Consider the following 115343-nt stretch of genomic DNA (forward strand, 5'->3'; position numbering starts at 1 on the left):
GCACATGACGAACTCAGTAGTGAAACAAAACAGCTCGAAGGCGAGCCCCGGCCAACGATAGTGTAGCATTTGCTATGTGAAAGTAGGACATTACCAGGCTTCAAATAAGCGAAACCCGTTACAGCAATGTGACGGGTTTTTTGCTATCTGGGATTTAATAAATAGCCAAGAGCCCATGACGAACTCAGTAGTGAAACAAAACAGCTCGAAGGCGAGCCCCGGCCAACGATAGTGTAGCATTTGCTATGTGAAAGTAGGACATTCTACTGCGTAGCGCACCGACTTCAAATACAAGAAAGCCCGATTCGAAAGAGCCGGGTTTTTTTACGTCTATAGAAAAGTAAAATTAAGCATTTCTCTCTCTAAAGCGCAGTGTCTCTTAAGCGAAGCGCCTCTTTGTGAACAGTGTTGTGGCTATCCAGTGCATTTACCATGATTCAACATATCTCAGTAATAAATATAATTTTGCTTTGTTACTGGCTTTGATTTAGGATCAAATCAGTTTAAAACCAAGAACTAACATACAGTGTATAGATTATTAATTACCGCAATATCCATTTTAATTTGTTTTTCTGTTTCAGCAGTTGAAGTCACTGATCTATATCAAGATATTTTAAAAGTTGATGATAAATCAAGAGATGCACGATTAACGGCAAGTCGTAAAGCTTTACTTAACGTATTAGTCAAAGTGAGCGGTGATGAAACAGCCGATCAAAATCGATTAGCTCAACAGCGAACTAAAGATATTTCTGATTACATGCTCAAATTTGAATACGATGAGCGTACAGAGGGTCAGTTAAAGTTAGTTGTTAAATTTGAAGAACGTAAAATCAATACGCTTGTAAAAGAACTGAGTTTACCACTTTGGGGTTCACAACGCCCGTTAGTCGCTATTTGGTTGGGTATTGAAGATAACTGGCGCAGAGAGCTAGTTACACAGGAAAGTTATCCACAGGTGGAGCAATTAATTTACGATAGTGCACGAAGACGTGGCTTACCTGTTGTTGTGCCATTACTGGATTTACAAGATAGGCGTCTAGTAGGAATACCAGAGGTGTGGGGTAATTTTTCAGGGCCTATCGAGGAAGCGTCCCAGCGTTATAGTGCTGAAAGAAGCATCACAGCCAAAATGTACAAAGACAACAACAGCAATAACTGGGTTCTAGATTGGCGATTCACGAATGATGACTTGTTTGACGAAAATCGCTTAGTTGGCGATAAACAACAAATTGTTAGTCAAATGATTGATACATTAGCAAGAGGGCTTGCCAGTGAGTACGCAATTGATCCTAATGCATACTATGAACAAGCTTCGGCAATTTTAACCTTAAAAGGGACTGACAATTTTGTAGATGTTGAGTTAGCGAAAAGACGTTTACAAAGTCTTAGTGTGGTTACCGATGTAATCATTATCCGTAAAACAACAGAATTTGTTGAATATAAACTGAGCCATACAGGAAATGTTACAGATTTAAAAAAAGCACTAGGTCTCGATTCTGCTTTTAAAGATTATATCGACCCGCGTGCTTTTTATCATGTAGTAGACAAAAGCAGCCTTGAGTATCAATGGGTAAAACCATAGTGCTAAATCAAGAACCAATGCAAATGGCTTTGCCTGTTACTTTACCAGATGACGAAACTTTCGCATCGTACTTCGGTGGCGAAGATTCATTAGAGGTAAATCACCTCAAAGCAAGTTTTTCTGAATTGGCGAATACATTTCAATATACGTATTTGTGTGGTTTAGGTGACTCAGGAAAATCTCACTTGTTGTACGCTACATGCATAAAGGCTCAAGAGCGTGGCCTTTCAAATATGCTGCTTTCTATGCGTGAGGTTATTAACTTTGGCCCTATGGTTTTAGATGGACTAGAAGCACTGGATATACTATGTATTGACGATGTTCATCTAGTCGCAGGCAACGATGCTTGGGAAAAAGCTTTATTTAATTTTTTTAATCGCTTTAATGAACCCGGTAAAATGTTGGTTGTAACAGCTGACCTATTACCAAATATGCTAAATATATCGCTTCCAGATCTAGAGTCACGTTTAACGTGGGGAACCACGTTTCAAATACGTTCAATGAGTGATGATGACAAAGCTCAAGCTTTAGTTAAACGTGCACACATGCGTGGGCTTGAATTAAGTGATGAATGTGCGCGGTTTTTATTAACCCGCCTGAGCCGCGATATGCGAGCATTATTAGATGTTCTAGACAAATTAGATCACGCATCTATGGCAGCACAAAGAAAATTAACAATTCCTTTTATAAAATCAACGTTAAAGCTGTAGTAGGTCTAGAATCTAGACCCTGCTTTCAGTTATCATAAGCTATTAGTTAACAGCAATCACCCTCTGTGAAAGATCAGGTACCCAATGAACTTAGAAAATATATTAGCGCAAGCACTTGAGGCTGTAGCCAGTGCCAGTGAAATCGCGCAACTAGAAGAAATCAGGGTTAATTACCTTGGAAAAAAAGGCGAAATCACCAGCTTACTTAAAACGTTAGGAAAAATTGCACCTGAGGAACGAAAAGAAGCAGGGCAAGTGATAAACCAAGCTAAACAAGATGTACAAGTTGCAATTAACGAAAAGCGTGAATTATTAGCGAGTAAAGCACTAGAAGAAAAACTAGCTGCAGAGACTATTGATGTAACTCTTCCCGGTCGTGTAATGCCAGCGGGTGGCTTGCATCCAGTAACACGTACTATTGAGCGTATTGAAAGTTTTTTTGGCGAGTTAGGGTTTGCTGTTAAATCAGGTCCAGAAATTGAAGATGACTTTCATAACTTTGACGCATTAAATATTCCAGAACATCACCCTGCGCGCGCTGATCACGATACCTTTTATTTTAATCCTAAGTTAGTACTGCGTACTCAAACCAGTGGTGTGCAAATACGAACTATGGAAACAGAGCAGCCGCCGCTTCGTATCATATCTCCTGGGCGCGTATACCGTAACGATTACGATCAAACGCACACTCCGATGTTTCATCAGGTAGAAGGTTTAATGGTAGATACTGACGTTAGCTTTACTGAGCTAAAAGGTATTTTACACGACTTTTTGCGTAACTTTTTTGAAGAAGACATGGAAATTCGTTTCCGTCCTTCATTTTTCCCATTCACAGAGCCTTCAGCTGAAGTCGATGTAATGGGCAAAGACGGCAAATGGCTAGAAGTATTAGGCTGTGGCATGGTACATCCAAATGTTCTTAAGTCTGTGGGTATTGATCCTGAGAAATACACGGGTTTTGCATTCGGCATGGGTGTAGAGCGCCTAACAATGTTGCGTTATGGCGTAAACGATTTACGTGCATTTTTCGAAAATGACTTAAAATTCCTAAACCAGTTCCGTTAAGAGTGAAGCAATAAAATGAAATTTAGTGAAAAGTGGTTAAGAGAGTGGGTAAACCCTGCTATTGATACGCAAGCTCTGTCGGAACAGCTTTCTATGGCCGGCCTTGAAGTTGACGGCGTTGAGCCAGCTGCAGCCAAGTTTAATGGTGTTGTTGTTGGTGAAGTTGTTGAATGTGGCCAGCACCCTGATGCAGATAAGCTACGTGTAACAAAAATTAATGTTGGTGGTGATGAACTGCTAGATATTGTATGTGGTGCACCAAACTGTCGCCAAGGCATAAAAGTTGCTGTAGCAACCGTAGGTGCTGTGTTACCTGGCGATTTCAAAATTAAAAAAGCGAAGCTACGCGGTCAGCCTTCTCATGGGATGTTATGTGCATTCGACGAGCTAGGTATTAGCGAAGAGGGTGAAGGCATCATGGAGTTACCAAGTGATGCACCAATTGGCACTGACTTACGTGAATATCTAAGCCTTGACGATAACATCATTGATGTTGATTTAACGCCAAATCGTGGTGACTGTTTAGGCATTAAAGGCCTTGCACGTGAGGTAGGCGTTTTAAATAGTACAGATGTAAATGTATTAGAAATACCAGCTGTAACACCAACAATTGACGATAAAGTATCAATTGAACTAGTTAATGAAGATGCTTGTCCTCGTTATTTAGGTCGTGTAATTAAGGGAATTAACCTTGATGCAGAAACACCACTTTGGATGGTTGAAAAACTACGCCGTAGTGGCGTGCGTTCAATCGATCCGGTTGTTGACATAACAAACTATGTACTACTAGAACTTGGTCACCCGATGCATGCTTTTGATTTAAATACAATTGAAGGCGGTATTAAAGTACGTAATGCTAATGTTGGTGAAGAGCTTGTATTACTTGATGGCAATGCCGCTAAATTAAAAGAATCAACACTTGTGATAGCCGATCATAATAAAGCACTCGCAATTGCTGGCATTTTTGGTGGTGAGCAATCTGGCGTTACTGAAAAAACAACAGACATACTGCTTGAAAGTGCGTTCTTTAACCCGGTAGCAATTGCTGGGCAAGCGCGTAGCTACGGTTTACATACCGATGCGTCACATCGTTATGAGCGTGGAGTAGACTTTGCACTACAACATGATGCAATGCAGCGTGCTACAGCGTTACTTTTAGAAATTGTTGGTGGTCAAGCAGGTCCTGTAGTTGAAGCTGTTGCAGCCGATAAACTACCAAAAGTGACTGAAGTACGTTTGCGTCGTTCTCGTTTAGACCGCGTAATAGGTCATCATATTGATGATGCTAAAGTAACTGATATTCTGACTCGTTTAGGCCTTGATGTTAAAGTTGAAAATGATAGCTGGAGTGCGGACATACCAAGCTACCGTTTTGATATTCGCATTGAAGAAGACTTAATTGAAGAAGTTGCGCGCGTATACGGTTATAACAGTATCCCAAATGTGGCACCAACTGCAAAACTTAAAATGACAACGCATAACGAAGCGAGTATTGCGCTAAGCAAATTCCGTAATACGTTAGTAACGCGTGGGTATCAAGAAGCGATAACTTACAGCTTCGTTGATCCTAAGGCTCAAGCTATTTTGCATCCACGAAGTGATGCACTTGTTCTACCGCATCCTATTTCAATTGAAATGTCAGCAATGCGTGTCAGTTTAATGCCGGGTTTATTAGCGTCTGTTGCATACAACCAAAATCGTCAACAACCTCGCATTAGGTTATTCGAGCATGGCCTTAAATTTATAAGCGATGAAAATGCTGAAAATGGTGTATGCCAAGTACCTGTGATTGGTGGTGTTATTACTGGTTTAGCACATGGAGAGCATTGGGTTGAAGAAAAACGAAACGTTGATTTCTACGATTTAAAAGGTGATGTTGAAGCATTACTTGCTATTACAAATGACGTGAGCCGTTTTGAAATTAAAGCTGAACAATCTGATGGACTTCATCCTGGCCAGTCAGCTGTTATTTATGTTGATGGGAAAAAGGTTGGCTTTTTTGGTGCATTACATCCTCAAGCGCAAAAGTCGTTAGATATCAATAACGCAACTTTTGTATTTGAAATTGAAATGTCAGCAATTGAAAAAAGAAATTTACCACAAGCTGAAAGCGTGTCTAAATTTCCTTCAAACCGTCGCGACATCGCGATTTTAGTGGCCAACAGCGTTAAATCTGGCGATATTTTAAACGCTATAGAAAAAGTTGGCGGAAATCAATTGGTTGACCTAAACTTATTCGATGTGTATAAGGGCAAAGGTATTGAGCCAAATTATAAGAGTTTGGCGATTGCTCTAACACTGCAAGCGGTTGATAGAACACTCGAAGAGAAAGATATCAATCTAGTAGTTGATAACGTGGTGGCCGAATTGGCCGAAAAGTTTAATGCATCGTTGAGGGACTAGATATGGCGCTTACTAAAGCCGACATAGCTGAACACCTATTTGAAAAGCTCGGGATCAATAAAAAAGATGCCAAAGATTTAGTTGAAGCGTTTTTTGAAGAAATCCGCTCAGCGCTAGAAAAAGGAGAGCAGGTTAAGCTTTCTGGATTTGGTAACTTTGATCTTCGAGACAAAAAAGAAAGACCAGGGCGTAATCCGAAAACAGGCGAAGACATTCCTATTTCGGCGCGTCGTGTTGTCACCTTTAGACCGGGCCAAAAATTAAAGACCCGTGTTGAAGTGGGTACCAGCAAAGCAAAATAAAAAAAGGCAGCGAAAGCTGCCTTTTTTATTACACAGCCGCTTAACGTTTAGGTAAGCGGATTGAGTATTTTGTTAAAATTCTCTAGGTGATACAAATTCACCTTCTAATACTTGTTGATAGGTTTGCTCAGCAAGTGAATCAAGGCCTGATAAGTTTTTACCTGTGCTTAACAGCTCTTGTTCTATTTCAAATAAATCTATATTTTCGATACCCGACATTTGTGCCACTTTTGAAAATATATAGGCATGTTTAAATTTATCATGTTTATAAAAAAGGCTAATTAATGAGGTGTATACTTCAGGGTTAGGTAGATTCCCTTTTTCATTCAGCTCTAATGTTTTATAGAGTAAATCAATGGTTTTATCGTCATCAAATTTAATATAGTATGACGCTAAAAAGAACTGCATCTCTGCACTTTGGGTAACGCTTGGATCGTTTTCTATGGCTAAAAGCTTACTTAATGCACCTTGATTATTGTTTCTTGACCAATGGTAATAAAGTAAACCGGGGTGAGTTGTATTTACAGTGTCTTGATAAAGGCGTGTCATTTCTTTAATGCTAGTAAGCTGCCCATCTATTCGAGACGTTTTTTTAGCTTTGAGCTTTATGTGCTCAATTTTGGCTGCCAATGTTATACATTGGTTGTATGTCTCAAATTCTTTTAATAATTGATATTTATTTTCATCCGTTGGCTCTTTGTATTCACTGTAACGCTTTAAAATAACTTCAGCACGCTCGTCCTTACAATGACTATCTTTGTTTAGATCAGCACAAAAACCGGGTGTTTCCTTACAAACTTGTGCCAGCGTCACAGGGTCTTCACAACCCGCTAATGTTAGTAATCCAAGTAATATACTTGCTCTTTTTAGCATTCCTTAACCCCAAATAAATATCTACACAGCTATTCTAGCGCAATCATTTAACGCCTAACAGTAGAGAATAACTTCAGATTAAATTAGAATAGCCGTGCCTGAAGTGCATTACTCTCAAAATATAGTGCACTTTTAAAGGCTATCCGTTCAAAATGATAAATTTAGGTAAATAAAATGACCTCATCTCACGAGTTAGAATACACAAATAGTTGGCAAGAACGCCAAGATTACGCTGAAAGTATGCAACCTATTATTGGTAAGCTTTACCGTAATCGTGGTATTGAAATTGCTGTATATGGCCGTCCTCTCGTAAATGCCAGCACAATTGAAATTATTAAATCTCACAAAACTGTTGCACAATTTGAAGGCACAAAATTACGTTTGCGCGAAAGCTTCCCGTTTTTAGAAGCAATCAGCAAAATGGAATTAAACTCTGCTCGTATTGATATTGGTAAGCTGGCATATAGCTACTTATACGGCGACGTTGCAAACGGCCGTTCAGTTGAAGAGTTTGTTAAAGATGAATTAGCAGAAATAGCCAATTCGACTGTAAAAGAGCCACGTGATGTAGTCCTTTATGGCTTTGGCCGTATTGGCCGTTTGCTTGCTCGCTTATTAATTGAAAAATCGGGCCCTTACGCCGATTTACGTCTACGTGCAATCGTTGTGCGTGGCGGTAAAGAGGGTGACCTCGAAAAACGTGCCAGTTTATTGCGTCGTGATTCAATTCATGGTCCATTTAATGGTTCAATCACTATTGATAAAGAACGTAATGCAATTAAAGCGAACGGCAGTTACATTCAGGTTATTTATGCAAATTCGCCTAGCGAAATCGATTACACACAATACGGTATCGAGAATGCGTTAATTGTTGATAACACAGGTATTTGGAAAGATGAAGCAGGTCTTGGTCAGCATTTAGAGTGTAAAGGTGCGGCTAAAGTATTACTAACGGCACCGGCTAAAGGTAATATTAAAAACATCGTATATGGTGTAAATAACCAAGATATTTTATCTGAAGATAAAATTGTGTGTGCAGCAAGTTGTACAACAAATGCGATTACGCCAACGTTAAAAGCATTAAACGACAAGTTTGGTATTAATAATGGCCATGTTGAAACGGTTCACTCGTACACAAACGATCAAAACCTAATCGATAACTATCACAAAGCAGAGCGTCGTGGTCGAGCTGCGGCCCTGAACATGGTAATTACTGAGACAGGTGCGGCAAAGGCGGTATCTAAAGCGTTACCAGAGCTAGAAGGCAAGTTAACAGGTAACGCGATTCGCGTTCCTACACCAAACGTTTCGCTTGCTATCTTGAACTTAAACTTAGCTACAAGTACGTCGGTTGAAGAGCTAAACGCATTTTTACGCGATACAGCGTTGCATTCAGACTTACGTGATCAAATTGATTACACAGCGTCTACAGAAATAGTGTCTACCGATTTAGTGGGTAGCCGTTATGCTGGTGTTGTTGACTCGCAAGCAACAATTGTTGACGATAACCGTATTGTTTTATACGTATGGTACGATAATGAATTTGGCTATAGCTGCCAAGTAGTTCGTTGTATGCGAGATATGGCTGAAGTGTCATTCCCAAGCCTACCACGCTAATGTATATTTAGTAGCCAAAAGCCAGCGTTTAGCTGGCTTTTTTAATGTGTCATTATTTTTAAAGTGCGTGCCTTATGCTACGCTTTAATCATTAAAATACAGCGAGCGTAGTTATTTCATAATACGCTGTGTTTAGTGCGAGTATTATTGCTCGCGATGTTAGTTCTGCTAGTTACAATGCAGATGAGCTTATTCAAATTAAAGGTTTTTTCATGAAAATCAGCAGTAATTTCGACAGTGGTAATATCAAGGTCATTGATGCAACCGATCCGCTTAATATTCAATTAGAGATCAATAACGATCACAATTCTGAATTTTACCAGTGGTTTCACTTTCGATTAGAAACAACGCCTTATCAATTACATAAGCTTAATATTAATCAGCTTGAAAAATCAGCATACCCAGATGGTTGGGAGGGCTACCAAGCAGTTGCTTCTTATGATCGCCAAACATGGTTTCGTGTTCCATCAAGCTATGAAAATGGCACGCTAAGCTTTGAAATAGAGCCAGAGTGCGGCAGTGTGTATTTTGCTTACTTCGCACCATACAGCTACGACCGCCATTTAGACTTACTTTCTTGGGCACAAGCTCAAGGTGCTTGCCAGCTTCAAACATTAGGTGAAACACTTGATGGGCGCGATATCAGCGTGCTAAGAATAGGTGAGCCAAGTGAAGATAAAAAAGTCATTTGGGTAACTGCACGTCAGCACCCAGGTGAAACAATGGCTGAATGGTTTGTAGAAGGTTTACTTCATAAATTACTTGATGACGAAGACCCGCATGCTGCAGCATTATTATCAAAAGCAGTATTCTATATTGTGCCAAACATGAACCCTGATGGCAGTGTGCGCGGACATTTACGTACTAATGCTAAAGGTGTTAACTTAAATCGTGAATGGCAAACACCATCGATTGAAAACAGCCCTGAAGTCTATTTTGTGCTTAATAAAATGCGCGAAACAGGTTTAGATATGCACCTTGATATTCATGGTGATGAAGCTATTCCTTATAACTTTGTTGCAGGCAGTGAAGGTATTCCAAGTTACGACGAGCGCCTTAAAAACTTAGAAGATAACTTTAAAGCGGCGTTACTAACAATAACACCTGAGTTTCAAGATGAGCACGGCTACCCGAAAGATGAGCCAGGTGAGGCTTTGTTAACCGTGGCTTCGTCGGCAACGGCTGAAGAGTTTAAAGCGCTTACATACACCATTGAAATGCCGTTTAAAGATAACAACGATTTACCTGATCCAGATTATGGCTGGTCAGATCGTCGTTCGTACCAGTTTGGTCAAGACACATTAGCAGCCATTGTAAATGTGGTTGATACGCTCAGATAGAGTATTTAGAAAAGGCATCAATTTTTGGTGCCTTTTTTTATTCAAATTTAAAACGAATTAATATAATACCAATCCGCAATAATACATAGTCATTTTACTAGGCTAAACGTGTCGCTACTTGCGTCAAAACTCTTATTAAGAGCAACTAAATAGCGAATTTTTTGCCTAGCTATTAACACGCTTTTCTAGCTTTAAAATAGATAACTTAATTAAGCGAATAGATATACAGCCCTTTTTATAAATCACTTCAATCAAAAATAGATTTTAATCACGCTGTATAAGTCCTTAGCATATTCATATAATTCAAATTACTGGTTAAATAACCCTCAAACACGACGCCAAAGCGCACGTTTTATCTCTAAATATGAAAATTAAGTGTTAACAAAGTTAGCCAACTTAAGTTAATATCAATAACAATCGAATTAAAGATAGGCGCATTGAGGCCTGATTTTTAATCGCTTTGTGTCGCGCATTCTGAGTAGCTAAAACAGAGTCTCGTAATTCATAATAAAAAATATAACTATAGAGGATATTCATGGAAGCTTTTGTAAGCGCTGTTAATGATGTTGTTTGGAGTAATGCCCTTATTTACTTATGCCTTGGCGCGGGCTTGTTTTATTCTGTATTAACTCGATTTGCCCAAGTTCGACATTTTAAAGAAATGTGTAAGTTATTATTTAGTCCTAACACATCTGAAAAAGGCATTTCTTCTTTCCAAGCACTTGCTGTGTCTTTATCGGGGCGAGTTGGTGTAGGTAACATTGCCGGTGTTGCTGCAGCTATTGGTTTTGGTGGTCCGGGGGCAATTTTTTGGATGTGGGTTGTTGCATTTTTAGGTGCAAGTACGGCCTATGCCGAGTCAACGCTGGGTCAAATTTATAAAGAAGAAGAAAACGGCCAGTACCGTGGTGGACCTGCGTTTTACTTTGACCGTTGTTTAAAGCAAAAGTGGCTAGCCATCCTATTTGCTATTTCTGCCGTTGTTGCGTGTGGTGTGTTCCTTCCTGGTGTACAAGCAAATGCAGTAGGTAATGCGTTTACTCAAGTATTTGGCGACGGGACTATGGTATCGACCAGCTTTGGCGATGTAGGCAGCTTTAAGTTAGTTGCGCTGGCTATTATTCTTATCGTTTTAGCTTTTATTATTTTCGGTGGCATAAAACGTATTGCTAACTTTACCCAAATTGTAGTGCCGTTTATGGCACTAGGTTACATTGTACTTGCCTTAATTGTTGTATTTTTACACATCGATAGAGTACCAGATATTTTCGCCATGATTATAAGCGACGCCTTTACAGCTCAAGCAGGATTTGGTGCTGCAATTGGTTGGGGTGTAAAACGTGGGATATACTCAAACGAAGCAGGACAAGGTACTGGGCCACATGCAGCCTCTGCTGCAGAGGTAGACCACCCAGCACAGCAAGGTTTAGTTCAGGCTTTTTCAGTTTACGTAGATACCATCTTTGTATGTACCGCAACTGCACTTATGATTTTATTAACACAACAATACAACATTGTTGGCGAGCTACCTGCAGGTCAATTTATTGTACAAAATATTGATGCAGCAACAGAAGTCGGTTCTGCAGCATTTACACAAATGGCATTATTCAGCGTATTTGGCGGGTTTGGCGAAGCATTTGTAGGCATTGCACTGTTCTTCTTTGCGTTCACTACAATTTTAGCTTACTACTTCATTGCCGAAACTAACATTGCATACTTAAATCGTTATTTTAAAGGCAGTATTCCACTCGTTATTGTGAAGTTTGTGATAATGTTTATGGTTGCGTACGGTATGGTCAATAGCTCGGGTTATATTTGGACTATTGGCGACATAGGCGTAGGTTTAATGGCATGGATCAATATATTAGGCATTTTAGCTATATTTTTTGTCGCAAAACCAGCACTACTATGTTTAAGCGATTACGAAGATCAAAAGAAAAAAGGCGGCAAAATAACTTTCGACCCAGTTAAGTTAGGCATAAAAAATGCTACTTTTTGGGAAAAGCGCCTTGAAAAGCAATCTAAAGATCCTGAGTGATTCAATATACAACGTACTTGCTAGTTTGTGGGGAAGTGGATTTAAGCCAATAACAGAAAGTGATATTATCTATTGTTGGTTTAAATTGAAAAAAGACAACGACAAATAAAACAAGTACAATAAAGGCGCCGCAAGGCGCTTTTTTTATGCGTAGTATGGAGAGATGTATGGCGATAATTCGTTGCCCAAAATGTGCAAAATCAATTTCAGATAAATACAAGCAATGCCCGCATTGCGAAAGTAACATTTCAGAGCTAAATGACGAGCAGGTTCAACAACTTCAGCGCGAACAGCAAATTAAAAAAAAGCAGATGTTTATAAATCACTCCTTCTTAGCACTTATCATATTTTTGGGTGGTTTTTTCTGTTTGTATTTTTTACAACCGCAAAAAGAAACCCTTGAGTGGTATGCTTACACCATCGCCATTGGCGTTGGGTGTATTTGGTATCTTATTAACCGTATTGTTTTAGTGACTCTTAAAAAGAAAAGATGACATGAATATCGACAAACTCGTAGAAAATATAACTCCAGAATTATTTGAACGCTTGCAATATGGTGCATCAACAGGCAAATGGCCAGATGGCACTGTATTATCAGATGAGCAAAAGCAACAAACAGTGCAGTTGGTTATGTTGTATCAAGCAAAGGTGGCTCAATCGAACGAGCAATTTACGATTGGTGCTAATGGTGAAATGATCCAAAAGACAAAAGCGCAACTACAAAAAGAATTCAAATCAGACAACGAAATAGCTAGGTTTAGTGAACATGATCTTTAAGCACCTTTTTACGCCAAAATGGAAACACCCCAAGCAACAGGTTCGTCTTGATGCAATTGAAAAGCTAGACACGCAGCGCGATGCAAGTATTTTAAATACACTTGCATTAGAAGACAGCTCCGCAGAAATTCGCCGTAAGGCGCTTCAAAAGGTAAATGATTTACCACTGTGGTGGAAAGCCTACAAACAAGATCAAGCGCTAAAAGATATTGCCGAGCAGCAAATATCAAATGCCGTTTTAAATAGCGAAAGCACACTGACACCGCAAATTAAAAGTGAATATATAGAGCGCTTTGCTCCTGTAAAAACATTAGAAAAACTGGCGTTTGCAGAGAAAGAACTAAAAGTTCGCGTTAAATTACTTAAGCGTTTAGCAAATCCAAAATTAGTTGAAAAAGCTTTCAAAGAGGGCAGCGAAGAGTTACAAGCGCAGTTAATTGAGTTAGTCATTAACCATCAGCTTACCAAACCACTTGCTAAACACGCTAAAGGGGAAGCAAAAGCCACCCTTGATACGCATATTGAAAATGAACGTTTGGCTAAGGAAATGCCACAAGAAGTTGAAAACTCAACGCGTGTTATTTTAGCCAAACTTAATGCATTACGTGAAAAAACAGACTTTGCGATTGTAAACCCACAGGCTGCTGAATTAATGGCTCAATGGCAAGCATTAGAGCTTAAATGGCTAACAACGGAACGGATAAAAGCGCTAGATGAAAAGTACATCGCTATTACCAGCAAGCTTGACACACATATCGCTCAACTAAAAACCGAGCACGATAAAGAGCAGCAACTTTTAGCATTAAAACAGCGCCAATTACTTGCATTAGCAACGCTTGAAGCATTAAGCGATGAAATTGAAAATGCACTTCAGGTTGGTTTAGAAACCCCTGAGCAAATTCAACAAGATTGGCTCGACGCTAAAGTAGCGCAAGCGAAACAAGCGATCACAGAGACTGAGCTTGAAAACAACGCACAGTCTAAAGCGGTAATCGTAAAGCTTGAGAGTTTATTTTCTCAAGTAGCCAAATTACCTGAACTAACAACTGCTATTGCGCAATACAAAGAGGCACTAACCGCTTTAAAACTAATTGAACCAGCACAAACCCTTGAGCAGTATGACGAAACTCTTTCAGCTTTTAATCAAGCGTTTAAAGAGACTCGTGGGCACTTATCTATTTTAGATAGTACATTACAAGGTAAGTTTAAAGCGGAGTTAAATGCACATAAAAAGCAATTTTTAGCATTAATGAATGACTTAATTAAACCGCTTGAAAAAAATCAGAGTCAGGCAAAGCGCAAAGCTCGTGATGTTAAGCGCTTAATTGAAGAAGGCCGGTTTAATGTGGCATTTGGTGTATTTAAAGGTTTTGAAGAGCTATTTAATACATTAACAGCACGCTACCAGCAACCGCTTGAAAATATTAAAGCAGAGCTAGAGCAACAACTTGCCGATGCAAAAGATTGGCAAAAATACGCTGCTGCACCGAAGCGTGTTGCGTTACTAGAAGAAGTAACTCAGCTAACTGAGCAAGAATGCACCGACCCACAACAGCGTGCCGAACAAGTAAAAATGTTACGCACACGTTGGAATGAACTTGGGCGTTTAGATACAGACGAAGAAAAACAACAAGGTGTTCAGTTCGATGAACATATAGAAACATTGTTTGCACCTTGTCGTAGTTACTTTGCCGAGCAAGAAGAGAAACGCGATGCAGCGAAGTTGCAACGTGAAAGCATAATTACAGATATGCACACGCTTGGTTTAGAGCCAACCAGTGAAGATGGCTTTGATTGGAAACAGTTTGAAAGCCAATACAATAAGCTAAATAAAGCATGGCGCAGTGTAGGAAAAGTTGACCCTAAAACATATCGAGTATTAAACGATCGCTATAAAAGCGAGCAACAACAGGTGCTTGGTTTATTAAATGCGTTTCATAAAGTTAATGCTGCACTTAAAAATGATTTAGTTGAACAAGCCCAGAAACTATCGCAAAGTGACGATTTAGCAAGTGCTTGCCAAGCCTTAAAGCAAATGCAGCAGCAATGGCAAACTATTGGTTTTGCAGGTTTAAAAGCCGAAAATGCGCTGTGGCAAAAATTTCGTCAGTATAACGATGAAGCATTTAGTAAGCGCAGTACCGAATTTGAGCAACAAAAGCTTGAGCAAAATGAGTCTGATAAACAAGCCACTGCAGAACTAGCTGAATTAGAAGCGGTATTAGAGGCGGTGGAGCAGCGTGCGCAACTTCATGATCTAGAAACTAAGGTTAAGGGCTATGCACAGTTTAGAACGCTTGCACCAAAGGTGGCTGCATTGCTAAAGGCTATTGATGACAAAGTGTCAGTGCTTATGACTAAATCAGAGCAAGCTAATTTAGAAGCATTACTTAGTGCACTTCAAAATAATGAAGAAATACCGGCTCAGTATCAAGCAACTTTAAAAACATCACTAAATGTAGAGCAGCTTATAACGCGTATGGAAATTTTAGCGAATGTGAGTTCGCCAAATGCATCTCTTAGAATGGCAGAGCAAGTTGCTATGCTTGATGATAAACATCGTGGTGATCATGCTGATTTAAATTATTATTTAAAACAGTTGCTTGCGCTCAGTAACGGTTCAGTTGAACCTGAGACACTAGTACGGCTAAAATCGACACTTGCAGCTTAATCATCAACGTTGCTTCAACTGTTGATAAAACGTTAAAAGGCCGCTTAAATAGCGGCCTTTTATATACAATAAAATAAAGGGCTCACTATGAGAATTTTACTACTTATTACCACACTTTTTTTAACCGCCTGTAATAGCACACAAGGTGTATCCGTATATTCATTTACAAATGCTGAAGTAGAAAGCGCACTGGCTCAACAGCTCCCTAAACTTAGCGAAAAAGTAAAACTGATGGGGCTACCTGTTCAGCTCAACGTTAATGATTTAAGTGTTGATATTGGGCCTAATAATAGCGATGTTGTTGTACTCGGTGCTGACTCTAGCGCAGAAATTAACGCTTTTGCACTTAAATACCCAATTCGTTTAAAGCTTCAAATAGAAGGGAGCCCATATTACGACAGCGTGAAAAAAGCGGTGTTTTTACGTAATATAAAATTATTGGGGTCAAGCGTTGATACGGGTGGTTTTAGAGGCAACATTGGCGCGCTTGACGATCAAGCAATGGGTGTAATTAATACATTTTTAGCAAATAACCCTGTATACACACTAAATATGAACGACCCTAAAATGATGCTATTGAGCAAATTACCACTCGATATGAAAGTAGCACAAGGCGCAATTAAACTGGTTCCTCGATTATAAATAACCAGACTAAGTAGATCGACCAGCCTTAATTAATCGTACTAATTAGCCTATTTACAGGCTAATCAGGTTATAAAAATTATGGCTGCACCGCGTAATGTGCCCACGTCTCGTCTTTCTCGGTTTGCAAAATTAGGTTCGTTGGCAACAGGGGTTGCTAGCAATATGCTGGTTGATGGCGCTAAAAGTGCGTTAACAGGCAAAGGCTGGGATAACAAACGTTTACTTTTGCAGCCCAAAAACATTGAAAAACTTGCAGTCCAGTTGTCACACCTTCGTGGTGCAGCAATGAAATTAGGTCAGCTGTTATCTATGGATGCCGGTGACTTGCTAAGCCCTGAGCTTGCCCAGTTACTTGCGCTGCTGCGCTCAGACGCAAATCCAATGCCTCATAAACAGCTGGTTGAGGTACTTAAAATACAATGGGGGGATGACTGGCTTTCTCGTTTTTCTCACATTGAACTTAGACCTTTTGCAGCCGCTTCTATAGGGCAAGTGCATTTAGCGTATCAAGAAAATGGCGATAAGCTCGCAGTTAAGGTTCAATATCCGGGTATAGCAAAAAGTGTTGTAAGCGACGTAGATAACGTTATTACGTTGTTAACGTTATCGCGCTTACTACCTAAAGAGCTCGACATAAAACCCCTAGTTAACGAGGCTAAAGCCCAGTTGCTTGCTGAGGCCGATTACCTGCGAGAAGCTGATTACTTAATACGTTATAAAACCGCGCTTAAAGGCACCACTAATTTTAAGGTGCCCAATGTTTACACTGCCCATAGTACGAAGCAAGTACTGACTATGGAATATGTAAACGCTGAACCAATAGAGCGCATCACAGCACTTCCACAAAGCCAGCAGAGTTTTGTTGCTGAGCAGCTAATTGATTTGTTTTTTAAAGAGATGTTTGAGTTTAAACTTATTCAAACCGATCCCAACTTTGCTAATTTTCATTATCAATCAGATACACAAAAAATCGTTTTATTTGATTTTGGTGCAACACGAGAAATATCAAATGAGTTGAGTTCTGCTTATTTGGCACTATTTAAGGCTGGAAGCGAAAATAACCGAGAGGGCGTATTAAACGCAGCATCGAAAATTGGTTATTTTAAAGATGACATATTGGATGACTATAAAAACAATGTCATAGATTTGTTTTTAATGGCGTGCGAGCCTCTTCGTTATAATGGTAATTTTGATTTTAAAAACAGCGAGTTGGCACTTAAAATTAAAAACGCAGGGCTTGAACTCAGCGCCCAATCACAGCAGTGGCACACTCCACCTGTCGATGCACTGTTTATACACCGAAAACTTGCAGGCTTGTATTTAATTGCGGCGCGTTTGGGCGCAAAAATAGATGTGCGAGGAATTTTTAGCCACTACTCATAAAAATGGGTAAATAACTTTGTAAAGTTACAGGTGCAGTCATTTGTTAAAGTTGACATAATACTCGTGATATTTCGCGAGGTGTGGTTATGATAAAGCAATTTTTAAACGATCCAGAGTTACTACTTAATGCTGTAGGCGAGGGAATATACGGATTTGATTTATCTGGAAACGCTGTATTCGTAAATCCAGCAGCAGAGCGTATGACTGGCTGGAAATCCGATGAGTTATTAGGAAAAAAAATACACCAATATCATCATCATACTCGTGTAGATGGCACACCTTACCCTGCCGATGAGTGCCAAATTTACTGCACTATGTTTGATGGTAAGCGCCGAGAAGTAAACAACGAAATATTTTGGCGCAAAGACGGTAGCTCATTTGCCGTTGAATATACATCAACCCCAGTGTATCGAAATGACCAACTCATTGGTGCTGTTGCAGTATTTCGCGACATATCGCAGCAGCAACAAACGCAAAGTGACTTACAAAATGCGCTCATAAAAATAAAGCAGTTGAGCGAGCAATTAAAAGACGAAAACAATTATTTGATTGCAGAGCTAAATCAAGACTGGCAAGATTCTGGACTTGCAGGGCAAAGTCACGTATTTCAAAATATGCTGGAGCAAATAAAACTAGTCAGTGAAACCGACACTACGGTACTTATTTTGGGTGAGAATGGCACCGGTAAAGAGCTAGTAGCCCGTAACTTATACAGACTAAGCACCCGTAGCAAACACCCTTTTATTAAAGTAAATTGCGCTGCTTTTACACCAAGTTTATTGGAATCTGAGTTATTCGGGCACGAAAAAGGCGCGTTCACAGGAGCAAACGAGCGCCGTAAAGGTCGATTTGAACTAGCCGATAAAGGCACGCTTTTTTTAGATGAAATTGCCGAGTTACCCCTTGAGGCACAAAGTAAACTACTCAGGGTGCTGCAAGAGCAAGAGTTTGAACGAGTAGGCGGTAGTCAAACCTTAAGCGTTAACATTCGGGTCATTGCGGCAACAAACCGCGATTTATGGCAGATGGTACAAAAGGGCAGTTTTAGAATAGATTTATATTATCGGCTTAATGTATTTCCTATTAAAGTCCCCGCTCTTAGAGAGCGAAAAGAAGATATCCCTTTTCTATGCAGCAATTTAATACAGCAATTAAATAAACGTTTAGGTAAGCAGCTAAAAGGCTTAAGTCAAAAAGCAATTACTAAACTTCAAGCCTATGATTGGCCAGGTAATATTAGAGAGCTGCAAAATGTGTTAGAACGCGAAGCAATCTTATCTAAACAACCTGTATTACAGCTTAATCAACCACTTAGTGGTGAAAATACGCCAAGTATGGATTCATCTCTCACTCTCGATGAGGCGCAAAAGCAGCACATAACACGTGTTTTAATACTGTGTAACTGGCAAATTTCAGGTAATAAAGGCGCTGCAATTAAGTTAGGTTTACCTGAAAGTACACTTCGCTCAAAAATGCGAAAGCTAGGCATTAGAAAATAATCGCGATATATAGCGAGTTTCGCTTTATATCGCGAATATAAAGTAAGGCTAAAATAATAAATGATTTAATATCAATAACATAAGTGAGCTTTCAGCTTGGTCTGAAAGTTGCAAGTACTTAATTAACATCCGTCATAATTAAGTAAGCAAAATGAAGTTTGATATTAAAGAAGAAGATATGATCATTAAGCCCTATAACTCAGGGCCTATTTATATTCGCGAGCAAAAAGGCTTTTTCCAACGAATACGCCGCAATTTAGGCTGGTTACTAATGCTAACGTTTATTGCCATTCCATGGATTCAATATAACGGGCAGCAGGCTGTACTGTTAGATGTAGCCACACAAACCTTTACTATATTTGGCTTAACACTTCTTCCTCAAGACTTTATGATTTTAGCGATGCTTTTTATGGTGGGAGCATTTGCATTATTCTTTGTCACTAACTGGCTAGGTCGAGTTTGGTGTGGTTATACTTGCCCGCAAACAATATGGATGTTGATGTTTTCGTGGGTTGAGCAACGTATAGAAGGGACACGTAATCAACGTATAAAACTTGATAAGACACAATGGACATTCAGCACGTGGCGTAAAAAAATAGCGAAACACAGCGCGTGGATAGTTATTTCTGTTTTAACAGCGACCTCATTTATGGCGTATTTTATTCCGGCTAAAAGCTTATACTTAGAAATGTTTACGTTCGATTGGTCTGGCATTACCACCTTTTGGGTGCTTTTTTTCGCAGGGTGTACGTACGGCAATGCTGGGTTTTTAAGAGAAAAAATGTGCACAATAGCATGCCCGTATTCACGTTTTCAGTCAGTGATGTTTGATAAAGATACCCTAGTGGTTACATACGATGCAGAGCGAGGAGAAAACCGCGGACCACGTAAGCGTAAAGCCGATCCAAAGTCACTAAATTTAGGTGATTGTGTAGATTGTAATTTATGTGTTGAAGTGTGCCCAGCGGGTATTGATATTAGAAATGGTTTGCAATATGAATGTATAAATTGTGGTTTATGCATTGATGCTTGTGACGACACAATGACCAAGTTTGGATACGACAAAGGGTTAATTAAATACGCTAGCGAAAAACAAATGGAGGGTAAAAAAACCAACCCATTTAGATTAAAACTTGTTGGCTATGGCGCGTTAACTGCATTGCTTATTATCTCTATGTTTGCATGGATGATGCAGCGTACACCCATAGAGGCCTCTGTACTTCGTGATAGAAATGCACTTTACAGAGTAAATTACGAGGGCTTAGTCGAAAACCCATACACACTGACCATTATAAATAAAACACAGCAATCTATGCATTACACTATTGCTATTGAAGGATTACCAGGCGCAACACTTCAAAGTCCTGAGCTTACGCTTGTACAACCCGGTTTAATGAAAAGGATACCGGTTACAGTTACCGCTGATGGTTACGACATTAAACAAAAAGTGAGTAAATTACGATTTGTTGTTACTGCGCAGGAGGATGCGAGTATTAACATTACCAAAGACAGTCAGTTTTATAAAAACTAAGTAACTAAACGCCAAGTTGATTAAGTGATTAATCCGCTTGGCTGCTTTCAAGGTGCTTAATAACGTATTGCTTGGCACTTTCAACTTCACTAAATATACATTTAGAGCTATCTCTGCCAACACTTTGCAGAACTCGTGAAATTTGGCTTATAGCAATAGCAGATGTCATTACAAAAGCACTAATAATGCAATTTGCAGCTTGCATTCTTTTCCCAATTTTAGTGAGCAATAACTCGGCTTCAGGCGTCGCTGCTAATACTTTTCGTGAGTCGCTAATGTAGCCCCAAGGGGTGCCATTAAACTGAGTTGTAGTGCTAATGAGTCTTTCACCAAAAGTGCTCAATAAATCTGTATCGATACTTCCTGAAAACTCTGCGACAATGATGTTGTTATCAACAGAAAAATTAACGTTGCCATAGTCATTATTTAATGAAAAATCATGGTGTTTATTTTTATCCACTTTCAAGGCTTTCTCTCTATTCTATATTACAGACTTATTACTACGTTTAATAAAACACACTTATAATAAACGTAGCAACTAGTAATTTAGCCTTCATTTTGTAAATAATTTAAAGCGCTATCAATAACAGCCACTTGCGCTAATATACATTGTTCACTGTTGGCTGAAGGGCTATCTGGGTAAACCTCTGTTGTTGTTACAAAAGGTGCATCAGTAAAGCCCATACATAAACCTAATTCGCGCGCAGCATAGTTAATAACACCAAATTGTTCCTGCGGTACGCCAATTAATGCATTGTTTTCATCGCTTGGTGCAATATGCGTAACCTTTTCAACGCCCTCAATAATCACTTTTTGAAATTCAGGCTCTGGCTTTTTACTGTCGGCAACTAAATAAAACCCATCAGGAATATTCCAATTTGTATTAGTTGTGCCTTCACGTGCTGCAAGCGCTGGCCTAAATTCACTGTTGTCAGTATTGGTTGTTTCATGTAAATCAATGTGTGCTAGTAGGTCAAGATTTAATGATTTTACATAGGCCATTACCGCAGCCGACTCGTGTGCTGGGCTATTGTCATAAAACGAGCGGTTAGGATCTATTGCGCTTGGGTTCCAGCGGTTAATTGTTTCATACCCCCAAGGGCTAATACAGGGAGCAATAACTATATTAAAGTATTGTGATTGATTTAAAGCAGAGGTTTTTGCAAATCTAAGCGCGCCATGCACGCCACTAGTTTCGTAGCCATGCACGCCACCGGTAATTAAAACCGTTGGTTTGGCATCATCAAAATTAGGTGTTTGCAGTGCATATAATGGATAACAGCCTTCGTTGTAATTAAGCTCGCCGTATTGCTCAACAGTTAATGTGCCTTTAAGCTCGTTTATTAGCGTTAACACTTCATCTTGGTAGCTACGCTTTATAACTTGCCCTGCTAGCCATTGTGCTTTGTCGCTGTCGTTCCATTTAGTACCGGGTGTGCCAATTGGGTATGTGCTGTCAGTCATTATAAAGCCTTGGAATATCGATATTTAATTAAATAAAGCGCTAGCTTAACGCTGACTAAAATAGCCTGCAAGTTAATGCGATGCATAACATTTCTATAAAAATTAATCATATAAATTAATTAGCTGCGTTGAAAGTTACTCAAACGGCCCTTTTATAACCGCGTGGCTGTTTTGTACCATTAAAGTACCGTTTGCCCATACGTACTCAGGGGTTAAGGTCTCTTTATCGAGAAGCACAATATCTGCGTCGCTCGTTGTTTTTAATCGGCCTTTATTAAGCCCTAAAATATCAGCGGGGTTACTGGTTATGCTCATCAAAGCGTGCTCAATAGGGACGTTATATTGCTTAACTGCTTGCTGAAACGAGGTTAATAAAGATGCCTCTTTACCTACCTCAAGTCCCAATAAATTAAAGCCTTTATCAAAAATAGGTAAACTAGCATGGCCATCTGAGCTCATAGTGAGTTGGTTTTCTGCTACACCTTGCTCCAAGCAATAAGCAAGGGCATGGGCTGCTGCGAACTCACCGTGGGCTAAATCGTAATCGGTAGTGCTGGTGGTAAAGTCGATAGTACCTCCCTGATCACAAAATTGAATACCGGCATCAAGAAGTGCTTTATTGCGGTTCATATGCGTAGGATAAAACTGTTTAAGCTTAATATCACTTTGCTGAGCCACCTGATGCAAAATAGTTAAATGGCTATCAACAGGGCCCACATGAATACTTACGGTGCCTTTTTTACCACTGAGCATACCGGCTACTTTAGCCTCGGCTGCCAATTCTGCTAATTGCTGTACAGTAGGTTGGCTACTGCGATGATCAGAAATTGCCACTTCGCCAACCCCTATAAACTCCTCTATATACATAATGTCGTCAGTGATTGAGTGAGTAAGAGTTTTAGCTGGCAAATGATACGAACCAGTATGACAAAATACATTCAGTCCTTGCTCTTTTAACGCTTTTGCTTTGGCAACCAAATTGGTCAGCGTACGTGAGCTTGAATCGGTACCCAGTGCGGCCACCACCGTGGTGGTGCCCGACAAGGTTGCATCGGTTAGGTTCATTTCAGGGGTGCGGCTGGCAAATCCAGCCTCGCCACCGCCACCGGTAATATGCACTAACGAATCAACAAACCCCGGCGCAACCAGCTTATTTTTACCGGCAATCCGTTTGACGAGTATACTGCTGTCGAGGGTTATATTTTCGTCAATAGCAATGATTTTACCACCGCCAATTAATACATCTTGTGTGCCTAGGTAGGTAGGTGCATAAACGGTTGCACCTTGAATTAAAGTTAACATAACAAATTCTTTTATTGATAATTAATAAAATAAGCAAGAAATATAAAGCCGCTTGCTAATACAAAAAGTGCTATGGCAAAGCGCCAAATAAACGCAGCCCACTCTCCCCAATCTAATTTCACGACCCCTAAACAACCAATTAAACTAGCTGAAGTAGGAATTAAAATATTGGTTAAGCCATCTCCTAATTGAAAGGCCAATACCACAATTTGCCGTGATACATTGAGTAAATCGCCTAGTGGTGACATTAACGGCATAGTGATGGCAGCTTGCCCTGAACCCGATGAAACAAAAAAGTTAAATACACTTTGGAACACCAGCATTCCCCAAGCCGCAATGTAATCTGGCACACTGGCTATGCTACTTGCACAGTAATACAGCAGTGTATTTAGAGTTGAGGGAGTAGTTAAATCGCTACCCCCTAATAGTAATATAATGCCTTTAGCTAGTGCGACCAATAACGCCGCTGGCAGTAACTCTTTTGCACCGTTTTTAAAAGCATCAGCGCACTCATTTGCGGTTAGCTTTTTAAACACGATGGCAATTATTGCACTAATAATACCAATACAAAAAAACTGTGCCGCAAGCTCAGGAATATAATATTGGCGAGCCATTACGCCCCATACAACCCAGGCTATACCCAATACAAACACTAATAATGTGAGTGCATCGGCTAAGCTAAGTTTAATTGTTGGCTGATCACCCGCTTTTTGGGTTTGTATTCTGATGCGTTTTGCATAGCGCATGGTAAACACAAGTCCTGCAAGAGTAAAACACGCCCACGCTAGCATACGAAAACCCGCGCCAGAAAACACGGGGATTTCAGCTATCGATTGCGCTATAGCAATGCTAAAAGGGTTCATCCATGAGGTGGCAAAGCCTATTTGCGTGGCCACATAGGTTGTGAGCACGGTAACTTTAGCGTCGTAGCCAAGTTGTTGCATAATAGGGAGCAGCACAATACAAAAGGCAATAGCTTCTTCGCCCATACCAAATACCGCGCCGCCTAACGAAAATAGTAAAAATAGTAAGGGAATAAATAGCCATTCAACCCGTTGAGTTTTATTAATAAGTGCCAGAATGCCGTTGTTAATCGCACCGGTTTTCATAATAATGCCAAAGGCACCGCCAGTGATTAAAATAAACGCCATTACGCCAATCGCTGCACCATATTTATCACCTGACACTAAGCCTTCAAACAATACATTTGCTAAACCAATGTCGCCACCTTGTGCAAAAATAGGCGGTGATTGTTGGTCGTTAACGGCTTGATATTGTGAAAGCTGCACAGTATGGCTACCCGGTTCTGCATTAAATACTCCTGGGGTAATAAATACCGTGGCTATATAGGCAATCACTGCCACACACAGCAAAATAATGCTGGCATCGGGCATAGAAAATTGTTTTTGTTTCATAATTTCACTTTAATAAAAGGTCATTGTGTTGATGCGTAAATAAACGCTTAAACGTACTTTAGCACTTAATAGGCAGTGTCACTGTAGCCATGACCTGTAATAAAAGGAAGGCCGCAAAGCGTTTGCTTTGCGGCTAAGTGGTTAAAAGCGGTAGCTAATACTTAATTTATAATTAGCACCTAGGGCATTATGATTAATTGAATCAAAGCCACGGCTTGAACCGTAAAGTGTGGGTGGCTCTTTATCAAAAATATTATTGATACGCGCGCGCAAGGTCAGTGATTTATTAACATAGTAACCTGCTGATAAATCCCAAACGAGCCAATCGTCAACCTGATGTTCACCTTTTGAGTCTAATACGCCAAGTGAATCTAGTTCATCAATTTCACGCCCACGCAGGCCTTCTATATCATCTTCGTAGCTACTGGTGTAGTTTGCACCTAAGTTAAGGTAGTAACTTTGCGCTTCCCAATCGATTGACATACGGGCAATGTTTTCAGGGTAACGATAAGTTCCCACCAACTTCTCTAACGAGTCAGACCCCGGTTTATTACGTTCAAACTCAAGGTAATGAGTGCCGTCAAAGGCAAAGGTTAAATCGCCGCTTGGTAATTCAAAACGATGGTCAAACTTAAAGTCTATGCCAGCTAAAGTTTGTGACCCAGTGTTTTCAAGTGGGATAGCATGATCGCGAAACAGCGGTAAAAATAGCTCGTCATCACGCGGGTTAAATTCATCAATGTAACTGGCTAAAATCTCAGTTAAATTGGCACCGTCTTGCTCTATGTTTAAACCACTGGTGTCGGTGACATCGCATAATGCTTCATCGTACGATATGCCTTGCTCGCCCGGTGGTACAATGCCACAGTGACGAAGTGATGCATCGGTAATAGCGCGGTCGAGCACAGCGGTCATGTTGGTATCGATTACTTCTTCATGATCAAACTGCCAGTAATCAAGGGTTAAATTAGTATTAGCCGATGGGCTCCATGCAAAACCAACACTAATAGCCTCAGACTCTTCTGCATTTAAATTAGGGTTACCTAATTCTAACGAATTAACACTCACTTGTGTGCCATCACCCATACAGTATAAATCGGCTACAGCTTGGTTGGCACCGCAGTCAAAAGTAGATTGCGTGGTTCTTAATTTAACACCAGCCTGCGTAAGTGAAGGAGCTCTAAACGAGGTTGACCATGAACCACGAACAACTAACGAGTCAGTCGGGCGATAGCTCAAACCAATTTTAGGATTAAAAGTGCCACCAAAGTCATCGTAATGATCGTATCGACCCGCTGCTTGTAGCTCTATTTGCTCACTCAGTGAAATACTTAATTCAGCAAACGCGGCATATTGAGTGCGATCGGCCTCTGATAAACTAGAGCCAAAGCCAAATACATCAACAAGGTAGTCTTTATCTGCTTGAGCTTGTGAATTAAGTGAAGGAATGTCGCTTAGCTCTTCACGGCGTGCTTCTACCCCAAATGAGGCATAGGCAGGTAGGTCGTTAAAGGTAAATAGCTCACCATTAAAATTAGCATCCCAGCCATAAACAGTACTTTCTCCACTGCGTGTTGGGCGAGCTTGCGCTGTTGCCAAAACGGCATCGTTAGCGGCGTCGCCTTGAAGGAAAGGGTTGTAAAAAGGCAGTAATTCTCCCGATGCACAATTTAGGTCAGTACCGTCAAAACTTGCCAATGTACCGTCTGAACAAAGCTCGCCTGTGATCGCGCCATGAAACTGATAACGATTATAAACCCCAGCAATAGCCTCCTGATCTGAACGTGAGCGAGAAAGAGTAACACCAGACTCCCAGCCCCAATCACCAATTTCACCACTTAGGCTACTTACTAAGCGAAAGTTTTTCGTTTCTACTTCCACTGTTCTTGGAGCATTAAAGCGCGCATCAAAACCAAAACCATACACTTCTCGGCCACTTTGAGTATCAAATGGGTCAATGTAGAGTTGATCCATCAAATCATTACTACCATCGGCATTATCGTAAATAAATAAGGCGTCTTCTAAAATATACGGGCCGTCGTCATCATTAATTTGGTTAATAGGTGAGGGCGATGAATACGCTTTTGCCTTGGTTTGGCTGTAAAAAAAGTCAGTGTGCCATTGTAGACCACCGAGCTCACTATTAAACATAAAGCCGGTTGAAAGGCTCTCAAATGGGGTATCTAGGTAGTCATCTTGATTAGAGTAGTAAGCACAAATTTGTTCACCAAATTCAGTAGTCACTAATTCGGTTTTACAGTTTGGTGATGGAAGTTCGTTACCGTCTCGGCTGCTGAAATAATAAATATTCGGTGAGTTCTCCAGCTTAGGTAAATATGAGTAACCATTAACTAATGAAGGTGAGGCGGTATAATCGCGATCGGTCGCTTTAAAAGCGTTACGGTCGTATATATCTGCAAATACCGTTAAGTTACTCTCGCCTATTTTTGTACCATACACTAAGTTTAGCTGCTTTTTACTTTCGTCATGCTGATCAAAGCTATCGGCAAACGAAGTATTGATTTCAGCGCCTTCAAAATCATCTTTTAAAATGTAATTAATAACACCCGCTACAGCATCGGCACCATAAACGGCTGATGCACCGGTGGCTAAAATATCAATACGCTCAATGGCGGCTAGCGGAATTGAATTCACATCTACAAAGTTTTCAGTACCAGCAGCAAATGAGCTAGGTGCAACTCGGCGGCCATTAATTAATGTAAGCGTTGCTGAAGGTCCCATGCCTCTTAAACTCGCTGCTGATTGGCCCGCTGGTGTAGAAGTAGACGTACCGCCACTTTCAGAGGTTGAGAACGTACCGCTCCCGCCTTTAAATACAGATAAATCTTTGAGTAATTCATGAATGGTATTAGCACCAGAGCGTTTGATTGCATCTTGGTCTAACACGGTTAGTGGAATAGTGCCTTCAAGATCAACGCCTTTTAAGCGAGATCCTGTTACTTCTACTCGTTCAATGTTGGTATCAGTTTGAGTTTCTTGTGCATACACACAAGTGACAGGGCTCAGTAAAGCGCTTACTGTGGCCGCAATAGTTAGTTGACGAAACATTGTAGTACCTTTTGTCTTTTTTAAGCGCGCAGAAATAGGTTTAATATTTCTCAAGGCTTTAATTATTATGTTTTTTAGACAGGGCAGTGGTGAAATGACACGCTGAGCCCCTCACAGAAATCAGTGAGGTGGTGGGCTACTCGTCAAACCACTCCGAAAGGTAGTGGGGTGAGTAGAAATATGTTGTAAGCAATGTTGCTTTTTTAAACATAATTCTCGTTCCAAAAAGGTTTTTGACAAAGCCAGCAAATGGGTGCTAGCTTACTCGCGTTTTAAAGTTCCTTTTTTTTATAGCAAGCGAGAGGCTCTCTCGCAAGTCATTTTTTATAAATTTTTACATGAGTGTAACATAATGGAACAAATATACTTACCAAGCAAGAAAGTAGCTAATTCGCGAATAATAACCGCTTTTTTATCAATCTTAATTGGTTTTTCGCTACAGTTAAGCGCAAAAGAGTCTAATCAAACGCTTGTTTTAGTGGGGGGAGCTCTCACAACATGTGCCAGTTTAAGCCCTAAAAACTGTGAAAAAAATACTCAGATCTCGGGTAAAACGCATAATGTATTTACGCTCTCTCAGGCTAAAATTAGCCAAATAAAGCAACAATGGCCCAGTAAAAATAGCCAAGCTAAAAATAACACTATTAAAAATTTGGCAGCAATGCAGGCTAAATCATTGCCCACATTGTCGAAAAAAGAGTTGTTATGGTTATGGCGTGATATTGATAGTAAACAGCTCAATAATTTATCGGATCAAGAATATCATTTTGTAATAGATATGCTTGAAGTAGCGCAAATCCAAAGCAACAACACGCGGCTAAAAGAGCGTGTAAATACCGCGCTTAATAGCGAACCGGCAGCGACAGAGATTCTGCAGTTTATATCGGGTAGTTTAAAAGTTAATAACGCAAACCCGAGTATGCTGGCCATTACTGCCTCAAGCAGAGATCCTTACGAATCTGCTGACTTTTACGAAGGATTACTAAACTTCCCTAATGTAAATTCACAATGGCTTGCATTAACCCCAGCGCTTGCTAAAGCAATAACCACTAAAAAGTGTGGTGATTTAACCACGCTTAGGCACTCAGAGATGGGGTTATATCAACGCGAGCATATTTACCCTGATCGTACCCAAGCAGAATATGAACTGTGTAAAAAAGGCACCGACGCTTTAGTCGAGCTAATCAAAAACAGTACCGGTGTAATGTTTAATGGTGGCGATCAAAGCCTAACTCGAAAAGTATTATTTGATGAAAATAACCACCCTTACCCATGGACAAAAGCATTGCACTCACGCTCTGTTATTGTAGGCACAAGTGCAGGCACCGCGGTGCAAAGTGGCGGGCAAGTTCATGGTGATAACGCGGTTATGATCACTAATGGCACAAGTTTATCGGCATTAAAAGAAGGCGCACAAGCCATTGATGCCCCCAGTGAGCGCTCAAGCAGTGATAGCTTAACTTACAACCGTTTTGGCGGTTTAGGCACGTTTAGTTACGGTGTACTGGATACACATTTTAGCGAGCGTAATCGCACATTAAGGTTAGCCACTTTGCTCGACAACCTAAATGAAAACCAAGCTCAGCCCGCTTTTGGCTTTGGTGTAGACGAAACCACCGCTTTAGTGGTTATTAAATCTGGAGCTGGCAATTTAATGACAGTAATTGGTAAAAATGGTGTGGTACTAGTAAAACCTAAAGAACGAATAGAGGCTGAGGCTAAAACTTACCGTTATTCATATTGGCCTGCTGGCAGTGTGATTGATGTGAACAATAACTCATTTACTTTGAGCGAGCGCACATTGGGGAAAACATTGCCCTCAATAAAAATACCGCCTTTACCAGTCCAGCGTTTTGGAAGCATATTAACGGATGCAAAATTACGGTCTCTTACCCAAGCCATGTGCCTTGCCCAAGAGCAAAGCGCAGTTGCTCAGCAAGATGAGTTCTTAATTAGCTTGAATGCAAATGCTGATACACGCTACGACCGAATAAGCACCAAACAGTTCGGCTGCGCTGTGAGTAATTTATCGCTGGTGGTCGAATCGTTTTAAGTCTGAGTCTTAAATATTTGGATTTTAAGTACCAGCTCTATAAAATAACCGATATAAAGTATAACCACTTTGCTCAAAGCAAAGAGAGATAGAAAGAGTTTTAACATGAATAACGAAAGTGATGTAATCGACAACTTAGCAGACTTAGAAGCTTTTTTACTCGAAATAGAAAGCGGTGGCTATGGATTAAAAGGGGTATCGGGTGTAGGTATGGCGACTAAAAACTCAGACGGTACCCGTTTTATTGCCGTATTTGATGATAAACAGCAACTACTATTGGCCCGCGGTATCACCGAAGATGTATTTACTAATGGGCAAGATATGGTTCGTAACGGTGTAAAGCCCAAACACTAATTACATATAAATCAATAAGCGCTGTATAGCGCTTTTTTTTTGCAAAATTTAAAATGAGTTGAAACATCAAGCAAGGCTAAAAAATATAAAAATTAAGAAACCGACTTAGACGAAATAAATATAGACATTTACTGCATAACTTACATATCAACGTATTTCGTTAACTAATTTATCATTTTCATAAAGTGCCGAGTATTGGCGTTTATGCTCTTCAAATAGATAGGTTCTTAACTGCTCTTTTCCGCTATTAATACGCGTAATTTTTGCAGCCATTCCTGACTTATTTTGCCTAATGGGCTCTATATCAATTGAAATATACTCTTCGTTTGGCAGTGTAAACTGCACATTTTTCATACTACCTAAGCGACTGTTATCTTTTAGAGGTTTTAAAAATATGCCAGTGCTAGATATAGACTCAATATAAAAACCCTCGCTCTTTATATTAAGTTGGCTCCAACGCCAACTTCGCTGTGTGCCTTTAGTATCAATGACTTCAGGCGCACTTAATACAGGGTTAATAACCCCAGAGGGATCTATTTTTAAATCAAGCGGAAACCATAATTGATAATGCGCAACTTTTGCTAATAGCGTTAAGCTTGCGTTGCTTAATAGGTGCGCAATGCCTGCGGGTACACTACTTTGTAAAGTAAGCTTGTGATTTGGTTTTACTTCCTGATCTTCTGGCTTAAATAAGTCAGAGATAAAGTTTAATTCTTCAGCTGAAAAGTCCATGTTCAACACCGTAAAAATAAAGCCCCATAATACGTTAATCAAACAAAATGCTCAATAAGTGTGCAGTGTTATTTGTTTTCTTTACTACAGTTAAAGGTTTTGTTTAGATTTTAGGTAAAGTAAAAGTCTAGATTCGCTTTGCTTGTTACATTTTTAAAATTGAAAGCATTCATTGTCATTTTAAGCAGGCGAGGAAAGCATAAAGTCTGGGTTTAGACGTAATAGGCCGTTATTAAACTGTTGTTTAGAATGCCTTTCAATTAAATATATTTTTAAAAAAGTAGAGTGCGTGTTTAATCTTCAGGTTAATATCTGTTGGTAACTATTTTACAACCTAAAAGAGGGAGTTATGAATTGGTCGGTATGGAGAGATTCGAACTCTCGACCCCTGCCACCCCATGACAGTGCGCTACCAGGCTGCGCTACATACCGACGTTGAGTGCAATAGTACGTGTATTTTTTTAAAAATCAATAAGCGATTGTTTGTTTGAGTGTTTATTAGGCAAGTGAGCTAAAAAGCTCACTTAAGTTTGGTTATTTAAGCTAGTCTTTATTTAACCAAGTTTTGATCGAGTCGTACATCTCATCTCGTATCAACGGCTGAGCTTTTTTGTTAGGGTGTAGCCCATCGTTTTGCATTAGCTCTGGTTTATCGGCGATATTGAGCATAAAAAAGTTTAGTAAGTGCGTATTAGTTTCTTCGCTGATTTGGCTAAAACTATCTGTAAACATTTTACTGTAGCGGGGACCATAATTAGGTGGAATGTAAATTTCCATCAGTGCGGTCATTGCATTAGCTGCTTGGCTTTTTTGTATAAGTTCAGTTAAGTTAGCCTGCATTTTGTTTACCGGAAAGCCGCGAAGACCGTCGTTTGCACCAAGCTCTATAAGCACATGAGTTGGTTGGTATTGAGTAAGTAATGCATCTAAACGGCGCAATGCACCACCAGAGGTTTCGCCACTAATGCTGGCGTTTACAAGTGCAATGTCGGCTTGCTCGTCATTGTACTTATCTTGTAACAATTTTACCCAGCCTTGCTCTTGTTGAAGGCCATAGGCTGCGCTTAAACTGTCACCGAGTATTAAAATCGTGTTGTCGGCTGCCGCACTCTGCGGTTTGATAACTAAAAATAAAATGAATACTAAACGTAGGATTGAATGAGTCATATGTCAGCGCTTTCTCAATTAAATATAATTCAAGTTAATGGTTTGTCTAAAATAGTAACTACCTTTGAAGGTGAGTTGTCCATCCTCAGCGACATCAGCTTTAATGTCAAGCATGGTGAGTCTGTTGCTATTGTTGGTACGTCCGGGTCAGGTAAATCTACCTTATTAAGTTTACTGGCAGGCTTAGACACTGCGAGTAATGGCGAAATATTTTTAGACGGTGAGCCGCTACATAATTTAGATGAGGAAGCACGTGCAGCACTTCGTGCCGCTAAAATTGGTTTTGTATTTCAGTCTTTTATGTTGGTGCAAAGCTTAACCGCTCTCGAAAACGTAATGTTACCTGCTGAATTAGCGGGAAAAAGTGATGCTAAGGAGCAGGCACTTGCTTTGCTTGAAAAAGTAGGCCTAAGCCATCGAACAGATCATTACCCTTCTCAGCTTTCGGGTGGTGAGCAACAGCGTGTTGCTATTGCACGTGCTTTTATTGGGACACCCAAAATTTTATTTGCTGATGAGCCTTCAGCGAACCTAGACAGTAAAAACGGAAAAATGATTGAGTCGCTGTTGTTCGACTTAAATTCTCAACACGGTACAACGCTCATTTTAGTGACGCACGATGAAGGACTCGCTCAAAAATGTGAGCATATTATCCAGATAGAAGCAGGATTGCTTGTTAAAAGCGAAGTAGAGGACGTTGCAGATGTGGGCTAAATTAGCGCTTAAATTATTTGCGCGAGAATTTCGCAGAGGTGAGCTAACAGTAATTAGTGCAGCGATTGCTTTGGCGGTATTAACAGTACTCACGTTGTCTATGGTTACAGAGCGAATAGCACAAAGCATCGCCCAAAAAAGCAGTGCATTTATTGCCGCCGACCGAGTTCTTGCAAGTAGCCATGCTATTGATACCGCTTTTATTGAGCAAGCCAAAAGTCAAAATTTACAAACCGCGCAAATGGTGTACTTCGACACCATGTTATTTGCTAACGACGAGATGCAATTTAGTTCAGTAAAAGCTGCGTCAAATGCATACCCGTTGAAAGGGCAGCTTAAGGTAAAAAATACATTAACGGGTGAAACGATTATTGCAAATGCTGGCCCAAGGCCAGGTAATGTATGGCTTAGTGAGTCTGTTTTTTACTCGCTCAATATTGATATTGGTTCGCAAGTTGAGCTAGGTGCGGCGTTATTCAATGTTGAAAAAGTTATAGTAGAAGAGCCCGATGCGCCATTTAATGTGTTCTCAAGTAGCCGCCGTGTTTTAATAAATATTGCTGATGTGCCCAAAACTGAGGTCGTTCAACCTGGAAGTCGTGTTTTTTACCGTCAGCTTTATGCAGGTAGTGAAGACGACATAAACAGCTTTTATGACTGGTTAAAACCACAAATGAAAGAAAACCAACAATGGTATGGCGTAAAAGACCGCCAATCACCTATTTCTAATAGTTTAAATCGAGCAGAGAGCTTTTTATTGCTAGCGGGTTTACTCGGTATCATTTTAGCTGCAGTAGCAATTGCTGTATCAGCTAAACGTTATTGCGAGCGTCAATACGACCCTGTTGCAATGATGAAAACATTGGGAGGTAGCCGCTCAATGATCCGAAAAATTTATATGCTTCATTTATTGCTTGTCTGTGCAATGGCAGTAAGCATCGGTTTGCTAATTGGTTACGGCTTGCAAGAAATAGCGACGGGGTACTTATCAAAAAGTATGGGCACAGAATTACCCATGGGGGGGTTTAAACCTTGGCTTGTGGCAATTAGCACGGGTGTAATTTGCGCCGTTATGTTTTCTATTAAACCTTTGTTTGACTTGTTCGATATTCCGCCGCTTAGGGTGTTGCGCCGTAACTTAGGCGACAAATTAGCGGTAAGCCGTGTGCATTTGGGTATGAGTGCATTGACCGTGTTTTTGTTAATGTGGTTATTTAGTAACAATATAAAAATAACGCTTATCTTATTTATAACCACACTTACCTTAATTGGCGTGTTGTTTTTAATATCGAAGCTTATTTTTGGTGGTGGCCGAAAACTGGGTTTAAAACCAGGTAATAGTTGGTCGTTGGCCATTGCGTCTATTCAAAAACGCGCCAATGTAAATGCTGTTCAACTTATTAGCTTTTCGTTAGCCATTAAACTGCTTCTGTTTTTAGTTGTGCTTAAAAATGACATGATTGCCGATTGGCAGTCGCAATTACCCAGCGATGCGCCAAATGCATTTTTAGTTAATATTACACAAAACGATCTTGAGCCAATTAATAACTACCTCGCTGAAAAAGACATTTTAGTGTCTGACTTCTACCCAACGATTCGAGGGCGGGTCAATGCGGTAAATGGCGAGTTGGTTGCTCGTGAGGTCTCTCTTCAAGACAATGAGAAAAAAGACGAGGAAGCGCGTTCAGGTATTGGCCGTGAGCTAAATTTAACATGGCTTAAAGATGTACCAGCTCAAAACGAAATAATACAAGGCGAGTGGTTTGGTGAAAACGCAGTGGCTGAAGCATCAATTGAAGAGTCAATGTTAGAGCGCCTTGATGTTGAAATAGGCGACACGCTTACCTTTTTAATTGGCGCGCAGTCGTTTGATGCTAAAATTACCAGCGTTCGTACTGTGAATTGGGCAACTCTTAAACCTAACTTCTTTATTATACTCAGCCCAGATGTACTTAAAGATTTTCCGGCAACGTATATTTCGTCGGTTAGGATAGAACCTGAGCAAAAGCGTGACTTTAGCCAACTATTACGTACCTACCCAACAATTACAGCAATCGATGTAGATAACTTTGTAAAGCAAATACAAACCACCATATCTCAAGTTTCACTCGCGATTGGTTTTGTACTTGCCATTGTTGTTTTATGTGGTGCGCTAGTACTTATTTCGCAAGTACAAGCGAGCTTGGGTGAACGGATGCAAGAAATTGTAATTCTGCGAACATTAGGCGCTAAAAGCCGTTTAATTAAAAATGCGACCTTGTACGAGTTTTTATTATTAGGCGGATTAGCTGGTTTAGTTGCTGCATTCTTTAGCGATTTAGCACTGTTAATTGTGCAGCAACAAATGTTTGAACTTTCGGGCAAGCTCCATCCACATATATGGATTATAGGCCCGCTTGCCGGTGGTTTATTTGTAGCAGGGTTAGGTTATTTAATGATTGCCCGTACCCTTAAACAAAATACCCAAGGGTTAGTGCGTGCTTTGGGGTAAAACTAGTTAATTTGGCTTTAAAAATGCTCGCTTTATATGCGAGCATTTTTGTTTTTGCTTGGTACTGGTATTTTATACAGTGCTCTGGCATTATTAGCCTAATTTAGAATAAAAATAACGAGAATGTTACTTGGCCATTATTTTAGGGATCGACCCTGGATCGCGTTTGACTGGTTACGGTGTAGTTGCCCACCAAGGCGCTAAATTTACTTATTTAGGCAGTGGGTGTATAAAATTAGCCGATCATCCTTTTCCGGTTCGCCTTAAAATGATTTATCAGGGCATAACTCAGCTTGTAGAGCAGTTTTCGCCTGAAACGTTTGCTATCGAAAAAGTGTTTATGGCTCATAACCCCGATTCAGCGTTAAAACTTGGCCAAGCACGTGGTGCGGCCATTGTAGGTGCTGCAATGGCAGACTTACCTGTGTTCGAATATTCAGCAAGGCAAATTAAACAAGCTGTAGTAGGTAACGGCGGTGCAGATAAAAGCCAAGTACAACATATGGTAAAAAATATCTTAAAATTACCGGGTACACCCCAAGCCGATGCTGCAGATGCATTAGCAATTGCTATTTGCCATGCACACTCAGAACAAAATTTAATCAAACTGGCGGGTAGCGCAAGCAAAACCGTTAGAGGACGCTTAAGGAAATAACAATGATCGGCCGCTTAAATGGTATTTTAGTTGAAAAACAACCTCCCGAAATCTTACTTGAAGTAAGCGGTGTGGGTTATGAAGTACAAATGCCAATGACCTGTTTTTACGACTTACCAAAAGTGGGTGAAAACGCGATTGTTTATACTCATTTTGTAGTTCGTGAAGATGCGCAGTTATTGTTTGGTTTTAACAATAAAACAGAACGCGCATTATTCAGAGAGCTTTTAAAAGCAAACGGGGTAGGGCCAAAACTCGGGCTCGCTATTTTATCGGGGATGTCGGCGCAGCAGTTCGTTAGCTGTGTAAATAATGAAGATGCTACATCGCTGGTGAAATTACCGGGCGTGGGTAAAAAAACCGCTGAGCGTTTAGTGCTTGAAATGAAAGACCGTTTAAAAGACTGGGGCAATGATTTATTTACACCGTTTAGCGACAGTGCAGTAATAGAACCCCATAGTGATACATTAGTCGCTAATAATGCAGCCGATGATGCGGTATCGGCACTTGTTGCGTTAGGTTATAAATTGCCTCAGGCGCAAAAGGCGGTAAAATCGGTGAGTAAACCAGATATGTCTACAGAGGTTCTTATAAAAGAATCTTTAAAATCGATGTTGTGAGTAACCCATGATTGAAGCGGATCGCTTAATTGATGCGACTGAAAAAACAAACGAAGACTCGATTGACCGAGCAATTAGGCCAAAACTGTTGGCTGATTACCGAGGTCAGCCGCATGTTAAGCAGCAAATGGAAATATTTATTGAAGCTGCACGCAGCCGCGACGAGGCGCTTGACCATTTATTAATATTTGGACCGCCGGGTTTAGGTAAAACCACCTTAGCTAATATTGTCGCAAACGAGTTAAACGTAAATATTAAAACCACCTCAGGGCCTGTACTTGAAAAAGCAGGTGATTTAGCGGCACTACTTACTAATCTTGAAGAAGGTGATGTGCTGTTTATCGATGAGATACATAGGCTAAGCCCGCAAGTTGAAGAAATACTTTACCCTGCAATGGAAGATTATCAACTTGATATAATGATAGGTGAAGGCCCTGCTGCGCGCTCTATAAAGTTAGATTTACCACCGTTTACGTTAATTGGGGCTACAACTCGTGCAGGGTCACTTACGTCGCCACTCCGTGACCGCTTTGGCATAGTGCAGCGCTTAGAATTTTATTCAGTCGAAGATTTATCCCACATTGTTGGCCGTTCAGCCCATTATCTTGATTTAGAAATGTGTGACGATGGCGCAAGTGAAATAGCGAAAAGATCGCGGGGCACCCCACGTATTGCTAACCGCTTATTACGCCGAGTGCGAGACTATACGCAAGTCAAATCCGACGGCACTGTAAACGCAGAGGTTGCGCAACAAGCGCTTGACATGATTGACGTAGATAAAAGCGGTTTTGATTACATGGACCGTAAATACCTACTTGCTATTATTGAAAAGTTTATGGGGGGTCCAGTAGGGCTCGATAATTTAGCTGCTGCAATTGGTGAGGAGCGTGAAACCATTGAAGATGTTATTGAACCGTTTTTAATTCAGCAAGGGTTTATTCAGCGAACACCGCGCGGTCGAATTGTGTCTGACAATGCGTACCATCATTTTGGCTTGTTACCTAAAAAAGACTAATTTTAAAAACCTCTCCTAAACTCTTGCTAAAAATTACTTTTAGCAAGAGAACTTCCTTTTATAACGTATTTTTAACTACCAGAAGTGCATTGCTTTATCATTAACTAGCCTGAACTCTGGTTAAGATATTTGCTAACGCATTGAATCATCGTGATATTTAAATTTATTTTCTCTAGCCAGAGGTTTTTAGTAAAAAATGCGGATTTTCGCGTCAATAGCTAGGCTATTGCAAGTAACTTCAACGACGTTTGCGCAGAAAATAGCTGCTTGAGATAGATTTATTATCCAGAGTTCAGGTTAACCAACAATTCACAGGGCGTTAAGGCTTATGTGGCTATTGTGCATTTCATAAAGTTAAATATTGTTAACGCCGACTAAAAGCGCCTAATTTTAATGTGAAATTGAGTGTTTAATAAACAACATTTCGCGAAGCAGTAAAATTTTTGTACTAAACCAAATTTCAGGTAAAAAAAAGCCCGCAAATAATGCGGGCTAACAACAAGTTAAAGGAAGTAATCTGGGGGAACCATGTTTTACACTGTTAGGTTTTATCCAAATAGAGTAAAACACTGTAATACGATTAAAAATCATATTACTTAGAACAGGACCTAATGAAACAATTTCATTTAGTGCGCTAGCTCGGTATGGGATAATAATACGGAATATCCAAAAATTGTTCAAACTAGAAAATTTATTTTTTCGGATTAAAAAAAGTAATGCTTTTAGTTTTATTGTAGTTTGTAATTTGTTTGTTAAATAATCATTTATTTTATAAGTTAATGAAATATCGTAATTAAGTATAATTTTGTATTATTGTTCGGTATTAGTTTTAGTATTCTGGCTGGTAATATGAATGTGGTTTTGCGTGTTTATGCATTGATTTTGAATAAATGCGGTGTTTTATGATGTTTATTTATATAATTACTCAGTTCGATGTAGGCATTGATATTATTTAAATAAGTTTTTACATAACTAGGCGTAAAAAATGAACTACATCGCCGATTTTTAACGTTTTTTGTTGGCTATTCATAGCAATATCGTTGTTAGTTTTAAATTGACTCGATACACTAGATGCAACTAAATGACCTGTGTTGCGGTCATAATTGCACAAATCATTACAATTGACGTATTTTGATACTATTTAGGAGTTTAATGTGGGATCAGGGCTTAATTTTTTGGATCTAATTTTAGAAGCCAGTTTGCTTGTACAATTAGTAATGTTAGGGCTAGTAGCTATGTCAGTGATGTCGTGGGCTATTATTTTTCAACGTAAAAAAGCGATTTCTGATGCGCTTTCAAATGCTAAAAAGTTTGAGCAAAAGTTTTGGTCAGGCATTGATTTAAGTAAACTATACAACGAAATTTCATCTCGTAGTGCTCAGTCTCATGGTATTGAGGCGTTATTTACAGCTGGTTTTAAAGAGTTTGCTCGCCATAAAAAAAATACATTTCAAAGCGCCAGTATTGTTATGGAAGGTACACATCGTTCGATGCGTGTTGCGCTTTCACGTGAAATTGAAAAAATTGAAACAAGCTTGTCGTTTTTAGCAACAGTTGGTTCTATAAGTCCTTACATTGGTTTATTCGGCACTGTGTGGGGCATTATGAATGCTTTCATTGCATTGGGCGAAGTAAAACAAGCTACATTGCAAATGGTTGCTCCAGGTATCGCAGAGGCTCTAATTGCTACGGCAATGGGTTTGTTTGCTGCAATTCCTGCTGTAATCGCCTATAACCGTTTTTCTAATAGTGTTGAAAAACTTGAGTCTCATTACATTAACTTTATGGAAGAGTTTGCTAATATTTTGCACCGTCAAGCAGCTACACAAATAGAGGCACAAGCGAATGTATCATCGTAAAAAGCGCCGCCCCGTTGCAGAAATCAATGTAGTACCATACATAGATGTAATGTTGGTGCTGTTGATTATTTTCATGGCGACTGCGCCACTTATCACTCATGGTGTTAAAGTAGATTTACCAAAAATGGAAGAGTCTGATTTAGTTGACACTAAAGACACGCCGCCGATTATTGCGTCAATTGATGCTGAAGGTAAGTATTACGTTAGCGTAGGTACCGACCCAGAAGAGCCAATGGAAGCGCTTGATGTAGCGGCAGTAATTAAATTGCAATTAATGAAAAACCCAGATGTACCGGTAATGATCAAAGGTTCTGGCAAGGTTTCGTATCAAGAAGTGCTATTACTAATGGATTTTTTGAAAAACGCAGGTGTGCCGTCAGTAGGATTGATGACTGAGTCCTTTGAGGGGAATTAACTGAATGAGTAGTGCATTAGTAAAGTCGGTGGTATTGCATTTAGGTTTGGGCGGTTTGTTGTATGCGTCAGCTAACATTCATGCACCAACCCCTAAAGTAATGGAAGTGACGTTAAATACGGCCATACCAGACCCCGAAAAAGCGGTTTCGGCGGTAACGGTTGATCAAAAAATGGTTGAGCAAAAAATTGCTGAGCTGCAAAAAAAAGAAAAAGACAAAAAGCGTGCTGAAGATAAGCGTATACGAGATTTAGAACGCCGAGCTGCAGAGGCTCGCAAGCAACGTGAATCTGAGGCTCGAAATATCAAAAAGCTTGAACGTGAACGCAAGGCCAAAGAGAAAGAAAAGGCACAAGCCGAAGCACAAGCCAAAAAAGCGCGTGAGATAGAGCAAAAAGAGCGTGCTAAAGCTAAGCAAGCAGAAAAGCAAAAGCAAGAGGCCGAAAAAGCAGCTAAAGCGGCGGCAGATAAGCGCAAGCTTGAAGAAGAAGCACTTAAAAAGGCAGAAGCTGAACGGGTGAAGCGTGAGCAAGAGGCTAAAGAGCGCGCAGCCGAGGCTGAACGTAAGCGCCAGCAAGCATTACAAGAACAAATATTACAAGAACAACTTGCTAAAGAGCAGGCTGCCCGTAGTAAAATACGCCAGCAACAAGTGGCAAGTGAAGTTGACAAATACCGAGCTTTGATTATGGCGCGTATTCAACAAAACTTGTTAATTGATGAAAAAATGAAAAACCAACAATGTCGAGTTAATATCCGTCTTGGCTTTAATGGTTTAGTTACGCAAGTTAAGTCTTTAGGTGGTGATAAGCTAGTATGTGAAGCAGCGCTCAGAGCGGTACGAATGGCTGATACATTACCTGTCTCGAAAGATAGAGACGTGTTTGACCAACTAAAAAATATTAACCTAACAATCAAGCCAGAATTTTAAAGGAATGATATGTTCAATAAACTAAAAGTAGCCTGTGTAGTATTGCTACTAGGGTTTCAAGGCATCGCAAATGCTGCACTTGAAATAGTAATTACTGAAGGTGTAGACGGTGCAAGGCCTATTGCTATTGTGCCATTTAAATACACCGGAATAGGCCCAATACCGCAAAAGCTAAGTGATGTGATTGCAGCTGATTTAGTTCGAAGCGGTAAGTTTAAGCCGGTTGACGTTACGCAAATGCCACAACAACCAAGTGAAGACAAAGCAATTGATTACGCTGCATGGGTTAATAAAGGGGTTGAGGCCGTTCTAGTTGGGCAGGTTGAACAACAAACCGATGGTCGTTATTTGGTCCGTTACGAATTAGTAGATGTAATTCGTGGTCAAATAACGGGTGGCAATACGCAAATGATGTCTAATGGGCAATTAGTAAAAAGCCAAGATCACATTTTAGAGGCCAGAGAAAGCGTCATTTCAGAAAGTGGGTTTCGCCGCTACTCACACCGCATAAGTGATGTGATTTACGAAAAGCTGACAGGCGAAAAGGGGGCATTTTTAACTAAAATTGCCTATGTAATAGTACGTGATGAAGACGATAAGCCTTACCAACTCGTTGTTGCCGATTACGATGGATTTAACGAACAAGTGCTTTTGCGCTCCAAAGAGCCGTTAATGTCGCCTGCGTGGTCGCCAGATGGTACAAAGCTTGCCTACGTAACGTTTGAAAATCGCCAAAGCCAAATATATATCCAAGATTTATATACAGGCAAGCGAGAAGTTGTAGCTAGCTATCGTGGGATTAACGGTGCACCGCAGTTTTCACCTGACGGTAAAGAGCTTTTACTGGTACTTTCAAAAGATAAAACAGGTGCAACAGAGATTTACTTGTTAAACCTAGCAACACGTAAAGAAACCCGCTTAACAAACCACCGTAGCATAGATACTGAACCATCTTGGTACCCAAATGGGCAAGATATAGTGTTTACCTCGGAAAGGGGTGGTAATGCTCAGATTTATAAGTTAAATTTAAAAACTGGCAGATCTAAACGCCTAACGTTTGATGGCGATATGAATCTTGCAGGGTCAGTTACGCCTGACAGTAAAGAATTAGTGATGGTTAATCGTACGAACGGTAGCTACCATCTTGCTAAAAAAGAGCTAGCTTCTGGCGCGTTTCAAGTTTTAACAAGAACTCGCCTAGATGAATCACCGAGTATAGCGCCAAACGGCTCGATGATAATATACAGCACGCTCCATAATAACAAACAGGTACTGGCGTTAGTATCGATGGACGGCCGCTTTAAAGCACGATTACCTGTGCTAGACGGACAAGTAAAGGCACCAGCTTGGTCGCCATATTTACAGTAATGTTACTGGTTTACTCAAAATAGGAATCTACTCAATGCAACTTAATAAAATACTTAAAGGCCTGCTAATTGCTGTGCCAGTAATGACATTAGCAGCTTGTAGCTCGTCTTCAGATATCGACGAAGGTGCTGCAAACCAATCTAATCAAACGGCTGTTGAGCAAACAACAAGCAACGATACAGTTGAAGTAGCAACTATTTCTCCTGAAGAACGTGCTGAAGAACAACTTCGTCAAAAATACGAAGCACTTCGTCAAGAGCAAGTAATTTACTTTGATTTTGATAAAACGACAATTGAAAGCAAATATGCAGATTTACTTCGCGCACATGCTGACTTTTTAGTAAAAAACCCATCGGTAAAAGTGTTAATCGAAGGCCATGCCGATGAGCGTGGCACGCCAGAGTACAACATTGCACTGGGTGAAAACCGTGGTCAGTCAGTTGAAAAGTACCTTTTAAGCCTGGGTGTATCAGCAAGCCAAATGTCAGTAGTGAGCTACGGTGAAGAAAAGCCAATGGTTAAATCACGTACTGAATCAGCTTTCGCTAAAAACCGCCGTGCGGTATTAGTTTACTAAGATAAGAGATATTATGAAGCCGAAAATTATTTTGGCAGCAATGATATTGAGCGGGAGCACCCAGTTATGGGCTGCTCCCGCTCCTGTTTCAGAAGCTGCGAGTTCACAGTCAAGTATTGAGAAGCGCTTAGCGTCGTTAGAAAGTATGATGCAATCGCGCAATTTCTTGCAAGCCGAGTTACAACAGCAACTTAATTTACTTCAAGATGAAGTAAGTCAAATTCGCGGTGTGACGGAAGAGCAAAGCTATAAACTGGAAAAAGTACTTCAGCGTCAGCGTGAGCTTTATCAAGAGATTGAAAACCGCGTTAGCCAAGCTTACTCTCAACCTACTGCTGTGCCTGCGACCGACTATGCACAACCTAATGATTCACAAGCATACAGCAGTGATTTGTCTGAGAACGAGGCTTACGAGCGTGCTGTTGCGCTTATAATGAAAGATAAACGTTACGATCAAGCTATTCCAGAATTTCAAACGTTTTTAACAACCTACCCAGAGTCTGTATATGCGTCAAACGCACACTATTGGTTAGGTCAATTATTAACAATTAAAAACGATGGAGTTAAAGCGGTTGAGCACTTTAGAGTGGTTGTGAATGAATTTCCAAATTCAAACAAACGCCCAGACGCCATGTTAAAGTTAGGTACGCTTTTAAAAGAGCAAGGATCAACAGATGAATCGTTAAAAATACTTAACGAACTTGTTACACAGTATCCAAGTACAACGGCTGCAAAATTAGCCACAGATCGCCTATCTAATTAATTGAATCAGCTTGATTAGACTGCTTTTTGTCATAAGCGGTCTAAAATTGGTCAACTAGGCATAAAAACTTAAAAAAAGAGACAATTTCGGTTGCACTCATTTTATAAATAAGTATTATAAGCGCCCGCAGCAAACGAATGGTTACCCCACTCAAAATGTTGCAAAAAGAGCGGGTCATTAGCTCAGTTGGTAGAGCAGTTGACTTTTAATCAATTGGTCGATGGTTCGAATCCATCATGACCCACCATTTTTAAAATGGTCTTTTATCGGCGGATTTACGTAGTATTCAAAGTTGTAAAAAATAGAGCGGGTCATTAGCTCAGTTGGTAGAGCAGTTGACTTTTAATCAATTGGTCGATGGTTCGAATCCATCATGACCCACCATTTTTAAAATGGTTTTTCAACTTGTATACATCAGTTATACCAGAGCGGGTCATTAGCTCAGTTGGTAGAGCAGTTGACTTTTAATCAATTGGTCGATGGTTCGAATCCATCATGACCCACCACTTTTAAAGTGTCTGGATCGGCGGATTTACGCATGTTTGTTATTGAATAAGTTTATGAGCGGGTCATTAGCTCAGTTGGTAGAGCAGTTGACTTTTAATCAATTGGTCGATGGTTCGAATCCATCATGACCCACCACTTTAACGAGTGGTCAGTAACTAAAGTATAATCAATAATTTACGAAAAATAGAATGGGTCATTAGCTCAGTTGGTAGAGCAGTTGACTTTTAATCAATTGGTCGATGGTTCGAATCCATCATGACCCACCATTCTATAAAATATTTAATCGGCGGATTCACGCATGTAAGCTTTTTTAAACTATGTTTTGAGCGGGTCATTAGCTCAGTTGGTAGAGCAGTTGACTTTTAATCAATTGGTCGATGGTTCGAATCCATCATGACCCACCATTTTATCAAAACATAAGTTTATAAATTAGCACCAAGAGCGGGTCATTAGCTCAGTTGGTAGAGCAGTTGACTTTTAATCAATTGGTCGATGGTTCGAATCCATCATGACCCACCATTTTTACTTCATAAGTAAAAACTGGAACATCGGCGGATCTACGCAAGCAACATACTTCAGTACATACAATATTAGAGCGGGTCATTAGCTCAGTTGGTAGAGCAGTTGACTTTTAATCAATTGGTCGATGGTTCGAATCCATCATGACCCACCATTTGTTATATTCCTTTTTAAAATTCCACTCTCTTTTTTATAAACAGCTTAACCAGTTTGCTGTTATTTATGCTTTTATTCTCGTATAATTCACCGTAATTTATACACTGTACATAAGTGGTCGAGAACATGAGTTTAGCGCAAACTATTATGCCTGAAGGCTATATTTTCCCTCCAAAGCCAGCACCGTTAACGAAAGACGAGCAGAGCGAATATAAAGCACGTATTAAGCAATTACTTAAAGATAAAAACGCGGTACTCGTAGCGCATTATTATACAGATCCTGAAATTCAAGCACTGGCTGAAGAAACAGGTGGCTGTGTTGCCGATTCTTTAGAAATGGCGCGTTTTGGTGCGCGACATGACGCTGACATGATCATTGTTGCAGGCGTACGTTTTATGGGTGAAACAGCAAAAATATTAACCCCCAATAAAACAGTTGTTATGCCAACACTTGAAGCAACCTGCTCGTTAGACATTGGTTGTCCAATTGATGAGTTCTCAGCATTTTGTGATCAGCATCCAGACAGAAAAGTTGTAGTTTATGCAAACACATCAACGGCGGTTAAAGCACGTGCTGATTGGATTGTTACGTCGTCTTGTGCCCTTGAGATTGTTGAGCACTTAGACGAGCAAGGTGAAAAGATTATTTGGGGCCCAGATAAGCACCTAGGCAGCTATATTCAAAAAAATACTGGCGCAGACATGATCATGTGGAATGGCGCATGTATTGTTCACGATGAGTTTAAAACAAAAGCACTTAAAGACATGAAAACGCTGCACCCTGATGCTGGCGTGTTAGTACATCCCGAATCACCTGCTGAAATAGTTGCACTTGCTGATGCGGTTGGCTCTACAAGCCAGCTTATAAAAGCGGCGCAAACAATGCCTAATAAAAAGTTTATTGTAGCGACTGACCGAGGTATTTTTTATAAAATGCAGCAACTCTGCCCAGAGAAAGAGTTTTTTGCAGCTCCTACGGCTGGTGAAGGCGCTTCATGTAAAAGTTGTGCACATTGCCCGTGGATGGCAATGAATGGCTTAAAAGCGATTGAGGAGGCTTTAATAGACCCTCAAGGTAAAGAAGTATTTGTAGATATGGACTTGCGTGAAGGCGCTCTTAAGTCACTTAATCGCATGCTAGATTTTACAGCTAACATGGCAAAATAATAAAACGCACTATTAATAAAAAGGTTACTGAAGTTCAGTCCCCTTTTTTGTGCCTAAAAAAGTTATAGTCATTGAAACTCAACGTGTTGATGTAATTGGTATGATTAGTGAGCAGTTAAAAGCCAGATACTAAAAATGCCTTGCACCTGAGTAACCTATTTCATACTATGACGCGCTGTTGCAATGCAACACTGTGGAGGAATGGCTGAGTGGCTGAAGGCGCACGCCTGGAAAGTGTGTTTAGGTTAACCCCTAACGAGGGTTCGAATCCCTCTTCCTCCACCATCATTCTATATTAGGACGCCTTATGGCGTCCTTTTTTGTGCACTAAGTTTGCTGTGTGGCTTGTTGGCTATTCGATGTGCTATTTTTTCGGGCATATTTTACTGCATACATTCGTTCATCAGCTAAGGTAAAGCACGCTTTGTAATCAGTGCATTCATTACTGCTGGCAATACCAAAACTTAATCCTGATTCTGGCCACTTTTGCTGTAGCTGAATATGTACTTTATTGAGTGCCTTAGCCGTGTTGCTTTCGATTACAGCAAGGTTTTCTAAAGAGTCGGCATTACATAAACAGATAAATTCATCCCCACCGGTTCTATAAACATCCCCTAAGTTAGCCAATCCTTTTTTAATTAACTTAGTAACGTTAATAAGTAACTCATCGCCACTGGCATGACCTAATTGGTCATTTATTGATTTCATACCATCACAATCAATAAATACAATTAAATAAAACGTGCCAATAGTATTTAGCTTTTCTTGTAGTAATAATCGGTTACCTACTTTTGTGAGCGGGTCAATGCGGGATTGTTCGAGGGCATCAATATAATCGTTTTGCTTTATTTTTAACCATTCAGAAAGTGAAAGTAATATACAAATACAATCTATCGCGAGTGCAATTAAAACCCATAACTCAGCCGAGGCGGTTACGATTAAGTTAAGGTGAGCTAAAATAAACACGACAAGAGAAAGGCTATAAATAATATTACCGGTTAAAAAATACTTTGCTCTAAAATCGTTTAGGCTCAACATTTTAAAGCCAAGTACTAGCGTTAGCACCACCCATATTGCTGCTAAGGTGTGTGCTAAATAAAATACCCAATGAAAAGGTAACACAAGGTTTATAAAGCCACTAACAAACGCGGCATACGAAAAATACTTTAAAAATTGGCTTATTCGTGTTTTTTCAACCGAGTGAAAATTAAATAAGTAATAAGCAAATGCGCTGGCTGAAGATATCGCAAACGAAAAAATATACATACCAAGGTAGTGCGAGTTTATGCTTTTAAAGCTATAAAACACGCCAAAAACGCCAGCGGCAAACGCCCAACCAATACCGTGCAAGCCAATATAACCTGCGCAATATAACGCAACATTTTGACCTGTTTTTAAATAAAGAATGAGTGCCATGCAGGCGAGGGTAAGCATAATGGTGATGGACATTATGCTCAGTGAATTTACAAAGAATTGTTGATAAATAAAGGTTGGCTCATCAATAATTGCTACGCTTACAGGTTTAGCATAATGGTTGGCATTTAAATAAAGCCATAGTACGCCTTGAGAGTTTGCTTTTAGGTTTAGTTGAAACGCTTGGCCATGCATTATAATTGCAGACTGAGATAAATTACCTTGTGAAAAGTCTGAAATTAAACGAATTCCCTCTGAATCCTGCCAATAAGCAAATCCTTCATCGAGGTAATTTGCGTTGGGCAAAATAAACCAACGAGTAGGCGTATTCGTTGAAAGTGGTATTTTTGCAATTGCGGGCCCTCGCATTTCCGATAAAGAAACAAGCGAATTTTGGGTGCCAAGATAAGCATTAATTACTTGCTCACCGGTTTTAGGCGTATTTAAGTTAACCTGTCGCCATATAGGCGAGTTCACTTCAGTGCTTTGTTGTAAATTAAGCATTTGTGCATTAGCGTGAAAAGGTAAGTATGCTAACAAGCACAAATAAACATATAAAAACCGTAGCATGTTACCCCTCATAAAGCTTACTGTTTATAACTGTCGTTTATATATTGCCAATATAACAGTGTTTCATCGGCTATTTTTAATATGCAATGCGTTTATTAATTTTTGTTTTTCAATAGGCTTAGATACATATCCGTCAAAAAGCGCTTCGTATAAGCGTTTTTGTTCAGAAAGCACATTAGCAGTCAGTGCAATTATAATTTGTGATTCATCTATTTTTTTAATAATTTCACATGCTTCAAAGCCATCCATTTTAGGCATCTGAATATCCATTAAAATTATACTAGGCAATCGTTCTTTATAAAGCTCTACGGCTTCTTGGCCATTATTAGCAATGACAATGTGCGCGCCGGCAGGCTCAAGCATGGCGCTTACAACTAATTGATTAATTTTATTGTCTTCAGCAACTAAAATAACTTTATTGGTTAGATCGGGAAGCGCTAAATCATTTAGGGTTTCATTTTCCAACGCTTTTTGCGCTTTCTCTAATGGTAAATAAACATAAAACTGGCTACCAATCCCTTCTTTGCTGGTTACTTTAATGTCGCCGCCCATAAGGTTAATGAGTGACTTAGTGATTGGCAACCCAAGCCCGGTTCCACCATATTCACGCGTTGTTGAAGACTCGGCTTGTTCAAAGCGCTCAAATAACCTGTTCACTACATTTTGCGGTATGCCAATACCTGTGTCTGAAACAATAACGCAAACTTGCTCATTCTCAGTAAGTTTAAACTCAACGGTGACGCCTCCTTTATGCGTAAACTTAATTGCGTTATATATTAAATTTAAAAAAACCTGCCTTATTCTAACAGCATCACCACACCAGTACTTATGTTCTATTGTTGATTTAAATTGCAAATAAATATTTTTTTCTTGAGCGGGTACTAACAAATCAGATTCTAAATGATGTATTAATTCATCTAATTCAAAGCTTTTGTTCTCAAGAGTGAGTTTACCAGCTTCGATTTTTGAAAAATCCAATATATCGTTAATAATGGTGGTTAGTGAGCGAGTAGAGTAGAGTGCTTTTTTTAAAAACTCTGTTGATTTTTCATTCATTGATTGCTCTTGCAGCAGCTGCAGAGTGCCTAAAATACCGTTCATGGGAGTTCGTATTTCATGGCTCATATTCGCCAAAAACTCCGATTTAGTTTTAGCGCTTTGCTCTGCGAGTTCTTTTGCGCGGGCAAGTGCTTGTTCGTGTTTTATTTGCTGCGTTAAATCAAACGCTATACCTAAAAAACCAACAACTTGAGCCCTGTTATTAAGCAGTGATGTAACACTTAAGCTGACTTGAATATGCCTACCTTTAGAGTCTACAAAGGTCCATTGGTTAACATCGGGTTCTGCGGGGGTTGCCTTTACAATCAATGTTTCAAACCCTGGGCTAACTATTTTATTTAGCTCATAACTAAGTTGTTTTGCTTTGCTTATCAGCTCTGTTTCTAAATGAAATATGCTATAGGTTTTTTTACCTACGACATCATTTGCTTTGTAGCCCAGCAATTTCTCTGCAGCGGGGTTAAACTCGGTAATTAAACCGTTTATGTCGGTAGCTATAATGGAGTAGCTAGCGCTGTCTAAAATGCTGCGCTGCAACATACTAATATCGGCTATTTGCTGGGTTCGTAGCTTTACATCAGTCTCTAGTTTCAAATTGGCTTGTTCAAGAATATTTTTATGTGCCTGCTCGGCTTCACGTCTTAAATTTTCTTTTTGGGCTTTTCTAAAAAATTGTAACTGGATTGCAAGCACAATTAACATAGCAATTAGCGTCAAAAAAATACCATTTACGAGTGCTTGATATTGATAAGGCAAATGCAGGTTTTCTATAAACGCATGAGAGCCATGTAAAGTTATTTGCCACTGACGGCCGATCACATTAGTAACAGTGGATACTTTAAACTCAGTGTTACTTGTTTTATCGCCGTATGTAAAAAAGGCCACATTAGTTGCATCGTTTAGATCGCTAATGGCTAAGTAGTTTTCATTAATATCAAATAATGAGTTTAAAATATTATCTATGAGCAAAGGGGAATATGCCCAGCCATGGAGCGCTTCTAGCCGTTCATCTTTAGATGCAGACGTGATCTTACTATTATAAATAGGTAATAGAATCAAAAAACCATGATGAGCTTTTTTATCTGCTTGTACTAACGTAATAGGTGCAGATAATTGAGCAGCATTTGCAAAAACTGCGTTTAATGCTGCACGTTTACGAATAGTTTCTGAGCCAATATCTAATCCTATTGCTTGTTTATTGTTACTTTCAGGAAAAATATATTGGATTACAAAATGATCACTTTTGTTTTCAGACAATGTTTTAAAGTTAAATAGGGTATCGGGGCGTTCGTTTTTTGCTTTAGTTATAAAAGCGGGTAGTTCGCTCTGGGTTACTTTTTTTATGTACCCAACGCCGTTAGCTCCCGGAAATTCTTGTGCGTAATCTCTTGCGTTTGAGTAACGTTTGATTGTGTTGTAGTTTAAGTTTTCAATACCAATACCTTGTATAAAACCCTTCAGGCTAAATAGCCCGTACTGATATAGCTCCATTCTGTTGTTTATGCCCACAGATAAGTTTGTTAGCTCGTTGTTTAAAGCCGCTAGTACTTTTGTGTCTAATGTTTGTTGATGTTGTATTTGTTGGAAGTAGGTGAAAACAACACCTATAATGAGGATTAAAACCTGAAGCGAAGTACCCAGTATCACTCCTTTATTAGCTCTACTTTGCAAAGCCATTTATTAATCCTTTTGCATGATATTAGTTGAAGTTATGCTACCTCGTTATACATTTCAATATAGCATTTAATAGTTAAGTTACAAGTTAAAAACAAACTAAACGCCTTGTTAAATAGTAAGTTGTTCAGCAGTGTAATTGAGTTTTTTAGTGGCAGTAAATATAAGTAAGCTGACGTTTTTTAATGATAAAGCATTAAATTTATAGGTTGTATTGTTTTTAGACTACTTTTCGGACTTTATCTGTAATTGTGTTAAAACATTTAAAACCACCTATTAGGGCTAACAACATGTATACACTCACACAATGGCAATCAAGCGGTCAGTTTTTAAATATCAACGGCCAGCAAATTTTTACTAAAATAGCAGGGATTGCAAATAAACCCGTGCTGCTTTTAATTCATGGGTTTCCAAGTGCTAGCTGGGACTGGGAAGGTATGTGGGATGAACTTACTAAACACTACTTTTTAGTAACACTTGATATGCTGGGTTTTGGGCTTTCGGATAAACCAATAAACGCGACTTATAAAATTACGGAGCAGGCTGATTTATACACGCAATTTTTAAAGTGTTTAAATATTACCGATGTACACATACTCGCCCACGATTATGGTGATACCGTAGCGCAAGAGCTATTAGCAAGGCAAGTTGCTACTAAAAGTGAAATACGTATACACAGTGTGTGCTTTTTAAATGGTGGGCTATTTCCACACGTACATAAACCGTTATTTATTCAAAAGCTACTTCTTTCAAAACTTGGTTGGATAGTCCCTAAGCTAATGAGCAAACAAAAATTTGCTAAAAACTTAACGACTATATTTGGAAAAAACACGCCACCAGCTCCTTTGGTAATTGATACGTTTTGGGCGCTATTAAATCATAATAATGGTTTGCGTGTTATGCCCAAACTTATTAATTACATTACACAGCGAAAACAAAACGAGCAGCGCTGGGTTGGGGCCATTATTAATAGCGATATACCGGTTACATTTATTGCAGGTGAGCAAGACCCAATTTCAGGTAAACACATGCTTGAGCACTATAAAAAGAGAGTACCTAATGCGCGGGTACAAGGGTTTGCTGATCTGGGGCATTACCCTCAAGTTGAAGATGCTAAGGCAATCACTCAGGCTTATTTAAATTTTAGAAAGCAGATATAAAAAACGCGGCTATTTTAACACCGCGTTTATACACCTAACAAGGATGTTATTTAGTATTTTTTCTTTGGTGCTTTTAGCTGTTTTTCAAATTCATCAGGAAATAAAATGGTGCCGTCGTCTTCCTCGGTTGGGAATACTGCAATAAGTAGGTCGTCTTCTTCAAGGCCCGGTGTCCAGCGGCTAAACCAATCAGCGGTCGGAATTGCTTTAGGTGTACAGCCTTCCCACTCACCGGTTGCCCATGCTTGGGCAAATTCCCGCGTTGGCCACACAGGTACACAGTCGTCATCTTCATTGGTAAGCATTACACAGCCGTCGTCGTCATTTAAAATCCATACTTGCTTGTATTGCTGAACGATTTCAAACATAAACGCGAGACGCTTTTTGGCGCCTAGGCCTAAAATTACGTCGTGTTTGTCGGTTGCATTTTCGCTTGTCATGATGGGCTCACTTTGTTGCTGTCAATTTATATTTATAGGCTACAAGTATATCGAGTTATGTGACACAGTGTTGAAAACTTCACAATTATTTTTGTTATGTAGATCCGTTTTAGAGGTAAGTCAGTATATTTTGAGCAAACATTCAAAATTGATCTTGAATGTTGTCAAAAAGGCCACACTTAGTATGCATACACTTAATCAAGGATTTATAAAATGAACACAGATTTACTTACACCATATCGATTAAACGACACGATTGAACTTAAAAATCGTGTTTTAATGGCACCGCTTACACGTTGTATGGCTGACGAAAATTTAGTGCCAACGCAAGATATGATTGAGTATTATGCACGCCGCGCAGACACAGGATTAATTATTAGCGAAGCGACAATTATTCGCCCAGACGGGCAAGGCTACCCAACAACGCCAGGCTTGTTTACACGCGAGCAAATTCAAGGTTGGAAAAAAGTGACTGACGCTGTTCATGCAAATGGCGGTAAAATGTTTGCTCAACTGTGGCATGTTGGCCGTGTTGCACATCCACACTTTTTTGATGGTGAAGTACTTGCCCCTTCAGCAATAGGTGTAGAGGGTTCGGTACCCCGTATGCGTGAGCTTACTTACATCACGCCAAAAGCCGCGACAACTGACGATATTAAATCGTTGATAGCAGATTTTGCGAAAGCCGCCGAAAATGCAATAGAAGCTGGGTTCGATGGTGTAGAAATTCATGGGGCAAACGGCTATCTGATTGATCAATTTTTACATTACGAAGCCAATGTACGTGAAGATGAGTATGGCCAAACACCGCAAAACATGGCTAGGTTTGCCCTTGAAGTCACCGATGCAGTTATTGCCGCAGTAGGTAACGAGCGTACAGCATTGCGTGTAACACCTGGCGCTTACTTTAATATGAGCGAAGATAACCGTGACAAAGCGGTTTTTGATTACCTATTACCTGAACTCGAAAAAAGAGATCTTGCTTATTTGCACGGTGGTATTTTTGATGACAGCACAACATTCGAATCGCTTGAAGGCAAAACAACTTCAGCGTTTTTACGTGCGGGATACAAAGGAACACTGGTAGGCGTAGGTAGCTACAGCTTTGAGTCAGCAAAAGACGCAATTAATGAAGGTAAGTTTGATTTAATTGCGATTGGCCGCCCACTAATTGCAAACCCAGATTTTATTAGCAAAGTAACTAACGGCGAAGAGTTAGTGCCTTACAGCGACGAGATGCTGGCTGAGCTTAAGTAATTTGTAGTAATTAAATGAAAAAGACACTTAATAGGTTATTAAGTGTCTTTTTTTTTACATATTTTCGCCATCGTTCTCTCATATTTGTTTAATCTTTATGTCAATAAAACAAAGCGTTATTGTCATATTTTAAAATCATACTGTGCCCGTTTTCATAATAAACCATTAATAAAATCAAACGGGACAACAATGTACGCTTTAAAGAGTAAATCGATTTTGAGCATGGCCATTGCCATGGCGGTATCAACATCTGCTTATGCTAACGACGACACCACTATTGAAGAAGTTACTGTTGTGGCAAAGCCAACCAGTTACGCTAATAATGTGATTGAACCTGCTATGTTAGAGCAGCAAAGCACGGTTTCAAGTGTTTTGTCGGTTATTGATAATTTGCCAGGCATTAGCATAAACGAAGGTGATGCATTTGGCGGTGACGATTGGTCTACCACCATTACCATGCGTGGTTTTAGTATTGACTCAAACCAGCAACAGTTAGGTATGACAGTCGATGGTATTCCAAATGGCGGCTCTAATTATGGCGGCGGGGCAAAAGCAAATCGCTACCTAGACTCTGAAAACCTTGCAACCGTTGAGGTTGGCCAAGGCACCTCTGATATTAAATCGGCATCACTTGAAGCGCTAGGCGGTACATTTAACTTTGTAAGTAAAGCACCAAGCCTTGAAAAAAGCACTACTTTTGCGTACACATCAGGTAGTCACGATGCAACACGATACTATTTAAAACACGAAACGGGTACGCTGTTTAATAACACCCAAGCTTACGTTAGTTACTCACAAACCGATACCAGCCGTTGGATTGGCTCGGGTAGTAATGGTGGCAAAGACAACCAACACGCCGAAGCTAAATTTGTTACCACATTAAGTGATTTAACCATCACTGGGCGCATATCATACGATGACGTTAGCGAAACAAATTATAACAGTGTAAGTCTGGCCCAATTTGAGCAAACGCCTGACTGGGATCAACTGACGTGGAATTGGACGGGCGTTCCGCATTTTGACCAAATGTTTGCAGAAGGTTGGGGCACACTTCGCGAAAATACGCTAGCGTATTTAAAGTTTGAATACGCTATTTCGCCAACATCTTTACTTACTGTTAGCCCTTATTATCATAAAAACTCAGGGCGTGGTGATTGGATCCCACCTTATTTAACAACCCCAGTAGATGAAAACGGTGATCCAACAACTGAGGGCGGCACTAACGCGGGCTCGTATGGTTTTGTAGATAGCGATGGCAATCCACTTGCGCCTAACGAAGGCTGTACCGCTAGTTTAAGTTGGCCGTGGGAGTCGGGACCTGGCCTAAACCCGGCGTGTTACGATGCCAGTGCAACACCGGTTATGTCGTATCGTCATACCCATTACAAAAAAGACCGCCTAGGTGTAACAGCCAACTACCAAGCTACATTTGGTATGCACGACATAGAAGCTGGTTTTTGGTATGAGCAAAGTGACCGCGACGAGTCGCGTGATTGGCATAAGGTCATTGACGCGCGCATTTACCATCACTACGACAGCACACCTTACTGGACTCAATATAAAAATACGTTCGAGGCAGATACGCTAAAATGGTACGCACAAGACTCAATGGTATTTGGCGATTTAACACTCAATGTAGGTGTAAAAAAATACCTTGTTGATATTGAAAAGTTTGACCATTACCAAAATGCCACAACCGCTAAAGTTAATAGCGACTCTGACGTGCTATTTAGTGGTGGTATTGTGTATCAATTAAATAACTCAACCGAGTTATTTGCCAGTTACAGTGAAAACTTTGCAGCCATAAAAGACGGTGTACTTGAGCGCGACAGCTCCGATTTATCAGCGATTGAACCCGAGACGGCTGAAAATATTGACCTAGGTGTTCGTTACCAAAACGACGCACTTAAACTGACCGCTACAGCCTATTCAATAGAGTTTGATAACCGCATTACCTTTATAGCACCAGGCAGTGACACAGGCGGTATTGACTACACCATTGGTACAAATGGCTCTTACTTAAATGTAGGCGGTATTGAATCACAAGGGTTAGAGCTTTCAGCAAGTTACATGTTAAGCCCTGAGTGGGGTTTTTATAGCTCGTATACAAATAATAATTCTGAATACAAAGGGGATGCGCCTGGTTTTGAAGCCGGTGAAAAGGTTATTGACTCTGTAGATGACTTATTTGTGCTTTCAACCGATTACTACAGTGGCGATTTCCGCTTTGGTTTGTCGGCTAAGTACACAGGTGAGCGTGGCGACGTAGATAGCTACACCGTGCTTGATTTAAATGCAGGTTACGCAGCCGATGTTAATGCGGGTCCATTTAAAGCCATTGATATTGCTTTTGTTGTTTATAACGTGACCGACGAAAGCTATTTAGCCGGCGGTACAGGCAACGGCGCTACTTACTTTATTGGTGCACCACGCACGGCGGCGGTTACCTTTACCGCAACATTTTAAATAATCAATAACGTTAATATTAGCCCATCACATTGATGGGCTTTTTATTAAACGCAAGGTGAGAAAACCATGCAAACAATATTGAAAGTAATTGCAGCGAGCTTTATTTTACTTGCCAACGCTGTGAGCGCGAGTGACACAAACGTTGTGCTTGTGACCCTTGATGGCGTGCGCTGGCAAGAGGTATTTAGTGGTGCTGATAAAAACCTTATTAGCAATAAAGACTTTGTTAAGCAGCCGAGCCAACTACACGATGAATTTTGGGATGAAAACCCTCAAAAACGTCAGCAATTATTAATGCCTTTTTTAACGCAAACGATTGCAAAAGAGGGTGTTATTATTGGCGATAGAAAAAAGGGTTCTACAATGTCGGTAAGTAATCCGTGGTATTTTTCGTACCCCGGTTATAACGAAATTTTAAGCGGCGAAGTAGATGTAAACATAAACAGCAACGATAAAGTTTATAACTCTAATAAAACCATTTTAGAGCGTTTAAACACACACCCTGAATTTAAAAACAGCACCGCATTGTTTGGTAGCTGGGATGTGTTTCCATACATTGTAAATACCCAGCGCACTAACGTTTATGTAAACGCAGGCTTTATGCCGATTGAAAACAATTTATTTGATAACGCCCCACTTTTAAATGCACTGCAAAAAGAGATCCCCAGCCCGCGGGTCAATGTACGATTAGACAGTTTTACTTACCGCTTTGCTAAAGCCTACATGTTGGCCAAACAACCCAAGTTGCTGGTAATAAGCCTAGGTGAAACAGATGATTTTGCGCACGATGGTCACTACGACGCCTACTTAAAATCAGCCAAACAAAGCGATGCATTTTTAAAAGACTTATGGCAAACCATTCAAAGTACCCCAGGTTATAAAAATAAAACTACGCTTATTATCACAACCGATCACGGCCGCGGTAGTAATGCAAACGATTGGCAACATCATAGTTCTAAACAGGCATTAGCTAAATCAGCGCAGGGTAAAAAAGCATTTCCAGAAGGGATTATTGGTTCAGAGCATATTTGGCTTGGCGCAATTGGCCCTGCAATTAAAGGAAATGGTTTAATAAAAATTAACAATGTTAAACAAGCGCAAATAGCGGCTACGGTGCTTGAGGCGCTTGGGCTACAACCTTACAAAATAAACCCCAATATGGCACCCGCTATTAAAGAGATCTTAAAATGAAAATGCGATTAAAACCTATTTTATATTCAACACTTGCGTTAGTTATAAGCTCAAGTGCGATGGCTGCGCCATCAAAAATATTGTTTGGCTCGTGCGGGCATCAAGATAAAGACATTCCAATATTCGACACTATAAACAAAGAGCAGGGCGATTTATTTATATTTTTAGGCGACAATATCTACGGCGACACCAACGATATGTCAGTACTTGCCAATAAATATCAAAAATTAGGCGCAAAATCCGGATTTAAAACCCTAAAAGAAAATACACCCATCATTGCAATGTGGGACGATCACGACTTTGGTCAAAACGATGCCGGAAAAGAATACCCGCATAAAGAGCAATCGCGCCAAATTATGCTCGACTTTTGGGAAGAGCCCGCCAACTCTGAGCGCAGAACACGTTCAGACGGTATTTACACCTCGTATACGTATGGGAAAGGCGAGCAAACTGTACAGGTGATCATGCCTGATTTACGCTGGAACCGTGACACACTTAATCACGTAAGCGAACTTGAGTATTACACCAAGCGTAAATTAAATAACCAAGGCCCTTATAGCCCAACCGAGGTTAAAGGGGCATCTATGCTAGGTGAGGCACAGTGGCAATGGCTCGAGACTGAGCTTAAAAAGCCAGCCGCAATTAAGCTTATTGCATCAAGCCTCCAATTATTGCCTGACTTTACTGGCTGGGAATCATGGGCTAATTTTCCAGAGGATCGCAATAGGTTATTTGCGCTAATAAAAAAACATAAGGTCAATGGGGTGGTGATCATTAGTGGCGACACGCATTGGGGCGAAATATCTAAATACGATCAAAACCTAGATTACCCGCTTATTGAAATGACCAGCTCAGGCTTAACAGAAAAATGGAAAGACGTTAGCCCAAATAAACACCGTGTAGGCGACTTCACTCATAACGTAAACTATGGCGATTTAAGTATAGACTGGGAGCAAGCCGACCCTGCTATTTCACTAAAACTTAAAGGCATAGACGGCAAAGTCATTATGAAAAGTAACTTTGGCCTCTCAAGTATTAGCCCTTATAAATAACAGCGCTATAAAATAATAAACGCACAGTGATTAAAAAGTGATTAAAGTAAGTTCTGTGCGTTTACTTTTTGTTTAACTACACGCTAACTTGCTGTTTTATTAACGCCATTTCTCCCTTATTGCTACCCCTATAATTGAAAATATCTTACACTGGTTTTACTTCAAGTAAGGACCGTGTCGTATGCTCAATATTATTCAATCAAACCGTATGGAAGCCCTGCAAGCACAGTTTCATCAACTGTTAAAAGTAAGCCCATTGCAAAGCCCGTTCGACAAAGAAGTGGTGCTGGTGCAATCGCCGGGTATGTCGCAGTGGTTAAAAATTGGCTTGAGTGAACATTTAGGGATAGCAGCGCAGGTTGATTTTCCATTGCCATCGAGTTTTATTTGGCAACTTTACCAGCAACTACTGCCTAATGTGCCTAAAGAGTCGGCTTTTAATAAGCCAAACCTTGCTTGGAAATTGTTTTCAATTTTGCCTACTTGTATTGACGAGCCGTTGTATTTACCTCTAAAAACCTATTTAGAGGGCGATATTGATGGCCAAAAAACCTTTGCTCTATGCGAAAAAATAGCCGATGTGTACGACCAATACTTAATGTACCGCCCACACTGGATAGCCACGTGGGATAGTGGCCGTGATGAACTTGATGATGTAGATGTAACCATTGCCCCATGGCAACCTGATTTATGGCGCCGAATTGTAAAATTAAGCAAAGAGCTAGGCCAAAGCCAATTTCATCGCGCTAACATGCAAGGGCAGCTACTCGGTGCACTTGACGATATGGACAACAGCTTATTGCCTAAGCGCATTAGTTTATTTGGTATATCGGCCATTGCTAATTCTCAGCTTGATGTGTTTGAAGCATTGAGCAAAAAAACAGAGGTGTTTTTATTCTTTTTTAACCCGAGTGAACATTACTGGGGCGACATAATTGACGAAAAAACTGCGGCAAAAATAAATGCTAAATATGCCAAAATGCCGCTTATAGAAGCTCAGCAAAAAAAGCAAACTAACCCCGATGAAGACTATTACTTTATAGGTAACCCACTTTTATCGTCGTGGGGGAAATTAGGTCGCGATTACTTTGAGCAATTAGTACAACTAGATGCCCGCTGGATTGATGGTTTTATCGATGCGTTTGATAATACATTGCTTGGGCAAGTGCAAAGCGAAATTTATCAACTTGCGTTTAAAGGGGAATCGCTTACCGATAACAAAGAGTGGTTTATAAACGATGAAGGTAAATTACCAGTAAGTGCGAACGATACCAGTATTACCCTTAGCGATTGCCACACACCGCTTCGAGAAGTTGAGCGATTACACGACTATCTACTTAATTTATTTAACCAAGACCCATCGCTTACTCCCAAAGACATTATTGTAATGATGCCTGATGTAGGCACATACAGTCCTTATATCGAGGCGGTATTTGGTGGCGCACAGGGCAGCCGATACATTCCCTTCGCATTAGCTGATTTAGCAATAGAACAAGAAAAACCCGTGCTAAGTTCATTTGCAAGCTTAGCTAACTTACCGTTCTCGCGCTTTGGCGTATCGGATATTTTAGATTTACTGCAGGTCACCCAAATAGCCGAAAAGTTTGGTTTAGAAGCCCATGAGTACGAGCAAATACAATACTGGCTTGAGCGCGTAGGTGTTAAATGGGGCATAAACGGCGAACATAAACACAGTTTTGATTTACCCGCCATTGAGCTAAATACGTGGCAGCATGGTTTAAACCGTTTATTACTGGGTATTGCCATGCGAGACGAACAGTGCCCATTTAATGGTGTTTACAGCGCCGATGAAGTAGAGGGAATGGCACTTGATACGCTTAATAAGCTGGTCGATTTTATTGATGTACTACAAAACTTTAAAGCCAAGCTTACCCCTGACGATACCCTTACTAATAAAGCGCACATTTTAAGTGAGCTGCTAGGTGCTGTTTATGAAAGTGAAAGCGACAATAGTTGGGATTTACTCGTACTGCAAAAAGTGCTTGAAGATATTCAAAAGCATCACGATAACGGCGACTACAATCAAGCGGTGTCGCAGCGTATAGTTAGCTATTTAATAAAACAAGGTATACAAGAAAAAGGCGTAGGCCAGCGATTTTTGGTCGGGCAAGTCAACTTTTGTACCCTAATGCCTATGCGCGCTGTGCCGTTTAAAGTGGTGTGTATGCTAGGTTTAAACGACGCTGATTACCCACGTAACGTGCAACCTATTGGGTTTGATTTAGTGCCGCATTCTAAAAAGCAAAAAGGTGACCGATCACGAAAATTAGATGACCGCTACCTGTTTTTAGAAGCGCTACTCAGTGCCCGCGATAATCTTTATATGAGCTATATTGGTCGCTCGTGCTTTGATAACCAACCCCGAATGCCATCAACCTTGGTGAGCGAATTATTAGAATACATAGGGCGTAGCTTTACGCTAAAAGACGATTCAACTAAAACCTTGCCTGCATGTTTAATTAGCCAGCAACACTTGCAGCCGTTTAACAGCCACTACTACCAAGCTGACGATAGTAAAAATAACGTGCTCAGCAATCATAGTTATAACCCAATTTGGCTGCCAAATGAGCCTGTTTTACCAGAGCCCGTTACCGTACTTGATGTAACCGCCCCTGAGCAGCTAGAGCTTGATGTGTTTATACGCAGTATTTGCAACGCACAAGAGAGCTTTTACAGTCAAACCTTGGGTTTACGCTTGCCGCAATTTAACGAAGTGGCAAAAGATGAAGAACCATTTAGCCTAGATGCATTAAGCCGATACTTTTACTTAGATGAAATTTTAGAAGCCAACATAAATAATACCCCAATTAGTACTGAACAAATTTTACAGCGTGGGGCTTTACCGCAAGCAAATGTGGGCAGCTTAATTTTACAAAGTATGGAACATCGTATTGACGCACTTGCCGGGCAAGTAAAAGAGCAAATAAAAGCGGGTAAAAGTGAACCTGTTGAAGTGTCGTTTAATATTGAGGGTACACAAATTCAAGGCTGGCTTAACCATATTTTTATGCAAAAGCAGGTGTTTTATCGTAGCGCGAGTATTAAAGCCAAAGACATGATTAAAGGCTTTATCTACCACCTTGTGGCACAAAGTTTGGGGTATGAGCTGGAAACGTTATTACTGGGGCTTGATAAACAAATTAGTTTTGCGCCCATGAGCAAAGCCGATGCTGATTTAATTTTGGTTGATTGGTTTGAATTATACAAAGCTTTGCGAAAAGAGCCCGTGGCATTTTATCCAGTAAGTGGTTACGAATACATAAAAAGTGGCGGCGACATGGCAAAAGCCATGAACAAATTTAGCCCGCAATACATAGGCCGAGGTGAAGGTGAAAACCCCTATATTCGCTTAACGGTGCAATCGCTTAACGACTGCCAAGACGAATTTATTAGCTGGAGCGAAAAACTACTCGCGCCGTTATTTGAGCATGCTAAGGAGAGCGACCATGCAAGCGCTTAATCCACTCACTATGCCACTTAAAGGGCAAAGTTTAATAGAAGCCAGTGCCGGCACGGGTAAAACGTATACCATTACCGGGTTATATTTACGCTATTTACTTGGTATGCAAATACCGGGTGAGCTCAATCTTCCTCTGAGCGTGGAACAAATTTTGGTGGTGACATTTACCGACGCCGCCACTCAAGAAATTAAAGATCGCGTGCGTAGCCGAATTATTGCTGCGCGCGATGCATTACTTGGCCAAGACCCAAACGATGAGTTAATAGAAGGCGTAATAGCCGCAGTAGATGACAAACACCGTGCGTTTGATTTACTCGATGCCGCTGCAAAATCGATGGACGAAGCGGCCATATTTACCATTCATGGCTTTTGTCAGCGAATGTTAAAACAACATGCTTTTGAGTCAGGTGTTGCATTTAATTTAGAATTTATTTTAGATGAGCGCGACATACTGCTCGAAACGATTAAAGATTTTTGGCGCGCATTTGTATATCCACTTAGTAAAGATAAAACTAACGCCATATTAGAGGTATTTGCAGCACCAGAGTCTTTATTTTCGCAGGTGGCAAGTATTTTAAATAAAGCCAATGCGACCGTTACACCGCAAATTAAGCTAGACGATGTATGGCAAGCTCGTGATGAATACCTCGACCTTGTTCCACAGTTTAAAAAAGATTGCCAAGAATGTGCATTTACCGATGCCATTAAAAGCTCTGGCTTAAGTGGCGCTAAAACGCCAGCTCGCAAAGCAAGCCTTGCAGCGCTTGATGCATTTTGTGCAAACGATGAGGTGTTTTTTGAATTTGGCACCAATAAGTATTCGTTTGAAATTTGGAGTAATGAAAACTTAAGTGATGCGGGTAATTACAAAAAAAATCAGCCCTTGTTCACGCATCCTCTATTGAGTCAGTTTGATAAATTATCAGCGCTTAACAACACGATGAACCAAGGTTTAAAAATAGCTTTAATACAAGAAGCCGCACGCTGGGTAAAAGCTGCCATAGTTAAGCGCAAGCAAGAGCAAAGTGTAATCACGCCTGACGACTTGCTCACTAATTTATACACTGCGCTTAATAATGAACAAGGTGATGTACTTGCGCAAAAAATTGCGCAGTTGTTTCCGGTTGCAATGATAGATGAGTTTCAAGATACCGATCCGATTCAGTATGGTATTTTTAGTAAAATTTATGGCCAAGCCAATACAACACTCGCCATGATAGGCGACCCTAAACAAGCTATTTATGGTTTTAGGGGCGCAGATATATTCACCTATATAGGTGCAAAAGAGGCGGTAGACGAGCCACAACAATTTACATTGGGCACTAACTTTCGCTCAAGCAGCGATATAGTAAACAGCGTAAATAGCCTTTTTAGTAAACACGACAACAGCTTTATTTATAACGACGCCATCCCGTTTAATAAAGTAAACGCTAAAGGTAAAAAAGCGGAAGACTCTTTTTTAATTGATGGTAAACCAGCCACTGCCTTTGAATTTAACGTGTTTGTAGATGAAGCCGCAGATGAAAAAAATAAGCCCACCAGCAAAGGGGTCGGCCAAGCACACTTAGCCACCTATTTTGCCAATAAAATAGTGACCCTACTTGAACACGCTAAGCAAGGCAAAGCGTGCATTGGCAACACACCAATTAGTGCGGCAGACATCTGTATTTTGGTACGAGATCGCGTTGAAGCGCAAATAATGAAAAAGGCACTGAGCGAGGCTAAAATTGCTAGTGTTTACTTATCGCGAGACAGCGTATTTAGCCAAGAGTTAAGTCATCATTTACTTAATTTTTTAACGGCATTACATGGTCAATATGACGAGTCATTGCTTCGTGGTGTGCTTGCAGGACCGTTATTTTGTTTAAGCTATAACGATATATATTTGCTCGCCGATAACGAGAACGCTTGGCAAGAACACCTAAACTTTTTTGCTCAACTTAGTCATATTTGGCATAAACAAGGGGCAATGGCTATGCTTGAGCGATTGCTAAGCCATAATCAGCTTAGTGCTAAATGGCAAGGCTTAGGCTATAACGTAGAGCGATGGCTTACCGACTTTAGGCACCTTGGTGAAATATTGCAGCAAAAACAAATTGAGCTTGAAGGTACATTGCGTTTACTGCGCTGGTTTGCGCAAAAGGTAAGCCAACAAGATGGCGAAACCGTGCAAGTACGTTTAGAAAGTGATGCCAACTTAGTCAAAATTGTGACGATGCACGCCTCAAAAGGGCTCGAATATCCATTGGTATTTATGCCCTTTGCCAGTGGCTATCGAGAAACTAAAGAAGCGCTGTATCATAAAAATGGCAAACTCATTTATGATTTGAGCAAGGGTGAAGACGCACTCCAGCAGGCTGAAAAAGAGCGCCTTGCAGAAGACTTACGTTTATTGTATGTGGCGCTTACCAGGGCTGTGCACTTTTGTGCTTTGGGTGTTTATAACATAGGGCAGGGGCAGAGTAGCCGGTTAGCGATTCAAAGTAGTGCATTAGGGCACGTATTATTTTCGGGGATAGAGGTGGCCAGTAGTCAGATATGGCGCACCCATTTAATTGATTTTTGTAAAGCGCATTCAGCCATGGCTTACCATCAATTTACCTCTGAAGATTTACAATCTCAGGGGGCTTTGCAATTTATTAATACCGAGGCAGCCCAACAAACATTGAGTGTAAATAATAGTAAGGCTCACATTGAACGCGATTGGCGTGCAACCAGTTTTAGTGCTTTGAGTTTTAAAAAGCACAGCAACCAATTAGCCCCAGGGCGAAGCGATGAAGATCACGAAAAAGACGAATTTGCCGTGCAACAAGACGAACTCCCATCACCTTTCAGTTTTCCAAAAGGGGCAAAGCCAGGTAGTTGTTTGCACGAGATTTTAGAACAAATAGATTTCACAAGCCCCGTTGTGCACCCAACTAACAGCGAACAAAACTTATCCCAAGTGATAAAACGTGCCTTTGAAAAATACCATATTAGCGACACATGGCAGCCGATTGCCCAGCAGTGGATATTAGATGTACTCAATTGCCCATTAAATACTCAAAATAACTTGAGTTTAAGTACACTAGCGCCGAGTGATTGCTTGGTCGAAATGGAGTTTAATTTACCGCTGACGGGCTTAAGTGCCCCCAAACTTAACGAAGTGCTCATTAAGCACTTTGGTTTTGTGCAAAGTAAGCTGGATTTTTCTCATGTTAAAGGGCTTTTAAAAGGTTTTGTGGATTTAATATTTTGCCACCAAGGTAAATATTACATTTTAGATTATAAATCTAATTACTTAGGTAACACGCCTAAAGATTATGAACCCGAACAGCTAGAGCAAGCCATGAGCAGCCATCAATACCATTTACAGTATTTAATATATACCGTAGCGCTGCATAGACTATTAAAACAACGCATTAGTGACTACTCAATTGAACGCCACTTAGGAGGCGTGTACTACACCTTTTTGCGAGGCATGCCAGCTGGGCAAGGTGTCTTCTTTAATAAATTGACGTTAGAGCAAGTAACTATTTTAGATGGCTTATTTAGCCAAGGAGCCATGCTATGAGCGAGTTAAATCAGCAGCCGGGTTTATTTGACGCGCTAGATGATGAAGTTGAACAAACGTCTTCATCTTATCAGCAAAATACAGTGTCTAATAGTGTGGTTACTGAACTGCCATTGCTGGATTTTTTACTGGCTGAAAATCGAATAAGAGTCGTTGACGTAAAACTTGCGCAATTACTCTCAAATACTCATGAAACAACCCATAATGAGCTGTTTTATATTGTTTTATTGTTATGTATAGCCCAGCAAAGCCAACATAGTTGCTTAACATTAAACACCATTGATTGGGCTAATCCGTTTAATTTACGCCAAAGCGACTTTAATAAAATTGAAGGGAATATTCCCGATACATATAGTCCATTCACACAAGGGTTTGACCAACAAGCCGCCTTTACCTACTTGCAAAACCATCAAAGCGTCGGGGATGCCACACCACTACAATTATTTGACCAACGCCTTTATTTTTCGCGTCTTGCTGCCTATGAGCAAATACTTGCAGAGCGTTTGTTAGCAATGAGTGAGCGACCACTTAATGTTGATAACCAAACTCTTGCAACCCTATTGCAGCATTATTTTGAAGCGCAATCAGAGGCAGGCATTGACTGGCAAAAAGTGGCGTGTGCCATTGCAGCAACTAAAGGGTTTAGTGTAATAACCGGTGGGCCAGGCACAGGAAAAACAACCACGGTAACTAAGTTGCTGGCTATATTGCAATCGCTTTATAAGTCGGCGCCATTAAGCATAAAGCTGGTGGCCCCAACAGGTAAAGCCGCGGCAAGGCTAAGTGAGTCCATTTTAGGGGCTAAAAACCAGTTAACGAGTATACCTGATGATATTAAAGCGCTAATTCCTGATACCGCGCAAACTATTCATCGTTTATTGGGGGTAAAACCGTTTACGAATAAATTTAGACACAGCCAAGGCAACCCACTGCATTTAGATGTGTTGATTATTGATGAAGCAAGCATGGTGGATTTATCACTAATGGCGAAATTAATAGAGGCCTTGCCTGCGCATGCTCGATTAATATTGCTCGGTGACAAAGACCAACTTGCTTCAGTTGATACTGGCAGCGTAATGAGTGATATATGCCAAGGGCTGACCCTTGGGAGCACACCAAGCTATTCAAACCAACGATGTAATGAATTAAATGCGCTTTGTTTTAATAACCAGCCAACATTAACACCGCAGGAAAATAGCCCATTCAAACTAGCCGATTGCATTGCATTTTTACAACGCAGTTACCGCTTTGACGCTAAAAGTGGCATAGGCCAATTGGCATTAGCAGTAAACACGAACAATAGTGGTTTATTAAATTATGTAGAGCAAGAGAGTGTTGAAGGACGCTTTAATGATGTTATTTTGGATTACGACTTTATAGGTAAACCAATAGAGAACCTAGTAAATCGAGCGGCTAAACATTATGCACACTATTTAAATTTAATTGCCCAAGGTGAGAGTGTAGCTAAAGTGCATGCTGCATTTGCAGGGTATCAATTACTGGCCGCAGTAAAAGAGGGCGACTACGGCGTTAATAGTTTGAATCAACGCATTGAACGTACCCTGCAGCAACAAGGGTTGATAAACGTTAACCCAAATCAGCGCCATTATAATGGTATGCCCATAATGGTGAGCCAAAACGATTATCAATTAAAGCTTTTTAATGGCGATATTGGTATTTTAATGAATGATGAAGCTGGGCAGCTTAAGGCTATATTTATTGACGAGCAGGGCGGCACACGTGCATTTTCACCGGCGCGTTTACCCGCCCACGATAAAGTATTTGCAATGACCATACATAAATCACAAGGGTCAGAATTTAGCTATACCGCGATGGTTTTACCACCACTGCAGCAAGCAAGTGTTGGAGTTAATCGCCAGCTTGTTTATACCGGTATTACCCGTGCTAAGCACACGTTTGAGCTAGTTGCCGACAAAAAAGTGTTGCAATTGGCAATGAACAAAACCGTATCGCGTTCATCCGGTTTATATGAACGATTACAAGTGAAATAACATTATGAAAACCCCTTTTACAATAAACCGTATAACCACTAATTTTGGTATATTTAAAGTCAAAGGGGTGTGGTGTTCTAAATACAAAACAATAGGTAGCGAAGATATAACTTCACTGCAAGTAATGGGAACAGACGGTTGGGTGTGCTTAAATCATAAATCTAAAGACTGCGCCCAGTGCATTGATAAATTATTGCCGGAGTTATTGCTGCAATTAAAAATATGAAAAATAAGAGTAAACAACCATTTTTATAAAAATAGTCGAGTTCAAAGTTTGACTTATAAGTAGGCTATATTAAAGTAATATATATTCAAAAATTTATGTTTAACATGTATTTTTGCCATTCTAAAGTGTTGGTTTTGATGACATTTAAAACATACTCTTAAGCTTTAAAGTGACAGTTAACTGTTATTTTGTACTAAATTAGCTCCTAAATTTATAAATTTTATATCACGCATATTGGTAAGGATATTAATGTTTTTTTCTAATAGTAAACAAAACGAAATAGCATCATTAAAAGCGGAGCTTTATCCCCTGCAACAAGTATGGGAAGGCCTTAATCGTGAAATGCTGGTGATTAATATCCTTTATGATGGACGAATTTCCCATGCTAATGAACAGCTATTAAAAATGTTGGGTTATCGAGAAAATCATATTATTAATACACCAATTGTAGATATTATTTCTGAGCACTCTCAACACTCTGAAGAATATAAAAGCCTACAAAAAGCAATTAAAAAAGAGGGCCATTGGGGCGGTGCATTACAATTTATTCGCCAAGATGGCCAAGTTGAATGGTTGCGCTTAATTGTTCATCCTGTAAAAGGAGAGCAAGATCAGCTTTTGTATTTTTCTATTTTTTGTACCGTATTAACCAAAACAATTACTGCATCTCGTGAGCAAAGTGACACAATTAAAGCAATTTATCGTTCTATGGCGGTTATTGAATTTGATTTAGAAGGGCATGCTTTAAAAGCTAATCAGCAATTTTTAGACGCTATGAGCTATAAAGAAAAAGAAATTTTGGGTCAGCATCACCGAATTTTTTGTGAGCGCGAAGAGGCTGAATCTCCAGAGTACCAAACGTTTTGGCAAAAACTTAGGCAGGGTCAGTTTATTGCGTCTCGATTTAAGCGAGTAGATAAGCACGGCAATATTGTATGGTTAGAGGCATCTTACAATCCTATTTCTAACGATGCAGGAAAACTGTACAAGGTAATGAAATTTGCTACAGTAATTACAGAGCAAGTAAATCGAGAAATTGCAATTTCGCAAGCAGCAGAAATTGCCTACAGCACGTCAACCCAAACAGATAAAAAAGCAGAGCAAGGCGCTGAAGTAGTTAAAGACACAGTGGCAGTAATGACAGAGCTTGCAATTAATATGGAACAAGCGGCAAGTGAAATTTCGGCATTAGATCAACAATCTCAGCAAATAGCGAGCATAGTTCAAAGCATTAGCAGCATTGCAGAGCAAACTAATTTGCTCGCATTAAATGCAGCCATTGAAGCGGCTCGTGCTGGTGAGCAAGGTCGGGGCTTTGCCGTTGTAGCAGACGAAGTTCGTTTACTCGCATCACGCACGTCTAAAGCAACAGAAGAAATTGTAGAAGTTGTACAGCGTAACCAATCTCAAACTCAAAACACGGTAAATGTGATTGAAAAAGGTAAAGAAAAAGCAGAGCAAGGCTTAGCTTTATCTAAAGAGTCTGGACATGTAATGACTGAAATTCAAAATGGTGCTCAAGAAGTTGTAAATGCTATAGGGCAATTTACAAGCGAGCTTAAAGGTCAATAATTGTTATAACATCAATCTATGTGTACCAAACTTAAAATCTTTTAGGTTTGGTACTGTGTATTATTAGCGCCTCATCAATATTTAATATTACAAACCTCCCCATAACAATCCTAAATATAACAATTTTTACTATATTGATTTAATTAGATTAAATTTTATATTTATTACAAATGATAATAAATTGTTGCATTTTTGTGCTTTGTTCCTAATACTGGTCATTGTCTGGACTGATGAGTTACACACATTGCTTAGCTAAGTACTTTATACCAATTAGCTTATTTAAGTGATCTAGTTTGAGGGCGAATAAACGTGTTGATAGCCAGCAAAAAATTCGCTATTTGGTTGCTCTAAATAAGAATTTTTTAACGTCGTTAACGTGAGATATAAGCCTCACATATGCGTAATTATTTCTGTTCAGCACAAAAAATAATGACGATGAATACCTTAACTAAAAATATTAAACACACACATTAAGGAATTTTATGAACAACACACACACACACAAATGGCTAAAGCCACAACATATATTAGGCGCATGCCTTGCTATGCTAATGAGCTTTTCAGCTGCGAGTAAAGATCACAAAATAATATTAATCCATGGCTTGCAGGTTTCTCAAATAACCAATAAATCAGGTAGCGACGTTGTAAACGATGGCGAAACATATTGGCAGTCCTATTGGAATAACCGAGCAGATGAGCGAATTGATTGGCCTGCCTACGAGCGTGTTGAAGGTAAAATAGCAACAGATTGGGTTTGGCCTAAATTAAAGCAATTATCACGCTCAAATTTATGCGCAGAGGGGTGTGTATTAGTGACACACTCAACGGGGGATTTAATTGCACGCCATATTATTGATAACCAAGCAAACTGGTTAGAAAACGCAGGGCTTACTCCACTTAATATTGTTGCTACATTTGATTTAGCCGGTGCTGGTGGCGGTAGTGAACTTGCTGATGTTGCTGTAAGCGCACTTACAGGTGCCTCATGGAATTTTGCTATAGATGCAGCACTTAGATGGTGGCTAGGAAGCGATGTTACTGAAGCGGTTGGCGTGTTACATGATTTAAAAGTAAATAACGCGCGTAAAATTTCTCCATTTCCAGATGCGCGTACACCTCGTTTACGTTTTGTTGCTGACGGTAATGAATACTTAGGGATCACAGGCGCATTTTTAAAAGGTAATGACGATTCGGTTGTTGCGTCGCACTCATCATGCGGTGCAAGCTCAGCGCGTTCATTTGGTAGCTGTAGTAGCAGTATTGATACTGATGGTCGATTAAAATCACAAAGCGATGCTGTAAATAGTTTTATGCCTAATCATTATCCTATGATGATGAGCGACAGTTACAGCCATAATGAAATTCATAATGCTCAGCGTAAAGGTAATGTAACCATTGCTATGAATAATATAAATGTTGATGGGCAAAATGTTGGTTTTAATACATTTGATCAGACAACGGGTACGTGGTTTTGGAAAAAGAACTATCGCTATATTAAAAACTCAAATACAACGAGTGCTTCTGCATTAATTTATAATGTGATCCCATAAACGTTGAATGTGCAGCTTTTTTAAGCTGCACTTTTTATAAGGATTGAAGTATAAATGATAAAAAAAATCTTCGTTGTCATTTCAATAATGGCTGTATTTGCTTTACTAGTATGGCCCTCTCAAGAAGAGGTAGAGGCTGAGGTTTCTGTTTTTAAGGTAAAACAGCCTGCCACCGCTGAGCATAAATCAAACTTACAAAAAAGCACTGCAAATTTGCCCGGTAAATCACCACAGAAGCATAAAGTAACAACAGATTATAATAGCAACTTAGCAAAAGCCGCTGAGCAGGTTGCAATTCAATATGAAAGTGCACTTAAATACCCACCGTATTCACAACCCTTATCTGAATTTGATGAAGACCGTTTAAAACCTAATCAATTTTATCCTGTTGAAAGCCCAATAGATGACAAAGGAAATGCAGTTACAATCAGCCTGAGTAAATATAGGTTTGTTTACCCAGAAGAAATTACATTAAAAGTCAGCGCAGGTGGCCTTAAAAATGTGATTGTAGAGCTTGCCAATACAGATACAAAAGAGATAGTAACAACTTATAAAAGTAACGCGCGAGAGGGCGAAGCCAATGTTATTTTTAAAGCAGAGGAAGACTACCCGCGAAATTTACAAATATTTGTTGAAGCTAATGTTGATGGGAAACAAATCCCCGTGGTGGCGCAAATCCAATATATGCCTCCAAGTGCTACACTTCTTGGTTTTGAATCGGCATATCCACAAAATGAAAACATGCTTATACCCGCCAATTTAAAAGTAGCTAAAAAAGGCTTGTATCGTCTTCGGGCAAATCTGTTTAGTGGCGACACACCACTTGCGCATTTGGTGAGTAAACAACGTTTAAGTAAAGGAAGCCAAACTATTGATTTAAAAGCGCACTGGTCAATTTTGCCACAAGGTATGGCTGATATGCGATTGAGTGGATTTGTAATTGAAAGAATGTCCCCCAGTCCTGGTGAGCGAAACAGTTTTGGTAACAGTGAAGTTAGTCATTTTGATATAAATGACTTTCCTTATGACAGTTTACAACAGCTGCCGTACCAACCTAATGAACAAGAAAAAATAAGCTTGGAGTTTTTACAAGGATTAGCCGAGGGTTAAACTGGTTTTGGGTTTGCTATACAGCAAACCCAAAAATACAACGTAATTAACTTAAGTTGATTGTAACAACACCCGAATTTTCGTCGTCTGCATCGCTGTTGACAGGTACTTTAGGAATATCTGGCTTGTCGAGTGCAATATCACCGCCGTCAATAACTTCACCCGTTTTTAGGTTTTCAAAGTCAAATAATTGAGCATCGGCTAAGTGAGAAGGCACTACATTTTGCATTGCTGTAAAAATACTTTCTATGCGACCCGGATGATCTTTATTCCATTGCGCCAACATATTTTTTGTATGTTTACGTTGCAGGTTCTCCTGAGAACCACACAAGTTACACGGAATAATTGGGTAGCCTTGAGTAAATGCATATTTACTAATATCAGCTTCTTTACAGTATGCAAGCGGGCGAATAACCATATGCTCGCCGTTGTCGCTCATTAATTTAGCTGGCATACTTTTTAGTTTTCCACCATAAAACATGTTTAAAAACAGTGTTTCAATCATGTCGTCTCGGTGATGGCCAAGGGCTATTTTAGTTGCGCCAAGTTCTTTAGCTGTGCGGTATAAAATACCACGGCGTAAGCGAGAACACAGCGAACAGGTGGTTTTACCTTCAGGAATTATGTCGGTGACAATGCTGTAGGTATCTTCTTCTACAATTTTGTACTCTACATCGAGTTTGTCTAGGTACTCGGGCAAAACATGTTCAGGGAAACCGGGCTGTTTTTGGTCGAGGTTAACAACCACAAGATCAAATTTAATCGGTGCAACACGTTTAAGGTGCTGCAGCATTTCAAGCATTGTATAGCTATCTTTACCACCCGAGAGGCAAACCATAATGCGGTCACCTTCTTCAATCATGTTAAAGTCCATAACGGCTTGACCAGTTAAACGGCGTAAACGCTTTTGTAACTTATTAAAGTTATATTGAGCTTTGGCTTGAGCTGAGTTAGACACTACGCCCCCTTAGTAAACAATGCGGCAAAATACTTGCTAGAAATAAAGGGGCGTATTATATGTTATTAGCATATTGGGAGCTACAGCAAAATTTATTAATCTTTTGCTAATGGGCTTACATAGCCATCTGGTTTTAGTGCTAATACATCGCAGTCTAGGCTATCTATTACATGCTCTGCAGTATTGCCTACTAATGCGGCGCTTAATCCTGTACGGCCTACGGTTCCAATAACAACGAGCTCGCTGTTAAGGCGTTTAGCAATGTCGGGGATCACGTCTTCTGGTAAACCTTCTTCGATAAAGCAGTGCTCACTAGTTAAAGCAAACTCAGTAGCCAGTGCATTGGTTGATTCTATATGGTGTTTTTTTACTGACTCGTTGTAAAGACTAGGATTAAACTCTGGTATTTCAATGGCTATATTAATAGGGGTTGCGGGGAATGCATTGACTAAATTCAGCTTTGCGTTAGCAAGCTCACATAAAAATTGCGCGTCTTTAATTATACGTTTGTTTAACGCAATATGCTGATCATTCTCACTCACTGCGTTAACTGCAGCTAAAATATTGCCATTTTCAGGCCATGCCATTTCTTTTACAAATAACACCGGAGTAGGGCATTTACGCACTAAATGCCAGTCTGTTGGGGTAAATATTACCGATTTTAGTGCACCATGTTGATGGGTACTTTTAATAACTAAATCGTAGTTTTGATCAATAACTGTTTCAATAATGGCTTCGTAAGGGCGGTTATGCCAAACAACTAACGTTTCAATATTTAGCGTGTTATAAGGTGAAACTAAATCGTTTAGCCATAGTTCGCGGTCTTTTAAAACGGCTTCTCGCATGGCTTCGCGCTCATCGCCTGAGAGCATGGTTGTCATTTCATACGAAAAATCATATACCGTCATAAAGGCAGTAATGGTTGCGCCAGATTTTTTTGCCAGCTCGACTGAGCGCGCTAAACCGTGTTGGTCGTCTTTGGTAGGGTCAATAACCGCAAGAATGCGTTTAATTGTGTTCATGTGCTACTCCATTTACCTAACTGGTGTACTTTTAGTGTAACTCAAATACAAAACAGTTAAAGGCCTAGCACATAAATTGTTGTTCTATATCAATGTATATCTATCTAACAATGGCTGCCGTTTTAGCCAGTGCGTCATTATCTAAAATAGTAATAAACTTGCCTTCTACTTTAATCAAATCGGCCTTTTGAAAGCGGCTTAATAAACGGCTAATAGTTTCAACGGTTAAACCTAAGTAATTACCTATTTCACCACGGGTCATGGTAAACCTAAATTCTTTACGCGAAAAACCACGTTCACCAAATCGTTCCGATAAGTTATAAACAAAGCTAGCTAAACGTTCTTCTGCCGATTTTTTGTTAAGTAGTAACAACATTTCTTGATCGTAGGTAATTTCACTGCTCATTAAACGCATTATTTGCTGGCGTAGTTTAGGTAATTTACCTGCAAGTTCATCAAGGGTGTCAAAGGGAATTTCGCAAATCATTGAGGTTTCAAGAGCCTGAGAAAAGCTCTGATGTGTCATTTTACTAATTGCATCAAAGCCTACTAAATCGCCTGCTAAATGAAAGCCAGTAATTTGCTCATCGCCTTGCTCAGACAAGGTGTATGATTTAAATGAGCCAGATCGTACTGCATAAATCGCTTTTAATGGAGCACCCGATTCAAACAAGTAATCTCCCTTGTGTAATGGCTTTTTTCGCTCAATAATTTCGTCAAGTTTATCCATTTCTTGGCCATTTAACGAAAATGGCAAACACAATTGGCTTATGCTGCAGTTATTACAGCTAATAGCACAATTACCTTTAGCGCGACTTTGAGTGAAATCCATAATTTTATCCGTTTTAGTTTTTATATACTGGGGCAAATTAACCTCGAAAGGTTAATACACCTTAAACATTAATGTACTAACTTGTCGGTTGCAATAATCAATAAGTAGATACCATACCAAATTATAACACTCCCTAATACAATGCGGGTCCAGGGATGATTTATTATGCTATTAATTTTTTGCGCCGCAATGCCTACGGTGATCATGGCTGGAAATGTACCTAGTGCAAAACATAACATCACTATTGCGCCATCAAATGCTGTTGGGCTCGTCATTGCCCATGTTAGCGCAGAGTAAACCAAACCGCATGGCAACCACCCCCATAATGCGCCATAACCCAATGCTTTAACCGTTGAGTCAACGGGCATTAAATATTTATTAAGCTTCACTATATGCTGCCAAATAAGCGTTTTGCCTATTTTTTCGAGCCATTGCAATGTTGGACCTAAACGAATTATGTAAACGCCAACCAAAAGCATAAAAATGGCAGCAATAAATGAAAGCGTTATAGAGAATGATGTGTTTTGTTTAGCAAATTGGCTGCTTATACCCGCAACGAGTGAGCCTGCAACCATGTAACTTAATGCTCGGCCAATATTATAAGCAAATGAGTAGGAGAGTGTTTTTCGCTTGTCGCTGGCTAATTGTAAAGAGCTTGCAATCCCTCCACACATTGCTATGCAGTGACCGCTACCAATTAAGCCCATTAAAAATGCGCTTATGTATAAAGGGTCAATCATTGCTTTTATTATGCTGCTCTTTGTCATCTTCAAACAAAATACTGTGGCCTTGTTTGTTTAAATCAGAAAACTGCTCGCTTCTTACTGCCCAAAAAAATACGCCAATAGCAATAAGTACAAACAAAATGGCAATGGGGATCAAAATGTAAATTATGCTCATAACTTTAATAGCCTCAGTGAATTACATATCACAATAATCGAACTGGCAGACATGCCAATGACCGCCATCCAGGGAGCAACTAATCCAAGCGCTGCAAGCGGTAAGATTGAGCCATTATACAACAATGACAATGTTAGGTTTTGTTTAATAATACGCCGAGTTTGTTTAGCTATATTCAGTAAGTGATCAATAGACGCTAAATCGCTATTTAGCAGTACAACATCGGCGCTGTTTTTTGATATATCAGCGCCGGTTTCCATTGCAATAGACAAATGGGCACTTGCAAATACAGGGCTATCGTTTATACCATCCCCTACCATAGCGACCACTTCATTTTGAGATGAAAATGCCTCTACGGCGGTTTGTTTATCTTGTGGTGAGCAACCAGATTGCACGCTGTCTAATTTTAATTGCTTAGCTACTTTGTTGCCCGCATCTGACGCATCACCAGTTAACATGTGGCAAGTTAATTGCTGTGCGTGTAACGATTTAATTAAACTTTCGGCATCGTGCTTTACTTTATCCACAAAATAAAAGCGTGCCACAACACATTTGTTTATGTACAAACTGGCTTGCGCGTTTGTTTTTTTACTATCAAACCAACCACTTTTACCTATAGCATAATGAAAGGTTTCATCTTGTGCACTGATCCCTAAACCTGCGTGCACTTCAATGTTATGCAACGTATGCTTTGCTGGAGTGTATCCATCAAAAGCTGTTGCAATCGGGTGCTCAGAAAAACGCTCCAACATTGCTGCAATGGCCATTACATCATCTTTTGAATAGTGGCTGTCGATAATATCGACCTCATCAAGGCTAAATTTACCTTGGGTGAGTGTGCCTGTTTTATCGAACGCAAATAACGTTAATTTAGAGAGTGTTTCAAGTACATGAGCTTGCTTAATTAAAATTCCCTTTTTGGTGAGGCTGGCAATTGCACACGTTAAAGCAGTCGGTATTGCTAAACTTAAGGCACAAGGGCAGGTTGCAACTAACACTGAAATAGTGATCCAAAAAGCGTGCTCGGGGTCAATTTGATACCACCCAATAGCGGTTAATGAAGCAAATACTAACAAGCAAGCTACAAACCCTTGAGCGACTTTATCAGTTATTTCGACCAGTTTGGGGCGTTTTGTGAGTGCATTGTGCTGCAGGCGAATAATCTGATTTAAAAGTGTATTTTGACCTATTTTGTTTATTTTAATTTCAATAACACCATCGTGGTTTACACAGCCGGCATACACATTATGGCCTATAAACTTGTTAACGGGTTGGTGCTCGCCGGTCATCATTGATTCATCAACCGTCGTTTTACCTTTAATGAGTTCGCCGTCGGCGGGAATGGTTTCACCTGCTTTAATAAGCACAACATCATTAAGTTTAAGCTTTTTAGCCGCAATAATGAGTTCTTCACCACTATCTGTAAGCGTGCGAGCCGTTAATGGTAGTAACTTTTGAAGGTTTGCTGTGTATTCACTTGCTTTTAAGCGTGCTCTAAATTCTAAATATTTACCTAGTAATAATAAAAAGGTAAACATGCAAATAGATTCAAAATATACCTCACCAACTTGCATAACAGTGGCATAACAACTGGCTCCGTAGGCGCCAAAAATGGCTAAGGATACAGGTAAATCCATATTAAGCTGCTTAGCTTTTAAGCCGTTAATTGCATTGGTTAAAAAGGGCAGGGCACTATACAAAATAACGGGAGAAGCAAGTACTAAGCTTATCCATCTAAAGTACTGTTCAAAATTACTATCCATGCCTGAAAACATGCCAAAATACATGGCAAATGCAAACATCATTACTTGCATTGTCATTAAGCCTGCCACGCCTAAGCGGCGAATATATGCTTTGGCAGTTTGTTGCTTTTGTTGTGCTTCGGTATCGGCCTGAAATGGGTACGCCTTGTAACCAATTTTGGCCAAGGCAGTAATCACTTCGCTCAGTGGTGTTGCTGTTTTGTCCCACTGGATCATTGCACGGTTAGTTGAGGTATTTACATCCACTCGCTTTACGGTGTTTAAACTTAATAATTGCTTTTCTATAAGCCACGCACATGCAGCACACGTAATGCCTTCAACACTCAATAATACTTCTGAAATATTGTTACTTGTGGCTATAAATTCATCTTGAATATCTTCGTTGTCATAACTTTTAATAAATGCCAATTGCTCAGGAACAAGTTGCTCCACTTTACCCGCACTGACTGTGCGGTACTTGTAGTAATCAGTCATTCCTTGCTCAACAATATTTTGCGCTACGGCCTGGCAACCAATGCAACACATTGGCTGGGGGGTATCGTCTATTGTAACTGTGGCGCTAAATCCTTTTGGCACACTCTCAAGGCAATGAAAGCAAGAGTTAGACATAGTAATAACTACTTATAGTTTGGCGTAACTAAAACGGTTTCAACCGTGGGTAGGGTAATGTTTTCTTTTAATTTCCATGTTTTATCGATAGGTTCAATAAAAATGGAGTAGGCACCCTCAGTGTAATTTTCAAGTAGTGCGGTGAATTCTTTGTTTGCATTAGCTGTAAGTGTCGCTTCAAAGTCGTGAGCTTTAATTGTACGGTGATAAAACGATACTTTTAAAGCCGGTACATTACTGCTATCGCCTTTGGTAAATTTAAAACTCACTCGGTCATTAGTTACTGCTAATTCACCATGTAAGTAGAGCGCTTTAGCTTTCTCGAATTTACTGAGCTCTAAATTAATTGCTTTACCTTTTTTATAGTAATCATCAACAACCATATCTGGGCCGTTGCCAATTGCCGTTATCAGTAAAGTAATACAGCCAACAATGGCTGCTAGCGGGAAAAAAATTAAAAACCAAGGCCAAAAGTTTTTATACCACGGAGTAGGTTGCATAGTGACTCTAATGTTAGTTTCGAAGAAGTTATTTTATAGTAATTGTACGTAAAAGACTAAAAAAAAGCCTCCTAGTGGAGGCTTTTTTGATCTGGATTAATCTATTGAATTCAATAAATTAATTTATAAACATTCTATTAACAGCATGCTTATTTATCTTGCGATAAATTGTAAACGTACGCTGTTAAAAGGTGGATTTTATCTTCACCTAAAATGTCTTTCCATGCAGGCATTACACCAGCACGACCGTTAAGCAGAGTTTCTTCAACGGCACGTTGAGAACCGCCGTATAACCAAATGTTATCTGTTAGGTTAGGCGCGCCAAACGGTAGGTTGTGAGCAACCGACCCTTTACCGTCTGCACCGTGACATGCTGCACACATTGCAAACTTAGCTGCACCAGCGGCTGCATCTTTTTGGTTAACTGTACGACCAGAAAGGCTTAGCACGTGTGCTGTCATTTCTTTTATACCTTGTTCACCTAATGCTGCACCCCAAGGAGGCATAGCTGCAACACGACCAATTAGAAGAGTTTCTCTAATTTTGTCTGGTGTGCCACCGTATAACCAATCTTTATCAGTTAGGTTAGGGAAGCCAATGCCGCCACGTGCATCAGAGCCATGACACTGCGCACAGTTTTGTGAGAACAAACGTTGACCAATTTCTAACGCTAATTGACCATCTGTTTGTTCATGCTCAGTACCATTTTCAAGGGCTAGCTGCTGTGCTGCATCACCATCGATTTTAGATTGAACCAAATCTAAAACAGGTACTTTTGCAAGTCGATTAAAAATAGGACCAAAACGCTCCTCTGCTGCTTCATACTCTTTATCAAGCTTTACAAAACGGCCTTCTTCAGCTGCTAACTTAACGGCTTCTTTCGATTCCGCTAAAGATGTAATACCCTGATTAGAGCTTGTCCATTTACCTAACCCTTCCCAGTTACCTAAACCTGGATAAGCCGCTAAATAGTAAACCGCCCATATAAATGTTGCGAAGAACATGTAAGTCCACCACTTAGGTAGCGGATTGTTCAGTTCGGTAATACCGTCATACTCATGCCCACAATCTTCACCTTCTTCAACACCAGCGTAGTTTTTTAAGTTCCACACTAATAGGCCAAAGATAATAAGTAAGCATGCTAGGGTTAAAACAATAACCCAAATACTCCAAAAGCTAGTCATTTTTCAGACTCCTTTTCCTCGTTAGAGAGTGTGTTGTTATGTTTTTTTTCATCTTCAAAAATGGCATTAGCAGCGTCGTCAAAACGATTTTTGGTACGCTTGCTGTATGCCCATACAACAATCACAATAAACAATACTAAAATTACCAGAGTTAAAATGCCTCTGTATGTTCCGTAATCCATAATAATTACTTCAAGTGCGTGCCAAGCTGTTGCAAATAAGCGATAAGGGCTTGCATTTCTGTTGCGCCTTTACCGTCATTCATTGCATCAACTTTGGCAACGTCAGCTATTAGTTCTTCATCGCTACCGTATCCTAAACCCGGATGTTTTGGGTTTTCTGGATTAATAGCGAATGTATCACGGAAAATTTGTAGTTTTTTCAGAGTTAAGCTGGTATCAACTGTGTTCTCTGCTAACCAAGGAAAACCTGGCATATTAGACTCAGGAACCACATCACGCGGGTTCACTAAGTGAGCATAATGCCAATCGTCCGAGTAACGTTTACCAACACGAGCAAGGTCAGGACCAGTACGTTTAGAACCCCATTGGAAAGGGTGATCCCATACTGACTCGCCTGCTACAGAGTAGTGGCCGTAACGTTCAACTTCGTCACGAAAAGGACGAATCATTTGTGAGTGACAGTTATAACAACCTTCACGCACGTAAATATCGCGACCTTCCATTTCTAATGCATTTAGAGGACGTAAGCCATCTACTGGTTTTGTTGTGTCGTCTTGGAACATAAGTGGAGTAATTTCAACTAATGCACCAAAGCTAATAGCAAAAACAGTTAGTATGGCCATAAGGCCAACGTTTTTTTCTACTATTTCGTGTTTGTTTTGTGAATTTTTATTGCTCATCATCTCACTCCGTTATGCTAATTGTGCTTGCGCGTCTAACTTCAGTGATTCTTTTTCAGCTGAAATTGTACGGAAAACGTTATAAGCCATAACTAACATACCTGTTACGATGAATACACCGCCAACAAAACGCATTATGTAGAAAGGATGTGATGCTTCTAAAGACTGAACAAAGCTATACATTAATGTACCGTCAGCATTAACTGCACGCCACATTAGACCTTGCATTACACCTGAAATCCACATTGCAACAATGTATAAAACAACACCAACAGTGTGTAACCAGAAGTGGGTGTTAACAAGCTTAATGCTGTACATACGACCTTGTGCAAACAGTGCAGGGATAAGGTGGTAAATAGCACCAATCGAAATCATTGCTACCCAACCAAGTGCACCTGAGTGAACATGGCCTACAGTCCAATCTGTGTAATGAGATAATGCGTTCACAGATTTAATTGCCATCATTGGGCCTTCAAACGTAGACATACCATAGAAAGACAACGATACAACTAAGAAACGAAGTACTGGGTCAGTACGTAGTTTGTGCCACGCACCAGATAGGGTCATTATACCGTTTATCATACCACCCCAAGATGGAACGAATAGGATAATAGACATAACCATACCTAAACTTTGCGTCCAATCTGGAAGCGCAGTGTAATGAAGGTGGTGAGGACCGGCCCAAATGTATAAAGATACAAGTGCCCAAAAGTGAACGACCGATAAACGGTAAGAGTAAACAGGGCGACCCGCTTGTTTAGGTACAAAGTAGTACATCATGCCTAAGAAACCAGCGGTTAATAAGAAACCTACAGCGTTATGACCGTACCACCATTGCACCATTGCATCTACTGCACCAGCGTAAATAGAGTACGATTTAGTTAACGATACAGGCACAGCCATGCTGTTTACAATGTGCAACACCGCAACTGTAATGATAAAGCCAGCGTAGAACCAGTTAGCAACATAAATATGCGACACTTTACGTTTAATTAAAGTACCAAAAAATACAACTGCATAAATAATCCAAACAACTGCGATTAGAATATCGATTGGCCATTCTAGTTCAGCGTATTCTTTAGAGCTTGTAATACCAAGTGGTAAAGTAATTACTGCTAATACGATAACTAGCTGCCAGCCCCAAAATGAAATTGCGGCAAGTTTGTCTGAGAAAAGGCGCGTTTGACAAGTACGTTGAACGACGTAATAAGACGTCGCAAAAAGTGCACTTGTACCAAATGCGAAAATTACTGCGTTCGTGTGTAACGGACGTAGTCGAGAGTAAGTTAACCATGGTGTATCAAAGTTAAGTGCTGGCCAAGCTAATTGGGCAGCAATCAGAACCCCAATACTCATGCCAACGATGCCCCAAATCACTGTCATAATAGCGAATTGGCGTACAACTTTATAGTTATACTCAGTTTGTGATGCTACTGTTTGGCTCATTTTCTGGCTTCCGCTGCAATAAATGCGTTTAGAAATGAATTACCCACTTGAAAAGTGGGGCCTACTATTACTTCACAAGCATGTTACCTAAAACGTTCAAAGCATGAATGCTTCAGAAAACAAACTCGAGAAACCCTAATTTTTGCGAGGGAAATAATAAATTTTTTGGCCTAAAAAAGATAGGTCAATTACGTAATATTATGACATCAATCAAACTTTGTGACTTTGTTGTCTATTTTTTGATTAGCTCAGTGTCTAATTTTGGTTATTTAGTGCACCATGCTTGTCATTTATAAGCTTGATTATTAGTATCTGCTTTTATTCGAAGGACATGTTTTATGAAAGCAACCCAATTTTGTTTTGTGTTTTTGTTACTTTTACTGTTAACCGCCTGTGATTCTGGTGAGCATAAAAACGCAACGGTCCTTAAAAACTCAAACTGCAAACCTAACTTAGAATGTATTTATCCAAATAATGTGAAAGTGTGGCTTAGTCATCAATCTCTTTCACCTGAAACACCTTTTACAATTTTCAGTAAACTGCCTGATGATATAAAAATAACTCAAGCAAAGTTGAAGGGCATCACTATGTATATGGGGTTTATTCCGCAGCAGTTTGTAAAGCAAGGCGACTTATGGAAAAGCGAAACCATGGTTGGCATTTGCTCAGAAAATAATATGCTTTGGACCTTAGAGTTAACCGTTATAAATACAACTACTTCAAAAGAAGATACCCTCAACTATAACTTCTACGTTACCTACTAATAAACTCTTATTTTATTACGAATTAGCCAGCCAACCGATCACGTTTTATCCCAAAATTGTTGATTTGTACAAGCACACATACTCCATACAATGTAGTCCACATTTAAAAATCATACCTAACAAAGCAAGAGTGTTTGTTATTGACTATGAGCAATAGGCTTTTCTCATGAGTTAGCAACTATCAGGTTGTTTTACCTTTTTAATAATGCCGTGTGATTAAGTTGTTAATACCTGAATTATTACTAATCAGCAGGAGTAATTACATTTGATTACAAAGTAGCGGTGTTTGATTTCATCTGTACTTTAATTGTGTATAAGTTTTTTTAAATCATTAATTTTAAATTGTATTTTTATATTAACAATGAAACAAAGAGTAACCTTTGTACCTTTTATAGGGTGGTCTTTTTTACCTTTGTTAAAAAGTACTCAAGCGTTAAGTTTTCGTTCAGTTAAGTGCGCTTAAGTTGCCTGCCGACTCATTCTTCTTATAACAAATGAGCATTACCAATCTTGGTAAATTCCAACAAGTAGGATTCTTTCATGACTAAATCGACTCTTGGTCTAGCTGTAGTTGCAGCCATCCCAATGTTTTCAAGTGTACATGTACTAGCAGCAGACGAAGCTGCAAATTCAATCGAAAAAATTCAAGTTACGGGTTCACGCATCAACCGTACTGATATGGAAACAGCCAGCCCAATTACTGTTATTGGCGATGACTTTATTGCAAAAAGTGGTTTCACGTCTGTTGCCGATATTCTCTCAACTCAACCCTCTGCTGCGGGTATAAGCCTTGGTGCTTCAAGTAATAATGGTTCGGGTGGTTCTGCAACTGTTAACTTACGTGGCATGGGATCACAACGTACCCTAGTGTTACTAAATGGTCGTCGTATGGTTTCTTCTGGAACCGGTGCAGACTCTTCAGTTGATTTAAATACCATTCCTGTTGCAATGATCAAATCAATTGAAATCTTAAAAGATGGTGCATCAGCGGTGTATGGATCTGATGCAATCGCCGGTGTTGTTAACATTATTACCAAAAAAGATTTTGAAGGTACTGAGCTTAATGTTGAAGGAAGCCGCACAACGAAAGGTGATGGTAATAACTACGGTACTAGCTTATTACATGGCATGCAGATTGCCGATGGTAACTTAGTAGTTGGTGCCCAGTTTTCAAGCCGTGGAGAAGTGATTCAATCAGATCGTAGCTTTGTGCCTGCTGGACAGTCGTCATTTATTCCACAAGGTACTTTAGGCGGTAAAACATACGAAGGTAATGGTGTATTTGCCGATAGAACAACGTCGTACGACTTCACTACATCGAGTTATGCGCAAACACCAAACGATTTGTACAGCCTTTTTACAAGCTTTGATAAAGAGCTAGACGCTGATACCACATTTAATGTTGATCTAATGTATACACGTCGTGACTCATCACAGCAATTGGCACCTCAACCAGCCAGTGTAGATTTACTTACAGCAAACCTTGATAGCGAATACACTAATGCGTTTATCGCCGACGGTGAGCTTGCCGATTCGCTAGAGTATCGCAGAAGAATGGTTGATGCTGGCCCGCGTATATACGAGCAAACAACAGACACATACCGTGCATCTGTGGCATTACAAGGCATTTTAGATAACGATGCAAGCTGGGATGTGAGTGCTACATACGGCAGAAACGACTCTAAAGATAAAGTACAAAACTCGATTAATGCAAGCCAAGTAGAGCAAAGCATTTACGCAAACCAAGCACTTTGGTTTAGTGGTGATGCACTTAGCCGTGACTTTTTAACTGCTAACGATTCTATTTACACCGAAAATAACGAAGGTGGAAATGAGCAATTTATCTTATCAGCAGGTTACAGCGCACTAACCGATAGCGATATTGGTTACGCTATAGGTATTGAGAACCGTTTTGAAAGTGGTTTTTACACACCTGATTTAATTACACAATTGGGCCAAAGTACAGCTGCTCAGCAAGATCCTACTGAAGGTGATTATTCGGTACAGTCGATTTACTTTGAAACATCGATGCCTGTATTAGAAGTGGTAACACTTGAAGGGGCTGCACGTTACGACAATTATTCTACGTTTGGTGGTGAGACAACGTGGAAGCTTGGCGCTACTTGGGATGTAACAGATTCATTTATGGTTCGTTCTGTACTTGCAACTGGCTTTAGAGCACCAAACGTTGCTGAACTATTTGGTGGTAACTCGGGCTCATACGATTACCTAGCCGATCCGTGGGGTAACGAGCAAGATGCGCAAATTTTAGTGAACTACACAAGTGATGCTGACTTACAAGCAGAAGAAAGCCGTTCGTTTACATTTGGCATGGTGTGGGAAGTGGTTGAAGGTTTATCTACAACGCTTGATTACTGGAAGTTTGACATCACTAACGCTATTACGCGTTTAGATGTTCAAAACGAAATGAACAACTGTTTTGCGGGCGACACGCAATCGTGTGATTCGGTAAATATTACCCCAGCGGGTGATTTATCAAACTTAAGCTCTGCATTAACCAATGTTGGCTCTCAAAAAACATCAGGTATTGACTGGAACATTGGTTACACTGCCGATAACTACCGCATCAATCTAGATACCACTTACTTGGTTGAATTTGAGCAAGATGATATTGATTACACGGGGACTATTGACGGTAACATTGGCGGCTACTCTAAAATCAAATCTAACTTGTCTGTAAATTACGATTTGTCTGATGCGTTGAGTGTGCTTTACAACGCACGCTTTATTCGTGGTATGAGTGGTGATTATTACGGTGAGTCGTTCAGCACTGATAATGTTATTTACCACGATATTTCAATGACGTACAACCTAAATGAATCACTGAAAGTGACAGGTGGTATGAATAATATTTTTGATAAAGAGCCTGAAGAAGTCCTTGGCGGTAATGACATGGGCACCGTACCAGAGATTTACGACGTTATTGGTTCACGAGTATTCGCAAGTATTAATTACAAGTTTTAACTGTAAGTAACTTGTACGCTATTTAACCATTCTATTTATAGCCGAATTCAAGTTAAGTATAAAACTTTCAAGGCTCCGTGTTTACGGGGCCTTTTTTATTGAACAAAGTAAACGAGGGAAGTAAACTAAAAACAACAAAAAAAGGAGAGTTGATTGCTAAAACAAGACGAAAATTTATCTTTTGTCATTGAGCCCGAGTTAAATGCGCGTTCAGAGCAGCGTATTGATCTGTATTTTTCTATTCCTAATGAAATGGGAATAAATCCAAAAACGTTAAGTGAAGAATCTTACTTCAATAACCAGTTTAAATCTCACTTAGCTTACAACGCCAATAATATTCATTTGCCACTAGTACGAAGCCGTTTTGTGAGTAAAAACAAAGGTGAGCAGCAGGATTACAGGCAAAATCTAAATTTATTTTGTTACCAAGTGCGTTTAGCGCTCGATGCTGATATTAAGGATGCACTTAAATTAAATGAGGCAGAAGAGTTTTATAATCGCGCAAATGAATTATTTGAGCAAAGCGAAGGGTTATTAAAAAAGCTACGCCGTTATACCCCCGATGACGAAAAATTACTGCCATTTTATACAAATGCAGATAACTACCTTAGCTGGCACGTAGAACAATCATTTTTAAAATTGTTAGATGAAGGGCCGCGTAGTAGTGATTTTGCTAAAGAGCGGAACGACCTTTTGCAGTTTTGTAAAAGCGAAAACGTTTACCGAGCAGATAAAAATTACAACTCTGAAACCACACTACAAGATGCTAACCGCATCACAAACAAAATGCGTTTGCTACAACGTTTAATTGAGCATGGAGTAATACTGCAGCGTAATACTCGCTTTTTAAATAGTTACTTAAAGCGATTAGTAAAAGGCACGGTGACTGCAGTTATAATGGCGTTTGTTATGTTAGTTATCCTTAATGCACGCTCAAGTTTTACCGAGGTCACAGCCACGCTTATTTTGATACTGGGTGTTATTTATGGCCTGCGTGAAATATTTAAAGAAGACATAACCCGTGTGATTTGGCGTGCTATTGTACAAGGGCGGCCAAAATGGCGCTTTACATTTAAAAACAGTATTACCAAAGATAAAATAGCAAGTCAGTTTATTTGGCTTGAGTATACGCGGTTTAAAAAAATCCCCAAAGAAGTACAAACTATTTTTTCAAAACGTCGTCAACAAAATAAACAGGCTGCGCAATGGCTGCATTTTGCAAGTGAAACCCGCGTGTCGGCAAAAGAGTTTTTACCAGGGTACGATACGTTACAGCAAACATTGCAATTTAACTTAGCGCCATTTGCCCGCTATTTAAAGCGCGGTGAAGGGAAGCTTTATCATTTAGACAGTAACAAAATATCAAAACAAGCCGTAGAACGACGTTATCAATTAAATATGGTACTGGTACATACAGAGGGCGATAAAACACTTTATCAGCGTTATAAAATTACGTTAAATCGCAGTAAAATTGTCAATATTGAGCTTATTTACTCTAAAAAATAGGTTTTATAGCCATATAATTAAAAAAGGGGGATAGATATAATCTATCCCCCTTTTTTAATTATTTAAGCGTTACTTAGTTAGCTAAACCATGTTTGCTATATAAAGTTACTTTGTCTGAAACAAGTGTAATCTCTATATTTTTAGACTCGTCGCCCCAAACACAGTTAGTGTGAAGCGTTTTTTCTACACAATTATCTGCACTACCTAGTACGGCTTCAACTTCAGCTTTATCCATACCAATTTTAATCTTTTCGTAGTTTTCTACTGTTACTTTAGAGCATGCTGCAAGGCTTAGTGTAGCTGCAATAATTAGGAGTTTTTTCATTGTTGTATCCTACTTAGTATTAATGTTTAAATTTTCTAATTTGGACAATCATGCCCATACGAGGGTGATCAAAGTAATGAATTTCACCACTTATTACACGTTTAAACTGAGAAAAACGTGACGACTCTACATCACCACTTTGAAGTTTTTGGCTAATATCAAAATCTGCAGTAATAAATAAATAATGGCGTAAATGAATTTTAAATAACCCATCTAATTCCCATTTACTTGTTGATTCATCGGGCTCATTAAATAGGCTAGGTTGTGGGTCCAATAAGCTGACAAAGTCTGGGTTTGAATAGCGTGGCACATCAAAAACGCGTGTTTTAATCTGCTCACCGGCAAATAAGTGCATGCTTGGCGCACGTGATTTACTTTTTGCTTCAAAACGCCAACCAGTATGTAAAATAGGGGTTAAGCCTTTACGGTCTAGTTGCTCATACTGCGTTTTAAATTGTAATTGCTCAGGGGCAAGTAAGTAGGTTTGTTCCATGGTATCGAGTGCGGGTGCCATAGGCGTTACGGGCAGTTTATCGTAGCTTTGTACATAGTCGGTACTTGCGTCGCAAACACCCGAGCGAGGGTTATCGTTTACTAGCGAATCGGTAAATGAACGCGTCTGAAACCGCGTGTCGCCATCAATACAGGCTTGCATGGCTTGCTCGGTATAAAGTGGTGTTAATAAATCAAGCGTGTTTTTATCTTCAATAGCCTCGTGTTTTAAACTAAAGTCTTCTTGTAAGTAGGGGGCAGGGCGCTGTTTAAATATCAGCACCTCAGCTTCAAACCAACGCTCTGCAACTGCAGTGCTGCTAAATAAGCAACATAAAACTACCAGCGATTTTTTTAGCAACATTAATGGCTAACCTTTTTTTCGAAATCTGCAATCATAGCAGTGACCATTTTTAAGCGTTCGCGGGCATTTGCCTCACTAATCGCAAAGCGCAATTTATTTGCGCCTTCCATTTTATAAATATGCGGTGCACTTTGTATCAGCCCAATAATGAAGCTAGGATTAACCTTAGTATTTTGACTAAATTCAAAGTAACCACCTTTAGGGTTTGCTTCTATTTTTGTTATCCCTAAATTACTTGCCTGCATTTTAAGTTGTTGCAAACTAAATAAGTTTTTAGCTGCATCAGGAAGTAAACCAAAGCGGTCTATTAATTCTACCTGTAACTCATCAATGTCGCCTAGGTTAGCACAACTAGCTACACGCTTGTACATACCTAATCGTGCATTTACATCATGTATATAATCATCAGGCAGTAATGCAGGCAGTTTTAAGTCAACTTCGGTTTGTTTTTGTAATAGGTTTTCAAGGGTGGGTTCTTTACCCTCACGTAATGCATTAACTGCTTGTTCAAGCATTTCCATATATAAGTTAAAGCCAATAGTTTGCATTTGCCCAGATTGATCGTCGCCCAATAATTCACCTGCACCACGAATTTCTAGATCGTGCGTAGCAAGCGCAAAACCAGCACCTAAATCCTCTAACGACTCTATGGCTTGTAAACGTTTACTTGCATCTTTTGACAACGCTTTAGGGTCGCCTGTGAGTAAGTAGGCATATGCCTGATGATGGCTTCGACCAACACGACCACGCAATTGATGTAATTGTGCTAAACCTAGCTTGTCGGCTCTATCCATAATAATGGTATTTGCCGTAGGCACGTCAATACCGGTTTCTATAATGGTTGTACACACGATTACATTGTATTTTTGGTGATAAAATTGAGTCATTATTTGCTCAAGCTCTTGCTCGCGCATTTGCCCGTGAGCGGTAATCACATTCGCTTCAGGTACCCATTCACTTAGCTCTTGCGCCACGCGCTCTATTGTTTCAACGTTATTATGCAAAAAGTACACTTGGCCGCCACGTTTGATTTCACGCAGAATGGCTTCGCGAATAAGTTCTACATCACGTTGGCGAACAAAGGTTTTAACCGCCAAGCGTTTGGCCGGTGGAGTCGCAATAATAGATAAGTCGCGCATACCACTCATTGCCATATTAAGCGTTCGAGGGATAGGTGTTGCAGTAAGCGTTAAAATATCGACATCTGCACGTAGTGCTTTAATTTTTTCTTTTTGGCGCACACCAAAGCGGTGCTCTTCATCTACGATGAGAAGTCCTAAATCGTTAAATTTAATGTCTTGTTGAATAAGTTTATGTGTGCCAATAACAATATCTAATTTGCCATTAGCCATATTTTCTAGGGTGTCTTTTTGCTCTTTTGTTGAATTAAAACGAGAAAGCACACCCACTTCAATAGGAAAGTCAGCAAAACGGTCTTTAAAGTTTTCATAGTGTTGCTGCGCAAGGAGGGTAGTGGGCACTAAAATGGCAACTTGTTTACCATCGTTAACAGCAACAAAAGCTGCACGCATAGCAACCTCGGTTTTACCAAAGCCTACATCACCACACACTAAACGATCCATCGCTTGTTTTGATTGCATGTCGCCTAATACAGCTTCAATTGCATTACGCTGGTCGTCGGTTTCTTCAAACGGAAAACTTTCACTAAACTGGCGATAGGCTTGGCCGTCTAGGGTAAATTTATTACCTGGTTTAGCTTGACGCTGTGCGTATATATCAAGTAACTCAGCGGCTACATCACGTACTTTTTCAGCAGCTCGTTTCTTTGCTTTTTCCCAGGCGTCTGAGCCGAGCTTATGCAGTGGTGCACTGCTTTCTTCGCCGCCTGAGTAACGGCTGAGCATATGCAGAGCCGACACCGGCACATACAATTTAGACTCACCGGCGTATATTATGGTAACAAATTCCGTAATTACACCTGCCGCATCAATAGTTTGTAAACCTTGATAGCGGCCAACACCGTGATCAAGATGCACAACGGGCTGACCTTCTTTGAGTTCAGCTAAGTTACGAATAAGGGCATCTTGGCTTGCTTCGTATTTGTGTTTACGACGTCTGCGCTGCGATACTTTAATGCCTAGCAGCTCTTGTTCGGTAATAATCGATAAAGTAGGTTTAGAGCCTAGTACAACACTTTGCTCAAGCGGGCTTACAATTAAGCCTACATCACTATCGCTTTGGGTAAATTGTTCAAAGGTATCAAACTCTTTAAATTTTAAACCGCTGGGTTTTAATATGTTGAGTAACGATTCACGACGGCCATCCGATTCAACGCTCAGTAATATGCGGCTTTTTTTCTTCTTTTGCGCTGCGACGTAGTTTATAAATGCAGCATACGGTTCGTGCTGTTTATGATCTATTCTTATTGCGGGTAGTTCACTAACCAATAAATTTTTATTACCTGCTTTCGTGCCTAGCTTGGCAAGCGATAAACGAATACGCGCAAATTGCCCTAAGTTAGAAAACAGCTCGTCAATTGGCTGATATAGTGCATTGGGTTCAAGTAGTGGGCGCAGTGGGTCTACTTTACGGTTTTCATAGCGAACATTAACATCGTGCCAAAAATTGTCGGCGGCGTGTTCTAAATCGCCTAACTGCATAACGGTTGTGTTATCAGGCAGGTAGTCAAAAATCGTGGCTAGGCTTTCAAAAAATAACGGCATGTAGTATTCAATACCAGCAGGCCAATTTCCTTTACTAACTTGCATGTAAACAGAGTCTTGCTCTGAACTTGCACCAAACTTTTCACGGTAACCAATTCTGAAACGCTCAATATCTGCCTCATTAGTTGGAAATTCGTGTGCGGGCAGTAATTCAATTTTCTCTACTTTTTCGTCAGAGCGCTGCGTTTCCACATCAAACAAGCGAATCGTATCAAGTTCGTCATCAAAAAAGTCGAGCCTAAATGGATGCGGGCTACCCATAGGGTATAAATCGACGATTGAGCCTCGAATGGTGTACTCACCATGTTCCATCACTTGTTGTACGTTTAGGTAACCTGCTTGCTCTAGATTTTGTCTAAAATTATGAGTGTCGAGCTTATCGCCTACTTTAAAGTTTATTGTTGAACCATAAATAAACGAGGCAGGCGCGGTGCGCAGCATCAGCGTAGACACAGGCACGATCAATACGCTTTGTTGTTCTTTTTTTAGGGTATTTAATGTGGCTAAGCGCGCAGAAATAATATCTTGATGAGGAGAAAAATGATCGTAAGGCAAGGTTTCCCAATCAGGAAATACCATCACCGGGTTATCAGGTAATAAGTAGTCTAGCTCTGTTTCAAGGCGCAGCGCGCTGGGTGTGTCGGGTGTAACAATTAATACTAAGTTTTCTTGTTGTTTAACACCTTCGGCAATGGCAATACTTAAACCACTTCCGCTTAGCTGCCCCCACTGAATTTTATCTTTTTGAGATTTTACCCAAGGCAAGGCTGCCCATTGCTCAAACGCCATTTATTACTCCATTTGATTGGCTCTTATAAGCTAAGAGCCATTCTTTTAGTTAGTCGCGGTATATTTTTGTAAGGTCGCTGTAGTGATCAATTCGGCGATCACGCAAAAACGGCCAGATACGTCTTACGTTTTCTGAGCGTTTTTGATCAACTTCTACCACTAATATTTGTTCATCGATGTTGTTAGCTTGCGCTAAAAACTCACCCTGAGGCCCAGCAATAAACGAGTTACCCCAAAATTGAATGCCGCTGCTATGTCCGCTTGGGTCCCTCTCGTGGCCAACACGATTACAGCTAATCACCGGTACTCCGTTTGCGACCGCATGAGCACGTTGACTAATAACCCATGCATCTTTTTGACGTGTTTGTTCATCTTTGTCGTCATTCGGATCCCAGCCAATAGCGGTTGGGTAAATTAATAGCTCGGCACCGGCCATTGCCATCAAACGCGCCGCTTCTGGAAACCACTGATCCCAACACACCAACACACCTAATTTACCTACCGATGTTTGAATCGGCTCAAAGCCTAAATCGCCAGGGGTAAAGTAAAACTTTTCGTAAAAACCAGGGTCATCAGGTATATGCATTTTGCGATATTTACCTGCAATGCTGCCGTCTTTTTCAAGCACCACAGCGGTATTGTGGTACAAGCCTGTAGCGCGCTTCTCGAATAATGACGCCACAATAACAATATTGAGCTCTTTAGCGAGTTCACCTAAGGTGTTGCTGCTTGGCCCAGGTATGGTTTCTGCAAGGTCAAATACATCAACGTCTTCGGTTTGGCAAAAATAAAGACTGCGATGAAGCTCTTGCAAAACAACAAGCTGAGCCCCGCTTTTTGCAGCTTCCCGAATGGCTTTGATTGATTTAGCCATATTTTCATCAGCGTTATCGCTGTTGCTTTGTTGCACTAAAGCAACGGTTAATTTTGCAGGGCTTGTCATTGTGCTGCTCCAGCTAAAAATCCACGTGGTAATTGCATTGTAATACAGTGTAGGCTGCCAAATTGCTCAATAATGGGTTGGCAATTTACGCCGATTATAGTGTGCTGCGGGTATGCTTTTTGAACCTGTGCTAAAGCACGGTCGTCGTTCACATCGTTGTATATAGGAACAAGCACAGCATTATTAATAATTAAGTAGTTAGCATAGGTTGCAGGTAAGCGCGATTTTTCATCGTCATACACGGCTTTTGGCCATGGTAACTCAACCAAATTATATGGGGTGTTATTAGCCGTTTTAAAGCCTTTTAATTGTTTTTCCATCGCATTAAGCGCGCTGAAATGCTCGTCATTTTCATCATCACATTGTACATATACTAGCGTATTGTTTGGTGCAAATCGGACTAGCGTGTCTATATGGCTGTCGGTATCGTCACCGGCTAAATAACCGTGATCGACCCATAAAAAATCGGTGGCCCCTAAATGCGTTTTTAATAAGGCTTCAATATCGTTAGGTGATAAATTAGGATTACGATTTTTATTAAGCAAACATTCGCTGGTTGTTAGCAATACGCCGTGCTCGTTTATTTCAATACCGCCACCTTCAAGCACCATATCTAGTGCTTGATAATCATTGTTAGCGTGGCTTAGCTGCTCAACTACTGCCTTATTGATTTGATTATCAAGTGCGCTTTCAAATTTATTGCCCCAGCCGTTAAACGTAAAATCATAGATTTTTAGTTTAGTCTCATTGCTTATATTTGCACACGTTAGTGGGCCGTGATCGCGTGCCCATGTATCATTAGTAGGTGTTACAACAAAATAAACACGTTCGAGTTTAATACTGGCATGAGTAAGTAATGCAGTAATATGTGTTTTTAAGGCTTCGTTGTGAGCAACAACAACCAACGATTGGTAGTGTGTTATATGTTTTGCAAGCTCAACATAGACAGGCTCAACACGGGCTAAATTATCAGCCCAATCGGTATGTTTATGCGGCCAAGTAAGCATAACAGCGTCTTGCTCAGCCCATTCAGGTAAAAGTCTAAAGTTCATGGAATTTTTATACAAATAGAGATACTGCTAGTTTAGCAGCTGTGTTACTTCCAAGTCACTTGAAAAATCGGTTTGCTTTAGCAAGTTAAATTTACTGCAAATACAATTATTCAGTGGTTGAATCGTCAGATGTTTGTTCTAGTTCTTGGCGCTTTTTTAGTTGGCGCGTTTGCGCGTGCAAACTTGCTCTGACTACTAATTCTTGATCAGTGTTTCTGATAGCGGTGAACAGCACGGTGTATTGGTAATGATCGTTGTCTTGCTTTTCTATAGCTACAACCTCGGTGTAACAATACAGAGCTGATGCTTCATGATGTAAAAAAAGTTTTGTCCTAAATGATTGCCCAATTGAATACACATCAGACGATGTAAATTTAATACCGCCGCCGCCATAACTATCGCAGTGTATTGCATTTTCTTGCGCTTGTTCAGAGGCTAAAATGTGGCTCATAATTAAATCTATTTTTCGCGATTGCGCTTGTAAAAACGCGGCAAGCTCTTGCGCTACATCGCCTAAGTTTCGAAGTGGACGTAATGAGCTTTGTTCAAGTTCACTCACTTCATTAGCTAATCTAAAAAGAGGCGGAATATCATCATCAAGTGCTAGCTGAGATTTAGGTACTTGCTCATTGGGTACAGCAAACAAATTAACCCTAATGCTCTCGTTTATTTGAAAATACTCTTCAAACTCGCTTAATCTTTGACTATTCATAATTATCTCCACGACGTGATATTTAAATAGTAACGTTGTGAGGGGTAAATTGCTAGCAGTTAAAATCGCTAAATACGTTGTTTATACGCGGTTTTTAGTGATAAAAAAGCGGTCAAACTCTTCCTGAGATTGGCCGCTTGGGTATTGATTTTGTAAGTAACGCTCGTTATTTAAGTAGAGCGGCTAATTCATGTAAATCTTTCACAACGTGATCAGGTTTTTTCGCAAGCGGATATAACGCTTTACCTGGGCGTGCAATAAAGGTTGTTTGTAAGCCCGCTTGTTTAGCACCCGCTACATCCCAACCATGCGCAGCAATCATCATAGCCTCGTTGGGTGCTACGTTTAACTTTTTAAGTACCCAGTCGTAGGCACGTAAATCAGGTTTATATATTTTAATATCTTCAATGCTGTAACGCGCGTCAAAATATGACAACAAACCTGCATTTTCAAATTGAGTTTTAACCCCTTTATTTGACGAATTAGTTAAGCTTACTAACTTATAGCCCTGCGCTTTGAGTTTTGCCAGTCCATCTTTCACATCGCTGTGCGGCGGTAGTGATAACAGCGGCGTAACAATGGCTGTTTTAGCTTCCTCGTTGGTAATATTAATATTGTTATTCTTTGCCACCATAGCTAGTGAAGCTACACCAATTTGGCCAAAGTCATGGTAATCACCGGTTACTGTCTCTACCAGCGAGTTGTGTAACATGGTTGAAAACCACAAAGGCAGTAAATCTTCTCTGCCACCTAATGCTTTTCCTATTGAGGTGCGCATACTGGTTAGGTCGAGCAAGGTTTCGTTTACATCAAAAATAAGTACTTTTGGTTTGTCTTTACTTTCTTCTGCATTTACTGAACTTACTAATAAGCTAGCAGCTAAAGTAAGGGGTAGTGTGAGTAATTTTAATGATTTTAGTAAAGGCATTATTTTTTTTCTCCATCGAGTGCGGTCATCACATCACTCGGCTCTGCACGCAATGTGTAATCTTCGTTTAAGAACGCGTATGTAATGATGCCATTTTGGTTAATTACATAGGTTGCAGGAAGGGGTAGCTGGTAAGTTTTGTCGCCGTAGGTTTGTTCAAAATCAATCCCAAAGCCGGTATATAACTCTTGAATACGTTTATCGAGTGTGAACAACAAGCCAAATTGCTGTGCAACCTTATTACCAACATCTGAGAGCACATCAAACTCGAGCTCATTTTTTTGGGCAGTCGTTAAGGTTTGATCTGGCAGCTGGGGAGATATGGCGATTAACTGAGCGCTCTTAGTTTTAAATTGAGGTAAATAATCATTCAATGCTTTTAATTCTAAATTACAATACGGGCACCAGGCACCACGGTAAAAACTAATCACTACTGGGCCTTTTTTTAATAAATCTACCAGTTCTACATTTTTGCCTAGATGGTTTGCCAAGGTAAAATTTTCTACCTTATCTCCTACCTGTAGGGCATTGTTTTTTATGTGCTGAGCAATTAATTCTTCGTTCGTTGTATTCATTAATGCTAAAACGTCTGCGGGTAAATTAGCTTCTTTTTGAACATTAAATGCATCTATTTGTGCTTTTAAACTCATGGCTTAGTCTCATCAATTATTAAATTGCATAAAAGTATATGGTTTTAAATATTTAAATAAACATTGCAAAACTGAAAGCTTCATTCGAAAATATTAAACATTGAAAAGACACTGTGGTTTTTTATGTACAGTTTAAGTGACCTAGAAACGTTTATTGCCGTGGTTGAAAATAAAGGGGTGTTGGCAGCTGCTCGTGAACAGCGTTTATCACCTGCAACGGTGAGTCACCGCTTAAGTAAATTAGAGCGAGAGCTAGCTACTGTGCTTGTGTTTAGAGACAGCAGACGCGTTCGCTTATCCCCAGCGGGAGAAATATTCTATACCCGTATTGGTGCCATAATTGAAGCATTACGCGATGCAGAGCACAGTATTGGCGCACGAAGTTCATCAGTAAGTGGATTATTGAGAGTCACCATGCCACCTTGGGTTTTCTCTAAATATGTAATGCCTAGGCTTAATGAATTTGAGCACGCTTTTCCAGATCTAAAGCTAGACTTTTTAATAACCGATCAATTTGTAAACGTGGTTGATGATGCGCAAGATGTGGCTATTCGTGTAGGGCAATTAAATGATTCAGGATTGCTTTCGCGTAAAATAGTCAATAACAGTCGTATATTATGCGCCGCACCCAGCTATATAAAAAAGCATTCAATGCCAACAACCATTACTGAGTTGGAAAAACATTTTTGGGTCTGCCTACCATGGCAACGCCAGTTAAAGCTTTATGATGCCCAACAAAAAATTCACACATTTAATGCACAAACACGTTTTACTATTTCAAACTCCGACAACATGACACAAGCTGCCATTGCGGGTCATGGCATTGCTATAAAATCAAGACTTGCCATAAATGACGAACTTAAAAATGGCGCATTAGTAGAAGTGATGCCAAACGTATTGGCACAAAGCGATGCCCCTGTATGGTTTTTACGGCCACAAAATAGTTTAACAACTCGAAAAACAGAGGTATTTTTTGATTTTATGAAATCGTTATTCACATGCACCGACTAATCGGTGGTAAGTGCGCTTAATTACAGCCATCAACAAAAAGCCTGTAAGTTCTGCAATAAATGCAATGATTATTGCAAAGATAATTGCTGCTGTAATAGAGTCTGTTTTTAAAATTATTTGCCCTTCAAAACGTTGCCATACTTGCTGTTTTATAGTGTGTAGCTCGCTGGTAAGTGTAAACAGATAAGGCGAACTTGAAAACGCATCAACAGCCTTTACCAACGTTTGCTGACGCTGGCTGAGAGTTTGAATATGATTGGCACCTTTACCGACAATTTCATCGCCTAAATTTTCATAGTGTTCTATTAATTTGGTTAGGTCGTTGTTAAAGTATTTTTTGGCGTCCTTTTGAAAAGGCGCAATCGCATTATTTGCCTCAACTAATTGAGCGTTTAATGCTTGGCCAAAATCACTGACAAATGCAGGTATTTGCACGCCTAAAAGCAGCCCGCAAGCAAAAAAACTCAGTCGGATGTAGTCTAAAATTTTACCCATGAATACCCCTAATAAAAAAATATGACATTTATACAACTAAAAATTTACATTTAACTAGTTTTTTATATTCAAAACTCGTAATCTTACGGTAACAATAATAACAACAGGTGTTTACTAAACATGACCCAAAAGAATAAATTTGCGTCAACATTTGTTGATATTTCAAGCCAACTTAAACGCTTTGTTTCTCGAATTGTACAGCCTGATGACGTAGACGACATTGTGCAAGAAACATTTATAAAAAGCTACGAGGCTGATTTAAAACAAGATATTCAGTATACCCGTAGTTACATGTTAAAAACCGCTAAACATTTAGCATTAAACCATGTGGCTAAGTGGGACAACAAATTTAATGATTCGCTTGATGATGACAGCGAATTACCTGTGTTGCTAAAGTCAATGCAGCTTGAAGACGAATACACGTCCAAAGAGCGTTTTTTACTGTTTTGTAGAGCAACAGAGCAATTAAGTCCATCAACCCGTAAATGTTTTATACTAAAAAAAGTATATGGCATGAGCCAAAAAGAGATCGCAAGCGAGATGCAGCTTAGTCAGAGTACTGTTGAAAAACACATTGCTAAAGGGTTATTAAAAACCATGCTTTACATGCGCGAACACGATCAAAGCCAAGTGGCAAAAACTAATCACGACAATTCTCTCTATCCGTTAACCGTAAAGAGGGTTGCAAAATGAGCAATGTTCATCAATTTACTTCAAAAGATTTAATCTTAGAAACAGCTTGTAACTGGATCAGCGCCATTGACCGTGGCTTATCAAAAGATGAAAAAGAGCAGTTTACACTGTGGATGATGCAAAGCAACGCCCACCAAGATGCACTTTACGAGCTAGCCCACCTATGGGATGAAATATCTGTTTTAAACGAGCTCAGTAATTTATTCCCTCATCGTAATAGTAAGCAACCTAAAAAAAGATGGCTGGTTTCAACGTCTATTGCAGCCAGTTTATTTGCAGCACTTATGGTGTGTAGTTATCTATTAATTAATTTAGAAAACGGTTACAGCCAACAGTTAGCAAAAGTTAATTACACTAAAATTTATAGAACTAAAGTTGGCGAGCAAGCAACTTACGCATTACCCGACGGCACCATTGTGCAATTAAATACAAATAGTTTATTAGAAGTCGCTTATAGCAAAGGCCGCAGACAACTATTGCTCAATAGGGGGGAAGGTCGATTTAACGTTGCTAAAGATGCATCTCGCCCATTTAGTGTAATGGCTGGCAATAAAAGTTTTACTGCATTGGGTACTGTATTTAATGTTCAGCGCAATACATCTTCCGACTTAGAGCTGGTGGTAACCGAAGGCAAAGTAATGATCACCGATCCGAGTGTAGCAGTGGATGCCAGCGACTTTAAAGCCTATCAGTTAGCTGATAAAAATGCAGAAAAAATACGCCAAATTAATGCCAATATAGTTACCTCTGGCGAAAAGGCTGTTATAGAAAAAAGCATCACTAAGCCAATCACTCAGCTTTCTATTGATGATGTTGAACGTGATTTAGCTTGGCAAAATGGCATGCTTGTTTTTAATGGTGAACCGCTTAGCGACGCTTTAAATGAAGTGAGCCGTTATACCTCTACACGCTTTAAATTATCGTCAGAAGAACTTGCGTCTATTAAAGTAGCCGGTGTGTTTAAAGCAGGCGATGTGACTGGTCTGTTAGAAAGTTTACACACTAACTTTTCTATTAGCCATGAACGCCAAGGTAAACACACAGTAACGCTTACGCAAAATACAAAATCATAAGAAGCAGCTATGCAAATCAGACATATGTTAGATAAAGTTGCATCTTTAAATCCTGCACGTAAAAAAAAGATTAAAAAAAAGAAACAAAACCATAGAGGATTTTTGTTTGCCAGCTGTTTATATACAGTGCGCAGTAACCAATTGCATTTATTGAGTGGTTTATGTGTGTTTGCACCCGCTATGTTTAGCCTAAGTGTGCAAGCCGCAAGTCAAACTACCGGGCAAATGGTGCAATTTGATATAAAAGCGCAGCGAGCAGACAAAGCCTTAATTGAATTTGCTAAACAAACCAAGCAAACCGTGGTGTTTTCATACGAGTTAGCTAAAGAATATGAAGCAAATTCAGTCTATGGATTTTATACCCAACTAGATGCGCTGGAGGCATTATTGGTAGGGACTGGGCTCGATGCGGTTGTTGATCAAAATGGATTACTGAGTATAAAACTCAAACAAATCAACAGGAATGATAACAACATGATGAAGCTTTCAGCAGTCAGTGCAGCAGTATTACCGGCATTACTGGCGGTAAATTCTCAAGGTGTAAATGCGGCAGAAGACGTTGCCCAAGAAAAAATCGAAAAAATTGCAATTGTTGGTAGCCGTGTAGCAGGGCGTTCGGTTGAAGATTTACCCGTTCCGGTCGATATTTTAAGTGCTGAAGCACTTGAAAATACAGGCCAGACTGAAGTGGGCCGTATGCTACAAGCAATTGCGCCTTCATTTAACTTTTCAAGTTCATCTATCAGCGACGGTACAGATGCATTAAGACCTGCAACATTACGCGGTTTAGGTCCCGATCAAACATTGGTATTGATCAACGGTAAACGTCGTCATCAAGCTAGCATTATCCATATTAATACCTCGGTTGGTCGTGGTACTGCGGGTACCGATATGAATGCTATACCGGCTTCTGCAATCAAGCGTATTGAAGTTCTTCGTGACGGTGCAGCCGCTCAATATGGGTCTGATGCAATTGCAGGTGTTATCAACATTGTATTAAAAGATGGCAGTGAAGGTGGTAAAGCTGCAATTAACTACGGTGAATACTCTGAAGGTGACGGTGAAACAGTTAATGTTGATTTCAACAAAGGTTTTGCACTCGGTGACAATGGCTACTTAAATACAACTATTAATTACCGTGATCGTGCGCCAACTAATCGTGCAGGTTTGCATGGTTCGTGTCAGTTTTACGGCTGTGAAGAACTCAGCGATGGAACATTGCTGGCAGGTGACCCACGTGAATTAACAGCTGATCGTAATACATTTAGAATTGGTGATGCTGATTCGCAACAGTTTGGTTTAACCGTAAATACGGGTTATGAACTAGGCGATGGCGAATTATATGGGTTTATCACGTACTCAACACGCGACAACGAATCTGCCGCGTTTTTCCGTCACAATGCTAATGCGGGTGGCAATCCGGTGTTACAAGATGGCGACGCAACAATTCCACTTGGCTTTTTACCAAAAATAAATACCACCATTGATGATATTTCTTACAACTTTGGTTACAAAACAGAGTTTGATAACGATTCAAGCCTTGATTTATCGTACACGTACGGTGAAAACAGTATCGACTACACAACAAGCGATACAATCAACGCGTCGTACGCTAACTTTTTACGTTATGAACAGGGCTTAAGCGCGGCTGACATTCGTGCGAGCATCCCGCGTGAAGCGTATGCTTATGGCATGGAATTGTCTCTGCAAACAATTAATTTAGATTTTACTCAAAACTTTGACGATTACTCACTAGCAATGGGCGCAGAAATGCGTACCGACGAGTACCGTATTTTAGCTGGTAATGAGTATGCTTATCGTGATTACGATACGAATAACGGCGTAAGCATTTACAGTGGTTTAAGTGGCGGTGTTGGCAGCGAAAACGCGTCTGGCGGTACGCAAGGCTTTGGTGGTTCGTCACCTGCATCATCAGTTGATGAATCTCGAGATGTGATTTCGTTTTATTTAGACGCTGAAGCATATGTTATTGAAGACGTAATTTTATCGGGCGCACTTCGTTACGATAACTATAAAGGGTTTGGTGACACGGTTAACTTTAAGTTAGCGGGTAACTGGGCAATTACAGACGATATTTCATTACGTGGTGCGCTAAGCTCAGGCTTTAGAGCGCCGTCTATGCAACAACTTTACTTTAACAACATCAGTACACAGTTTGTTGTAGGGCCAAATGGCACATTAGTAGCCGAAGAAGTGGGAACGTTCAGAAACGACTCTACACTGGCACAAAGTTTAGGTATTCCAAAACTTAAAGAAGAAAAATCTCAAAACCGTAGCTTAGGTATTGTATATAACGTAACAGATAGCATTAACGTAACGGTAGATTACTACTCAATCGATATTGACGACCGAATTGTTATCAGTAACCGTTTAGGTAAAGGACTTTCTACTAGTTTAGACGCAGCGCTTGTTAGCTCAGGTGCTGGTGCAGGCCAGTTTTTCTTAAACGGTGCAGACACAGAAACAAGCGGTATAGATTTTGTTGCAACCTACAATACTGAAGGGTTTGGCGGCACACTTGATTTTACCCTTGCTGCTAACTTTACAGAAACTGAAGTTGTTTCGTTATTCACACCATCAGGCTCTGGTCTTGAAACTGTGCCAGTTGAAAGCGTGTTTTCAGATCAAGAAATTTCGATTATTGAAGAATGGCAACCAGAAGATCGTATTAACCTAAGTGCGCTTTATCAAAATGAAGACTGGACCGTTAATCTGTCGCTTAATCGCTTTGGTGAATACACAGTAGAAGACGGTGGTCGTCAAACTTACGGTGCCGAAATACTAACAGACGTAAAAGTTAATTACTTTATTAACGAAAACCTATCTGTGAATGTGGGTGCTAATAACTTGTTTGATGTATACCCAGACAAAAATGAAATTGGTAACTCTCGTACAGGCACAATTGTAGACGCTAACGGCAATACTGTTGTAAGTAGTAATGGCGTGTTTGAATACTCTCGTCGTTCAGCACCTTTTGGCTTTAACGGCGCATACTACTATGTAGGCGCAGAGTACCGCTTTTAATAACTAACTCTCCCTTTCGTTATTTAACTCAAAGGGCCGAAAGGCCCTTTTTTTGGTTTTATATTTAACACTGATTAGCTAATAGGTTTTAATTAGAAACTAAGCTAATTGTGTAGTTATCATACTCTTTAATGTTATTCATCACCGTCATCAGCGTATTGTGTTTACTGTTTTCATCTGCTTTTATAAGCACCGAACTTATTTCATATTTAGCTGCAAACATGGCTAAGTTGTTCGACACTTGCTCTAAGTCAATTAACCTCCCTGAAAAGTAAACGCCGTTATTTGTATCAATACTGAAAACTGCATTTTTGCTTTGTTTTTCAATACTTGGCTTGTCTAATGGGCGGTTTAATTCAATGGCGACGGGTTTAACAAATGAGGTAGTAACAATAAAAAATATGAGCAGTATGAACACAATATCAAGCATTGGGGTCATGTCTACGTCGGCGTTATCTTGCAGTTTAGCTGTTTTATTTTTCATATTGGACCTTACTATTTTAATTAAAGCTGCGGCGCCACAGCGAGGTTTTTAGGATCCTATTAACAAAACTAGCACAGCTGAAAAATAATACAGTTAAATAAATATTCTAATAACATTAAATATTTGTATAAAATATGTTCTAACATGTAACTAAAACATATTCATGATTTTTGAGTAATAAAAAACCCAGCCTGTCGCTGGGTTTGTATGGGTAATAATTTACTGAATAGCTAAAAAACAATTCAGGTTAGTTAGCTTTTTTGCATTCGGCTCATTTCAGCATGACAACTTTGCATTGTAAGGAGTGTTGCGGCAAGCGCGGCTTCACAATCGGCAGGTTGTGGTTTATCCATCGCTTCTTTAATTTCCGCTAAGGTTTTGTCCTCAACCTCTTCAAGCTCGCTTACATAGGTGCTGTCGTTGTTTGAACTAAACGTGGTAAGAAGCGCGGTGTATGCTCTGCGTGCTTCAACAGCAAATGACGACCCTTCTTCTCGCTCGCCTTGCTCGTTTATAGCATAGGGTTGCAGGCGTTCAATACTTACTCTGCGCGCATCAATCATGCGCTGAAATAGTGCCCCTATGGCGGGGTCTTCAATATTCTCTTGTGCTTTTTGGTAAAAATCGATACCGCTGTTCATTACTTGGATGATGTCTGAAATATGATTAGCGTCTGTTCCTTGAAGGGTGTTCATAATGACCTCTTTAATGTTATGAATGAAACTTATCATAACTAAAGCAAGAGCCATTCCATTTTAAATGGCGGAGTTAAGTAACTGATATTTATATGTATCTAGAGTTTATAAAAATAACTAGGCGAAAAAACACTATGACGCCTAGCAAATCTTACAAATAATCGTGTAATAAATTTATTTTAGTTCATCGGCCACTTCAGCTACTTTTTGACGAAGCCAAATATGGCTAGCATCTCTGTGCAGCAGTGGGCTCCAAATCATGTCTAATTCAAAAGGAGGAATAGGAAATGGTGGCTCTAAAATTTTAAGACCGGCATCGTCTAAATAAATATTAGCCGCTTTTGATGGCAAAGTAGCCACTAAGTTTTGCTCTTTTGCCAAGTGAATGGCGACATGGTAGTTACGTGTAAATGTGGCAATGTTTCTATGTTTACCAAAATGAGCAAGTGCTTCATCAACCCACCCCAGTTTTTGCACATCTTTTGGATCCATACCAACGCCCACGCCAAAGCCTGTTTTACTTACCCATATGTGGCGAGCTTTTAGGTAGCTATCAAGACTGAAGTTTTCGATTATTGGGTTATCGGCTTTTACTAGGCAGCAAAAGCTGTCTTTCCAAATACGCTTATGGTGAAACGATTGCGGAAGATTTTCAAAACGGTTAATTGCCATATCTACTTTACCGTTTTCAACATCGTGAAAAGTCACGTCGCTTGGTGTGAGTATATCTAACGTTGTATCTGGGGCTTCTTCGTGCAGTTTGCTTAGTAGTTTTGGTGCAAGTGTACTGGCTGCATAGTCACTGGCCATTATCCTGAATACACGTTTACTTTGGCTGGCTTCAAACTCTCTGTTTGGTGCGAGTGTTTCTTCAAGCGTCATGAGTATGCCACGAATGACGGGTTGTAACTCAATGGCACGTTCTGTTGGCACCATGCCATCGCTAGTACGAACTAAAATAGGATCGTTAAAAAGGTTACGAAGGCGCTTAAGGCCGTTACTCATAGCTGGTTGTGTAATGCTTAACTGATTTGCAGCGCGTGTAACGTTGCACTCACGAAGCAGTGTATCGAGGTATACAAGTAAGTTTAAATCTATTTTGCTTATATTCATGTGTGTGTCCTTGCGCCTACCAGTGATGGATAAAACGCTGTGCTGTCGGGTACGGGTAAATATGATTTATTAGGCCATTTTTTATATTTTGTTGCGCCTGCTTCCAAAAGTTAACATCAATCAGTTCAGGGTGTGTGCTGATTAAAAACTGTTTGTATGTCGGGTTTGGCGTCACAAATGTGCAAAGTTGCTCAGGGAAAACGTCCTGCGGGGCAACAGAGTAGGTTTGCTCATCCATTAAGTAGTCATCGTAGCTTTTGGCCTTGGGCAACGCTCTAAAATTCATGTCTGTTAAATATTGCACTTCGTCGTAATCGTAAAAAATAATGCGCTTGTGTTTACTTACACCAAAGTTTTTTAATAGCATATCGCCAGGAAAAATATTAACCGCTATCATTTCTTTTAAAGCTTGGCCGTATTCTTCTATCGCATCAGCAGCGCTTGCGTCATCAGCATTTTCTAAAAATAAGTTTAATGGTGTCATGCGCCGCTCAATATACAAATGCTTTATGATCAGCCAATCACCTTCAATGACCATAGACGAGCCAATCGTTTTATGAAGTTGCTCAAGTAAATTACTATCAAATCGTGCTAAAGGAAATACGACGTTTGAATACTCTATTGTGTCGGCCATTCTACCAACCCGGTCATGACTTTTAACGAGTTGATAACGTTTTAAAACTGTGTCGCGACCAAACGGTTTACTCTCACCAAACTTGTCTTTAATTACCTTAAATACATAACCAAAAGAAGGGAGTGTAAATACCATCATCACCATACCCGGTGTACCTGGTGCAATCGTAAATTCATCATTTGAATGTGTTAAATGATTCAAAAATTCACGATAAAACTCAGTTTTTCCCTGCTTATGAAAACCGATTGCATTATATAGCTCTGCAATCGTTTTGTTGGGCATTAACTCATTTAAAAAGCGTACAAGTGCTGAAGGGGCGTGTGTTTCAACCATAAAGTAAGCGCGGGCAAAGCCAAAAATAACACGCATCTGTGACGATTTAGTGAGTAGGGCATCTAAATATAAGCCTTTATCCTCGTGGTGAAGAACAGCAATAATAAAAGGTTGCACACCACTTTCAGACACAACCCGCCCAACAATATAAGCGGCCTTATTACGATAAAACGCGGTATGTAAAATATCAAAGCGCATTTTCCACGGTTGATGATGCGTGTCAGGCGCTTGTTTATAAAATGCTTTAACTAGCAGACGAATATCGCGCTCTAAATCAACAAACGGGGCTTTAAAGTCAAAGTGATTAATAATGCGTTTAATTGTAGGCTTAAGGCCATCAACAACTGGAAAATAACTTCGGTATTCTGACTCAACAGGAACCGATGGCGCATCTTTTAGCGTGGCTTGTACAAATATAAAATCGTTATGAAAATAACGTCTATGGTAAAGCCTGCAAAACACCGAATTATAAAATGTTTCGGCAAGTTCAGCCTGAGGGTGAAAACATAAAAATTGTTGATATAGTTTTTTAACTTCAAGCCAAAGGACTTCGTCGAGTTCGTGCGAAGGGTGATCTTGTTTTAAGGTCTGTATTGTTTCGTTAACGCGCTCATCGTAGTAACTAATACGCAAACGGCTAATATCATTAATTGCTTGCCAGTCTTGTTTGGCAAACGCAAGGGGCGCTTGAGCGGTTATTTTTTGAAAAAGCTGATAGTGCTTTTTAAAGCCAGTTAAAATTAATTCAGCAATATTACGTGGCTGCATTAGCACTCCTTATTACACAGTAGAGCTTATACTCTATTTTGTTAAGGGTATGTTATTTTAGGTTTAAAACCAAGCTAAATTAATAGGGACTAAATTTTTCAATTAACTAAAAGCGCACAGTGTAAACTGAATAAAGTGGCGATTAATTACTCTTTTTTATAACGTTCGATTTTTTTCTCAAGTTTTTTAATTCGTTTGGTAATGGTAGATACATCTTTTTTATATTCTTTATTTATTAACTTAAGCTTTTTAGAGATGTCTTTTGAAATTCGCTTTTTATCGTCGTCAGCCAAAATATGATTTAAGCGCTCCTTTTGTTTGTATTCATTACGTTGCTTGTCTCTGTCGAGAATAGCAAGCTTATGGTTATTACTGCGCAGCTCTGCCTCTAAGCCTTTTAAAATTTGCTCTCGTTCAAGTGCATTTAATTGTTTTGAATAATTAGCATCAGGTCCTGACTCTGTGACGTTAGCAGTAGTCACTTTATAAGCCGTTGCTTGGTTATCACACGGGAACTGAGAAAAGGTAGTGCCTTTTTCGGTCACGCATTTATAGTAGGTGGTTGCGTTGCAATCGCTACTTAAAAAACACATACAGGCAAATAGTACAGCAGAAGGAGTGAATTTAGTCATAACAGCCATCCATGAACGTAGTTTATTTTGTTAAGTCATTAACAGGTAATAAAACTATAACCTAGCTTGGCAGTATCGCAAGCTAGGTTAATACTCAGGCTATTCAGAAAAGGTTTTAAGCTTTTTAATGCTTTGCACTAAAAAAGGAATATCTAAGCGCTGTTCGATAGAAAAACCTTCAGCGGCAGAAATATTTTTAAAGTTACCATCTGAATCAATTAAGGTGATTCGATCTTTTTTATAAGCAATTACAACACCTTGGCTGTAATTAACGCCCATATCATCTTTTTTCTTATATAAATTCACACCGAGCATTGTTTGTTTAGCAATGGCGCTGCAGTTTAAGTATTTGCCAACACTCGTTGTAATTAAATCGCTAGGTTGTATCAGCCCATTTATTTCAGCAATGTTTTTATCAGAAGTATATAAGGTTGATGTAGTGACTACTTCTGCGTTGTCGCTTGCTAAACTAAAGGCAAAAACATGCGTGTTGTCGCGTGGCGCTTGCTCGTCGTTCCCTTTAATAACTCTAATGGCATTACTAGTATGGGCTTGATCATTAATAAAGTTGAGGTTATCAATACCCACAACTTCAATACTACGGCGTTGACTCTGCCAAGCTGGAAGTACTTGCTCTTGTAAGATAGCGGCTTTGTAATACGACGGTAAACCATATACTAAACCAAACAGCATATCGTCATGGTTAGTAGGTTGTAAAAATAGATCTGTTTTATGTAGCTCTTTGTTGTTATTTGCAAACTTCATTAGTTGTGCATCAGTTTCAAACACAAAAATATCTACGTTGGCTTGAGTAAACTCGTCACACTTAGCAAGTGGTGCCGGTGCTTGGTAATTAATATTTTGGTTACTAATTTTTACGCTATGAGCTTGGTTGTAAGTTTCTATGTCAAGCAAGTCATTTTTAGCCAGTAAGCTTTTAGCGGTAGTTGGGTACGAAAGCGGCAACACGTTATCTTGCTTGGTAATATCAAATTTTAAGTTAGCGTCTGCCCAAATATGAATGCTGTGACTAAATGCAAAACAAAGTACTAAAAATGAAATAGCGTAACGTGCAAATTTAAACTGTTTTAAGCGTGCCAAATGGTGCCAGGTATAATTGCTTACGACTAATTGAAAACCTAAAATCAATAGCACAATACCGCCTGCAAGAAACGTAGTAAGTGCCGGGGAGGTGGTTAAGCGGTTCCAAAGTAAAGAAATAATTTCGGGCAGGGCCGATGGGTTTAAATGATAACCCAAGTTAACATATACATAAGCGTCTAAAGTTAACAAAGACGCGCCAAAGGTGGCAATAACAGCTGCCATGCCACGAATATGGCGTGGGTAAGGAAACACTAAACTCAGAGGAAATACCGTCAGCACAAACGCTAAAAAGGCAATAAAGCTAGTATGGCTAAGCCATGTTACTAGCATATAGGTAATGCCCATAAAGCTTGTAGGAGGCGAGTCAGCAAATAAATAGCTTAAGCTAATTAGTAGCGCTAAACCTATGTTGGCAAAGGTAAACCAATGCCCCCAGCTTAGCAACTGACTTGCTTTTGATGAAAACTGATTGTGCTGCGATAAATTCATGTGTTTATTTAACCGACTGTGAAAGTGCTTTTGCAAAGTTCTCAGTTACAGCTTGTCTTTTCCCTGTTGGTACATGCTCTTTTAGGATATGCGTGATAGAATTTCCTAAACACATAAGACTTAAATCAACCGGTGCTTTGTGTTGAGTTAGCACATCAATAAGCTGGTCGACGATTTGTTCTACTTCTTCATTAGAGTATTTTGATAAGATTGGCATCAGTTGGTTCAATAAAATAGTTATATTCCCGTATTTTAACACTTGAGGCGTGAAAAACAAAGATGACAACAGACGTTAAAAAATTAGTCGTTCATTATGTAGACAAAAAAGATGACGATACGCAAATTCACCTTCGCAACGACGAAATGATCATTAATGATAAAGTCGCTGTTTTTATCGAACAATTACACCATGCATTCACGGGTAAGCCAGGTAAAGGTTACTGCGCCTTTAGTGGCGAAAAAAACAGTATTGTTGCGTCATCTATGCAAAGTTACCGCAATAACGAGCTGGGCTTTTGGCACTTAACTGAGCAAGCATCTACCGTATTAAAAGAAGAGCTAGATAAATACGCATTTAACGAAACAGGCTATTTGGTATTTTGTCATTACCAATACGTGGCTACTGATTATATGCTAATTGCGATGATTAATATTAAAGAGCATTACTCAATGACCTCAGAGCTAGATTTAGCAGCCTCGCGTCATCTTGATATTTCTCGTATGCAATTAGCAGCGCGTATAGATTTAACCGCATGGGATACACAACCTGAAGATAATCGTTATATTTCGTTTATAAAGGGCAGAGCAGGGCGAAAGGTTGCTGACTTTTTCTTAGACTTTTTAGGCTGTGAAGAAGGTGTAGATCCAAAACAACAAAGCCAAGTTATGCTAAATGCGGTAGAGGATTATTTATCAGAGCAACAGTTCGATAAATCAGAAAAAGATGATTTACGTAAGCAGGTGTTTGATTACTGCAATGACTGTGTAACTACCGGCGAAGAAGCAAGCGTAAGTGAACTTTCAGCCGCTATTTCAAAAGGTGATGACAGCCCGTTTGACAGCTTTTGTAAAGACCAGAGTTACGATTTAGAAGAAACGTTCCCAGTCGATAAAAAAACCGTAACCAGTATGGTTAAATTTTCAGGTTTAGGCGGCGGTGTGAGTGTAAGCTTTGAGCGCAAGCATTTAGGTGAGCGTGTAACATACAACGAGGCAACAGACACGTTGGTGATTAAAGGGATTCCGCCAAACCTTAAAGACCAACTGCAACGCTTTATGGAAAGTGAAGGCGAATAAGCCCAGTACTGAGTTAACAAACCGATTAAAAGCGTGATATTCATATCGCGCTTTTTTTTGCCTGTTACGCCACTAGTTAATTTAAAGCTAGTTGTTAATTTCGTATCTATAAATAGATTAAAGATCTTAATTGTACAAAGAGTAGTGAATGAGGGGCAAATGAGCAGACAAGTAAAATTAAGCCTTTTTTTCATTTTTCTTAAGCGCAGTTTCTTATAAATATAATATTACCACCGAGAACACCGAGGCGCTGCGCGCTTCACAGAGAAGACAATAGCCCTTAAATCACTACTCCTTGGTGACAAAATCACTTAGCAATGTACGGTGTAAAGTTTGAGTTGGCTTTGTAGACGTAGAGCTTGCTCACGTTAGAAGCGAAGCTTCTTATTATTTATAAATATGACCACCGAGAACACAGAGTCGCTGGCGCTGCACAGAGATAAACAAAGTTAAACCCAAAAAATATTCACCAGCCCTTAAATCACTTTTCCTTGGCTTCTCCTTCACTTCTCGGTGGTGACATAATCACTTAGTAATGTACGGTGTAAAGTTTGACTTTATTTTGTAGATACCATCTCTCATTTTAAGCTCCAAGAAAGTTAAATACGGCCTTGAAGCTTAAAATGAGAGATACAAGACGTAGAGCTTGCTCACGTTAGAAGCGCAGCTTCTTGTTATTTATAAATATGACCACAGAGCACACCGAGGCGCTTCGCGCTACACAGAGTTAAAAAGATAGGTTTTGTTGCTTCTACTTGGCTTCCCCTTTACTTCTCGGTGGTGACATAATCACTTTTTTTTAAACAATTTTGCGTGAGCAAGTTTAACGCCTGTAGGTAATTCGCATTAGTGTTGTAGACGTTGAGCTTGCTCACGTTAGAAGCGCAGCTTCTCATTATTGTATTCTGTAGACTTAGGGAAAGCTTCACTAAAAACAAAAAAGCCCCGCTATTTTAAATAGCGGGGCTTTTAAATTAAGTGCTGTTTACTAATCAGCGCTTAATGTTTTTGTCATTGCAGAACTTGCACGACCAGCAGGTTTAATTGAGCCTGCGCGTAAACCACTATCAGGGATAAGTTCACGTTTATCGTGAGCCATAGCCGCTGGTACATGTTTTACTTCACTGTCTGCTGCTGGAGCAGGTTGTGCCATTGGTGCACTTGCATGCCCTTTTGTGATCACTGTTTTAGAATTTAAAGTTGCTTCAGTCGCTTTTTCAACCACTGGTGCTTCTTTGGCTTCTACAGGTGTTTCAGCAGCTGTAACAGGCACAGCCTCAGCTTCTAAAGACGGCTCTTCAGCTTCCACTGGTTCTTCAGTTTTCACTGGCTCTTCAGTTTTCACTGGCTCTTCAACTTTAACTGGCTCTTCAGTTTTAACTGGTTCTTCAGCTTTAACTGGTTCTTCAGCTTGCACTGGCTCTTCAGCTTTAACTGGTTCTTCAGCTTGCACTGGTTCTTCAGCTTTAACTGGCTCTTCAGCTTGCACTGGTTCTGCAGCTTTAACTGGCTCTTGAGCCACTTCAACTTTAGCTAAATCTTCAACAGCAACGGCTTTTTCAACCTGTTCAGACGCGTCAACAGCCGTTTCTTCCGATTTTGCTTTAAGTTCTGCTTCGTACTCTGCAGCAGCTTGGTCAGCAACTGGCACAAAAGCAGGGGCTTCATCAGATTTACTTTCAGCATTTTCGCCTTCAGGGCGACGACGGCGCTGACCCGATGCACGAAGATGACGAGGAGAACGACGTGAACGTGTACGTGTTTGTTCTTCTTCAGTGTCTACAGTTTCAACTTTCGACTCAATAGTCTCAACCTTAACCTTTTCTTCTTTTACCGGTGCTGGCTTTTCAGCGGCTACTGGCTTTTCTTGTGCTTCAGGTTTTGGCTGAACTTGCGGCTTTTCTTCTACTGCAACTGCTTCAACAGGCGTTTTATCAGTTGTTTGTAGTTGCTCAGCGTTTTCGTCTTGAATACGTACTTTCTTACGAACGTTACGACGTTGACGACGAACCTTAGGCTTTTGCTCTTTAGGTGCTTCAGCTACATTGGTATCAGTATTTGCTTTTGCTGGTGCGTCTGTCGCTTTAGCTTGATCTTTATCTGCTTTGTGCTCAGGGCGCTTACGAGAGTTAGAATTACGACGACGCTTATTGCGGTTTTCGTTTTTCTCTTGGTTCTCATTCGTTGCTGGTGAACTAGTTTTTGTTTCTACTTCATCAGTATTGCGATCTGTGCGTTGTTTAGAACGTGGATTATTACGACGACGCTGATTGTTATTACGACGGCGGTTATCGTTTCCACGGCGCTTATTATTGCGTGCTTCTTCTTGTTGCTTTTCAATGGCTTCTTTTTTCTGCTCAGGTGTTTCGCTAGCAAAAATAGATTTAAACCAGTTAGCAAGTGCAGTAAATAAACCCGCTTCTTCTTTGGCGGCTACGGCTGCAGGCTTAGCTGCTGGAGCCGGCGCAGCTTGTGGAGCAGGACTTGAAGGCATAACAACACCCTTAAGCATAGGCTCTTCACGAACAGGTGCTGCAGGCGACTTCGACATTTCGAACACTTCTTGCTCAGGCGCAACAACTTGCTCGTAACTTACGGTTTCAAGTGTTTCGTCTTTACGCAAACGCATTACTTCGTAGTGTGGTGTTTCCATATGTTGATTAGGAATAATCACTACATCACATTTGTGATGCTTTTCAATACGGTGAACACTACGGCGTTGCTCGTTTAACAAGTAAGCAGCCACGGCAACAGGTACTTGTGCATTTACTTGTGCTGTGTTGTCTTTTATTGCTTCTTCTTCAATTAAACGAAGGATAGACAGTGCAATCGACTCATTAGAGCGAACTGTACCTTGACCACTACAACGAGGACACACACCTTGGCTTGCTTCACCTAATGAAGGGCGTAGACGCTGACGCGACATTTCAAGTAAACCAAAGCGAGAAATTTTACCAATTTGTACACGAGCACGATCTGGGCGAGCAGCGTCTTTTAAGCGGTTTTCTACTTCACGCTGATGGCGTGGTGGTGTCATATCGATGAAATCAATAACAATCAAGCCGCCTAAGTCGCGCAAACGTAATTGACGTGCAATTTCATCAGCCGCTTCTAGGTTGGTATTCAGTGCTGTTTCTTCAATATCGCCGCCTTTTGTTGCTTTAGACGAGTTGATATCGATAGACGTAAGTGCTTCAGTAGGGTCAATAACAATTGAACCACCAGAAGGGAGACGAACCTCACGTTGAAACGCAGACTCAATTTGGCTTTCAATTTGGTAGTGCGTAAATAACGGTGTATCGCCTTGGTAAAGCTTAACACGGCTCATAAAGTCAGGACGAAAACGCTCTATGTGCGCTTTAGCTTCTTCAAAAACACGTGGCTTATCAATTAAAATTTCGCCAATATCACGACGTAGATAATCACGAATCGCACGGAAAATTACGTTGCTTTCTTGGTGAATTAAGAACGGTGCTTTAGCACTGTCGGCAGCTTGTCTTATTGCTTCCCAGTGGACTAATAACGCTTTTAAATCGTAATTTAATTCTTCAAACGATTTACCAACACCTGCAGTACGCACAATTAAGCCCATACCTTTAGGTAGTTCTAAGCGGCCAAGCGCTTCTTTAAGTTCGGTGCGCTCATCACCTTCAATACGGCGAGAAATACCGCCAGCACGAGGGTTGTTAGGCATTAGTACTAAGTAACTACCAGCAACGCTGATGAAAGTAGTTAACGCCGCGCCTTTTTGGCCACGTTCTTCTTTATCAACTTGAATTATTACTTCTTGACCTTCTTTGATCACGTCACGAATATTCGGACGGCCATTGAAAGTGTAACCAGCAGGGAAGTAAGTGCGGGCAATTTCTTTTAAAGGAAGGAAACCATGACGATCAGCACCGTAATCAACAAATGCTGCTTCTAAAGATGGTTCAATACGTGTGATTTTGCCTTTGTAAATATTGGCTTTTTTCTGTTCGTGACCTGGGCTTTCTATATCTAAATCATATAGGCGCTGGCCATCAACCAGTGCTACGCGCATTTCTTCTTGCTGCGTTGCATTGATTAGCATACGTTTCATATTGTTACTCTATTAAATTATGTCGCTGACATGACGATGTTTTCTCGCCTGTTCAGTTGTTCCTATTTTTAGAATATGCAGCCTCACGACTGGGTCTTTAACGGAACGGCTCTGTATTTTCGTTAGCAGTATTTTTTAAATGCTGGCAAACAATAGCGTACTAAAACGCTATTAAATTCTTAATGGTGTTAAAACTGTCGGCTTTTCAGCTACGTCTACAAGTTTTACCCAGAAGTCGGCCTGTCATATCAATCTTACTAAATGTCATTCATATTAGGTGCGTAGGGCTCATTAAGTTGGTGAGCAGTACAATGATGTATTGCTAAATTCCGGTTTAAGAGCAAAATTCGCTGCCGATGTTAATGAATACTTATTTATTAGATTTTTTTAGTTCTAAATAAGCTGCTTTACGGTACTACAATAATTGAGCAGTTGCTGAACGGCGTTTTTTACGCCGTCACTATCAGACAAATTATCTGTTCATTGCTTTTTCAATTGCATCAAAAACCACTTCATGTTCAAACTTAACCTGCAATATATTACGCGCATTGCTGTTAATTGACCGCACGTGTTTACTAGGTATGTATAAAAGCTTTGGAAAACTTAACTCGGATCTGTATGATCGGCTACCCAGAATGTGCATCACGAATGTTTTAATGTGTTAAAAAGCACCGTTGTTATTTGCAAATACTAAAATATTTGCGCTGCTGATTATCCCACTATTATAACTGTGTTAGCAACTAAATTATTTTACTTAAATCAGTGATTAGGCAATGTCAGAAAAAACCGGCTTACAAGTATCTTTTGTCACGATCAACGAAGACCATTTAGGTCAGCGAATTGATAACTTTCTTATTACCCATTTAAAAGGGGTGCCTAAAAGCGCAATCTACAAAATTCTTAGAAAAGGCGAGGTGCGTGTAAATAAAAAACGCATTAAGCCAGTGTATAAATTACAGTTAGACGACGTTATTCGTATTCCACCTATAAAAGTGGCAGAGCGCGAAGAGTTTGTACCTTCAAAGCTAGATAAAGTAACGCGCCTTGAAGACGATATTTTATTTGAAGACAAATACCTTATTGTTATAAATAAACCGTCGGGCATGGCAGTTCATGGCGGCAGTGGTTTAAGTTATGGCTTAATAGAAGCGCTACGCGTACTTCGCCCAGAAGAGCGTAACCTTGAGCTAGTGCACAGGCTTGACCGCGATACATCGGGGTGTTTACTTATTTCAAAACGTCGCTCTGTTTTAACATCGTTACACGAGCAACTTCGTGAAAAAACCATGGAAAAAAACTACTGGGCGCTAGTTGACGGGCAGTGGGATGGTAAAACTAAAAATGTAACCGAAGGCCTGCGCAAAAATACACTTAAATCGGGCGAGCGGGTTGTACGTGTTGACAATGTTGAAGGCAAACCGTCGCATACTCGTTTTAAAGTACTAGAGCGTTTTAACGAATGTTCACTTGTACAAGCGTCGCCAGTAACAGGGCGAACGCATCAAATTCGCGTACACACACAATGTAAAGGGCATCCAATTGCATGCGACGATAAATATGGTGACCAAGCGTTTGACGCAGGAATGCGC

General features: G+C 40.0%; 89 protein-coding genes and 10 tRNA genes (1 of these 99 running past the window's edge). 59 read left to right on the forward strand and 40 right to left on the reverse strand.

Going from position 1 to position 115343, the window contains the following annotated elements; all coding sequences use genetic code 11:
• Positions 1–526 precede the first annotated feature (526 nt).
• The 5 genes from AC27I2_RS12425 (at position 527) to ihfA (ending at position 6062) form a co-directional block, all read left to right on the forward strand.
• Positions 527–1582, forward strand: coding sequence for a DUF2066 domain-containing protein (locus AC27I2_RS12425; protein WP_487204443.1), 1056 nt, complete (start codon positions 527–529; stop codon positions 1580–1582).
• Positions 1582–2292, forward strand: coding sequence for a DnaA inactivator Hda (gene hda, locus AC27I2_RS12430; RefSeq protein ID WP_171034596.1), 711 nt, complete (start codon positions 1582–1584; stop codon positions 2290–2292). The genes AC27I2_RS12425 and hda overlap by 1 nt, the downstream gene beginning before the upstream one ends.
• Before the next feature lie 84 nt (positions 2293–2376).
• A complete protein-coding gene (gene pheS, locus AC27I2_RS12435; RefSeq protein WP_058404847.1) occupies positions 2377–3357 on the forward strand; it encodes a phenylalanine--tRNA ligase subunit alpha in 981 nt (326 codons plus the stop codon).
• A 15-nt stretch (positions 3358–3372) separates the two neighbouring features.
• Positions 3373–5760, forward strand: coding sequence for a phenylalanine--tRNA ligase subunit beta (pheT, locus tag AC27I2_RS12440; protein WP_219423499.1), 2388 nt, complete (start codon positions 3373–3375; stop codon positions 5758–5760).
• A 2-nt stretch (positions 5761–5762) separates the two neighbouring features.
• The gene (gene ihfA, locus AC27I2_RS12445) at positions 5763–6062 is read left to right on the forward strand and encodes an integration host factor subunit alpha (RefSeq protein ID WP_002960690.1); all 300 of its coding nucleotides are present in this window, start codon (positions 5763–5765) and stop codon (positions 6060–6062) included.
• A gap of 72 nt (positions 6063–6134) precedes the next feature.
• Here the strand turns inward: ihfA and AC27I2_RS12450 are convergent, their stop codons facing one another.
• On the reverse strand, positions 6135–6935 hold the full coding sequence (locus tag AC27I2_RS12450) for a DUF2989 domain-containing protein (RefSeq protein ID WP_058551161.1): 801 nt from the start codon (positions 6933–6935) through the stop codon (positions 6135–6137).
• A gap of 174 nt (positions 6936–7109) precedes the next feature.
• Between AC27I2_RS12450 and AC27I2_RS12455 the strand changes: the two genes are divergently transcribed.
• The 10 genes from AC27I2_RS12455 (at position 7110) to ccoG (ending at position 20436) form a co-directional block, all read left to right on the forward strand.
• Complete coding sequence (locus AC27I2_RS12455; protein ID WP_058404850.1) at positions 7110–8552, forward strand: glyceraldehyde-3-phosphate dehydrogenase; 1443 nt, start codon at positions 7110–7112, stop codon at positions 8550–8552.
• A 212-nt stretch (positions 8553–8764) separates the two neighbouring features.
• Complete coding sequence (locus AC27I2_RS12460) at positions 8765–9892, forward strand: M14 family metallopeptidase (protein ID WP_058404875.1); 1128 nt, start codon at positions 8765–8767, stop codon at positions 9890–9892.
• A 535-nt stretch (positions 9893–10427) separates the two neighbouring features.
• Entirely contained in the window at positions 10428–11930 is a 1503-nt protein-coding gene (locus AC27I2_RS12465) for an alanine/glycine:cation symporter family protein (RefSeq protein WP_487204444.1), read from the forward strand.
• 167 nt (positions 11931–12097) lie between these two features.
• Positions 12098–12424, forward strand: a complete 327-nt coding sequence (locus AC27I2_RS12470) for a hypothetical protein (RefSeq protein ID WP_058404852.1) — start codon at positions 12098–12100, stop codon at positions 12422–12424.
• Position 12425: 1 nt separating this feature from the next.
• Positions 12426–12707: a YeaC family protein gene (locus AC27I2_RS12475; protein ID WP_006794492.1), complete on the forward strand. Its 282-nt coding sequence runs from the start codon at positions 12426–12428 to the stop codon at positions 12705–12707.
• A complete protein-coding gene (locus AC27I2_RS12480) occupies positions 12697–15378 on the forward strand; it encodes a DUF349 domain-containing protein (protein ID WP_487204445.1) in 2682 nt (893 codons plus the stop codon). The genes AC27I2_RS12475 and AC27I2_RS12480 overlap by 11 nt, the downstream gene beginning before the upstream one ends.
• Positions 15379–15465: 87 nt before the next feature.
• Positions 15466–16020, forward strand: coding sequence for a YceB family lipoprotein (locus AC27I2_RS12485; protein ID WP_487204446.1), 555 nt, complete (start codon positions 15466–15468; stop codon positions 16018–16020).
• Positions 16021–16101: 81 nt separating this feature from the next.
• The gene (locus tag AC27I2_RS12490; RefSeq protein WP_487204447.1) at positions 16102–17406 is read left to right on the forward strand and encodes an ABC1 kinase family protein; all 1305 of its coding nucleotides are present in this window, start codon (positions 16102–16104) and stop codon (positions 17404–17406) included.
• An 86-nt stretch (positions 17407–17492) separates the two neighbouring features.
• A complete protein-coding gene (locus AC27I2_RS12495; protein ID WP_487204448.1) occupies positions 17493–18905 on the forward strand; it encodes a sigma-54 interaction domain-containing protein in 1413 nt (470 codons plus the stop codon).
• Between the two features lie 151 nt (positions 18906–19056).
• Complete coding sequence (gene ccoG / locus AC27I2_RS12500) at positions 19057–20436, forward strand: cytochrome c oxidase accessory protein CcoG (protein WP_487204449.1); 1380 nt, start codon at positions 19057–19059, stop codon at positions 20434–20436.
• 28 nt (positions 20437–20464) lie between these two features.
• On the opposite strand, the gene AC27I2_RS12505 is transcribed toward ccoG, so the two are convergent.
• The 5 genes from AC27I2_RS12505 to AC27I2_RS12525 form a co-directional block, all read right to left on the reverse strand.
• Entirely contained in the window at positions 20465–20896 is a 432-nt protein-coding gene (locus tag AC27I2_RS12505) for a hypothetical protein (protein WP_487204450.1), read from the reverse strand.
• Between the two features lie 86 nt (positions 20897–20982).
• Complete coding sequence (locus AC27I2_RS12510) at positions 20983–21900, reverse strand: M14 family metallopeptidase (protein ID WP_487204451.1); 918 nt, start codon at positions 21898–21900, stop codon at positions 20983–20985.
• A gap of 135 nt (positions 21901–22035) precedes the next feature.
• Positions 22036–23202 carry a beta-aspartyl-peptidase gene (gene iadA / locus AC27I2_RS12515; RefSeq protein ID WP_487204452.1) on the reverse strand — a complete coding sequence of 389 codons (1167 nt, stop codon included), beginning with the start codon at positions 23200–23202 and terminating at the stop codon, positions 22036–22038.
• Positions 23203–23213: 11 nt separating this feature from the next.
• The gene (gene yfcC, locus AC27I2_RS12520) at positions 23214–24617 is read right to left on the reverse strand and encodes a putative basic amino acid antiporter YfcC (protein ID WP_487204453.1); all 1404 of its coding nucleotides are present in this window, start codon (positions 24615–24617) and stop codon (positions 23214–23216) included.
• A gap of 141 nt (positions 24618–24758) precedes the next feature.
• Complete coding sequence (locus AC27I2_RS12525; RefSeq protein WP_487204454.1) at positions 24759–27686, reverse strand: TonB-dependent receptor domain-containing protein; 2928 nt, start codon at positions 27684–27686, stop codon at positions 24759–24761.
• 352 nt (positions 27687–28038) lie between these two features.
• Between AC27I2_RS12525 and AC27I2_RS12530 the strand changes: the two genes are divergently transcribed.
• On the forward strand, positions 28039–29739 hold the full coding sequence (locus AC27I2_RS12530; RefSeq protein ID WP_487204455.1) for a cyanophycinase: 1701 nt from the start codon (positions 28039–28041) through the stop codon (positions 29737–29739).
• A gap of 105 nt (positions 29740–29844) precedes the next feature.
• The gene (locus tag AC27I2_RS12535) at positions 29845–30093 is read left to right on the forward strand and encodes a hypothetical protein (RefSeq protein ID WP_008132014.1); all 249 of its coding nucleotides are present in this window, start codon (positions 29845–29847) and stop codon (positions 30091–30093) included.
• A 147-nt stretch (positions 30094–30240) separates the two neighbouring features.
• On the opposite strand, the gene AC27I2_RS12540 is transcribed toward AC27I2_RS12535, so the two are convergent.
• The 3 genes from AC27I2_RS12540 to AC27I2_RS12550 form a co-directional block, all read right to left on the reverse strand.
• Positions 30241–30825: a hypothetical protein gene (locus AC27I2_RS12540; protein WP_487204456.1), complete on the reverse strand. Its 585-nt coding sequence runs from the start codon at positions 30823–30825 to the stop codon at positions 30241–30243.
• Positions 30826–31180: 355 nt separating this feature from the next.
• Positions 31181–31257, reverse strand: a tRNA-Pro gene (locus AC27I2_RS12545).
• Between the two features lie 111 nt (positions 31258–31368).
• Entirely contained in the window at positions 31369–31992 is a 624-nt protein-coding gene (locus tag AC27I2_RS12550) for an arylesterase (RefSeq protein WP_058404861.1), read from the reverse strand.
• Between AC27I2_RS12550 and AC27I2_RS12555 the strand changes: the two genes are divergently transcribed.
• The 21 genes from AC27I2_RS12555 to AC27I2_RS12655 all read left to right on the forward strand — a co-directional run bounded on the left by AC27I2_RS12555 (position 31993) and on the right by AC27I2_RS12655 (position 46034).
• Positions 31993–32706, forward strand: coding sequence for an ABC transporter ATP-binding protein (locus AC27I2_RS12555; RefSeq protein WP_487204573.1), 714 nt, complete (start codon positions 31993–31995; stop codon positions 32704–32706). It begins immediately after the preceding gene.
• Positions 32696–35197 carry an ABC transporter permease gene (locus tag AC27I2_RS12560; protein WP_487204457.1) on the forward strand — a complete coding sequence of 834 codons (2502 nt, stop codon included), beginning with the start codon at positions 32696–32698 and terminating at the stop codon, positions 35195–35197. Before AC27I2_RS12555 ends, AC27I2_RS12560 begins: the two co-directional genes overlap by 11 nt.
• Positions 35198–35327: 130 nt before the next feature.
• On the forward strand, positions 35328–35852 hold the full coding sequence (gene ruvC, locus AC27I2_RS12565) for a crossover junction endodeoxyribonuclease RuvC (RefSeq protein WP_008131991.1): 525 nt from the start codon (positions 35328–35330) through the stop codon (positions 35850–35852).
• Between the two features lie 2 nt (positions 35853–35854).
• A complete protein-coding gene (gene ruvA / locus AC27I2_RS12570) occupies positions 35855–36472 on the forward strand; it encodes a Holliday junction branch migration protein RuvA (protein ID WP_138528079.1) in 618 nt (205 codons plus the stop codon).
• A gap of 7 nt (positions 36473–36479) precedes the next feature.
• Positions 36480–37487, forward strand: coding sequence for a Holliday junction branch migration DNA helicase RuvB (gene ruvB, locus AC27I2_RS12575; protein WP_058404864.1), 1008 nt, complete (start codon positions 36480–36482; stop codon positions 37485–37487).
• A 1154-nt stretch (positions 37488–38641) separates the two neighbouring features.
• Positions 38642–39346: a protein TolQ gene (gene tolQ / locus AC27I2_RS12580; protein ID WP_058404865.1), complete on the forward strand. Its 705-nt coding sequence runs from the start codon at positions 38642–38644 to the stop codon at positions 39344–39346.
• Positions 39333–39761: a protein TolR gene (gene tolR / locus AC27I2_RS12585; protein ID WP_006794474.1), complete on the forward strand. Its 429-nt coding sequence runs from the start codon at positions 39333–39335 to the stop codon at positions 39759–39761. Before tolQ ends, tolR begins: the two co-directional genes overlap by 14 nt.
• Before the next feature lie 4 nt (positions 39762–39765).
• Complete coding sequence (gene tolA, locus AC27I2_RS12590) at positions 39766–40692, forward strand: cell envelope integrity protein TolA (RefSeq protein ID WP_058404866.1); 927 nt, start codon at positions 39766–39768, stop codon at positions 40690–40692.
• A gap of 9 nt (positions 40693–40701) precedes the next feature.
• Complete coding sequence (gene tolB, locus AC27I2_RS12595) at positions 40702–42060, forward strand: Tol-Pal system beta propeller repeat protein TolB (protein ID WP_138528071.1); 1359 nt, start codon at positions 40702–40704, stop codon at positions 42058–42060.
• 34 nt (positions 42061–42094) lie between these two features.
• Positions 42095–42637 carry a peptidoglycan-associated lipoprotein Pal gene (pal, locus tag AC27I2_RS12600; protein ID WP_219423525.1) on the forward strand — a complete coding sequence of 181 codons (543 nt, stop codon included), beginning with the start codon at positions 42095–42097 and terminating at the stop codon, positions 42635–42637.
• 13 nt (positions 42638–42650) lie between these two features.
• Complete coding sequence (ybgF, locus tag AC27I2_RS12605; RefSeq protein ID WP_058404869.1) at positions 42651–43400, forward strand: tol-pal system protein YbgF; 750 nt, start codon at positions 42651–42653, stop codon at positions 43398–43400.
• Between the two features lie 171 nt (positions 43401–43571).
• Positions 43572–43647, forward strand: a tRNA-Lys gene (locus AC27I2_RS12610).
• 61 nt (positions 43648–43708) lie between these two features.
• A tRNA-Lys gene (locus tag AC27I2_RS12615) sits at positions 43709–43784 on the forward strand.
• A gap of 46 nt (positions 43785–43830) precedes the next feature.
• Positions 43831–43906 (forward strand) — tRNA-Lys (locus AC27I2_RS12620).
• 60 nt (positions 43907–43966) lie between these two features.
• Positions 43967–44042 (forward strand) — tRNA-Lys (locus AC27I2_RS12625).
• Between the two features lie 55 nt (positions 44043–44097).
• Positions 44098–44173 (forward strand) — tRNA-Lys (locus tag AC27I2_RS12630).
• Between the two features lie 62 nt (positions 44174–44235).
• A tRNA-Lys gene (locus tag AC27I2_RS12635) sits at positions 44236–44311 on the forward strand.
• A 39-nt stretch (positions 44312–44350) separates the two neighbouring features.
• Positions 44351–44426, forward strand: a tRNA-Lys gene (locus tag AC27I2_RS12640).
• A 78-nt stretch (positions 44427–44504) separates the two neighbouring features.
• Positions 44505–44580, forward strand: a tRNA-Lys gene (locus AC27I2_RS12645).
• Between the two features lie 128 nt (positions 44581–44708).
• Positions 44709–45749 carry a quinolinate synthase NadA gene (gene nadA / locus AC27I2_RS12650; protein WP_219422657.1) on the forward strand — a complete coding sequence of 347 codons (1041 nt, stop codon included), beginning with the start codon at positions 44709–44711 and terminating at the stop codon, positions 45747–45749.
• Between the two features lie 195 nt (positions 45750–45944).
• A tRNA-Ser gene (locus tag AC27I2_RS12655) sits at positions 45945–46034 on the forward strand.
• 42 nt (positions 46035–46076) lie between these two features.
• On the opposite strand, the gene AC27I2_RS12660 is transcribed toward AC27I2_RS12655, so the two are convergent.
• Both AC27I2_RS12660 and AC27I2_RS12665 read right to left on the reverse strand, forming a co-directional pair.
• Positions 46077–47732, reverse strand: coding sequence for a sensor domain-containing diguanylate cyclase (locus AC27I2_RS12660; RefSeq protein ID WP_487204458.1), 1656 nt, complete (start codon positions 47730–47732; stop codon positions 46077–46079).
• Positions 47733–47795: 63 nt separating this feature from the next.
• Entirely contained in the window at positions 47796–50468 is a 2673-nt protein-coding gene (locus AC27I2_RS12665) for a CHASE domain-containing protein (RefSeq protein ID WP_487204459.1), read from the reverse strand.
• Between the two features lie 287 nt (positions 50469–50755).
• Here AC27I2_RS12665 and AC27I2_RS12670 point away from each other — a divergent pair, with 287 nt between their 5' ends.
• Positions 50756–51625 (forward strand): alpha/beta fold hydrolase, encoded by an 870-nt coding sequence (locus tag AC27I2_RS12670; RefSeq protein WP_219422660.1) that lies wholly within the window; start codon positions 50756–50758, stop codon positions 51623–51625.
• A 50-nt stretch (positions 51626–51675) separates the two neighbouring features.
• Here the strand turns inward: AC27I2_RS12670 and AC27I2_RS12675 are convergent, their stop codons facing one another.
• Positions 51676–52065, reverse strand: a complete 390-nt coding sequence (locus tag AC27I2_RS12675) for a DUF2750 domain-containing protein (RefSeq protein WP_219422661.1) — start codon at positions 52063–52065, stop codon at positions 51676–51678.
• Between the two features lie 213 nt (positions 52066–52278).
• Between AC27I2_RS12675 and AC27I2_RS12680 the strand changes: the two genes are divergently transcribed.
• From AC27I2_RS12680 to AC27I2_RS12730, 11 genes are all read left to right on the forward strand, one after another.
• Positions 52279–53322 (forward strand): alkene reductase, encoded by a 1044-nt coding sequence (locus tag AC27I2_RS12680; protein WP_487204460.1) that lies wholly within the window; start codon positions 52279–52281, stop codon positions 53320–53322.
• 189 nt (positions 53323–53511) lie between these two features.
• A complete protein-coding gene (locus AC27I2_RS12685) occupies positions 53512–55788 on the forward strand; it encodes a TonB-dependent receptor domain-containing protein (protein ID WP_487204461.1) in 2277 nt (758 codons plus the stop codon).
• 69 nt (positions 55789–55857) lie between these two features.
• Positions 55858–56982, forward strand: coding sequence for an alkaline phosphatase family protein (locus AC27I2_RS12690; RefSeq protein ID WP_487204462.1), 1125 nt, complete (start codon positions 55858–55860; stop codon positions 56980–56982).
• Positions 56979–58034, forward strand: coding sequence for an alkaline phosphatase D family protein (locus AC27I2_RS12695; protein ID WP_487204463.1), 1056 nt, complete (start codon positions 56979–56981; stop codon positions 58032–58034). The genes AC27I2_RS12690 and AC27I2_RS12695 overlap by 4 nt, the downstream gene beginning before the upstream one ends.
• A gap of 181 nt (positions 58035–58215) precedes the next feature.
• Positions 58216–61515 (forward strand): exodeoxyribonuclease V subunit gamma, encoded by a 3300-nt coding sequence (gene recC / locus AC27I2_RS12700; RefSeq protein WP_487204464.1) that lies wholly within the window; start codon positions 58216–58218, stop codon positions 61513–61515.
• Entirely contained in the window at positions 61502–65068 is a 3567-nt protein-coding gene (gene recB / locus AC27I2_RS12705; protein ID WP_487204465.1) for an exodeoxyribonuclease V subunit beta, read from the forward strand. The genes recC and recB overlap by 14 nt, the downstream gene beginning before the upstream one ends.
• Positions 65065–67080 carry an exodeoxyribonuclease V subunit alpha gene (recD, locus tag AC27I2_RS12710; RefSeq protein ID WP_487204466.1) on the forward strand — a complete coding sequence of 672 codons (2016 nt, stop codon included), beginning with the start codon at positions 65065–65067 and terminating at the stop codon, positions 67078–67080. Before recB ends, recD begins: the two co-directional genes overlap by 4 nt.
• Positions 67081–67084: 4 nt before the next feature.
• Positions 67085–67306 carry a hypothetical protein gene (locus AC27I2_RS12715; protein ID WP_058406018.1) on the forward strand — a complete coding sequence of 74 codons (222 nt, stop codon included), beginning with the start codon at positions 67085–67087 and terminating at the stop codon, positions 67304–67306.
• Between the two features lie 249 nt (positions 67307–67555).
• Positions 67556–68878, forward strand: coding sequence for a methyl-accepting chemotaxis protein (locus AC27I2_RS12720; protein ID WP_487204467.1), 1323 nt, complete (start codon positions 67556–67558; stop codon positions 68876–68878).
• A 482-nt stretch (positions 68879–69360) separates the two neighbouring features.
• Positions 69361–70428 carry a hypothetical protein gene (locus AC27I2_RS12725; RefSeq protein WP_487204468.1) on the forward strand — a complete coding sequence of 356 codons (1068 nt, stop codon included), beginning with the start codon at positions 69361–69363 and terminating at the stop codon, positions 70426–70428.
• A 54-nt stretch (positions 70429–70482) separates the two neighbouring features.
• Positions 70483–71538: a hypothetical protein gene (locus AC27I2_RS12730; protein ID WP_487204469.1), complete on the forward strand. Its 1056-nt coding sequence runs from the start codon at positions 70483–70485 to the stop codon at positions 71536–71538.
• Between the two features lie 46 nt (positions 71539–71584).
• Here AC27I2_RS12730 and ttcA read toward each other — a convergent pair whose 3' ends face one another.
• The 11 genes from ttcA to ccoN form a co-directional block, all read right to left on the reverse strand.
• Positions 71585–72496, reverse strand: coding sequence for a tRNA 2-thiocytidine(32) synthetase TtcA (ttcA, locus tag AC27I2_RS12735; RefSeq protein ID WP_058406021.1), 912 nt, complete (start codon positions 72494–72496; stop codon positions 71585–71587).
• Positions 72497–72591: 95 nt separating this feature from the next.
• Entirely contained in the window at positions 72592–73518 is a 927-nt protein-coding gene (uspE, locus tag AC27I2_RS12740; RefSeq protein WP_138530200.1) for a universal stress protein UspE, read from the reverse strand.
• Between the two features lie 100 nt (positions 73519–73618).
• On the reverse strand, positions 73619–74350 hold the full coding sequence (locus AC27I2_RS12745; protein WP_058406023.1) for an FNR family transcription factor: 732 nt from the start codon (positions 74348–74350) through the stop codon (positions 73619–73621).
• A gap of 68 nt (positions 74351–74418) precedes the next feature.
• Entirely contained in the window at positions 74419–75090 is a 672-nt protein-coding gene (locus tag AC27I2_RS12750; protein ID WP_487204470.1) for a sulfite exporter TauE/SafE family protein, read from the reverse strand.
• Positions 75083–75250 carry a cbb3-type cytochrome oxidase assembly protein CcoS gene (gene ccoS / locus AC27I2_RS12755; RefSeq protein ID WP_006794301.1) on the reverse strand — a complete coding sequence of 56 codons (168 nt, stop codon included), beginning with the start codon at positions 75248–75250 and terminating at the stop codon, positions 75083–75085. Before ccoS ends, AC27I2_RS12750 begins: the two co-directional genes overlap by 8 nt.
• Positions 75247–77622: a heavy metal translocating P-type ATPase gene (locus tag AC27I2_RS12760; protein WP_487204471.1), complete on the reverse strand. Its 2376-nt coding sequence runs from the start codon at positions 77620–77622 to the stop codon at positions 75247–75249. Before AC27I2_RS12760 ends, ccoS begins: the two co-directional genes overlap by 4 nt.
• Positions 77623–77630: 8 nt before the next feature.
• Positions 77631–78122: a FixH family protein gene (locus AC27I2_RS12765; RefSeq protein ID WP_058406026.1), complete on the reverse strand. Its 492-nt coding sequence runs from the start codon at positions 78120–78122 to the stop codon at positions 77631–77633.
• Positions 78123–78271: 149 nt separating this feature from the next.
• A complete protein-coding gene (locus AC27I2_RS12770) occupies positions 78272–79306 on the reverse strand; it encodes a c-type cytochrome (RefSeq protein ID WP_058406027.1) in 1035 nt (344 codons plus the stop codon).
• The gene (locus tag AC27I2_RS12775; RefSeq protein ID WP_006794297.1) at positions 79303–79488 is read right to left on the reverse strand and encodes a CcoQ/FixQ family Cbb3-type cytochrome c oxidase assembly chaperone; all 186 of its coding nucleotides are present in this window, start codon (positions 79486–79488) and stop codon (positions 79303–79305) included. The genes AC27I2_RS12770 and AC27I2_RS12775 overlap by 4 nt, the downstream gene beginning before the upstream one ends.
• Positions 79489–79493: 5 nt before the next feature.
• Positions 79494–80168, reverse strand: a complete 675-nt coding sequence (gene ccoO / locus AC27I2_RS12780) for a cytochrome-c oxidase, cbb3-type subunit II (RefSeq protein ID WP_006794296.1) — start codon at positions 80166–80168, stop codon at positions 79494–79496.
• A 12-nt stretch (positions 80169–80180) separates the two neighbouring features.
• Positions 80181–81614 carry a cytochrome-c oxidase, cbb3-type subunit I gene (ccoN, locus tag AC27I2_RS12785; RefSeq protein ID WP_006794295.1) on the reverse strand — a complete coding sequence of 478 codons (1434 nt, stop codon included), beginning with the start codon at positions 81612–81614 and terminating at the stop codon, positions 80181–80183.
• Positions 81615–81952: 338 nt separating this feature from the next.
• On the opposite strand from ccoN, the gene AC27I2_RS12790 reads away from it, so the two are divergent.
• The 3 genes from AC27I2_RS12790 to AC27I2_RS12800 all read left to right on the forward strand — a co-directional run bounded on the left by AC27I2_RS12790 (position 81953) and on the right by AC27I2_RS12800 (position 86869).
• Positions 81953–82378, forward strand: a complete 426-nt coding sequence (locus AC27I2_RS12790) for a hypothetical protein (protein WP_487204472.1) — start codon at positions 81953–81955, stop codon at positions 82376–82378.
• A 540-nt stretch (positions 82379–82918) separates the two neighbouring features.
• Complete coding sequence (locus AC27I2_RS12795) at positions 82919–85363, forward strand: TonB-dependent receptor (protein WP_487204473.1); 2445 nt, start codon at positions 82919–82921, stop codon at positions 85361–85363.
• Between the two features lie 153 nt (positions 85364–85516).
• On the forward strand, positions 85517–86869 hold the full coding sequence (locus AC27I2_RS12800; RefSeq protein ID WP_058406030.1) for a hypothetical protein: 1353 nt from the start codon (positions 85517–85519) through the stop codon (positions 86867–86869).
• A gap of 73 nt (positions 86870–86942) precedes the next feature.
• Here AC27I2_RS12800 and AC27I2_RS12805 read toward each other — a convergent pair whose 3' ends face one another.
• From AC27I2_RS12805 to AC27I2_RS12840, 8 genes are all read right to left on the reverse strand, one after another.
• A complete protein-coding gene (locus AC27I2_RS12805; protein WP_058406031.1) occupies positions 86943–87194 on the reverse strand; it encodes a hypothetical protein in 252 nt (83 codons plus the stop codon).
• Between the two features lie 19 nt (positions 87195–87213).
• Positions 87214–88050, reverse strand: coding sequence for a peptidoglycan binding protein CsiV (locus AC27I2_RS12810; protein WP_487204474.1), 837 nt, complete (start codon positions 88048–88050; stop codon positions 87214–87216).
• Positions 88050–91523, reverse strand: coding sequence for a transcription-repair coupling factor (gene mfd / locus AC27I2_RS12815; RefSeq protein WP_487204475.1), 3474 nt, complete (start codon positions 91521–91523; stop codon positions 88050–88052). The genes AC27I2_RS12810 and mfd overlap by 1 nt, the downstream gene beginning before the upstream one ends.
• Positions 91524–91572: 49 nt before the next feature.
• Positions 91573–92466, reverse strand: coding sequence for a carbon-nitrogen hydrolase (locus tag AC27I2_RS12820; RefSeq protein ID WP_487204476.1), 894 nt, complete (start codon positions 92464–92466; stop codon positions 91573–91575).
• Positions 92463–93518, reverse strand: coding sequence for an agmatine deiminase family protein (locus AC27I2_RS12825; protein WP_487204477.1), 1056 nt, complete (start codon positions 93516–93518; stop codon positions 92463–92465). Before AC27I2_RS12825 ends, AC27I2_RS12820 begins: the two co-directional genes overlap by 4 nt.
• A 106-nt stretch (positions 93519–93624) precedes the next feature.
• Complete coding sequence (locus AC27I2_RS12830; RefSeq protein ID WP_487204478.1) at positions 93625–94230, reverse strand: PilZ domain-containing protein; 606 nt, start codon at positions 94228–94230, stop codon at positions 93625–93627.
• 166 nt (positions 94231–94396) lie between these two features.
• Positions 94397–95158, reverse strand: coding sequence for a haloacid dehalogenase type II (locus AC27I2_RS12835; RefSeq protein ID WP_487204479.1), 762 nt, complete (start codon positions 95156–95158; stop codon positions 94397–94399).
• Positions 95158–95808: a peroxiredoxin-like family protein gene (locus tag AC27I2_RS12840; RefSeq protein ID WP_058406038.1), complete on the reverse strand. Its 651-nt coding sequence runs from the start codon at positions 95806–95808 to the stop codon at positions 95158–95160. The genes AC27I2_RS12835 and AC27I2_RS12840 overlap by 1 nt, the downstream gene beginning before the upstream one ends.
• A 123-nt stretch (positions 95809–95931) precedes the next feature.
• Between AC27I2_RS12840 and AC27I2_RS12845 the strand changes: the two genes are divergently transcribed.
• On the forward strand, positions 95932–96819 hold the full coding sequence (locus tag AC27I2_RS12845; RefSeq protein WP_219422682.1) for a LysR family transcriptional regulator: 888 nt from the start codon (positions 95932–95934) through the stop codon (positions 96817–96819).
• On the opposite strand, the gene AC27I2_RS12850 is transcribed toward AC27I2_RS12845, so the two are convergent.
• Positions 96799–97314, reverse strand: coding sequence for a DUF2937 family protein (locus AC27I2_RS12850; protein ID WP_487204480.1), 516 nt, complete (start codon positions 97312–97314; stop codon positions 96799–96801). The genes AC27I2_RS12845 and AC27I2_RS12850 overlap by 21 nt on opposite strands.
• A 120-nt stretch (positions 97315–97434) precedes the next feature.
• Between AC27I2_RS12850 and AC27I2_RS12855 the strand changes: the two genes are divergently transcribed.
• Genes AC27I2_RS12855 through AC27I2_RS12865 form a run of 3 tightly spaced genes read left to right on the forward strand, consistent with a single transcriptional unit; the run spans position 97435 to position 102125 of the window.
• Positions 97435–98007, forward strand: coding sequence for an RNA polymerase sigma factor (locus AC27I2_RS12855; RefSeq protein WP_138529911.1), 573 nt, complete (start codon positions 97435–97437; stop codon positions 98005–98007).
• Entirely contained in the window at positions 98004–99080 is a 1077-nt protein-coding gene (locus tag AC27I2_RS12860) for a FecR family protein (RefSeq protein ID WP_487204481.1), read from the forward strand. The genes AC27I2_RS12855 and AC27I2_RS12860 overlap by 4 nt, the downstream gene beginning before the upstream one ends.
• Positions 99081–99089: 9 nt before the next feature.
• On the forward strand, positions 99090–102125 hold the full coding sequence (locus tag AC27I2_RS12865) for a TonB-dependent receptor plug domain-containing protein (protein WP_487204482.1): 3036 nt from the start codon (positions 99090–99092) through the stop codon (positions 102123–102125).
• Positions 102126–102213: 88 nt separating this feature from the next.
• On the opposite strand, the gene AC27I2_RS12870 is transcribed toward AC27I2_RS12865, so the two are convergent.
• From AC27I2_RS12870 to AC27I2_RS12900, 7 genes are all read right to left on the reverse strand, one after another.
• Positions 102214–102609: an ExbD/TolR family protein gene (locus AC27I2_RS12870; RefSeq protein WP_487204483.1), complete on the reverse strand. Its 396-nt coding sequence runs from the start codon at positions 102607–102609 to the stop codon at positions 102214–102216.
• A 251-nt stretch (positions 102610–102860) separates the two neighbouring features.
• Positions 102861–103304 carry a ferritin-like domain-containing protein gene (locus tag AC27I2_RS12875; protein WP_219422688.1) on the reverse strand — a complete coding sequence of 148 codons (444 nt, stop codon included), beginning with the start codon at positions 103302–103304 and terminating at the stop codon, positions 102861–102863.
• Between the two features lie 174 nt (positions 103305–103478).
• Positions 103479–104417 (reverse strand): LysR family transcriptional regulator, encoded by a 939-nt coding sequence (locus AC27I2_RS12880; RefSeq protein ID WP_006794660.1) that lies wholly within the window; start codon positions 104415–104417, stop codon positions 103479–103481.
• 16 nt (positions 104418–104433) lie between these two features.
• Positions 104434–106152: a bifunctional isocitrate dehydrogenase kinase/phosphatase gene (gene aceK / locus AC27I2_RS12885; protein WP_219422689.1), complete on the reverse strand. Its 1719-nt coding sequence runs from the start codon at positions 106150–106152 to the stop codon at positions 104434–104436.
• Positions 106153–106298: 146 nt separating this feature from the next.
• The gene (locus AC27I2_RS12890; protein WP_487204574.1) at positions 106299–106745 is read right to left on the reverse strand and encodes a DUF4124 domain-containing protein; all 447 of its coding nucleotides are present in this window, start codon (positions 106743–106745) and stop codon (positions 106299–106301) included.
• Between the two features lie 138 nt (positions 106746–106883).
• On the reverse strand, positions 106884–108377 hold the full coding sequence (locus tag AC27I2_RS12895) for a DUF3413 domain-containing protein (RefSeq protein WP_138529899.1): 1494 nt from the start codon (positions 108375–108377) through the stop codon (positions 106884–106886).
• Positions 108378–108381: 4 nt separating this feature from the next.
• Positions 108382–108594, reverse strand: a complete 213-nt coding sequence (locus tag AC27I2_RS12900; protein ID WP_006794656.1) for a YejL family protein — start codon at positions 108592–108594, stop codon at positions 108382–108384.
• A gap of 62 nt (positions 108595–108656) precedes the next feature.
• Here AC27I2_RS12900 and yejK point away from each other — a divergent pair, with 62 nt between their 5' ends.
• Positions 108657–109673 carry a nucleoid-associated protein YejK gene (yejK, locus tag AC27I2_RS12905; RefSeq protein WP_219422692.1) on the forward strand — a complete coding sequence of 339 codons (1017 nt, stop codon included), beginning with the start codon at positions 108657–108659 and terminating at the stop codon, positions 109671–109673.
• A 988-nt stretch (positions 109674–110661) separates the two neighbouring features.
• Here the strand turns inward: yejK and rne are convergent.
• Positions 110662–113754: a ribonuclease E gene (gene rne, locus AC27I2_RS12910; RefSeq protein WP_487204484.1), complete on the reverse strand. Its 3093-nt coding sequence runs from the start codon at positions 113752–113754 to the stop codon at positions 110662–110664.
• 773 nt (positions 113755–114527) lie between these two features.
• On the opposite strand from rne, the gene rluC reads away from it, so the two are divergent.
• On the forward strand, positions 114528–115343 hold the 5' portion of the coding sequence (gene rluC / locus AC27I2_RS12915) for a 23S rRNA pseudouridine(955/2504/2580) synthase RluC (protein ID WP_058406047.1). Its footprint extends 147 nt past the window's final position; 816 of the gene's 963 nt are visible here — the first part of the coding sequence; its start codon is at positions 114528–114530; the stop codon falls past the right edge of the window.

The sequence above is a fragment of the Pseudoalteromonas sp. NH0006-46 genome (assembly GCF_057547735.1).

Bases quoted from the DNA above. Each gene is read 5' to 3' on its own strand.
- pheS (WP_058404847.1), top strand. From the start codon at position 2,377: ATGAACTTAGAAAATATATTAGCGCAAGCACTTGAGGCTGTAGCCAGT.
- pheT (WP_219423499.1), top strand. From the start codon at position 3,373: ATGAAATTTAGTGAAAAGTGGTTAAGAGAGTGGGTAAACCCTGCTATT.
- ihfA (WP_002960690.1), top strand. From the start codon at position 5,763: ATGGCGCTTACTAAAGCCGACATAGCTGAACACCTATTTGAAAAGCTC.
- AC27I2_RS12450 (WP_058551161.1), bottom strand. From the start codon at position 6,935: ATGCTAAAAAGAGCAAGTATATTACTTGGATTACTAACATTAGCGGGT.
- AC27I2_RS12455 (WP_058404850.1), top strand. From the start codon at position 7,110: ATGACCTCATCTCACGAGTTAGAATACACAAATAGTTGGCAAGAACGC.
- AC27I2_RS12460 (WP_058404875.1), top strand. From the start codon at position 8,765: ATGAAAATCAGCAGTAATTTCGACAGTGGTAATATCAAGGTCATTGAT.
- AC27I2_RS12465 (WP_487204444.1), top strand. From the start codon at position 10,428: ATGGAAGCTTTTGTAAGCGCTGTTAATGATGTTGTTTGGAGTAATGCC.
- AC27I2_RS12470 (WP_058404852.1), top strand. From the start codon at position 12,098: ATGGCGATAATTCGTTGCCCAAAATGTGCAAAATCAATTTCAGATAAA.
- AC27I2_RS12475 (WP_006794492.1), top strand. From the start codon at position 12,426: ATGAATATCGACAAACTCGTAGAAAATATAACTCCAGAATTATTTGAA.
- AC27I2_RS12480 (WP_487204445.1), top strand. From the start codon at position 12,697: ATGATCTTTAAGCACCTTTTTACGCCAAAATGGAAACACCCCAAGCAA.
- AC27I2_RS12485 (WP_487204446.1), top strand. From the start codon at position 15,466: ATGAGAATTTTACTACTTATTACCACACTTTTTTTAACCGCCTGTAAT.
- AC27I2_RS12490 (WP_487204447.1), top strand. From the start codon at position 16,102: ATGGCTGCACCGCGTAATGTGCCCACGTCTCGTCTTTCTCGGTTTGCA.
- AC27I2_RS12495 (WP_487204448.1), top strand. From the start codon at position 17,493: ATGATAAAGCAATTTTTAAACGATCCAGAGTTACTACTTAATGCTGTA.
- ccoG (WP_487204449.1), top strand. From the start codon at position 19,057: ATGAAGTTTGATATTAAAGAAGAAGATATGATCATTAAGCCCTATAAC.
- AC27I2_RS12510 (WP_487204451.1), bottom strand. From the start codon at position 21,900: ATGACTGACAGCACATACCCAATTGGCACACCCGGTACTAAATGGAAC.
- iadA (WP_487204452.1), bottom strand. From the start codon at position 23,202: ATGTTAACTTTAATTCAAGGTGCAACCGTTTATGCACCTACCTACCTA.
- yfcC (WP_487204453.1), bottom strand. From the start codon at position 24,617: ATGAAACAAAAACAATTTTCTATGCCCGATGCCAGCATTATTTTGCTG.
- AC27I2_RS12525 (WP_487204454.1), bottom strand. From the start codon at position 27,686: ATGTTTCGTCAACTAACTATTGCGGCCACAGTAAGCGCTTTACTGAGC.
- AC27I2_RS12530 (WP_487204455.1), top strand. From the start codon at position 28,039: ATGGAACAAATATACTTACCAAGCAAGAAAGTAGCTAATTCGCGAATA.
- AC27I2_RS12535 (WP_008132014.1), top strand. From the start codon at position 29,845: ATGAATAACGAAAGTGATGTAATCGACAACTTAGCAGACTTAGAAGCT.
- AC27I2_RS12540 (WP_487204456.1), bottom strand. From the start codon at position 30,825: ATGGACTTTTCAGCTGAAGAATTAAACTTTATCTCTGACTTATTTAAG.
- AC27I2_RS12550 (WP_058404861.1), bottom strand. From the start codon at position 31,992: ATGACTCATTCAATCCTACGTTTAGTATTCATTTTATTTTTAGTTATC.
- AC27I2_RS12555 (WP_487204573.1), top strand. From the start codon at position 31,993: ATGTCAGCGCTTTCTCAATTAAATATAATTCAAGTTAATGGTTTGTCT.
- AC27I2_RS12560 (WP_487204457.1), top strand. From the start codon at position 32,696: ATGTGGGCTAAATTAGCGCTTAAATTATTTGCGCGAGAATTTCGCAGA.
- ruvA (WP_138528079.1), top strand. From the start codon at position 35,855: ATGATCGGCCGCTTAAATGGTATTTTAGTTGAAAAACAACCTCCCGAA.
- ruvB (WP_058404864.1), top strand. From the start codon at position 36,480: ATGATTGAAGCGGATCGCTTAATTGATGCGACTGAAAAAACAAACGAA.
- tolR (WP_006794474.1), top strand. From the start codon at position 39,333: ATGTATCATCGTAAAAAGCGCCGCCCCGTTGCAGAAATCAATGTAGTA.
- tolA (WP_058404866.1), top strand. From the start codon at position 39,766: ATGAGTAGTGCATTAGTAAAGTCGGTGGTATTGCATTTAGGTTTGGGC.
- tolB (WP_138528071.1), top strand. From the start codon at position 40,702: ATGTTCAATAAACTAAAAGTAGCCTGTGTAGTATTGCTACTAGGGTTT.
- pal (WP_219423525.1), top strand. From the start codon at position 42,095: ATGCAACTTAATAAAATACTTAAAGGCCTGCTAATTGCTGTGCCAGTA.
- ybgF (WP_058404869.1), top strand. From the start codon at position 42,651: ATGAAGCCGAAAATTATTTTGGCAGCAATGATATTGAGCGGGAGCACC.
- nadA (WP_219422657.1), top strand. From the start codon at position 44,709: ATGAGTTTAGCGCAAACTATTATGCCTGAAGGCTATATTTTCCCTCCA.
- AC27I2_RS12660 (WP_487204458.1), bottom strand. From the start codon at position 47,732: ATGCTACGGTTTTTATATGTTTATTTGTGCTTGTTAGCATACTTACCT.
- AC27I2_RS12665 (WP_487204459.1), bottom strand. From the start codon at position 50,468: ATGGCTTTGCAAAGTAGAGCTAATAAAGGAGTGATACTGGGTACTTCG.
- AC27I2_RS12670 (WP_219422660.1), top strand. From the start codon at position 50,756: ATGTATACACTCACACAATGGCAATCAAGCGGTCAGTTTTTAAATATC.
- AC27I2_RS12675 (WP_219422661.1), bottom strand. From the start codon at position 52,065: ATGACAAGCGAAAATGCAACCGACAAACACGACGTAATTTTAGGCCTA.
- AC27I2_RS12680 (WP_487204460.1), top strand. From the start codon at position 52,279: ATGAACACAGATTTACTTACACCATATCGATTAAACGACACGATTGAA.
- AC27I2_RS12685 (WP_487204461.1), top strand. From the start codon at position 53,512: ATGTACGCTTTAAAGAGTAAATCGATTTTGAGCATGGCCATTGCCATG.
- AC27I2_RS12690 (WP_487204462.1), top strand. From the start codon at position 55,858: ATGCAAACAATATTGAAAGTAATTGCAGCGAGCTTTATTTTACTTGCC.
- AC27I2_RS12695 (WP_487204463.1), top strand. From the start codon at position 56,979: ATGAAAATGCGATTAAAACCTATTTTATATTCAACACTTGCGTTAGTT.
- recC (WP_487204464.1), top strand. From the start codon at position 58,216: ATGCTCAATATTATTCAATCAAACCGTATGGAAGCCCTGCAAGCACAG.
- recB (WP_487204465.1), top strand. From the start codon at position 61,502: ATGCAAGCGCTTAATCCACTCACTATGCCACTTAAAGGGCAAAGTTTA.
- recD (WP_487204466.1), top strand. From the start codon at position 65,065: ATGAGCGAGTTAAATCAGCAGCCGGGTTTATTTGACGCGCTAGATGAT.
- AC27I2_RS12715 (WP_058406018.1), top strand. From the start codon at position 67,085: ATGAAAACCCCTTTTACAATAAACCGTATAACCACTAATTTTGGTATA.
- AC27I2_RS12720 (WP_487204467.1), top strand. From the start codon at position 67,556: ATGTTTTTTTCTAATAGTAAACAAAACGAAATAGCATCATTAAAAGCG.
- AC27I2_RS12725 (WP_487204468.1), top strand. From the start codon at position 69,361: ATGAACAACACACACACACACAAATGGCTAAAGCCACAACATATATTA.
- AC27I2_RS12730 (WP_487204469.1), top strand. From the start codon at position 70,483: ATGATAAAAAAAATCTTCGTTGTCATTTCAATAATGGCTGTATTTGCT.
- uspE (WP_138530200.1), bottom strand. From the start codon at position 73,518: ATGAACACAATTAAACGCATTCTTGCGGTTATTGACCCTACCAAAGAC.
- AC27I2_RS12745 (WP_058406023.1), bottom strand. From the start codon at position 74,350: ATGGATTTCACTCAAAGTCGCGCTAAAGGTAATTGTGCTATTAGCTGT.
- AC27I2_RS12750 (WP_487204470.1), bottom strand. From the start codon at position 75,090: ATGATTGACCCTTTATACATAAGCGCATTTTTAATGGGCTTAATTGGT.
- ccoS (WP_006794301.1), bottom strand. From the start codon at position 75,250: ATGAGCATAATTTACATTTTGATCCCCATTGCCATTTTGTTTGTACTT.
- AC27I2_RS12760 (WP_487204471.1), bottom strand. From the start codon at position 77,622: ATGTCTAACTCTTGCTTTCATTGCCTTGAGAGTGTGCCAAAAGGATTT.
- AC27I2_RS12765 (WP_058406026.1), bottom strand. From the start codon at position 78,122: ATGCAACCTACTCCGTGGTATAAAAACTTTTGGCCTTGGTTTTTAATT.
- AC27I2_RS12770 (WP_058406027.1), bottom strand. From the start codon at position 79,306: ATGACTAGCTTTTGGAGTATTTGGGTTATTGTTTTAACCCTAGCATGC.
- AC27I2_RS12775 (WP_006794297.1), bottom strand. From the start codon at position 79,488: ATGGATTACGGAACATACAGAGGCATTTTAACTCTGGTAATTTTAGTA.
- ccoO (WP_006794296.1), bottom strand. From the start codon at position 80,168: ATGAGCAATAAAAATTCACAAAACAAACACGAAATAGTAGAAAAAAAC.
- ccoN (WP_006794295.1), bottom strand. From the start codon at position 81,614: ATGAGCCAAACAGTAGCATCACAAACTGAGTATAACTATAAAGTTGTA.
- AC27I2_RS12790 (WP_487204472.1), top strand. From the start codon at position 81,953: ATGAAAGCAACCCAATTTTGTTTTGTGTTTTTGTTACTTTTACTGTTA.
- AC27I2_RS12795 (WP_487204473.1), top strand. From the start codon at position 82,919: ATGACTAAATCGACTCTTGGTCTAGCTGTAGTTGCAGCCATCCCAATG.
- AC27I2_RS12805 (WP_058406031.1), bottom strand. From the start codon at position 87,194: ATGAAAAAACTCCTAATTATTGCAGCTACACTAAGCCTTGCAGCATGC.
- AC27I2_RS12810 (WP_487204474.1), bottom strand. From the start codon at position 88,050: ATGTTGCTAAAAAAATCGCTGGTAGTTTTATGTTGCTTATTTAGCAGC.
- mfd (WP_487204475.1), bottom strand. From the start codon at position 91,523: ATGGCGTTTGAGCAATGGGCAGCCTTGCCTTGGGTAAAATCTCAAAAA.
- AC27I2_RS12820 (WP_487204476.1), bottom strand. From the start codon at position 92,466: ATGACAAGCCCTGCAAAATTAACCGTTGCTTTAGTGCAACAAAGCAAC.
- AC27I2_RS12825 (WP_487204477.1), bottom strand. From the start codon at position 93,518: ATGAACTTTAGACTTTTACCTGAATGGGCTGAGCAAGACGCTGTTATG.
- AC27I2_RS12830 (WP_487204478.1), bottom strand. From the start codon at position 94,230: ATGAATAGTCAAAGATTAAGCGAGTTTGAAGAGTATTTTCAAATAAAC.
- AC27I2_RS12835 (WP_487204479.1), bottom strand. From the start codon at position 95,158: ATGCCTTTACTAAAATCATTAAAATTACTCACACTACCCCTTACTTTA.
- AC27I2_RS12840 (WP_058406038.1), bottom strand. From the start codon at position 95,808: ATGAGTTTAAAAGCACAAATAGATGCATTTAATGTTCAAAAAGAAGCT.
- AC27I2_RS12845 (WP_219422682.1), top strand. From the start codon at position 95,932: ATGTACAGTTTAAGTGACCTAGAAACGTTTATTGCCGTGGTTGAAAAT.
- AC27I2_RS12850 (WP_487204480.1), bottom strand. From the start codon at position 97,314: ATGGGTAAAATTTTAGACTACATCCGACTGAGTTTTTTTGCTTGCGGG.
- AC27I2_RS12855 (WP_138529911.1), top strand. From the start codon at position 97,435: ATGACCCAAAAGAATAAATTTGCGTCAACATTTGTTGATATTTCAAGC.
- AC27I2_RS12860 (WP_487204481.1), top strand. From the start codon at position 98,004: ATGAGCAATGTTCATCAATTTACTTCAAAAGATTTAATCTTAGAAACA.
- AC27I2_RS12865 (WP_487204482.1), top strand. From the start codon at position 99,090: ATGCAAATCAGACATATGTTAGATAAAGTTGCATCTTTAAATCCTGCA.
- AC27I2_RS12870 (WP_487204483.1), bottom strand. From the start codon at position 102,609: ATGAAAAATAAAACAGCTAAACTGCAAGATAACGCCGACGTAGACATG.
- AC27I2_RS12875 (WP_219422688.1), bottom strand. From the start codon at position 103,304: ATGAACACCCTTCAAGGAACAGACGCTAATCATATTTCAGACATCATC.
- AC27I2_RS12880 (WP_006794660.1), bottom strand. From the start codon at position 104,417: ATGAATATAAGCAAAATAGATTTAAACTTACTTGTATACCTCGATACA.
- aceK (WP_219422689.1), bottom strand. From the start codon at position 106,152: ATGCAGCCACGTAATATTGCTGAATTAATTTTAACTGGCTTTAAAAAG.
- AC27I2_RS12890 (WP_487204574.1), bottom strand. From the start codon at position 106,745: ATGTGTTTTTTAAGTAGCGATTGCAACGCAACCACCTACTATAAATGC.
- AC27I2_RS12895 (WP_138529899.1), bottom strand. From the start codon at position 108,377: ATGAATTTATCGCAGCACAATCAGTTTTCATCAAAAGCAAGTCAGTTG.
- AC27I2_RS12900 (WP_006794656.1), bottom strand. From the start codon at position 108,594: ATGCCAATCTTATCAAAATACTCTAATGAAGAAGTAGAACAAATCGTC.
- yejK (WP_219422692.1), top strand. From the start codon at position 108,657: ATGACAACAGACGTTAAAAAATTAGTCGTTCATTATGTAGACAAAAAA.
- rne (WP_487204484.1), bottom strand. From the start codon at position 113,754: ATGAAACGTATGCTAATCAATGCAACGCAGCAAGAAGAAATGCGCGTA.